The organism is Massilia luteola (genome assembly GCF_034420155.1).
GTDB classification, from domain to species: Bacteria; Pseudomonadota; Gammaproteobacteria; order Burkholderiales; family Burkholderiaceae_D; genus Telluria; species Telluria luteola.
The window spans coordinates 171965-270856 of record NZ_JAXOFN010000004.1; the positions used below are offsets into that span (position 1 = coordinate 171965).

Annotated in this window: 84 protein-coding genes, 1 tRNA gene, 1 pseudogene and 1 riboswitch (1 of these 87 running past the window's edge); of the genes and pseudogenes, 19 read left to right on the top strand and 67 right to left on the bottom strand. The window is 66.4% G+C overall.

Features of this window, described 5'->3' with window-relative positions:
- From U9J41_RS07430 to U9J41_RS07545, 24 genes are all read right to left on the bottom strand, one after another.
- Window positions 1–514, bottom strand: partial view of a heparinase II/III family protein gene (locus U9J41_RS07430; protein ID WP_322401472.1) — the beginning only. Its footprint begins 1448 nt before the window's first position; 514 of the gene's 1962 nt are visible here — the first part of the coding sequence; the start codon lies at window positions 512–514; its stop codon lies off the left edge, out of view.
- Complete coding sequence (locus tag U9J41_RS07435; RefSeq protein WP_322401474.1) at window positions 511–1596, bottom strand: glycosyltransferase family 4 protein; 1086 nt, start codon at window positions 1594–1596, stop codon at window positions 511–513. The genes U9J41_RS07430 and U9J41_RS07435 overlap by 4 nt, the downstream gene beginning before the upstream one ends.
- A gap of 115 nt (window positions 1597–1711) precedes the next feature.
- Entirely contained in the window at window positions 1712–2998 is a 1287-nt protein-coding gene (locus U9J41_RS07440; RefSeq protein ID WP_322401475.1) for a phenylacetate--CoA ligase family protein, read from the bottom strand.
- Window positions 2999–3000: 2 nt separating this feature from the next.
- The gene (locus U9J41_RS07445) at window positions 3001–4227 is read right to left on the bottom strand and encodes a glycosyltransferase (RefSeq protein ID WP_322401477.1); all 1227 of its coding nucleotides are present in this window, start codon (window positions 4225–4227) and stop codon (window positions 3001–3003) included.
- Window positions 4228–4306: 79 nt separating this feature from the next.
- Window positions 4307–5152: a beta-1,6-N-acetylglucosaminyltransferase gene (locus U9J41_RS07450; RefSeq protein ID WP_322401479.1), complete on the bottom strand. Its 846-nt coding sequence runs from the start codon at window positions 5150–5152 to the stop codon at window positions 4307–4309.
- Window positions 5153–5277: 125 nt separating this feature from the next.
- Window positions 5278–7509 carry a heparinase II/III domain-containing protein gene (locus U9J41_RS07455; RefSeq protein ID WP_322401481.1) on the bottom strand — a complete coding sequence of 744 codons (2232 nt, stop codon included), beginning with the start codon at window positions 7507–7509 and terminating at the stop codon, window positions 5278–5280.
- Between the two features lie 416 nt (window positions 7510–7925).
- The gene (locus tag U9J41_RS07460; protein WP_322401483.1) at window positions 7926–8705 is read right to left on the bottom strand and encodes a glycosyltransferase family 2 protein; all 780 of its coding nucleotides are present in this window, start codon (window positions 8703–8705) and stop codon (window positions 7926–7928) included.
- 3 nt (window positions 8706–8708) lie between these two features.
- Window positions 8709–9920 (bottom strand): glycosyltransferase family 4 protein, encoded by a 1212-nt coding sequence (locus tag U9J41_RS07465; protein WP_322401485.1) that lies wholly within the window; start codon window positions 9918–9920, stop codon window positions 8709–8711.
- Complete coding sequence (locus U9J41_RS07470; RefSeq protein ID WP_322401487.1) at window positions 9917–11446, bottom strand: oligosaccharide flippase family protein; 1530 nt, start codon at window positions 11444–11446, stop codon at window positions 9917–9919. Before U9J41_RS07470 ends, U9J41_RS07465 begins: the two co-directional genes overlap by 4 nt.
- Complete coding sequence (locus tag U9J41_RS07475) at window positions 11443–12909, bottom strand: O-antigen ligase family protein (RefSeq protein WP_322401489.1); 1467 nt, start codon at window positions 12907–12909, stop codon at window positions 11443–11445. The genes U9J41_RS07470 and U9J41_RS07475 overlap by 4 nt, the downstream gene beginning before the upstream one ends.
- Window positions 12910–12933: 24 nt before the next feature.
- Entirely contained in the window at window positions 12934–13626 is a 693-nt protein-coding gene (gene epsI, locus U9J41_RS07480) for an exosortase-associated protein EpsI, B-type (RefSeq protein WP_322401491.1), read from the bottom strand.
- Complete coding sequence (gene xrtB / locus U9J41_RS07485; RefSeq protein ID WP_322401493.1) at window positions 13623–14552, bottom strand: exosortase B; 930 nt, start codon at window positions 14550–14552, stop codon at window positions 13623–13625. The genes epsI and xrtB overlap by 4 nt, the downstream gene beginning before the upstream one ends.
- Before the next feature lies 1 nt (window position 14553).
- Window positions 14554–15423 carry a chain length determinant protein tyrosine kinase EpsG gene (gene epsG / locus U9J41_RS07490; protein ID WP_322401495.1) on the bottom strand — a complete coding sequence of 290 codons (870 nt, stop codon included), beginning with the start codon at window positions 15421–15423 and terminating at the stop codon, window positions 14554–14556.
- Window positions 15424–15438: 15 nt separating this feature from the next.
- A complete protein-coding gene (gene epsF, locus U9J41_RS07495) occupies window positions 15439–16848 on the bottom strand; it encodes a chain length determinant protein EpsF (RefSeq protein WP_322401497.1) in 1410 nt (469 codons plus the stop codon).
- 51 nt (window positions 16849–16899) lie between these two features.
- A complete protein-coding gene (gene epsE / locus U9J41_RS07500) occupies window positions 16900–17697 on the bottom strand; it encodes a polysaccharide export protein EpsE (protein WP_322401499.1) in 798 nt (265 codons plus the stop codon).
- 33 nt (window positions 17698–17730) lie between these two features.
- Window positions 17731–18783 carry an EpsD family peptidyl-prolyl cis-trans isomerase gene (locus U9J41_RS07505; RefSeq protein ID WP_322401500.1) on the bottom strand — a complete coding sequence of 351 codons (1053 nt, stop codon included), beginning with the start codon at window positions 18781–18783 and terminating at the stop codon, window positions 17731–17733.
- 119 nt (window positions 18784–18902) lie between these two features.
- Window positions 18903–19883 carry a GDP-L-fucose synthase gene (fcl, locus tag U9J41_RS07510; RefSeq protein WP_322401502.1) on the bottom strand — a complete coding sequence of 327 codons (981 nt, stop codon included), beginning with the start codon at window positions 19881–19883 and terminating at the stop codon, window positions 18903–18905.
- Window positions 19884–19886: 3 nt separating this feature from the next.
- Window positions 19887–21002 (bottom strand): GDP-mannose 4,6-dehydratase, encoded by a 1116-nt coding sequence (gene gmd, locus U9J41_RS07515; protein ID WP_322401504.1) that lies wholly within the window; start codon window positions 21000–21002, stop codon window positions 19887–19889.
- Window positions 21003–21156: 154 nt separating this feature from the next.
- On the bottom strand, window positions 21157–22536 hold the full coding sequence (locus U9J41_RS07520) for an undecaprenyl-phosphate glucose phosphotransferase (protein ID WP_322401505.1): 1380 nt from the start codon (window positions 22534–22536) through the stop codon (window positions 21157–21159).
- A gap of 6 nt (window positions 22537–22542) precedes the next feature.
- Entirely contained in the window at window positions 22543–23739 is a 1197-nt protein-coding gene (gene epsL, locus U9J41_RS07525) for an XrtB/PEP-CTERM-associated polysaccharide biosynthesis outer membrane protein EpsL (RefSeq protein WP_322401507.1), read from the bottom strand.
- Between the two features lie 39 nt (window positions 23740–23778).
- A complete protein-coding gene (locus U9J41_RS07530) occupies window positions 23779–24504 on the bottom strand; it encodes a CAAX prenyl protease-related protein (protein ID WP_322401509.1) in 726 nt (241 codons plus the stop codon).
- A 56-nt stretch (window positions 24505–24560) separates the two neighbouring features.
- On the bottom strand, window positions 24561–26474 hold the full coding sequence (locus tag U9J41_RS07535) for an ATP-binding cassette domain-containing protein (protein WP_322401511.1): 1914 nt from the start codon (window positions 26472–26474) through the stop codon (window positions 24561–24563).
- A gap of 134 nt (window positions 26475–26608) precedes the next feature.
- Window positions 26609–26683 (bottom strand) — tRNA-Arg (locus U9J41_RS07540).
- A gap of 187 nt (window positions 26684–26870) precedes the next feature.
- Window positions 26871–28451: a methyl-accepting chemotaxis protein gene (locus U9J41_RS07545; RefSeq protein ID WP_322401513.1), complete on the bottom strand. Its 1581-nt coding sequence runs from the start codon at window positions 28449–28451 to the stop codon at window positions 26871–26873.
- Window positions 28452–28729: 278 nt separating this feature from the next.
- Between U9J41_RS07545 and U9J41_RS07550 the strand changes: the two genes are divergently transcribed.
- Window positions 28730–29107 (top strand): hypothetical protein, encoded by a 378-nt coding sequence (locus U9J41_RS07550; protein WP_322401515.1) that lies wholly within the window; start codon window positions 28730–28732, stop codon window positions 29105–29107.
- A gap of 27 nt (window positions 29108–29134) precedes the next feature.
- Window positions 29135–31339 (top strand): bifunctional SulP family inorganic anion transporter/carbonic anhydrase, encoded by a 2205-nt coding sequence (locus U9J41_RS07555; RefSeq protein ID WP_322401516.1) that lies wholly within the window; start codon window positions 29135–29137, stop codon window positions 31337–31339.
- Between the two features lie 28 nt (window positions 31340–31367).
- On the opposite strand, the gene U9J41_RS07560 is transcribed toward U9J41_RS07555, so the two are convergent.
- The 7 genes from U9J41_RS07560 to U9J41_RS07590 all read right to left on the bottom strand — a co-directional run bounded on the left by U9J41_RS07560 (window position 31368) and on the right by U9J41_RS07590 (window position 43876).
- Window positions 31368–33485 carry a hybrid sensor histidine kinase/response regulator gene (locus tag U9J41_RS07560; RefSeq protein WP_322401518.1) on the bottom strand — a complete coding sequence of 706 codons (2118 nt, stop codon included), beginning with the start codon at window positions 33483–33485 and terminating at the stop codon, window positions 31368–31370.
- Window positions 33486–33783: 298 nt separating this feature from the next.
- Window positions 33784–34479 carry a response regulator transcription factor gene (locus U9J41_RS07565; RefSeq protein WP_322401519.1) on the bottom strand — a complete coding sequence of 232 codons (696 nt, stop codon included), beginning with the start codon at window positions 34477–34479 and terminating at the stop codon, window positions 33784–33786.
- A gap of 62 nt (window positions 34480–34541) precedes the next feature.
- The gene (locus tag U9J41_RS07570; RefSeq protein WP_322401521.1) at window positions 34542–38795 is read right to left on the bottom strand and encodes a hybrid sensor histidine kinase/response regulator; all 4254 of its coding nucleotides are present in this window, start codon (window positions 38793–38795) and stop codon (window positions 34542–34544) included.
- The gene (locus U9J41_RS07575; RefSeq protein WP_322401523.1) at window positions 38792–39961 is read right to left on the bottom strand and encodes a patatin-like phospholipase family protein; all 1170 of its coding nucleotides are present in this window, start codon (window positions 39959–39961) and stop codon (window positions 38792–38794) included. Before U9J41_RS07575 ends, U9J41_RS07570 begins: the two co-directional genes overlap by 4 nt.
- A gap of 235 nt (window positions 39962–40196) precedes the next feature.
- Complete coding sequence (gene ggt / locus U9J41_RS07580; RefSeq protein ID WP_322401525.1) at window positions 40197–41990, bottom strand: gamma-glutamyltransferase; 1794 nt, start codon at window positions 41988–41990, stop codon at window positions 40197–40199.
- Between the two features lie 124 nt (window positions 41991–42114).
- On the bottom strand, window positions 42115–42879 hold the full coding sequence (locus U9J41_RS07585) for a 3-hydroxyacyl-CoA dehydrogenase (RefSeq protein WP_322401527.1): 765 nt from the start codon (window positions 42877–42879) through the stop codon (window positions 42115–42117).
- A 100-nt stretch (window positions 42880–42979) separates the two neighbouring features.
- Window positions 42980–43876: a hypothetical protein gene (locus U9J41_RS07590; RefSeq protein ID WP_322401529.1), complete on the bottom strand. Its 897-nt coding sequence runs from the start codon at window positions 43874–43876 to the stop codon at window positions 42980–42982.
- 243 nt (window positions 43877–44119) lie between these two features.
- On the opposite strand from U9J41_RS07590, the gene U9J41_RS07595 reads away from it, so the two are divergent.
- Window positions 44120–45421 (top strand): acetyl-CoA hydrolase/transferase family protein, encoded by a 1302-nt coding sequence (locus tag U9J41_RS07595; protein ID WP_425260125.1) that lies wholly within the window; start codon window positions 44120–44122, stop codon window positions 45419–45421.
- Window positions 45422–45470: 49 nt separating this feature from the next.
- Here the strand turns inward: U9J41_RS07595 and U9J41_RS07600 are convergent, their stop codons facing one another.
- Window positions 45471–45668 carry a hypothetical protein gene (locus tag U9J41_RS07600; protein WP_322401531.1) on the bottom strand — a complete coding sequence of 66 codons (198 nt, stop codon included), beginning with the start codon at window positions 45666–45668 and terminating at the stop codon, window positions 45471–45473.
- Window positions 45669–45893: 225 nt separating this feature from the next.
- Between U9J41_RS07600 and U9J41_RS07605 the strand changes: the two genes are divergently transcribed.
- The gene (locus U9J41_RS07605; protein ID WP_322401533.1) at window positions 45894–46418 is read left to right on the top strand and encodes a DsbA family protein; all 525 of its coding nucleotides are present in this window, start codon (window positions 45894–45896) and stop codon (window positions 46416–46418) included.
- Here the strand turns inward: U9J41_RS07605 and U9J41_RS07610 are convergent.
- The 7 genes from U9J41_RS07610 to U9J41_RS07640 form a co-directional block, all read right to left on the bottom strand.
- Window positions 46396–48576, bottom strand: a complete 2181-nt coding sequence (locus U9J41_RS07610) for a sodium-translocating pyrophosphatase (protein ID WP_322401534.1) — start codon at window positions 48574–48576, stop codon at window positions 46396–46398. The two genes, U9J41_RS07605 and U9J41_RS07610, sit on opposite strands and share 23 nt — an antisense overlap.
- A 182-nt stretch (window positions 48577–48758) precedes the next feature.
- Window positions 48759–49415, bottom strand: a complete 657-nt coding sequence (gene adk / locus U9J41_RS07615) for an adenylate kinase (RefSeq protein ID WP_322401536.1) — start codon at window positions 49413–49415, stop codon at window positions 48759–48761.
- 202 nt (window positions 49416–49617) lie between these two features.
- The gene (kdsB, locus tag U9J41_RS07620; protein WP_322401538.1) at window positions 49618–50370 is read right to left on the bottom strand and encodes a 3-deoxy-manno-octulosonate cytidylyltransferase; all 753 of its coding nucleotides are present in this window, start codon (window positions 50368–50370) and stop codon (window positions 49618–49620) included.
- Between the two features lie 4 nt (window positions 50371–50374).
- Window positions 50375–50548, bottom strand: coding sequence for a Trm112 family protein (locus U9J41_RS07625; RefSeq protein ID WP_322401540.1), 174 nt, complete (start codon window positions 50546–50548; stop codon window positions 50375–50377).
- Window positions 50529–51557 (bottom strand): tetraacyldisaccharide 4'-kinase, encoded by a 1029-nt coding sequence (gene lpxK, locus U9J41_RS07630; protein WP_322401542.1) that lies wholly within the window; start codon window positions 51555–51557, stop codon window positions 50529–50531. The genes U9J41_RS07625 and lpxK overlap by 20 nt, the downstream gene beginning before the upstream one ends.
- A 172-nt stretch (window positions 51558–51729) precedes the next feature.
- Complete coding sequence (locus U9J41_RS07635) at window positions 51730–52182, bottom strand: ExbD/TolR family protein (protein WP_322401630.1); 453 nt, start codon at window positions 52180–52182, stop codon at window positions 51730–51732.
- Window positions 52182–52787 carry a MotA/TolQ/ExbB proton channel family protein gene (locus U9J41_RS07640; protein WP_322401544.1) on the bottom strand — a complete coding sequence of 202 codons (606 nt, stop codon included), beginning with the start codon at window positions 52785–52787 and terminating at the stop codon, window positions 52182–52184. Before U9J41_RS07640 ends, U9J41_RS07635 begins: the two co-directional genes overlap by 1 nt.
- A 1229-nt stretch (window positions 52788–54016) precedes the next feature.
- Between U9J41_RS07640 and xseA the strand changes: the two genes are divergently transcribed.
- The 3 genes from xseA (at window position 54017) to U9J41_RS07655 (ending at window position 57142) form a co-directional block, all read left to right on the top strand.
- Entirely contained in the window at window positions 54017–55378 is a 1362-nt protein-coding gene (gene xseA, locus U9J41_RS07645) for an exodeoxyribonuclease VII large subunit (protein ID WP_322401546.1), read from the top strand.
- Window positions 55379–55624: 246 nt separating this feature from the next.
- The gene (locus U9J41_RS07650) at window positions 55625–56203 is read left to right on the top strand and encodes a superoxide dismutase (RefSeq protein ID WP_322401548.1); all 579 of its coding nucleotides are present in this window, start codon (window positions 55625–55627) and stop codon (window positions 56201–56203) included.
- 252 nt (window positions 56204–56455) lie between these two features.
- Window positions 56456–57142 carry a response regulator transcription factor gene (locus U9J41_RS07655; protein ID WP_322401549.1) on the top strand — a complete coding sequence of 229 codons (687 nt, stop codon included), beginning with the start codon at window positions 56456–56458 and terminating at the stop codon, window positions 57140–57142.
- A gap of 183 nt (window positions 57143–57325) precedes the next feature.
- Here U9J41_RS07655 and U9J41_RS07660 read toward each other — a convergent pair whose 3' ends face one another.
- From U9J41_RS07660 to U9J41_RS07675, 4 genes are all read right to left on the bottom strand, one after another.
- A complete protein-coding gene (locus U9J41_RS07660) occupies window positions 57326–58072 on the bottom strand; it encodes an SDR family oxidoreductase (RefSeq protein ID WP_322401551.1) in 747 nt (248 codons plus the stop codon).
- Window positions 58073–58090: 18 nt separating this feature from the next.
- Window positions 58091–58798 carry a hypothetical protein gene (locus U9J41_RS07665; RefSeq protein WP_322401553.1) on the bottom strand — a complete coding sequence of 236 codons (708 nt, stop codon included), beginning with the start codon at window positions 58796–58798 and terminating at the stop codon, window positions 58091–58093.
- The gene (locus U9J41_RS07670) at window positions 58798–59658 is read right to left on the bottom strand and encodes a MipA/OmpV family protein (RefSeq protein ID WP_322401555.1); all 861 of its coding nucleotides are present in this window, start codon (window positions 59656–59658) and stop codon (window positions 58798–58800) included. The genes U9J41_RS07665 and U9J41_RS07670 overlap by 1 nt, the downstream gene beginning before the upstream one ends.
- A gap of 68 nt (window positions 59659–59726) precedes the next feature.
- Window positions 59727–60863, bottom strand: coding sequence for a hypothetical protein (locus U9J41_RS07675; RefSeq protein ID WP_322401557.1), 1137 nt, complete (start codon window positions 60861–60863; stop codon window positions 59727–59729).
- A 428-nt stretch (window positions 60864–61291) separates the two neighbouring features.
- On the opposite strand from U9J41_RS07675, the gene U9J41_RS07680 reads away from it, so the two are divergent.
- Window positions 61292–62608 carry an ATP-binding protein gene (locus U9J41_RS07680; RefSeq protein WP_322401559.1) on the top strand — a complete coding sequence of 439 codons (1317 nt, stop codon included), beginning with the start codon at window positions 61292–61294 and terminating at the stop codon, window positions 62606–62608.
- 21 nt (window positions 62609–62629) lie between these two features.
- Here U9J41_RS07680 and U9J41_RS07685 read toward each other — a convergent pair whose 3' ends face one another.
- The 3 genes from U9J41_RS07685 to U9J41_RS07695 form a co-directional block, all read right to left on the bottom strand.
- Window positions 62630–62965, bottom strand: coding sequence for a hypothetical protein (locus U9J41_RS07685; RefSeq protein ID WP_322401561.1), 336 nt, complete (start codon window positions 62963–62965; stop codon window positions 62630–62632).
- Window positions 62966–62996: 31 nt separating this feature from the next.
- Window positions 62997–63659 carry a thiol:disulfide interchange protein DsbA/DsbL gene (locus U9J41_RS07690; RefSeq protein ID WP_322401563.1) on the bottom strand — a complete coding sequence of 221 codons (663 nt, stop codon included), beginning with the start codon at window positions 63657–63659 and terminating at the stop codon, window positions 62997–62999.
- 166 nt (window positions 63660–63825) lie between these two features.
- A complete protein-coding gene (locus U9J41_RS07695) occupies window positions 63826–65814 on the bottom strand; it encodes a TonB-dependent receptor (RefSeq protein ID WP_322401564.1) in 1989 nt (662 codons plus the stop codon).
- A 72-nt stretch (window positions 65815–65886) separates the two neighbouring features.
- Window positions 65887–66112, bottom strand: a riboswitch (cobalamin riboswitch).
- A gap of 92 nt (window positions 66113–66204) precedes the next feature.
- Here U9J41_RS07695 and U9J41_RS07700 point away from each other — a divergent pair.
- The 6 genes from U9J41_RS07700 (at window position 66205) to U9J41_RS07725 (ending at window position 71862) form a co-directional block, all read left to right on the top strand.
- A complete protein-coding gene (locus tag U9J41_RS07700; RefSeq protein ID WP_322401566.1) occupies window positions 66205–68454 on the top strand; it encodes a M1 family metallopeptidase in 2250 nt (749 codons plus the stop codon).
- Entirely contained in the window at window positions 68451–69362 is a 912-nt protein-coding gene (locus tag U9J41_RS07705; RefSeq protein ID WP_322401567.1) for a hypothetical protein, read from the top strand. The genes U9J41_RS07700 and U9J41_RS07705 overlap by 4 nt, the downstream gene beginning before the upstream one ends.
- A gap of 68 nt (window positions 69363–69430) precedes the next feature.
- The gene (locus tag U9J41_RS07710; RefSeq protein WP_322401569.1) at window positions 69431–70243 is read left to right on the top strand and encodes a DODA-type extradiol aromatic ring-opening family dioxygenase; all 813 of its coding nucleotides are present in this window, start codon (window positions 69431–69433) and stop codon (window positions 70241–70243) included.
- 141 nt (window positions 70244–70384) lie between these two features.
- Window positions 70385–70879, top strand: a complete 495-nt coding sequence (locus U9J41_RS07715) for an Hcp family type VI secretion system effector (RefSeq protein ID WP_322401571.1) — start codon at window positions 70385–70387, stop codon at window positions 70877–70879.
- A 7-nt stretch (window positions 70880–70886) separates the two neighbouring features.
- Window positions 70887–71285: a hypothetical protein gene (locus U9J41_RS07720; protein ID WP_322401573.1), complete on the top strand. Its 399-nt coding sequence runs from the start codon at window positions 70887–70889 to the stop codon at window positions 71283–71285.
- Complete coding sequence (locus U9J41_RS07725) at window positions 71266–71862, top strand: hypothetical protein (RefSeq protein WP_322401575.1); 597 nt, start codon at window positions 71266–71268, stop codon at window positions 71860–71862. The genes U9J41_RS07720 and U9J41_RS07725 overlap by 20 nt, the downstream gene beginning before the upstream one ends.
- A gap of 181 nt (window positions 71863–72043) precedes the next feature.
- On the opposite strand, the gene ylqF is transcribed toward U9J41_RS07725, so the two are convergent.
- The 5 genes from ylqF to U9J41_RS07750 all read right to left on the bottom strand — a co-directional run bounded on the left by ylqF (window position 72044) and on the right by U9J41_RS07750 (window position 77268).
- On the bottom strand, window positions 72044–72991 hold the full coding sequence (ylqF, locus tag U9J41_RS07730) for a ribosome biogenesis GTPase YlqF (RefSeq protein WP_322401577.1): 948 nt from the start codon (window positions 72989–72991) through the stop codon (window positions 72044–72046).
- A gap of 81 nt (window positions 72992–73072) precedes the next feature.
- Window positions 73073–74356 carry a choice-of-anchor X domain-containing protein gene (locus U9J41_RS07735; RefSeq protein WP_322401579.1) on the bottom strand — a complete coding sequence of 428 codons (1284 nt, stop codon included), beginning with the start codon at window positions 74354–74356 and terminating at the stop codon, window positions 73073–73075.
- Window positions 74346–75221, bottom strand: a complete 876-nt coding sequence (locus U9J41_RS07740) for a hypothetical protein (protein WP_322401580.1) — start codon at window positions 75219–75221, stop codon at window positions 74346–74348. The genes U9J41_RS07735 and U9J41_RS07740 overlap by 11 nt, the downstream gene beginning before the upstream one ends.
- 177 nt (window positions 75222–75398) lie before the next feature.
- The gene (locus U9J41_RS07745) at window positions 75399–76277 is read right to left on the bottom strand and encodes a hypothetical protein (protein WP_322401582.1); all 879 of its coding nucleotides are present in this window, start codon (window positions 76275–76277) and stop codon (window positions 75399–75401) included.
- Window positions 76278–76335: 58 nt separating this feature from the next.
- Window positions 76336–77268, bottom strand: a complete 933-nt coding sequence (locus U9J41_RS07750) for a histone deacetylase family protein (RefSeq protein WP_322401583.1) — start codon at window positions 77266–77268, stop codon at window positions 76336–76338.
- A gap of 162 nt (window positions 77269–77430) precedes the next feature.
- Here U9J41_RS07750 and U9J41_RS07755 point away from each other — a divergent pair, with 162 nt between their 5' ends.
- From U9J41_RS07755 to U9J41_RS07775, 5 genes are all read left to right on the top strand, one after another.
- A complete protein-coding gene (locus U9J41_RS07755) occupies window positions 77431–78351 on the top strand; it encodes an AAA family ATPase (protein ID WP_322401584.1) in 921 nt (306 codons plus the stop codon).
- The gene (locus U9J41_RS07760) at window positions 78351–79370 is read left to right on the top strand and encodes a DUF58 domain-containing protein (protein WP_322401586.1); all 1020 of its coding nucleotides are present in this window, start codon (window positions 78351–78353) and stop codon (window positions 79368–79370) included. Before U9J41_RS07755 ends, U9J41_RS07760 begins: the two co-directional genes overlap by 1 nt.
- Window positions 79367–81346: a transglutaminase TgpA family protein gene (locus U9J41_RS07765; protein WP_322401588.1), complete on the top strand. Its 1980-nt coding sequence runs from the start codon at window positions 79367–79369 to the stop codon at window positions 81344–81346. The genes U9J41_RS07760 and U9J41_RS07765 overlap by 4 nt, the downstream gene beginning before the upstream one ends.
- Window positions 81343–82494 (top strand): lytic murein transglycosylase B, encoded by a 1152-nt coding sequence (mltB, locus tag U9J41_RS07770; protein WP_322401590.1) that lies wholly within the window; start codon window positions 81343–81345, stop codon window positions 82492–82494. The genes U9J41_RS07765 and mltB overlap by 4 nt, the downstream gene beginning before the upstream one ends.
- Window positions 82495–82942: 448 nt before the next feature.
- Entirely contained in the window at window positions 82943–83287 is a 345-nt protein-coding gene (locus U9J41_RS07775; RefSeq protein WP_082548403.1) for a hypothetical protein, read from the top strand.
- Window positions 83288–83409: 122 nt separating this feature from the next.
- On the opposite strand, the gene cysM is transcribed toward U9J41_RS07775, so the two are convergent.
- From cysM to U9J41_RS07855, 16 genes and pseudogenes are all read right to left on the bottom strand, one after another.
- On the bottom strand, window positions 83410–84312 hold the full coding sequence (gene cysM, locus U9J41_RS07780; RefSeq protein WP_322401592.1) for a cysteine synthase CysM: 903 nt from the start codon (window positions 84310–84312) through the stop codon (window positions 83410–83412).
- A gap of 146 nt (window positions 84313–84458) precedes the next feature.
- The gene (locus tag U9J41_RS07785) at window positions 84459–84851 is read right to left on the bottom strand and encodes a ComEA family DNA-binding protein (RefSeq protein ID WP_322401594.1); all 393 of its coding nucleotides are present in this window, start codon (window positions 84849–84851) and stop codon (window positions 84459–84461) included.
- A gap of 225 nt (window positions 84852–85076) precedes the next feature.
- Window positions 85077–86081, bottom strand: coding sequence for a D-glycero-beta-D-manno-heptose-7-phosphate kinase (gene rfaE1, locus U9J41_RS07790; protein WP_322401596.1), 1005 nt, complete (start codon window positions 86079–86081; stop codon window positions 85077–85079).
- Window positions 86082–86088: 7 nt separating this feature from the next.
- Complete coding sequence (locus tag U9J41_RS07795) at window positions 86089–87459, bottom strand: UDP-glucose dehydrogenase family protein (protein ID WP_322401598.1); 1371 nt, start codon at window positions 87457–87459, stop codon at window positions 86089–86091.
- A 14-nt stretch (window positions 87460–87473) separates the two neighbouring features.
- Window positions 87474–88649, bottom strand: a complete 1176-nt coding sequence (gene lapB / locus U9J41_RS07800) for a lipopolysaccharide assembly protein LapB (protein ID WP_322401600.1) — start codon at window positions 88647–88649, stop codon at window positions 87474–87476.
- An 86-nt stretch (window positions 88650–88735) separates the two neighbouring features.
- Window positions 88736–89041, bottom strand: a complete 306-nt coding sequence (locus U9J41_RS07805) for a LapA family protein (RefSeq protein ID WP_322401602.1) — start codon at window positions 89039–89041, stop codon at window positions 88736–88738.
- Between the two features lie 258 nt (window positions 89042–89299).
- The gene (locus U9J41_RS07810; RefSeq protein ID WP_056450593.1) at window positions 89300–89605 is read right to left on the bottom strand and encodes an integration host factor subunit beta; all 306 of its coding nucleotides are present in this window, start codon (window positions 89603–89605) and stop codon (window positions 89300–89302) included.
- Between the two features lie 30 nt (window positions 89606–89635).
- Window positions 89636–91342: a 30S ribosomal protein S1 gene (gene rpsA, locus U9J41_RS07815; protein WP_082548402.1), complete on the bottom strand. Its 1707-nt coding sequence runs from the start codon at window positions 91340–91342 to the stop codon at window positions 89636–89638.
- Between the two features lie 144 nt (window positions 91343–91486).
- Entirely contained in the window at window positions 91487–92149 is a 663-nt protein-coding gene (gene cmk, locus U9J41_RS07820; protein ID WP_322401604.1) for a (d)CMP kinase, read from the bottom strand.
- Window positions 92150–92225: 76 nt separating this feature from the next.
- A complete protein-coding gene (gene aroA / locus U9J41_RS07825; RefSeq protein WP_322401606.1) occupies window positions 92226–93557 on the bottom strand; it encodes a 3-phosphoshikimate 1-carboxyvinyltransferase in 1332 nt (443 codons plus the stop codon).
- Window positions 93554–94462 (bottom strand): prephenate dehydrogenase, encoded by a 909-nt coding sequence (locus U9J41_RS07830; RefSeq protein ID WP_322401608.1) that lies wholly within the window; start codon window positions 94460–94462, stop codon window positions 93554–93556. Before U9J41_RS07830 ends, aroA begins: the two co-directional genes overlap by 4 nt.
- Window positions 94462–95565: a histidinol-phosphate transaminase gene (gene hisC / locus U9J41_RS07835; protein ID WP_322401610.1), complete on the bottom strand. Its 1104-nt coding sequence runs from the start codon at window positions 95563–95565 to the stop codon at window positions 94462–94464. The genes U9J41_RS07830 and hisC overlap by 1 nt, the downstream gene beginning before the upstream one ends.
- Window positions 95566–95609: 44 nt before the next feature.
- Window positions 95610–96680: a prephenate dehydratase gene (gene pheA, locus U9J41_RS07840; protein WP_322401612.1), complete on the bottom strand. Its 1071-nt coding sequence runs from the start codon at window positions 96678–96680 to the stop codon at window positions 95610–95612.
- Between the two features lie 70 nt (window positions 96681–96750).
- A complete protein-coding gene (gene serC, locus U9J41_RS07845; RefSeq protein WP_322401614.1) occupies window positions 96751–97854 on the bottom strand; it encodes a 3-phosphoserine/phosphohydroxythreonine transaminase in 1104 nt (367 codons plus the stop codon).
- 10 nt (window positions 97855–97864) lie between these two features.
- On the bottom strand, window positions 97865–98419 hold the full coding sequence (locus U9J41_RS07850; protein WP_322401616.1) for a DUF2059 domain-containing protein: 555 nt from the start codon (window positions 98417–98419) through the stop codon (window positions 97865–97867).
- Between the two features lie 197 nt (window positions 98420–98616).
- Window positions 98617–98892: pseudogene (locus tag U9J41_RS07855) on the bottom strand (IS4 family transposase); the annotation flags it as partial.

The window sequence follows — 98892 nt, forward strand, 5'->3', positions numbered from 1 at the left end:
CCAGCGGCGGACACTGGTCGAGCCAGCTGCGCAGCTGGGTGTGCAGCGCATGCAGCCAGGCGACGTCGGACGTACAGGTCCAGGCCTGCGCGAGGCGCACGAGGTGCAGGTGGCGGTTCAGTTCCCACACGTGCTTGATGTCGCCGACCTGTTCGCGGTCCGTGATCGCGATGTCGCCCGCGTAGATGCTCGGGCCGACGACGCCGCTGTCCGGATCGCGGTTCCACACGGGCGGCATGCCGACGTCGAAGCGCCGGTTGGCGAACAGGACGACGTGGCCGGCGCAGATGCTGTCGGCGTCGGCCAGCAGCGCGTCGCGTTCCGCCGGCGGCACGGCGAGCGGCCCGTGGAGGTTGAAGGTGCGGGCGCGCGGCAGCGGCGGCGCGGCGCGCGCGCGCAGGCGTTTCGCCACGCGCGTGACGGCCGCCTGGCGGATCCGGTAGCCGACCTCGGCCACGGACATGCAGCGCAAACGGTTGACCAGCCAGACCATCCCTGTCGCTTCGCTCATCATGATGCCCCCGCCAGTTCACGGTAGATCGCGGACAATTTCCCGCACACCACCTCGGTTGAGTATTGTTGTTCGATGGTTGCGCGCGCACGTTCCGCCAGCCGGTCGCGCAGGGCGCAATCGCCCAGGACCCGTGCAAGCGCCCTGGCGAGCGCCTGTTCGTCGCGCGGCGGCACCAGCAGGCCATTGTCGCCGTCGCTCAGTGTTTCCGGAATACCGCCCACGGCCGTCGCCACGACCGCCTTGCGCGCCGCCATTGCCTCGAGCATGGACATCGGCAGCCCTTCCGCGTGCGACGGCAGGCAGAATACGGTGGCCTTGCGCAGTTCGGCGTCGCGTTCGGCCGGACCGACCCAGCCGGGCAGCTCGATCCGGTCCGCGATGCCCAGTTCGGCCGCGCGCCGGCGCAGGCCGGACGCATCGCCCTCGCCGCCGAACACGAGGCGCAGCGGGCTCGGCCCGGTCGTCTCGCGCACGATGCGCGCGCCCGCCTCCAGCAATTCATAAACGCCCTTGGCCGCTTCCAGCCGGCCGAGGAACAGGACGCGGCCGGGCATCGACTGGTCCTGCGCCGGCAGGTCCGGCAGCGGCACCGAATTCGGCACGACGGCCACGCGCGCGCGCGGCGCAAAGGCGTGCACGAACTGGGCCCAGCCTCCGGACAAGGTGATCACGAGCGAGCTCGCTTCCAGCGTGTGGCGGATCCAGCGCCGCAGCAAGGTGCCCGATTCCTCCGTGGCAAAGGTGCGGAAGCCGCCGCCGTGCAGGTGAAAGATGGTCTTGCAGCCGGCCCGGCGCGCGATCAGCAGCACGAGCGACTTGCGCAGGAAGCTCGCGTGCGAGGCCGCGTGCACGTGGACGACGGCCGGATGCCGGCCCAGGCACATGACGAGCGTCTGCCAGAACCCGGACAACGCGCCGCGCGCCTTCACGAGCGGCGTGCCGTCGCGGTGGGTGGCCACATAGCGCACGGATTCGCGCTCGAACAGTCCATGCCGGCGCAACACGGAGACCACCGCCGCCACCCCGCCCCTGCCGTCGAGCGCCGTGCCGACCATCAGGACCCGTGGCGCCGGCGCTTTCACGCGCCCGCCCCCATGGTCGTCGTCCCCCGCTGCGCTGCTTGTGACAAGGTAGAGGCCCTTACTAAATGGACAATATTTCGATAATACATCATGATTTTTCCGCCGTGCGCACGCTTCAACTCTCGATCGCGATGAATTCGAACTTGCCGTTCGGTCCGCGCGGAATCGCCCCCACCCGCTCCACCCGCACGTTCACGCCGGGCACGCGCAGCAGGAATTTGTCGATCAACGCCCGTTCGTCCGCATCGCCGAAGCCGTCGGCCGTCACGACGCGCAGCACGAATTCGCCGGCGCCGCGGTACAGCACCTGTCCTTCGACGAGATGGCGGTCGTGCCCCTGGAAGATGCGGTCCAGGCGCGCGACGATGCGGCCGTCCGGCAAGGTGACGATCTTTTCCTGGCGCCCGATCACGGCCTTGATCGTCGGGAAGACGCGGCCGCAGGGGCACGCTTCGCCGTCCGGGATCACGGTGTCGCCCGTGCGGTAGCGCACGAGCGGCATCGCGGCATTGTTCAGTGACGTACCGACCAGTTCGCAGGCACCGTCCTCCGCCTCCAGCAGCGCGACCCCGCTGTAGTCGGTGAGCACGTGGTAGCGGCCTTCCTCGCACGTGCCGATGGCGGCCACGCGCTCGGCCTGGCCATACCAGTCGAACACGCGCACGCCGAACGCCTGCTCCACGGCCGTGCGCACGCCGGGTTCCAGCGTCTCGGACGACGTCATCACGCCGCGCAGCGCGCGTCCGCGATAGCTGCGGCCGGCCGCGTTCAGCCAGGCGGCCAGCGCCGCGATCGACGACGGGTAGGCGTGGATCACGACGGGATCGAAGCCCTCCAGCGCGTCGATGTAGCGGCCGATCGTATCGTTCGACAAATGGTACGACGACATCATGAGCATATTGCCCACCCAGTCGCGGCACCAGTAGCGGCCGTCGCGCGGGTGGTCAGGGCACACGATGTCGCCGCGGATCCACGCGCGGCGCTGACCGTGGCGCCAGCCGATCCATTGCAGCTGGCGGTAGACGAAGCCTTCCTCGCGCACGAGGTTGCCGAGCGACTGGACGATGGTCAGCGGCGAGCCGGACGTGCCGCTGGTCTTGATCGTCGTGCGGATCCAGGAACCGGGGCCGCGCGGCCGCACCAGGCGTTCCGGATGCTGGCGGACCTCGGCCTTGGTCAGCATGGGGCTGCCGGGCGCCAGCCGGGCCAGGGTCGTGCCGTCGCCGTCGAGCGGCACGCCGACCCGGCGCGCGCGCCGCGCGACGTAGGCGGCCAGCGCCGCGCGCGAGCGCTCGTTGGCGACGAGACCGGGATACACGAAGCGCCGGCCCCAGACGTTGCGGACGATGTCGCGCACGAGCGAACGCAGCGAGCACTTCAGCGAGTAGGTCCACATCGACATGCTTACGGCCGCTCCGTCAGGATTTTCCTATAAATTTTTGCAACATTGTTACCCAGAATATCATACGTGCGGTGGCTCGTTACGTACGGTGGGCCACGTAACGCGAACTCGGCAGCAAGGGCGCCGTCATTTAACAATTCCAGCACGGCATCGGCGAACGGCCCCGCTTCCATCGGCACGCACAGGCCGGCCCCGCTCTCCTCGATGACCTGTTTCTGGTCGGGGATATCGTTGGCGACGCTGGGGATGCCGAGCGCCAGGTATTCCACGAGCTTGGTCGGCGACGACACGTCGAACAGCGTGCCGCGCGGGATCGGCGACAGGCCCACCTCGGCCCGCACGGCATAGCCGAGCGCCGTGCGCTGGGGCAGCCAGCCCGTCAGCAGCACGTGGCCGTCCAGGCCGCGCTGCGCGATCTCGCGGCGCATCCACGCCATCTCGTCGTCGGACGGGGCGTCGCCGGCGATCACGAGCAGCACGTCCGGATTGCGGGCGCGCAGCCGTTCGGCCACGTCGAGCAGGAAGTCGGACCGGCGCGAGCGCGCGATGCGGCCCAGGTAGAGGACGACGCGGCGCCCGTCCAGGCGGAAATCGTCGACCGGCTCCACGTTGGCGCGGTCGAACAGGTGGGCGTCGACGCCCATCGGCACGGCCGTCATGCGGGCCCGGTCGAACCCTTTCGCGGCCAGCCAGTCGGCCATGGCGTCGCTCTGCACGAACATGTGGCGCGCGCCGGGCAGCACGACGCGGTAGATCGCCACCCGCGACGCCCAGGCGCGCAGCGCATGCCCCAGCCACCTGACGCCGCGGCCGTGGCGGGCGATGTCGTCGCGCCGGACCTCGAAGCCTTCGACGATGGGGAACGACATCCAATAGATGAACGGGACGCGCAGCAGCGCGGCCGCCACGCGGCCCAGCACGCCGCTGGCGATCTTGTCGCGCACCTGGATGCAGTCCGGCCGGCCGTGGCGCAGCGCACGCACGAGGCCCAGCAGGTCCCACACGGGCGCGCACACGCTGGCGAAACGGCTGCGCAGCGAGCCGACGACGTGCATGCCGCCGGCCGGCCACGGCGCCGTGTCGCCGCTGCCGCCCTGCCCCACCAGCTCGGTGGCCACGCCGTAGCGCGGCATCTCGGTGCCGAACAGGGTCCGTACGTCGGCCCGGACCGGCGGCAGCGGATCGCGCACGACGAACAGGATGGAACGGGACGAAGAGAGTCTGCGCATGGATTCCTTATCGTATGAACAACGAATGGAAGCCGATTCTAACTTGCCCGGCAGCGCGCACAGTTGCGTGAAACTTAAATCAGGCCGCGCGCAGCGCGCGCAGGCGGGCCATCAGGGCCGCGCTGGCCTGGCTGTCGATCTTGCGGCAGAAATGGGCGCGCGACGCGGCGATGCGCTCGAAGTCGCCCTCGTCCAGGATCTTGGGGTTGCGCGCGCCCTGCTCCGGCCACTGGACGTAGCGGAAGTTCTGGCCCAGCACGCGGCGCGCGAACGGCGAATTCATCACGAGGGTCTGGAAGAACATCTCGTCCGGACACGCGCAGTTGCGGAAGAAGCGCACGAGGCCAGGGTCGCGCGCGACGCGCGCGAGGATGTCCTGCACGCACGCCTGCGACAGCGCCCACCACGACGAGCCGCCGTACGGCCGCATCCCGCCGGGCAGGCGGCGCGCGGCGCCCGTCACGCGCAGGACGCGGTTGGCGACGCGGCAGGCGAGGCGCGCCAGCGGCGTGTCGTCGCCGCGATGGAAATACCGGTAGCGGTAATCGGCCGCCCACTGGCCAGGGTCGGTGCCGATGGCGACCGTGTCGAGCAGTTCATGGCCGGCGTGCTGCGCCAGCGCGTCCTTGAGGCGGGCGTTCGAGAGCAGCGGGAAATCCTGGGCGCTCAAAAAGACCACCTTGTCGAACACCGGCACCTCGGCCACGATCTGCTCCAGCGAATGGAGCACGGCCTGCACCTGGCTGAACGTGCCCCAGTGGACGTCGATGCGGTTGCTGACCTGGCGCGCGAACGGATGGACGCCGGCCGGATCGAGCGCGCATTTGCGGTCGAGGTTCACGTACACGCGAAAATCGTCGTCGCGCAGCTGCTCGACCAGCGCATTGAGCTGGCCCAGGTCCTTGTGGGCTTGGATCAGGAACACCTGTGTCGTCATCGTCAGCGCAAAAAAAGAAGGCCTCCGCAGGCGTGCGCCCGCGGAGGACCTTGGCGCCTGCGCGCCGAGTGTAGCACGGTGCGCAGGCGATCCCGACGACGATACGCGGGCGTTTAGTTCAGGTTCACCGTCTGCGTACCGACGGTGAGGGTGCGCGTCGTGCCCGACGTCGTCACCTTGGTGGCCGGACGCTTGCAGCCGACGTCCAGCAGCACGAGGAACTCGGCCGCCGACTTGCTGTCGTTCTTCAGGTAGAACGCGCCGTGGTCTTCGGTCACGCCGGCCTTGGGCGCCGGACCGGTCCACTTGGCGAACGGCGCGTTGCCGTTCAGGTCGCGCAGGCATACCGACTGGCCGTTGATCGCGATCTTGACGCTCGACGGGCTCTCGACCGTCATCGCCACCGGTGCGTGGACGTTCCACTCGTAGGTGTGCGCCACCACCGCCTGCAGCTTGTCGCGCACCACCATGGCGTTCTGGCTGTGCAGGTACCAGATCTGGCGCTTCGCCATCGTCAGCTGGCCGCCATACGCCGGGGTCGCGTCGCCTTCGGCGTAGTCGTAGGTCGACTGGGCCGAGAAGCCGGTGATGCGGCCGTTGTGCTGCAGCTGCTCGCGGTAGCCGGTGACCACCTGGCCCTGGCCGCCGTCGAACGTGATCGCGTTCTGCGACTTGGTCTGGTGATACCAGTCCGTCCACAGCGGCGAACCGTACCAGTCATACCAGCCGGCCTTGACCAGCAGCGGCTGGCCGGCCACCGACAACAGCAGGCCGTTCTGGTCGCCGTGGCTGTGGTTGAACGAGCCGTACGGGCTGGACTTGAAGAAGAACGAGGTGCGGCCCGTCGAACCGATATCGCTGTGCATCGCCACCCAGCCGGTGCTCGGGTAGTAGGCCGAATTCGACGGCGGGATCTTCAACGTGGTGCCGGCCACCGGCATCGGATACGGCGCCTGCACCACGGACAGCGAATCCTCGATGCCCGGCAGGTTGGCCACGTACCATGCGGCGCGCGGCGACACCATGCGGTTCGCGAACGCGCGGAACACGCGCGGGTCCGGCTTGGTCTCGGAACCGTCGCCGAAGGCATGCACCTTCGAGCCCGGCGGCGTGAATTCGGTCGCGAAGTCGAGGAAGCCCAGCGTCCACGGCTTGGCGTACATGTTCACGCCGGTCGCCTGGACGATCGGGTCCCACAGGGCCGTCATGTAGCCGGCCGCGTATTCGGCGTAGGCGGTGCCGTTGGCATAGCCGCCTTCCGAACCCGACCACGGCGACGGGGTGTTGACGTAGGCACGGAACGTGAAGTCGAACCACGTCTGCGCTTCCGGGATGTCGCCCAGGGCCAGCGTCGAGATCAGCGCCATGTAGATCATCAGCGTGTTGCCGTGCGAGTCGAACGGGTACTGGTCGAGGCGGCCGTTGTCGCCCGAGATATTGCTGAACATCTCGGTCACGCGGGTCTTGGCGACGGCGAGCCATTTGGCCTTGCGGGTCGCGTCCAGGTCGCCGGCCAGCAGGTCGGCGCCCTTGAGCAGTTCCAGCGCGATCTGGCGCGTGGCCTGGTCCTGGTTGGCGTAGCTGGTGGGGCCGCTCGGATTCAGCGACGCCAGCTGGTCGCCGCGCTTGAGCGCTTCGTTCAGGTAGACCGGATCCTTCTTGAGGCGCCACAGCAGCGCGGCCGCTTCCAGCTGGCGCGTCGATTCGTTGATGCGGTTGCGCACGTCGGTCTGCTGCGATGCCATCGTCGCCGTCAGCGGCGCCGAGATCGCGACCGGCCAGCGCGCGTCCGACAGGTCGGGCAGCGCCGTCATCTGCAGCTTGACTTCATTGATCAGGCGGCTGACGTACGGGTCCAGCTCGGTCTTCCTGGACGTGCTCCAGGTCGAGTAGGCGGTGAAGCTCGGGCCCAGCGAACGGGGACGCGCCTTGGCCAGGATGCGCGAACGCAGGGTGGCGTTGTCGGGCACTTCGAACGTGGTCGACCGGCTGGTGATCGCGAAGGAACGCGGGCTCGACCAGTCGCTCGAACCGGACGGGCGCACGCGCCAGGTGTAGTTGCCCAGGGCCAGGGCCTTGGTCGGCAGGTACCAGTTGCGGTCGACCGTCGCCTTCACCGGCGAGCCGCCGACCGGGGTGATCTCGATGTCATAGGCGGCCGGACCGGTCGGATGGCGCGCCCAGGCGAAGCCCGGCGGATTCTGCGCCTGCACGGCGCCGTTGGCGGGTGCGGGCTGAACGACGAGCGGATCGGTGGATTGGGCCCAGTCGGCATGCGCGCTGAACGACACCAGCAGCGACGACAGCGCAGCAACGGCAATGATGCCCTTCCGATGAAATTTCATGTAAATGCTCCGAGAAATATTAACTGGACGACGAGAGGTTCAACTGTCGGCAGGACGCCTGGGCCAGATTTGCTTTGAAACGCTCGGCTGAGACAAATGAGCGCTGTTCGATAGGAGAAATAGTACCGCAAATAAATTTTTTTGCGGAAAAAAATCCCTTACAAATCAGGGATTTTTCTCGCTATCGCACAAATCCAACGACCCAATGAACCCCTTAATAACAGTAATATTTTCAGGCAAACAAAAGCCGTTTTTTAACAGAAAAGACTATTTGAAAACTGTGCGGACAATTCGGCAAAGTTTATCGAATTGCCACCCTTCGAATAACTCTGGCAATCTTTATTGATTCATTAATTTTGAACAGACATGACGATAACATCGGCGGAAAGCGGACTGGCGCACGCCAGCCAAACGCTTCAGTGCGCGACGGCAGGCATGCCCCCATGCGCCGCCTCGGCGCGCAGGGCGCGCATGCGTTTCAGGTAGCGCAGGCAATAGATGCCGAACGCGAGCGGCGCCTGCCTCATGTGGCGGCGGCGCACCGCGAACTCTTCCTGGCGCGCCTTGATCTTGTTGGCGGACGAGACGCTGCCCGCGTGGTCGCGGAACACGGTCAGCGGACGGTCGACGGTGGCCGGACGCGCCACCCGGCCCAGCCGCAGCCACAGGTCGATGTCCATCGCGTACTTGAGCGTCTCGTCGAACATGCCCACGCGGCCGAACGCGCTCCTGCGGATGAAGACGGCCGGATGCGGCACGGACGCCCGCCCCGCGGCGAACGCGTGATAGCTGAACGGCACCAGCCGGTACGGCGGAACCAGCTGGCCGTCCTTCAGCACCTGCACGGTGCCGAACACCCAGTCCACGCGCTCGCTCGCAAAGCGGGCGGCGACGGTTTCCAGCACGTCGTCGCCGGCATAATAATCGTCGGAGTGCAGGTGCGCCACGTATTCGCCCGTCGCGGCGATGATGCCCTGGTTCATGGCACGGCTGATGCCGCCGCCCACGTCGCGCAGCACGCGCTTCCTGCCCGGGTACGCGGCGATCATGTCCAGCGTGCCGTCGGTGGAGCCGCCGTCGACGAAGATGTGCTCGACGTCCTGGCAGGTCTGGCGTTGCACGGACGCGAGGGTGTCGGCCAGCGTGGCGGCGCTGTTCCAGGTGCAGGTGACGATCGAAAAGGTCGGTTTGTTCATCATTCACTCGTGATAGAAGTCCAGGATCTGGGGAATGGCGTGGAACACGTCCATCGGGAAGGAATCCGGCAGCGGCACCGTCGCTGGCGCACGTCCCAGGATGTCGACCAGCCGCTCCACGAGGCGCGGCATGGTCTCGGCCAGTTGCAGCTGGCCGTCGTAATACTGATACGCGGCCAGCTCCGGCGTGCCGCCGCGCGCGAGCGCCACGCATGGCTTGCCCAGCGCCAGCGCCTCGAGCACGGTCGTGGAACAGGCTTCCTCGCACACCGAGGGCACGACCAGCGCATGGCAGCGCGCCGACATCCGGATCACCTCGTCGTAGGGCTGCCAACCGAGGAAGCGCACCCGCGGACCCGCAAAACGGGCCTCCAGCCGCGCGCGCAGCGGTCCGTCGCCGACGATGGTCACCCTGGCATGCGGCGGCAGCCAGCCCTGGACCTGGAGCAGGAATTCGCCGAAGCCCTTGCCCGCATCGATGCGCCCGACCAGCAGGATCTCCCCCGCCTTGACGTCGCCCGGGCCCGCCGCATGCTCGCGCAGCAGCGGATAGCGGATGAAATTGTGGATCACGCGCGCGCGCGACAGGTCGGCGTAGGGCACGGCGCGCAGGAAGGCGCGGCGCAGGAAATCGGACACGAATACCGTCTTGTGGCGCGCGAACGCGTCGGCCGCCTCCGAGCGGTAGCGGCCCACCGCGAGGCCGGACACGGTACGGCGCAGCGAATTCGGCGTCGGGTGGATGCAGGCCGCGCAGTCGCGCACGTCGCGCGTTTCGCAGACGTGCTCGTCCTTGAAGCGCAGGTGCGTCACGCATTCGCTGCCCTGGTCGTGCCGGGTCTGTACGAAGTTCACGCCGGACGGCACATACCGCCCCGCCATCGGCAGGTGGCCGTGGTAGTGCACGACGTCGTACCCGGCCGCCTCGCGCATCAGCGCGCGCGCCACGCGGCGCGCGAACACGGGCCGCTTGACGGGGTTGAAAAAGCCGAGCTGGGACTCTTTCCAGCCGGGGCGCGCGAACGCGAAGCCCGGCAGCAGGCGCCCGCGAAACCCGATGTCAAGAGCGCTGCCGGCATGGAAGCGGTCGCTGCGCCCCATGATGTCGACGTCATGCCCTTGTTCGAGCAGGGCGTTGGACAGCGTGACCACATGCTTGCCCAGGCCGCCGATCTGGGTGCCGGGCAAGTCCTCCGAAACCATCAGGATCTTCAAACCGTTTTCCTCATCGACAACAAGCCCTTCACGCGCGTCCACGCCAGGTCCTTGTCGTCCTTCTCGATCACGAACAGCGCGCCGTAGGCGAACAGCAGCGCCATTGTCAACAGCACCAGCAGCACCAGGTCGAGCGGGCCGCCGTCGAACCAGCGGTTGGCGACGTGCGCGGCGAGCGCCACCGCGCCGACGCCGACCACGCTGGGCGCATACGACCTGTGCACCAGGTCATGCAGCCGCGCCGGCACCGTGCGTCCGTGCACGGCCACGAGGAAGGCGCAGGTCAGCAGGACGGAGGCGATCAGGTGTCCCCAGGCCGCGCCCTCGATGCCCCAGCCGGCCACGCCCAGGTACACGACCAGCAGGCCGAACGCCGCGCGCGCCAGCGCGAACATCCCGGAAAAACGCGGGTGGCCCATGCCGTCGTTCACGAGCGACGGCAGGCTCGTCAGCGAATCGATGAATTGCGACAGCGCCATCACGGCCAGCACGACCTGCCCCGCCCGCGCGAACTGCGGGTTCATCCAGTAATACAGGATCTGGTAGGAGAACACGGCGACGAGCACCAGCACGGACGCGTTGATGAACACGACGTAGCGGCTGGCCTTGAGATACAGCTTTTTCAAGCGGTCGAGTTCGCCGCGCGCGGCCAGCGTGCTGGCGGCCGGAAAGAAGACGCCGGACAGGCGGTAGGTCAGGCTCAGGATCCGGTTCGCGAGCGTCGACGCGACGGTGAAGTACGCGAGGCCCGTCACGCCGACGAGCGCGCCGATGATCAGCTTGTCGGCATAGGCATACGACAGGCTCGCGAAACGGCTCAGGAACGAGTAGGCGGAAAAGCCCAGCAGGTCCCGGCGGATCGTTGCCCCCGGCCGGCGGTAGCGCAGTGCCGGCAGCAGGCCGCGGATGCAGCGCCACAGCACGGCGCAATTGATGGCGCTCGCGATCACGCGCAACAGGATCACTTCGAACAGGCCATAGCCCAGCATCAGCACGGCCACCGTGAGCAGCGGCACGCAGGTGCCGAACACCATCTCGATGCGGCTCGCGATGTCGTAGCGCATCAGCGATTGCGGCACGCTCTGCAGATAGCTCTGCAGCTGGCCGAGGAAGAAGCCGAGCGCGGCCAGCTTCAGGGTCGCGACGGCCTCGTGTTCGAGCGCGGCCGGCACCGAGAACACGCGGGTGACGAAGACATGCGCGCCGAAAAACAGGCCGAGCCCGCCGATGACGCCCAGCAGCGAATACACGGACAGGCCGAAGAACACGGTCTCGTCGATGCGTTCCTGGGCGCGGGGCTGGCTGCGGTCGGCATTGAATTCCGCGATGAACTTGACGGAACCCGCCGTGACGTTGATGTCGATGACGGCGAAATAGCCGACGATCGCCGTCACGAGCGAGTACACGCCATAGCTGGCGTCGCCCAGGCCCTTGACGACGAGCGGCACGGTCCCCAGCGCCACCAGCGCCGGGATCACGGCGCCGAGCAGGTTCGAGAAGGCATTGCGGACGAGGCTGAGATTCATACGCGCGCCGGCACCAGGTTGACGTGGCGGCGCTTGGCGGTCGGGACCGGCTGCACGGCCGGCTGTTGGCGGGCGACGGCCATCGCCACGTAGGGCAGCGCGAGGCAGATCGCCAGCATCTGCGTGGTGCGGATCTGCGGGAACGGCGTGCCGACGAGCAGGTCGGGCAACATGAAGGCGAGGCCCGCGGCGCCGGCCGTCGCCAGGCCCAGCAGTTCCGGCGGCAGCGTGCGCAGCGCACGCCGCGCGAAGCGGGTGAACACCCAGATCGTCCCGCCGAGCAGGATCAGCCCGGGCAGGCCGGCCTTGAGGGCGATGTGCAGCACGCCGCTGTGCAGGAACAGGCCGCCGTCCGGCCCCGTCTGCCACGAGATCTGCTGGTAGCCGGAATAGCGGCCCCATGTGCCGATGCCCGTGAGCGGATGCGACACGAAATCGGCCAGCGCGAGTTTCAGCTCGAGCACACGTTCGCTCTCGGCGCCGAAGCGGTGCGATTCCATGTCGTAGAACAGGCTGGACAGCCCTCCGCCGGCGCCCTTGGTGTGGCCCAGGCGCCGGATCGCCGCATACAGCAGGCCGGCGCCCATCACGGGCGCGCCGAGCGCCAGCATGTGGATGCGGCGCTGCAGCGGGAATCGCATCATGATGATGAGGAAGGCCAGCACGAAGCCGATCCACGCGCTGCGGCGGTAGGACAGCACGATGCAGGCGGCCGTCGCGCCCAGCGTGGCCCAGTCGACGGTCGTCCAGAACAGCGAGCGCTTGTTCTTGAATACCTGGAACAGGTTGACGGCGGCGATGGCGAAGGCGATCGTGCACAGCAGGCTGTCGTTGATGTCGAAGAACGTCAGCTTGATCTTGATGTCGTTCATGTTCGCGTAGACGTTGTTCGGGTCGCCGCCGAGGAAGGCCCAGCGCGCGAGGCCGAACAGGGCCCGCATCAGGCCCGCCAGCATGATGAAGCGCGACAGCTCGATCGCGTGCTCGCGGGTGCGGAACGACAGCAGCAGCAGCGAGACGAGCGGCGCCATCCAGACGATGTTGGAAAACCCGGACGGCGCCAGCACTTCCGCCAGCGTGACGTTGGAAAACATCCCCACGGCCACATGGCCCCCCAGCAGCAGGAACCAGGCGAGGAACCAGGGCCGCAGGTTGCATGGCGGCGCCGGATAGCGCTGGAAGCTGGCCGAGACGCGCGCGCAGCACCACGCGCCGACCATGCACCACAGCAGCAGCGGAAAGTACAGCACGCCCGAGCCGCGGCTGTACACGCCCGGCGAGCCGACCGTCGCGAGCGAACCGTAGCTCGTCGAATTCATGAAGAAGAACACCGCGATGTAGACGTAGGCGAGGAAGCGCGGCCACACCATCCCGACGCCCATGCCGACCACGGCCATCACCGCCAGCAGCGCGACGACGACGAACGGCAGCGAGGTGTACAAGTACAGGAGAATGTTCTGCATCGGGTTGGCTCTGGTAGTGGGACGTCAGCCCTTGTTGGTGGACGCGCCGAGCAGCTTCAGGCGGTCCCGCGGCGACATGGCGTCCAGCATCTGGTTCACGAAGCGGTCCTGCACGCGATAGGCATTGTGCTCGTCGGCTTCGATGGTCGACACCCGCACGAGCATGCCGTCGGGAATCTTGCCGGTCAGGCCGTACAGGAAGCGCTGGTATTTCTGGCCGAGGCCGGACATCACGGCCTTGTCGCCGATCGTCACCCAATACGTGATCGGTTCGTTGCGCGCGTTCTGGCGCGCGACGAGCCGCTTGACGGGCACGCCGCCGTAATGCGTAGCGAGCTCGGCCTTGTGATCCTGGACCATGTCGAAGCCCTGCGCCACGTAGCAGACCTCCGGCAGGTGCAGCTGCAGCTGCTTGCTCTGGTCGCCGCCGTAGGCGATCGACAGCATCACGCGCTGCCCGGCATCGTTGACATAGGTGCGCGCCAGCGTCTGGTCGTACAGCGTGGCGATGAGTTCCTTCTGCGTCTCGTCGGGCGTCAGCGGCACGACGGTGTTGTCGACGGTCCAGTTGCCGAAGCGCTTGGGAATCATCGTCTCCAGGTCGAAATGTTCCTGGACGGCCGCCACCTTCTGCTTCGGCGTGAGCGCGCCCGTCAGCGCGGACGTGCCCGCCATCGTCACGCCCAGGATCACGCTGGCGAGGAATGTGCGGTTCATGCCGCCTCCTTCTCGCGGAGGCCGGCCTCGCGCTGCTCGCGGCGCCGGATATACCACTGCAGCGCCGAATCGATCGACAGGATCAGCACGAGCGCCGTGACGAACAGGACCATGCCGGCGAACCCGTGCAGGAACCCCTGCCCGGCCGCATCGCCGAAGTAATACGTGATCAGGGTCAGCACGACGACGCGGATCACGTTGGCGGAAAACGAGATCGGGACGATGAACAGGGCCAGGCCGATGTTGCGGAACGCCGACGGGTGGCGCATCAGGTTCAGGTAGAACAGCCCGAGCGCCTCGAGGGTCAGCAAGGTCTGCAGGCCGGCGCAGGCGTCGGCCACGAGCAGCTGGTACTGGCCGATCTGCAGGATCACGCCGGAGCGGCTGATCGGGTAGCCGAACGCGAACAGCAGGTGTTCCGTGGCCCACGACACGGCCATCTTCATCGGCATGGTGATGGCCGCCACGAATTCGCTGGGCAGCGGCACCATGAAGATCATGAAAAAGAACGGGAACCACAGCACCAGCAGCGCGCGGGCGCCGCGCTTGACGAGCAGCACGGCCGCCATCACGACGATGATCGACACGATCTCCAGCATCAGGATGTGCTGGGAACGGCCGAGCAGGTGGGCCACGAGGCCGATGGCGAGGACCGGCCAGCCGGCCCAGCTCGAGCGGGGCGGCGTCGTCGCCGCCAGCACCTCGGGCCATTTGCGGTAGATGAGCCACAGCGCGAGGCCGAAGATGATCGGCCCATGGCCCTGCTCTTCGCCGATCCACGGGCCGGTGAACAGGTCGTAGAACGTCGGAATAAACAGGATCGCCAGGCCCAGGAAGACCGGCCACCATTCGGGCAGGACGGCGCGCAGCGCACGCATGTCCGGCGCATGCTGCCGGATCCGGCTGGCGCGTGCTCCGGTGTCCATGTCAGAACTCCATCACCACCGAGCCGAGGACTTCGCAGCCGGCGTCGACGAGTTGCTCGGCGGCGCGGCCGATGTGCGAAATCCGGGTGTAGTTCTTGCGCGCGACCAGCAGCGCGCCGCCGGCGCGGCTCGCCACGGCGACGGAATCGACGCCGGACTGGAACGGCGGCACGTCGTACAGCACGATGTCGTAGCGGCTTTCCAGCTGAGTATTCAGGTTGCGGAAGCCTTCGCGCGCCAGCAATTCCTGCGGGTTCGGTGGCAACGTCCCGGCCGGCATGACCGACAGGTCGACGAACGCCGGCACCCGCGCGATCACGTCGAGGTCGGCGCGGCCGGCCAGCAGGTCGGACAGGCCCTGGCGCGGCTTCAGCGCGAAGGCCTCCTGCTGGCGCGGGGCGCGCAGGTTCGCGTCCACCAGCAGCGTCTGCTCGCCCAGTTGCGAGAACACGATCGCCAAGTTCGACGCGAACAGCGCGGCGCCGTCTTCCGGGTCGACGCCGACGATGGCGAGCGCCCGGCGTCCGCGCGCGAACCAGCGCAGCATCAGCTGGCTGCGGATCGCGCGCAGCGATTCGACCTGCGGGCAGAACGGATCGTACGCGGCGAGCAGCTTGGGCGACAGGCCGGCCTGCCCCTTCCGCAGATACGGATACGAAAACTGGTGCGCCAGCACCTGCTGGATGTCGTCCTCGCTGACCAGGCCCAGCCGCACGGCCGCCTCGCCGAAGCGGATGCCGGTCTCCTTCTGCATGCGCAGCACGCGTTCCGCGTCTTCCGGCTTGAGCTTGCCGGAATCGAGCAGGAGCGCACCCATGCTCGATTCCGGCCCTTGTCCTGCGGGCAGCGTGTTGAGAATCGGAGAATTCATGTTCAAGTCCCAGGATCAGTTAAGACGGAGCAGGCGCCGCGGCGTCATCAGGGAACGGATGCCGCCCGTCCGTCCACGCGGCGACTTCCATTCGATCGTGCCGAGCACGGGAATGCCCAGCATTTCCTTGATGTCGCTGGCCGAACGCACCGGACGGTTCAGCAGTTCCAGCAGCAGCGCCAGGCCGACGCCGAGGATGGTGCCGAGCAGGAAGGCGATCAGCGTGTTCAGCAGCACACGCGGACCCGAAGGCTGCGTCGGCGCCACCGCCGGGTTCAGCAGCGAGATGTCGGATTGCTCGGACTGGGCTTCGATGCGCGTCTGCGAGAAGCGCTGCGATGCCGAATCGAACGCGCGCTGGGCGCTGTCGAGGTCTTTCAGCAGCACGCCCAGTTCGTCGCGTGCGCGGTTCATCTGCAGCACTTTCGCTTTCTGCTCGGCCACGGCTTCGCGCAGTTCCGTCTCGCGCTGGCGTAGCACCTGGGCATTCGCGCCCACGCTGCGCGACACGGTGCCGAGCGCCGCGTTCAACTCGGCGCGCACCTTGTTCAGTTCGGCCTTGGCCGCCTGGTATTGCGGGTGGTTGCGGCCGTAGCGCTGCGCCGTGTCGGCGAACTTGCCTTCGGCCTGGGCGACGTTGGACCGCATCGACTGGATCAGGGCGTTGTTGGCCACGTCGGGCGACGTCAGCGCGGAACCGGCCGCGGCCTGGCGTGAATTACCTTCGATCGCGGCCGTCTGCGCGGCGACGAGCTGGCCCGACAAATCGTTCAGGCGCGCCAGTTCGACGTCCACGCGGTTGTTGTCGAGGCTGACGATGCCCTTTTCCTGCTGGTACTTGGACAGGCGGGCCTGCGCCGCTTCCAGGTTGTCGCGCAACTGCTTGGTCTGCTCGTTGAAGTAGGCGGCCGTCTTCTTGGCCGGATCGGTCTTGAGCTGGACGGTGATCTTCTGGTACTCGTCGGCGAACGCATTGGCCACGGCGGCCGCGAACTGCGGGTCGGCGCCCTTGAAGCTGATCTCGACGACGGACGATTCGCGCGACGGCACGATCTCGAGCTTCTTCAGCAGCAGGTCGGCCAGCCAGTCGCGCACCGAGCCCTTGCCGTCGTTCGCATCCTTGAACTGTTCGATGACGGCCGGGCTGTTGGCAAGGTGCAGCGCATCGACGACACGCAGCGCCACGTTCTTGCTGCTGATGATGTCGATCTGCGTGGCCATATAGCCCGGCAGCAGCTGCCCCGGCATCGTCAGTCCGGTCAATGGATCCACGCCTTTGTAGTTCAACAGAACGGATGCCGTCGCCTTGTACGTCTTGGCCTGGATCAGGCTGAACCCGAGGGCCAGCGCGACCGTGACCAGCAGGGTCGTCAGGATGATCTTCTTCCGTGCAAGCAAGATCAGCAGGAATTGATGAACGTTCATGATGAACCTTTTAAAACGGAGTGGAACAAAAAACCGGACGCTGTCGCTACCTCAGAACCACGATTCCTTTACCGTGATGACGTCGTCCACTTGCACGAGATCATCCGCCTTCGCATCGATCGTGTGCTGCGCCCCGCTCGCATCGCGGCGCGTGATGCGCAGGCCGCGCTGCGTGCCGCGCTGCGTGAGGCCGCCGCCGGCCGACAGGGCCTGCTGGACGGTCATCGCCCGCTCCAGGCGGAACGGTCCCGGACGCTGCACCTCGCCCGTGATGTAGGCGCGCGGCGCACGCTCGACGAAGATGATGTCGCCACCGGCGACTTCATAATCGCGGTTCAGTTCGCCCTTGCGCACCATCTCGACGACGTCGATGGTTTCGCGCGTGGTGACGCCGTTGCGGGTGCGCACCAGGCTGACCATGTCGCCGCCTTCGGGGCCGATGCCGCCGGCCAGGGCCAGCAGGTCGAGCACCTTGCGCGGACCATCGACCGGGTAGCGGCCCGGACGGTTGACCTGGCCCAGCACCGACACCTGCTGGCTGGCCAGCGTGGTGATCAGCAGGTTGACCTGGGCCTTCTTGAGGTAGCCGCCTTTTTCCAGCAGGTTGCCGATCTTCTTTTCCGCCTGTTGCGTCGTCAGGCCGCCGACCTGCACTTCGCCCAGCAGCGGGAAGGTCATGGAGCCGCCTTCCGACACGCGCGTTTCGACCGCGAGGTCGGGACTGCCGTAGACCGAGGCCTTGACCACATCGCCCGGGCCCAGCAGGATTTCCGCCGCGCCAGCGATGCCGGCCATGCCCGCGCTGACCGTGAGGACCGCCGCAATCATCCAGTGTACGAGTCGTTTCATGTTCACTCCTTCTTGTTCGTCAAATGATTCGAATTACTTCAGTCCGGCGACGCCGCGATCGAGCGCTGCCTTGTCTGCGCCGGATGCGTTGTCGGCCGGTGCGGCCTCGACTGCCGCGGCGGCTGCCGGGGCACCCGTCGCGGCGGGATCGGCGTTCGCCACCGCGCTGGATGGGGCGGCGCCGGCGGGTAAGGTCGGTGCGGCCTTGGGATCGGGCATCATCGACTTGTTCAGGTACTCGATCTTGGCGCTGGAACGCAGGCGCTGCAGTTCGGCGGCGGCCAGTTCCTTGTTCTTGCGGTTCACGAGAAATTGCTCGATCTGGCTGGAAGCGACCTGCAGGTTCACCGGCGCGTCCTTGATTTCGGCGACGGAAATGAACATCGCGCGCGGACCTTCCTTGACGACGAAGAGCTGGCCCTTGGGCATGCCCAGCAGCTTGGACGAGAGCTGCGGCGGCACGTCGGCCGTCGAGCGCGTGACCTGGTTGCGGCCGTACTTGATCTTGTGCGCGTCCAGCCACACCGCGACCTCTTCCAGCGACTTGGCGCTGTCTGCGGCCTTGCGCAACTCGGGCGTCAGGTCGTTGGCGGGGATCACGAGTTCGTTCATGCTGAACTGCTTACGGTTGGAAAAGAATTCCGGATGCTTGTTGTAGTATTCCTCGACTTCCGCCGGCGCCGGCTTCGTCACGCTGCCGATGCGCTTCTGCAAGTAGGCCTGCGCGATGATCAGAGCGCGGGCGCGGTCGATCGCCTGCATGACCTTCGGATCGCGGTCGAGGTTTTCCTTGGCCGCCGCTTCCTGCAGCAACTGGCGGTCGATCAGTACCTGCAGCAACTGCTTGCTGGCGGCGTCCTGCTGGGCGGCCGAGACGCCGGCGCGCTGCAGTTCCTCGTTGAGCTGGAGCACCGTGACCTCTTCCCCGTTCACGCTCGCCAGCGCCTGGCCGGGTTTCTTTTCCTTCGCCTTGTCGCCGCACGCGCTCAAGGTTGCCGCAACCAGGATCAGCGCGGCGCACAGCACGCGCTTGGGAGTCGTAAGGGGGGATGTCTTCATGATGGCAGCCACGTGGTTGTTGTTCATTTGGTTTCCTCGGCAGGATCGTGTGGAACTCTTTTTATAGCCCGTTCATTCTGGGAGCCGCACGGCTCGGTATCTGTTCGTCAATTAACACTCAGCCGTAAGGCTCGGCGCACGACGACTCAGGCCGCGGCCGGTTTTTGCTGGCGCTCCGTCAGGTCGACGAAGGCCGCATACGCGCGCCGCAATCCGTCCGGCAACGGCGTGCGTGCCTGCCAACCGAGGGATTTCAGCTTGGACACGTCGAGCAGCTTGCGCGGCGTGCCGTCGGGCTTGCTGGTGTCGAACGCGATGCGGCCGCGGTAGCCGACGGTCGCGCCGACGAGGCGCGCCAGCTCCGCGATCGTGACGTCCTCGCCGGTGCCCACGTTGATGTGCGAATGCATCGGATCGGTGGACGCGGCATAGGTGTCGCGGTCGAGATTCATCACGTAGACGCTCGCTTCCGCCATGTCGTCGACGTACAGGAATTCGCGCATCGGCCTGCCGCTGCCCCAGATCAGGACCTCCGGTGCGCCGTCCAGCTTGGCCGCGTGGAAGCGCCGCATGAGGGCGGGGATCACGTGGCTGTTTTCCGGGTGATAGTTGTCGCCCGGACCGTACAGATTCGTCGGCATCACGCTGCGGTAGTCGGTGCCGTATTGCCGGTTATAGCTTTCGCACAGCTTGATGCCGGCGATCTTCGCCATCGCATACGGCTCGTTGGTCGGCTCCAGCATGCCGCTCATCAGGTACTCTTCCCTGATGGGCTGCTGGGCCAGGCGCGGATAGATGCACGAGGAGCCGAGGAACAGCAGCTTCTCGACCCCGCTCTGCCACGCTTCGTGCACGACGTTCGCCTGCACCATCATGTTGTCGTAGATGAATTCGGCCGGATAGGTGTTGTTCGCATGGATGCCGCCGACCCTGGCCGCGGCCAGGTAGACCTGGTCGATGCGCTCGCCGCGGAAGAACGCGCGGACCTGGGCCTGGTCGGTCAGCTCGAGTTCCGCGTGGCTGCGCGTGACGATGTTCGTGTGCCCTTGCGCGCGCAGCACGCGCACGATGGCGGAACCGACCAGCCCGTTATGGCCGGCCACATAGATGCGGGGTTCAGTATTCAACGTTCACTCCAGTGAAATTGCAACGTTGTAGCCATGCGATGCCAGCAGCTTGTGGCGGCGCGCCGTCTCCAGGTCGTGCGCCACCATTTCCCGCACCATCGCTTCGAAACTTGTCCGCGGTTCCCAGCCCAGCTGGCGGCGCGCCTTGCCCGGATCGCCCAGCAGCGTCTCGACTTCCGTCGGACGGAAGTATTGCGGGTCGACGGCGACGATCGGTTGGCCCACGGCGACGCCGGGCGCCTTGTCGCCATGGACCGCGGCGATCACGCCCCGTTCGTGGATGCCCTCGCCCTGCCACGCGATCTCGATGCCCAGTTCGCGCGCGGCCACGTCGACGAAGTGGCGTACGGAATACTGGCGCCCCGTCGCGATCACGTAGTCCTCGGGCGCGTCTTGTTGCAGCATGAGCCATTGCATCTCGACATAGTCGCGCGCATGACCCCAGTCGCGCAGCGCGTCGAGGTTACCGAGAAACAGTTGCTGCTCCAGGCCCTGCGACATATTCGCGAGGGCGCGCGTGATCTTGCGCGTGACAAACGTCTCGCCGCGGCGCGGGGATTCGTGGTTGAACAGGATGCCGTTGCAGGCGTACAGGCCATATGCTTCGCGGTAATTGACCGTGATCCAGTAGGCGTACAGCTTGGCGACGGCATACGGGCTGCGCGGATAGAACGGCGTCGTTTCGCGCTGCGGCGTTTCCTGCACGAGGCCGTACAGTTCGGACGTCGATGCCTGGTAGAACCGCGTCGTCTTTTCCAGGCCGAGGAAACGGATCGCTTCCAGCAGGCGCAGGGTGCCGATGGCGTCGACGTCGGCCGTGTATTCCGGCGATTCGAACGACACGGCCACGTGGCTCATCGCGCCGAGGTTGTAGACCTCGTCGGGCCTGACTTCGCACAGGATCCGATTCAGGTTCGACGTGTCGGACAGGTCGCCGTAATGCAGGTGGAAGCGGCTGTCCTCGACGTGCGGGTCCTGGTAGATGTGATCGATCCGCTCCGTGTTGAAGAGCGAGGCGCGGCGCTTGATGCCGTGTACTTCGTAGCCTTTCGCAAGCAAGAGTTCCGCAAGATAGGAACCGTCCTGTCCAGTCACACCCGTGATCAGCGCTTTTTTCATGTGCCTGCTTTCCTGGCGAAATGTTATGCAAAGTCAATAAATAATTGCAATCTCATCAATTATTCTACGCAGCCCATCCGGCGTCGCAAGCGCCGATCCGATTGAATCTGCCTCTTTAAGTCGAACCTAAGTGACCCCATTGACGGGCCGCCGCTTAAAACGCGTTCTCGCGCGTGAGCACCACTTTCACCGTCTTGAGCACGATCCACAGGTCCAGCCACAGCGACCAGTTGCGCAGGTAATCGAGGTCGTACTGGATGCGCGCTTCCATCTTGTCCAGCGTGGCAGTTTCACCACGCAGGCCATTGACCTGCGCCCAGCCGGTGATACCCGGCTTGACCTTATGGCGCAGCATGTATCCCTTGATCAGCTTGCGGTACTGCTCGTTGTGCGCGACGGCGTGCGGACGCGGCCCGACGATGCTCATCCGGCCCTGCAGCACGTTGACGAACTGCGGCAGTTCGTCGAGCGACGTGCGGCGCAGGAAATTGCCGATGGGCGTCACGCGGTCGTCGCCCTTGCGCGCCTGCACGACGGCGTTGCCGTTCTCCATCACGTTCATCGACCGGAATTTGTAGACGATGATCTCTTCGCCATACAGGCCGTAGCGGCGCTGGCGGAAGATGACCGGCCCCGGCGAACTCACGCGGACGGCCACGGCGATGGCCAGCAGCAGCGGCGCCAGCAACAGCAGGATGAGACAGGACAGCACGATGTCGGAGCCGCGCTTGATCGTGCTGTTCAGGCCCATGAACGGGGTCTCGCAGATCGCGATCACGGGCATGCCGCCCACGTTGTCGAAGCGCGCCTGCATCAGGTCGAAGATGTAGACGTCGGGCAGGAAATAGACGGAGGCCGTCGTATCCTGCAACTCTTCGATGAGCTTGCGGATGCGCGGCTGGGCCGAGATCGGCTGGCTGATGAAGATCATCTTGATGCCGTTGTTGCGCACGTACTGCGCCAGCTCGTCCGTCTTGCCCAGCATCGGGTGCGGCAGCTGGGCCGGACGGCGGTCGCCGTCGCGGTCGTCGAAGAAACCGCGCACCTGCATGAACAGATTCGGATGGCGGTCGCAGATGGCGGCGAACTTGAGGCCCACGTCGTTGACGCCGACCACGACCACGGACCGTACTTCCTTGCTCTTGCCGGGCCGGTTCGCCACGCGCACGGCGATGTGGCTGCCCAGCAGGACGAGCGGCGTGGCCACGGCCCAGGCCAGCAGCACGCGCTCGTCGTAATAATATTTGAGGCCGCTGGACGAGCCGAGGAACATCAGCACGGCGAGCGTCACGCACCAGCCGAACACGGTGTCGCGCGCATAGGCCCACATGCGGCCGCTGCGCCACGTGCGGTACGGATCGATGTGCTGGTACACGGCCGACGAAATGAAAAAGGCCAATACCATCAGCACCAGCAGGTAGCCCGAGAACGGTTCATGGAACAGCAGCGCCGACAGGTACAGCGTGCCCATGATGATCAGCGGATCGAGTACGCGCTGGAAAAACGAAATCAACGGTATGTCATTGACGGTCATAAGATTTCAGAACTGCGCACTGGCCGACAGCGTCACGCTGTTCGACTTGAAGCTGCCAGTACCGAGCACGGCCGACCCGGTGCGCGCCTGGTGCGCCAGCCCGGCCGTGACATGCACGGTCGGCCGCGGCGACCACGTCGCGGCGAGGCTGCCCGTGCGGATGGAATCGCGGATGTCGCCCAGCCTGGCGAACGTCTCGCGCGCGTTGTAATTGCGTCGTTCGTAGACGGCATCGGCATTCACCTTGATCTTGGCCGTCGCATCCCATTGGGCGCCGACGCTGGCGCCCTTGTTCAGGGTATAGCTCACCACCGTGCTTTCCAGCGGCGCGAAGTCGCGCCAGACGGCGGCGGTATAGGTCATCTTGCCGCGCGGCTGGTACGTGGCCTTGACCTTGCCGGCGATGCCGCTCGTCCTGCCCGTGCCGAAGGAAGGCTGGTTGCGCCGCGTGTAGCCGACGAGGGCATCGAAGCTCGTCGAGCCCGTGGCCAGCCACAGCACGCGCGCCTTCAGTTCGTCCTGCGTGAAATTGTCGTTGAGGAGGAAGGGACCGACGGGACGCGGATACGGATACGTGCCCTTGACCCGCCGCGCCACGAGGCCGACGGTGCTGCCGCTGCTCGGCAGGTAGTCGAGCTCGAGCTCGCTCGCGTCCTCGGTGCGGTTGTTGTAGCGCTGGGCAAACAGCTCGTAGTCGTATTTGTCGCGCTGGAAGCCGGTGCGGACGCGCCAGGACGAGTGGAAGCGCCACGCGCCTTCGGCGAACTGGCTGCGGCTGCGGCGCAGGTTGCGCTCGTTGCTCGCGAAATCCGTGTACGGCGCGAGCACCTGTTCGTAGGTCGTGCCGACCTTGCCTTCCAGGTGATTGCCGAGCTGCCAGAACCAGGTTGCTTGCACGTCCTTGCCATCGTAATCGAGCTGTTTGAAGTGGTTGAAGTCGTACTTGGACAGCTTGGCGACGATGGAAATCCGTTGCCGGCTATAGGTCTTATCGAAGATCAACCCGCCCTCCCGCTGCCACCACGAATCGGCGCGGGTGCCGTCGAACGCCGGCGCATCGTCCGGCACGCGCAGCAGGTTGTCGTCGTGGCCGTAGGACACGCCGGCGTACAGGTGGAGCGCATCGTTGGGCCCGGCATCGGCCGGCAGCGTGAACAGGGTGCAGAGCAACAGGGCAAGGGGACGTACGCGGGAATTCAACATGGTCGTTTATCTTCTTTGAAGTGTTAATTGCCGGACGACTTACCAGTAAGACCAGTTCCCGGTTCGAACCACCCACACGCCCAGCAGGCCATTGGTCACGGCATGCGCCAGGATCGGCGACCACAAGTTGCGGTGACGCATGTACAGCAGGCTGTAGGCCGCACCGGCAACGATCCCGGCAAGCCAGAGGTTATGTTCGAAGCCGAACAGCAGGACGGTAATGACGAAGCTTTTGATACTCAGTTGAGAGGGCTCAACCGACTCGAAATCAGGATCGTCCACCCATCGCATCAGGAACGAACGCCAGAACAATTCTTCCATGATGGGCACGACGAGCGCGGCGCCAGCGATGCGGATCGCCACGAGCAGCCAGTCGATGCGGCCGCCGACGCGCGGATCGAAGCCGAGGGGCGCACCGACGACCATCCAGCCGGCATCCAGGCTGATCCACAGCACGAGCACGACGACGCCCGTCGCCAGCGCGATCGACGCGGGCAACGGTGCCAAGCGGAAACGGGAAAGTTCTTGATAGCGGCGCCAGAACAGCGCCAGCAACAGGGCCACGAGGGCGATCTTGGCGGGATACAGCCAGCGCAGGGTGTCCGGGCGGACACCGAGGCGCTCGAGCACGTCGCCCGCGACGATGAAGACGAGGTAGGCGGCGAAAGGGAGGATGCGGAGCCAGGCCGCGCGGTTGAACATGGGAGCGTCGGCGGGGATGGCTGCCGTGGCGGGCACGGCGTAGCGGTCGTCATGCTCAGTCATGTTTCTCCGTCAGCGGGCACCTGGCCCGCGCTTGTCGCGATGCGCTAGCGCATGGGTTACTCTCCCCTCGCGCGCGCTTCGAGGCGCTCCCAGCGCTCGAGGGTCTCGAGCAACGATTCCTCGATCGCCGCGAACCGGGCATTGATCCGGCGCGCGTCGGCGGGATTGGTCTTGTAGAAGTCGGGCGCATTCAGCTGTGCCGTGATGGCCGACTGCTCGTCTTCAAGGCTGGCGATGAGCTGCGGCAGTTCTTCCAGCTCTCGCTGCTCCTTGTAACTCAACTTTACCTTCTTGCCGGATGCGTTCTGTGCGCTGGATGACATATCCTGCGCTTTAGCCGGTGCGGCCTTGCCGGCGCCCACCGGCGCAGCCACGGTGGACTTCACGCGTTCCCAATCGCTGTAGCCGCCAACAAATTCCCGCCACATTCCCTGCCCTTCGGAAACGATGACCTGCGTGACGACGTTGTCGAGGAAGGTGCGGTCGTGGCTGACGAGAAACACGGTGCCGGCGTAGTCCGTCAACAGTTCTTCCAGCAATTCGAGCGTCTCGATGTCGAGGTCGTTGGTGGGTTCGTCCAGCACGAGGCAGTTGGCGGGCTTGGCGAACAGGCGCGCCAGCAGCAGGCGGTTGCGCTCGCCGCCCGACAGCGATTTCACGGGCGAGCGCGCGCGCTCCGGCGCGAACAAAAAGTCGCCCAGATAGCTCATCACGTGCTTGCGCTGGCCGTTGATCTCGACCCAGTCGCTGCCCGGGGCGATCGTGTCGGCCAGCGACGCCTCTTCGTTCAGCTGCGCGCGCATCTGGTCGAAATACGCGACGTTCAGGCGGGTGCCCAGCTTGACGTTGCCGCTGTCCACAGTTTCTTCGCCAAGAATGATTTTCAGCAGCGTCGTCTTGCCGGCGCCGTTCGGGCCGATCAGGCCGACCTTGTCGCCGCGCATGATCGTGCCCGTGAAGTCCTTGACGATCACCTTGTCGCCATAGGCCTTCGAGATGTTTTCCAGTTCCGCGACGATCTTGCCGGAACGCTCGCCGGTCGCCACGTCGATGCGCACCTGGCCCTGCTGGTCGCGGCGCGCGCTGCGCTGCAGCCGCAGGTCTTCCAGGCGGCGCACGCGGCCTTCGTTGCGCGTGCGGCGCGCTTCCACGCCCTTGCGGATCCACACCTCTTCCTGCGCGAGCACCTTGTCGAACTTGGCGTTCTCGACTTCTTCGATCGCGAGCAGTTCGCGCTTGCGCTCCTGGTACTTGCTGAAATTGCCGGGGAACGACAGCAGGCGGCCGCGGTCCAGTTCGACGATGCGCGTGGCGACGTTGTCGAGGAAGCGGCGGTCGTGGGTGATGAACAGCACGGAGCCGCGGAATTCGCGCAGCAGGCCTTCCAGCCACTGGATCGACGTGAAGTCCAGGTGGTTGGTCGGTTCGTCCAGCAACAGCACGTCGGGACCGGACACGAGCGCGACGGCCAGCGCCACGCGCTTTTGCATGCCGCCCGACAACGTGCCCATCTTCGCATCGCCGGCCAGGCCGAGGCGGTCCAGCGTCGTCTCGACCCGGTTGCCGAGGCTCCACGCATCCGCCGCATCGAGCTTGACCTGCAGATCGTGCATGCGTTCCATGATTGCATCGTCATTGCCTTGGCCAAACTGTCCGGTCAGCGACTCGTACTCGGCCAGCATCGCCTGCTGGTCGCCCATGCCGGCCGCGACGGCGTCGAACACGGACGTGTCCGGATCGAACACGGGTTCCTGCTCGACATACGCGATCTTGACGTTCTGCTGCATGACGAGCAGGCCGTCGTCCAGCTTCGAGCGACCGGAAATGATTTTCAGCAGCGACGACTTGCCGGTGCCGTTGCGGCCGATGAGCCCGACGCGCTCGCCGGTTTCCAGCGAGAAATCGGCATGGTCGAGCAGCGCGACGTGGCCGAAAGCCAGTTGCGCGGAAGAGAGGGAAATGACAGCCATGGTGTAAGGCCGCGTCGCCGATCGGTGCGCGGACATCAATAAAAGTGTGAGAAAGCAGGCATTGTACCGAAGGGCGGCCCGGCCCGATAAACCGCCGCGCTGCGGTGGTGATGCGGACGGGGAATCGGTGGGAATGGTGTCGCCAGCAGGAATCGAACCTGCATCTAAGTCTTAGGAGGACCTTGTACTATCCATTGTACTATGGCGACACGCTGTACGGCAGTCAGCCATTCTACCCGACCCGTGCCGCTCCCACAATATTCGTCCCGCCGGTACCGGGCAATCGCGTGAAGAATCAAGGCCGGCAGGCCAGGCGGCTTTGCCGGGCAGCGGGCATCCCAGCCGGCTTTGGGGCGTCTGGCGGCGACACCGGGCTGTACCGCCGGAATCGCCGATTCATGCGGGCAATCCCACCGGGCGCGGCGCGCGAGCGCTCAGGCGGAAGCTCGTCACCAAGGCCGCCAGGCGCCTGGCTTCGTCCTGCATCGAACCGGCGGCGGCTGCCGCCTGTTCGACCAGCGCCGCATTCTGCTGCGTGGTCGCGTCGATCGACGACACCGCGTCGTTGATGTGCCTGATGCCGGTGCTTTGCTCTTCCGACGCGCCCGCGATGAGAGCGATGATGCGGGTGACTTCGTCGACGCTGGCGACCACGTCGTCCATTGTCGACCCGGCGCGGGAAACCAGGACGCCGCCCCTGTCGATGCCGTCTACCGAATCGTTGATCAAGGCCTTGATCTCCTTTGCCGCCGCGGCGCTGTGCCGGGCAAGGCTGCGCACCTCCGACGCCACCACGGCAAAGCCGCGTCCTTGTTCGCCGGCCCGCGCGGCCTCGACCGCCGCGTTCAATGCGAGGATGTTGGTCTGGAAAGCGATGCCATCGATGACGGCGATGATGTCCACGATCCGGCCCGCCGATGTCTTGATCGTCTCCATCGTCCGCACTACCTGCAAGACCACATCGCCACCCTGCTGGGCCACCGCGGATGCGCGCTGCGCAAGCTCGTTCGCCTTGCCGGCGTTGTGCGCGTTCAGTGCCACGGAGCGGGTGAGTTCCTCCATGGCCGCCGCGGTTTCCTGCAGGGCGCTGGCTTGTGCTTCGGTTCGCGCGGACAGGTCCAGGTTGCCGCTCGCGATCTCCGACGACGCCGACGCGATCGCGGCAGCGCTGGTGCGGATGTTGCCGATGGTGGCGGCCAACTGCCTTTGCATGGTCTTCATTCCCGACAGGATGCTGTCCTGCATGCTAGCGGTTTCGATATGTTCCGACAGATCGCCGACCGCGATCCGGGAAGCGATTTCGCCGGCATAGCGCGGATCACCGCCGATCGTGCGCTCCAGGCTGCGATTGATCGCGACGACGATGGCCGACAGCAGGACGCAGACGGCAAGCAGGACCGCGCCGGATCGCAGCAGGGATGTACGGAAAGCGGCATCGATATCGTCGGTATAGACGCCGGTAACGATATTCCAGTCCCACGGTTTATAGGAGGCCGTGCGCGACAACTTCGGCGCCGGCTCGGTACCGCCGGGCCGCACCCACCAGTATTCGATGAAGCCGGCGCCGGATGCGCTTTTCCCGGTTGCGACGATATCGCGGTAAAGATAATTCCCTTTCTTGTCCTGGAAATCCCACATCAGCTTGCCCTCCGCCTCGGGTTTGCTTGGATTCATGACCACGGCGCCTCGGCCGTCCACGATGGAGATATAGCCATCCACACCATACCGCTGGTGGCGCAGCAGTTCCATGGCGTCTTTCCGGGCCTGCGTTTCGCTCATCTGGTTCGCCCTGGCCCTTTCGGCGTACATCGTGATGCCCGACATCGCGGTGTCGACGATATTGACCAAGTCTTTCTTTCGTTCCGCAATGCGCAGCTCGCGCATCTGCAGCGCCCCATAGACAAAGTCCGCGCAGATGCACGCCAGGCTGCACAGCAGGGGAATCCACAGTTTTTGCCTGAAGCTCAGAGTTTTCATGGTATTCAGCACGAGGCCTCGATGTAACCGCAAGGGATATTCATATTCTGCGCTGCTCGATGGCAACTAAATAAATCATACCTTAATAAACTCGCCGAAAAATCGGGAATCGTGTTAAGAAAAATTTACGGCCACGGCAATAATTAGTTGATTGCCTGAAATTCATTGATGAGATTACCCTGAGGGGGGGGGAATCATGCCGCCTTGCCGGCGCGTTCGAACGCGTTCCCGTTCCATTCTTTTTATTCGGACCGCGCCAACCCACCCGGCGCCCGGCGATGCTGCGGCATCCGCTTCCCGGTCGACCGGTGCACCGCCGGCCGGTTTGTCAGATTCCTAATTCGGCATCATATAAAGCAATAAAAATACCCCTGGAAAAACCGCTTTTATCCAAATATATTTCCGGCCGAAAGAATTGTAACGTCCCGGCTTTCATGCTGGACGCATTTGCAAAATGCATGTTATATTTTTTCGCCGTCGCTTTAACAATCGGCCTCCTGACAATGCATCGAATCGGTGCATTGCACCGTTTTGATTCATCCCGATCAAACGTTCATGAATCCGGATTCATCGGCGATACGCCGATGCAAAGCCGTTATATCGCCATGCGCCAATCTGTTTCGCCAGGTCGCGAACAGCCCGCGCATTCTGACTGACAACCATCGTTCTTCCGTGAGATTCCCATGCATACGAATACCCTCAAGTACGATTTGCCGGCCGGCATAGTAGTATTCCTTGTCGCCTTGCCCCTGTGTCTCGGTATCGCCCTCGCCTCGGGCGCGCCTTTGTTTTCCGGGATTATTTCCGGCATTATCGGCGGCATCGTCGTCGGTGCCGCCAGCGGTTCCCACACGAGCGTCAGCGGCCCCGCCGCCGGACTGGCGGCCGTCGTACTGGCCTCGATCGCGAAACTCGGCGCATTCGAAGTCCTGCTCGCATCGATATTGATTGCCGGTGTGGTGCAATTGATATTGGGCGTCGCCCGCGCCGGTTTCATCGCCAATTACATTCCCTCGAATGTCATCAAGGGATTATTGGCGGCGATCGGCATCCTGCTGATTCTCAAACAGATTCCCCATGCGATCGGCTATGACAGCAACCATGCCGACGAAACATCCTTTATCCAGGCCAATGGCGAAAATACGTTTTCGGCCATTCTGCACGCGGCCGCCGCCATTACGCCGGGCGCGCTGATCATCGCGCTCGTATCGATGCTGATCCTGGTGTATTGGGATAAGACGCCGCTGAAAAACGTCAAATTGCTCCCGGCGCCGCTGTTCGTCGTCGCACTGAGCGTATTGCTGCATCTGACGTTCAACCGGTTCTTTCCGGCGCTGAGCATCGCACCGGCCCACCTCGTCGATATTCCGCCCCTCGATATGGCCAACCTGGGGAATTACCTGCGATTCCCCGACCTCGCCCATTTCACGAACCACGACGTCTGGATCGTCGGCGTCACGATCGCCATCGTCGCGTCGCTGGAAACGCTGCTGAACGTGGAAGCGGTCGACAAGGTCGATCCGCACAAGCGTGAAACGCCGCCGAACCGGGAACTCGTCGCTCAGGGCATCGGCAATATCTGCGCCGGCCTGCTGGGCGGCCTGCCCGTCACGTCGGTCATCGTGCGCAGCTCCGTCAACGTCCAGAACGACAACCGGACCAAGGCATCGAGCATTTTCCACGGCGTGCTGCTGCTCGCCAGCGTGCTCGTGCTGGCGCCCGCGCTGAACCTGATTCCGCTGGCGGCGCTGGCCGCCATCCTCATCGTGACGGGCTACAAGCTGGCCAAGGTCTCCCTGTTCCGCGACATGTACCGCAAGGGCTGGTCGCAATTCCTGCCGTTCGCCGTCACCGTCGCCGCCATTGTGTTCACGGACCTGCTGACCGGCGTGCTGATCGGCCTCGCGGCAAGCCTGTTCTACCTGATGCGCAGCAATTTCCGTAATCCGTTTTCGCTCGAGCAGTATCGCCTGCACATAGGCGACGTCGTCAAGATGGAATTGCCGAACCAGGTGTCGTTCCTGAACAAGGCGACGATCAAGAGCGCGCTGTGGGATATCCCGGAGAATGCGCACGTCGTGATCGACGCCGCCAACACGGACTATATCGACAACGATGTGCTGGAGATCATCGACGATTACCGCGTCGTGGCGGCGGAACGCAACGTGCGGCTGAACGTCATCGGCCTGCGCGACGAATACCGCCTGCACGATCCGATCCAGTTCGTGCCCGCACTCGACAAGGCCACGCAGAAGAAGCTGCGCCCGGACGACGTCCTGCAATTGCTACGCGCCGGCAACGAACGCTTCCGCGCGGGCCGCACGACGAACAAATACTATCTGCACCAGGTCGAGGCGACGGCGGCCGGACAGCATCCGATGGCGGTCGTCGTCAACTGCATCGATTCGCGCACGTCGCCGGAAATCATTTTCGATGCGGGCCTGGGCGACCTGCTGACGGTGCGCATCGCGGGTAACGTGATCAGCCGCGAGATCATCGGCAGCCTGGAAATCGCGCACAAGCTGGGGGCGAAACTGATCGTCGTGAAGGGCCACTCGAGCTGCGGCGCGATCGGCCTCGCGCTGCAGAACGAGGGGTCGCACAGCGTCGGCGCGATCACCGGCAAGATCCGCAAGGCGATCGAGGATTGCCAGTGCGGCGCCCACCATCCGCCCGCGGGGCAGGCGTTGCTGGAACAGGTCACCCGCCGCAACATCGAGAATTCGCTGGACGAGATCGTCGCCGGCAGCGCCTTCCTGCGCGAGCGCGTCGCGCGCGGCGAGATGGGGCTCGTGGGTGCGTATCACGACATCGCCACGCGGACCGTGCATTTCGGCGAGCTCGTGACGCTGGACGACGCCGGCGGGCGGAACGACCTCGCCGCCTGACGTGGGCGCCGCGCCGGAGCCGGAGCCGTCAGGCGGCTTCGGCGCCGGTCTCGGCGCCGGTTTCGGTGCCGAGTCCCTGCGACAACATGCTCCCGACCTTGTCCACCAGCGCGTTCATGGCGAACGGCTTGGTCAGGATTTCCATCTGCGCGGGCAGTTTTTCGTTCTTCATGACCGTGCTTTCCGCATAGCCCGTCACCATCAGCACGGGCAGTTGCGGCCATTGCACGCGCACGTGGTCGGCGAGCTGGCGCCCGTTCATGCCGTTGGGCAGGCCGACGTCCGTCACGAGCATGTCCGGCCGCGCGTCCTTCAGCAGGCGCAGCGCCTGCGGGGCGTCGCAGGCGACAAGCACCGTGTAGCCCTGCAGTTCCAGCACCTCGCTCATCACGGCGCGGATGTCCGCCTCGTCGTCGACGACCATCACGACGCCCTTGCGGCTGCCGGCTTCCAGCGGCGGTCCGACGTCCGCGCTTTCCGCCGGCGGCGTTTCCACGAGGTGGCGCGGCAGCAGCAGGCGTACCTCGGTGCCCTGCCCCGGCCGCGATTCGATCCGCACATTGCCGCCCGACTGGTGCGCGAAGCCGTACACCATCGACAGGCCCAGGCCCGTGCCCTGCCCCATCGGCTTGGTCGTGAAGAACGGATCGAACGCGCGCGCCACCACGTCCGGGGGCATGCCGGCACCGTTGTCGCGCACGCTCACCTGCACGTACTCGCCGGGCCGCAGGTCGCCATGGCGGCGCGCCTGGGCCGCGCTCAGGGTCACGTTTTCCGTCTCGATGACGAGCAGCCCGCCTTCCGGCATGGCGTCGCGCGCATTGTTCGCGAGATTGAGCAAAGCCGATTCGAGCTGGTTCGGATCGCACAGCGTCGTCCACAGCGCGGCCGCGAGCCGCGTGCGCACGGCGATGGACGGGCCGGCGGCGCGCTCGATCAGGTCCGTCATCGACATCACGAGCGCGTTGACGCTGGTCGGCTTGGGATCGAGCGCCTGGCGGCGCGAGAACGCCAGCAGGCGGTGCGTGAGCGCGGCCGCGCGCTGGGTCACGCCGAGGGCCGCGTCGATGCGCGTCGTCAGGTCGCCCGTCTGGCCCATGCGCAGGCGCAGCTTCATCAGTTCCAGGTGGCCCGTCACTCCCGCCAGCATGTTGTTGAAATCGTGCGCGAGACCGCCCGTCAGCTGGCCCACCGCTTCCATCTTCTGCGACTGGCGCAGCGCTTCCTCGGCCTGGCGCAGCGCGTCGGCCTGGTGTTTTTCGGCCGTGACGTCGCGCGCGACGCCGTACAGCAGCTCGCCCTCCGGGGAGATCGTCCACGCCACCCAGCGGTACGAACCGTCCTTGTGCAGCAGCCGCACTTCGTAGCCGACGAGCGGCATGCCGCCGGCCAGCACGTGCATCTTTTCCAGCACGTCGTCGCGGTCTTCCGGGTACACCATGTCCATGAACGGACGCGACGTCGCCTCGTCGAAGCTCCAGCCGAAGCTCGCGCTGAACGCCGGGTTCACGGTGAGGAAGCGCCCCGTCGCCAGCGACGCCGCGCACATCACGTCGGGCGAGATGCGCCACAGCCGTTCGCGATCGCTCGCGTGCGACGCGACCTGGTGCGTCAGCGCCTCGTTCAGGCGGCGCAGCGTCTCATCCTTCTGGCGCAGCGCCGCGAGCGCGCGCACCTTGTCCGTCGTCTCGACGACCGTGCACAGGATGCCGCCGACGGTGCCGTCGTCGTCGCGCACGGGGCTGTACGAAAAGGTGAACCAGGCCTGTTCCGGATAGCCGTGGCGCGCCATCGGCACCGGCGTGTCCTCGTGCCAGGTGGCCTCGCCGGCATAGGCCTTCATGGCGATCGGGCCGACCGTATCCCACGCTTCGCACCAGACCGTGCGGAACGGCAGGCCGAGCGCGGCCTTGTCGCCGAGCAACGGCGCGTAGGCGTCGTTATGGAAACTGATCAGGTCGGCGCCCCAGCACAGGAACGTGGGGAACCGGGAATTCAGCGCCAGGCCCAGTGCCGTGCGCAGTGCGGCCGGCCAGTCCTCGATGGGCCCGAGCGGCGTGGCGCGCCAGTCGTGGGCGGCGATACGCGCGGCCGTCTGGCCACCGCCGGTGAGGAAAGTCGGGCTGGGGGAAACCGTGGTCTTCATAATCCTCGCTCATGCAATCCCTGGTCGATAGCAGCTCCCGGCAGTTCTGCGCTGCCGTGCAAAGTCGACCATTTTAATGACAAGCTCATGACGGACGGCGCGCGCTTGGCGCGGCCCGTACGGGGCATAAAAGACGCCCGACAAGTTGCCGTACTGCCTGGGGAGTGGTGCATGCCGGCCACGGCAAAAGACCAGTATGCCGGAATCCGCAGCCGTGTGGAGGGTAGATTTACAACATTTTTATGACATTTTTCGGCTTTTCCAGCAGGAATTTAACGTTGCCGGCAGGGCGAACGGATCACATCGCGAGGTGCCGGATCGCATCCGTCTGGCGCAACACGGCCCGGTGCGCGGCTTCCAGTTCGCGGGCGAGGCCGGCGTCGTCCGGGGCGGCGCGCAGGGCGTCGAAGCCCGCCGCGGCGCCATGCAGGCCGAGCGTGCGGCACCCTTCGCACAGGCGCGCGAGGTGGGCGCGCGCGGCGTCGACCTGGCTGGCGGCCAGCATCGCGGCCAGGTCCGTGCCGGCGCTGACCAGCTGGCGCTGCAGGCCGCCGAGGTACAGCAGCAGGCGCGTGGCGTCGATGCCGAGGCGGCGCAGCGTGGCCGCGGGCTGCTCGTCCGCCGCCCGCATCAACGGGGTCAGGTGCAGGGCGACGCGCCCGCTGTCGAACGGCTTGACGATGTAGCCCGCCGCGCCCAGGGAGAGCGCCTGCTCCATCGTCGCGCCGTCGGCAGCGGCCGAGACGAGGACGAACGGCAGGCCGGCAAAGCGCGCATCGGCCTTCACGCGGGCCAGCAATTCCATGCCGGACAGGCGCGGCATGCGCAGGTCGCAGAAGACGATCGTGGGGTCCAGGCCGCCGTCCAGCTGTGTCCAGGCGTCTTCCCCATCCTCCGCTTCCAGCACATCGAATACCCCGCTGGCCGCGCTGTCGATCATGTGCATCAGCATCATGCGCGACACGACGTCATCGTCGACTAACAAAACCTTCATCCCTGCCCCATGTGTCGCAATTGTTAAATGGAAATTATACAGACATCCGGGGTGCGCACGATTCAGGCTGGTTCGGCTTCGAAGCGGGCGAGCAGGTCCAGCAGGCGCGGCAGGCCGGCGCGCACGGCATCCAGCTGGCCCGCGTCGGCCAGCCCTTCGAGTTCGGCGCACAGCGCGCGCAGCGACGCCTCGCCGAGGTAGCCCGCACTGCCCTTGAGGCCATGCAGCACGCGTCCGACCGTATCGTGGTCGCCCTGCGCCAGCGCGATGTCCAGTTCGGCGCGGCGGCGCGGCAGGTCGGCGAGGAAGGCGCCGCGCAGCCGCTCCTTCAGGTCGCCCGTGCGGCGGCCCGCGTTGTGCGCCGCCACGGCCGGGAGCAGCGGGTCGCTCGGGACGTCGAACATGGCGTCCAGCTCCGCTGTCGACGGCGCGCGCGCGGCCGGCTCCGGCATCCGCGGGAGCACGATGCCGCGCTGCAGCTGGCGCTCGATGGCGCGCGTCAGGTGGAAGTGCAGCTGGGCGTCGTCGATCGGCTTGGTGATGAAGGCATCCATGCCGCAGGCCAGGTAGCGCGTGCGGTCTTCCTCGCTGACGTTGGCCGTGAGCGCGACGATCATCAGGTGCTGGTCGAGCACGGGCGCCTCCAGCGGGCCGCCGGCGCGGATCAGGCGCGTGGCCGACGCGCCATCCATCTCGGGCATGCGGCCGTCCATCAGGATCAGGTCGAAGCGCGTGCGCGCGCAGGCCGCAACGGCCAGCGCGCCGTTCTCGACGACGTCGACCTGGTGCCCCAGTTCTTCCAGCATCATACGCACGATGATCTGGTTGGTCGGGTAGTCTTCGGCGCACAGCACGCGCAGGCGGTGCGTGTGCGGCGCGCGCGGCCGGTCGTCGACGACCGGGGGCTGCACGCCGTCCGCCAGCGGCAGCACGAAGCTGAACGTGGAACCGACGCCCGGCGTGCTGGCCACGCCGATCGTGCCGCCCATCAGCTCGACGAGCTGGCGGCAGATCGCCAGGCCCAGGCCCGTGCCGCCGTAGCGCCGCGTCGTCGTCGCGTCGGCCTGCTCGAATTTCTGGAACAGGCGCGGCAAGGCGTCCGGCGCGATGCCGATGCCGGTGTCTTCCACCGAGAAGCGGATCATGTTGCGGCCGGCCCGGTCGTACTGGTCCTCGGGACGGCGTTCGACGCGCACGGTGACGGACCCGCTCTCCGTGAACTTGAAGGCGTTGCCGACGAGGTTCACGAGGACCTGGCGCAGCCGCGTGGGGTCGCCCACGACGAAGCGCGGCAGGTCCGGATCGAGGCTCACGCCGAAGCCCACGCTGTGCGCGCCGGCCTGTTCCTCGAACAGGGTGACCACGTGCCCGATGTTCTCGTCGAGGACGAAGTCGATGTTCTCGATGGTCAGCTTGCCCGCCTCGATCTTGGAAAAATCGAGCAGGTCGTTGATGATCGCGAGCAGCGATTGCGCATTCGCCTGACCGCGCAGGATCTGCTCGCGCGTCGACTCCTTGAGGATCGTGTCGCGCAGCGCGAAGCCGAGCATGCCGATCACGCCGGCCAGCGGCGTGCGCATCTCGTGGCTCATATTGGCCAGGAATTCGGACTTCTGGCGCGTCGCGTCTTCGGCGCGCTGCTTGGCCTGGTACAGCCGCTCCTCGTTTTCCTGCAGCGCGTCGTTGGCGAGCGCCAGCTCGTTGGTGCGGCGCCGCACCTGGCGTTCCTGCTCGCGCAATTCCTCGGTCTGGCGTTCGAGCAGGCGGTTCTGCTGTTCGATCCTTTCGGTACGCGCGCTGACCTGCTGTTCCAGCATGGCCTTCTGGCGCCGCAGGACGTCCACGCGGATGCGGTAGGCGCCGTAGCAGCAGCCGACCACGACCAGTGCGCACAACGTGCGGAACCACCACGTCTTCCAGTACGGCGGCAGCACCGTGACTTCCAGCGTCGCGGCGGCGTCGCTCCAAATGCCGTCCTTGTTGGCCGCGCGCACCTGGAACGTGTAGCGGCCCGGGTCGAGGTTCGTGTAGGTGGCGAAGCGCTTGCTGGCGTCGACGCCGATCCAGTCCTGGTCGAAGCCCACCAGGCGGTAGGCGAAGCGGTTGCGGCCCGGCGCGGCGAAGTGCAGCGCCGAGAACTCCAGCGAGAACACCGAATCCTGCGGCGTGAGCGTGATGCCGGACAGGCGTTCGATGGGCCCCGGCAGCATGCCCGGCCGGACGTCCTGCCACGGCTGGCCGAAGATCTGCAGGCCCGTGATGACGGCGCGCGGCGCGATCAGGTTGTCGTGCAGCGCGCGCGGATTGAACGCCGTGATGCCGTTGTTGCCGCCGAAATAAAGGGTGCCGTCGGCCACGCGCAGCGCCGACGCGTCGAAATAGGCGCCCTCGATCGTGCCGTCCGTCGCATTGTAGTTGCGCCAGGCGCCGCTGGCCGGATCGAGCCGGTGCAGGCCGCTCGAGCTGGACACCCAGATGAAGCCGTCGAGGTCTTCCTGCATCGCGGCCACGACGTCGTCCGCCATGCCGTCGCGCACCGTGTAGCGCTGGAAGCGCGGGGTGCCGTCGGGACCGATCACCATGCGGTTCAGGCCGACGGCCGTGCCGACCCAGAGGTCGCCGCGCCGGTCTTCCAGCAGGTAATGCACCTCGTCGTGCGACAGGCTCGTCGGATCGTCCGGGTCGTGGCGGAAGTGGCGGAACTTGCCGGTCGCGCGGTCGAGCAGGTCGAGGCCGTCGAACGTGCCGACCCAGAAGCGGCCGTGGCGGTCTTCCAGCATCGGGCGCACGATGTTGTCGGCCAGGCTCGCGCCCACGGCCGGATCGTGCTGGTACGTCGTCAGCTTGCCGTCGGGCGTGATGCGGTGCAGGCCGCCGCGGCTCGCGGCCCACACGGTGCCGTCGCGCGTGACGTGGACGTTGCGCACGTAGTTGGCGTCGACGTCGTCCGCGGACAGCGTGCGCCGCGTCAGCTTTCCCGTCGCCGGGTCGAAGCGCGCCAGGCCGTTGCGCGTGCCGAGCCACACGACGCCGTCGCGGCCGAGCGCCACCGACGTGGCCATCGCATCGCCGGAGATGCCCGCTTCGACGGGCGCCAGGCGCCACGCCTGGTCCGCGCCCGTCGCCGGGTCGAACAGGTGCAGGCCGCCGTTCGTCGCCAGCCACAGCTTGCCTCCGCCGTCGCCGACGATGCCGCGCACCTTGTTGTCTTCCAGCGCGAGCGGCGTGTCGTCGCCGCGCACGATGCGCGCGAAGCCGCCACTGCCCATGTCGGCGCGCGACACGCCGCCGTACCACGTGCCGACCCAGAACGTGCCCACGCGGTCGCCGTACAGCGCCGTGACCTGGTTGTCGCCCAGGCTGTAGCTGTCGGTGATGCGGTGCGGATGGCGTTCGAACTTGTCCTGCGCGGGCAGCCAGCGGTACAGGCCGCGGTCATGCGCGCCGACCCAGACCTGGCGCTCGGCGTCCTCGTACAACACGCTGATCTCGCCGGGCGGCATGCCGTCCCCGGCGCCGAAGGTGCGGACCTCGCCCTTCTGGCCGACCGGCAGGTGTTCCAGGCCGCCCATGCTGCCGACCCACAGGCCCTGGCCGGCGTCGACCATCAGCGCCTGCACGAAGTCGTACTTGCCGCCGCGCGGCGACGGATGGTGGCGGAAGTGCATGCGCTCCGGATCGAGGCTGTCCAGGCCGGCCGAGGTGCCGATCCACAGGTGGCCGTCGCGCCCACGCGCGAGGGCCGTCAGCTTGTCCGAGGCGAGGCTGTCCGGCACGCCGGGCACGTGGTGCCACGTGTCGAAGCGGCCGCTGGCGATGTCGAAGTGCTGCAGGCCGTCGGCCGTCGCCAGCCACAGGCCGTCCTTGCCGTCGTCCAGGATGGCGCGGATGTGGCGGTTGCCGTTGCCGCGCTTGGCCGGTTCGTCCGGCAGGAAATGGGAGAACGCGCCGGTGGCGGGTTCATAGCGATCGAGGCCGCCGTCCGTGCCGATCCACAGCCGGCCCTTGCGGTCGACGTAGAGCACGCGCACCCAGTTGTTGGCGAGCGTCTTGGGATCGCCGACGACGTTGCGGAAATTCGTGAAGCGGTAGCCGTCGTAGCGCGACAGGCCGGATTGCGTGCCGAACCACATGAAGCCGTCCGGGTCCTGGACGATGGACAGCACGGATTCCTGCGCCAGGCCGTCGTCCACCGACAGGTGTTCGAAGCGCAGCGTCGGCGTCGGCGCGGCCTGGGCGCACCCGAGCCACAGCAACATCGACGCAAGCGCCAGCAGCGCGTTGAGCGCCTTGAGCGCGGAATACCATCGTCTCATGCTTCGAAAAACTCCAGTACGTCGTGGCGCCGGACATAGGTGTCGCGCTGGCCCAGTGCCATCAGTTCACGCGTGTAGCCGCTCTCGAACAGCAGGTAGGACGCGAGCGCGGCGCCGCGCGCCTCGATGGCGCCGATCCCGCCGAGCAGCGTCCGCACGGGCACCGGCAGGTTGCCCGCGTGGCGCGCCGCGATGTCGTCCAGGCGCTCCGACGGCACGATCGCGAGCAGCTCGATGCGGCGCAGCGGCGTCTTCGCAAGCAGCTCGTCCGGCACCATGGCGAGGGTGGCGTTGACGCGCTGCAGGCGCTCGATGTCCATCGCGAGGCTGTCGAGGAAGATCGACGACAGCGCGTGACCGGCGATCTGCGCCAGGCTCGGATAGCGCACCCGTGCCGGCAAATGGTTCACGGTTTCGTTCATGCGCCCCGCCCCCACGACGAGCACGCGGTCCGCGCCCAGGTGGATCGCGGGCGCGATCGGCGCCAGCTGGCGCATCGAACCGTCGCCGCAGAATTCCTGGCGGCCGTCCAGGTACAAGGGCACGGCCGGGAAGATGAACGGCAGCGCGCTCGACGCGAGCAGGTGTTCGACCCCGATCTGCCCCGCGAGCGCGATGCGCTGGTGGCGCTTCCACGGCGCGATCTCGCGCTCGCTCTGGTAGAACGTCACGTGCTGGCCGCCGCTGTACGACGACGCGGTGACGGCCAGCGCATCCAGGCAGCCGCTGGCCAGCGCCGCGTCCAGGCGCGGCAGGTCGAGCATGCGGTGCAGCAGGCCGACGAGCGGCGTGTTGTCGAGCAGCGAAGTGGGTGGCGCCGCATGCCACTGGCGCAGCATCCAGCCGAACGACAGCAGCGACAGCCAGCGCGCGCCGGAGCGCAGCACGCCGAGCGAGTCGGCGCGATACACCTGCGTGACGTCGATACCTTCCCACACGTCCGCCAGCTGGTCGACGCTGTCGCTGAAGTCGTCGGCGCGGCAGGCCAGCGCGGCGGCGTTGAGGGCGCCGGCGGACGTGCCGCAGATGATATCGAACGGGTTGCGCGCGGCGGGCCAGCCCGCCTCCCCCAGGATGCGGGAGATTGCCTGCAAGACCCCAGCCTGGTAAGCCGCGCGCGCGCCGCCTCCGCTGAGGATCAACCCCGTTTTACGTTCAATGTCCACACGGCAAGATTAGCAAACTCTGCTTAACTTGCGGTGAATAAATAGCTTCTCGACAAATAGTTCGCTAATACTTCGTTGTATTCAGGTCTCGACAACTGGTCGACGCCGTATCATGGCCTTGAGAAACCGTAGCGGCCGGAAGCAGCGCCGGCCGAGAAGCGCAGCCGTACTTACGGCACGGTGAGCATCGCAGGCCGGCTCAGCGACGCGCAGCAGGTTTATCGAGGCCCCACCATTACTCGCCTTTTGCGATGCCTTCCCGACGGGGATCGGCGCCGCCGAACAGGAGCGGCACGCCGTGGATGTTCATCCGCGCGATCCCCTGCAGGCCGGACGTCTGCTCGAATACGCGCACCGTGTGGCCGCGCGCCTTGAGCGCCGCGATCTCGGCTGCCGGGAAGCGGCCGGTCTCCAGCTCGGTCGGGCCGTTGCGGCTGCCGAAATTGGGCAGGGAGATCGCCTGCTGCATGTCGAGGCCCCAGTCGAGCGTGCCGACGAGGACCTTGGCCACGTAGTTGATGATCAGCGGACCGCCCGGCGAGCCGACGGCTTCGACGAACCGGCCCGTCTTCTTGTCGAACACGATCGTCGGGCTCATCGCGCTGCGCGGGCGCTTGCCCGGCTCGACGCGGTTGGCGATGGGGCCGTTGGCGTCGCGCGAATCGAACGAGAAGTCGGTGAGCTGGTTGTTCAGGATGAAGCCGTCGACCATCTGGCGCGACCCGAACGCGTCCTCGACGCTCGTCGTCATCGACAGGCCGGCGCCGTACGGATCGACGGCGACGATGTGCGACGTCGAATGCGCCTCGATCGAATTGTCCATGCCCCAGTTCCACGCCGACTCGACGCCGGGCGGATGGCCGGCTTGCGCCTTGCCCATCGAACGTTGGCCGATCAGGCTGGCGCGCTGGGCGAGATAGCCCTTGTCCAGAAGCGCCGGGATGCCGCGGCCGGGCAGCGGGACGAAGTCGGTGTCGGCGGCGTAGCGGTCGCGGTCCGCGTATGCGAGCCGGCCCACTTCCGTGAACAGGTGCACGGCCTCCGTGCCGGGGATGCCGTCGGTGGGGGCCAGCGCTTTCATGTCGCGCGTCTCGAGCATGCCGAGCATCTGGGCCACGGCGATGCCGCCCGACGATGGCGGCGGCATGCCGCACACGGTGTAGGCGCGGTAGTCGTTGCAGACGGGCTCGCGCAATTTCGGCTGGTAGGCGGCGATGTCGGCGGCGCTCAGGAGGCCGGGATTGGTCGGGTGGCTCTTGACCTTCGCTTCGATGTCGCGCGCGATCCGGCCCGTATAAAACACCTCGGCGCCGCCGTCCGCGAGTTCGTGCAGGGTACGCGCCAGCGCGGGGTTCTTCAGCACGTGGCCGACGGGCCACGGCTTGCCGTCCGGCGCGTAGAAATAGGCGCGCGCCGTCGGGTCCTTGCGGATGTAAGCATCCTCGGCGAGCAGGCTGTGCAGCCGCGGGCTGACCGCGAATCCTTGCTCGGACAGGCGGATCGCCGGCTGGAACAAGGCCTTCCACGGCAGCTTGCCATGCTGGCGATGCGCCAGCGCGAGCATGCGCAGCACGCCCGGCGCGCCCGTCGAGCGGCCGCCCACGATGCCTTCCCGGCGCGACATCGGCGTGCCGTCCGGATGCTGGAACAGGTGCTCGTCCGCCTTCGACGGCGCGGTCTCGCGGCCGTCGTAGGCCTGGACCTTCTTGCCGTCGTAATACATCAGGAACGCGCCGCCGCCGATGCCGGACGATTGCGGCTCGACGAGCGTGAGCACCAACTGCGTCGCGATGCCCGCGTCGATCGCCGTGCCGCCCTGCTTCAACATCTCGTAACCCGCCTCGACGGCCAGCGGATTCGCGGCCGCCACCATGTAGTTGCGCGCGATCCAGCCGGCCTTTTCCGTGTAACCGCTGGCGGCTTCCGGGGCCTGCTGCAGGGTCGGCGCGTCCTGCGCGAACGCGACGATCGGGTGAAAGGCAGCGGCAAACGCGGTGCCGAGGACCAGGGCGAGCAACTTCGATTTCATGCGATCTCCAAGAATGACAACGCGCGGCGGCCGGCCGCGCGCCGATCGACAACGCGCGGCGGCCGGCCGCGCGCTCGATACCATGGAGCATCGTAACCGAAATTGCTTAACCGCTCACGCCGTCTTACTTCGGCTGCATGCGGATCGCGCCGTCCAGGCGGATCGTCTCGCCGTTCAGCATGACGTTTTCGATGATGGTCCTGGCCAGGTGCGCGTACTCGCGCGGCATGCCGAGGCGCGGGGGGAACGGCACCATCTTGCCCAGCGAATCGCGCACTTCCTGCGGCATGCCCATCAGCATCGGCGTCTCGAAGATGCCGGGCGCGATCGTCATCACGCGGATGCCGCTGCGCGACAGGTCGCGTGCCATCGGCAGGGTCATGCCGGCCACGCCGGCCTTCGACGCGCCGTAGGCGGCCTGGCCGATCTGGCCGTCGAACGCGGCGACCGACGCCGTGTTGATGATGACGCCGCGCTCGCCGTGTTCGAGGCCCTCTTCCTTGCCCATGGCATCGGCGGCGAGGCGGCACATGTTGAAGGTGCCGACGAGGTTGATGTTGACGGCGCGCTGGAACGCGTCCAGCGGATGCGGGCCGTCCTTGCCGACCGTCTTGATGGCCGGCGCGACGCCGGCGCAGTTGACGAGGCCGCGCAGGCTGCCCAACGCGAGCGCCGCCGCGACGACGGCCTGGCCGTCCGCCTCCGACGTCACGTCGCATTTCACGAACCGTGCCGCGGCGCCCAGCTCGGCGGCAAGCGCCGCGCCCGCTTCCTGCTGCACGTCGGCCAGCACGACCTTGCCGCCCGCCTCCACGATGGTGCGCGCGGTGGCCGCGCCCAGGCCTGAAGCGCCGCCCGTCACGATGAACACATTATTCTGGATTTGCATCTGTCTCCCCTTCACTGGTCAGCTGGATATAGTCTTGCCGTTTACGTAAACGTCAACCAGCGGATTTTAGCGGGGTTTTGGTGGAAACACCATGCGTGCATCAAAAACACTGCACGGTCGTGCCGGTCCGGGTGCACGTGCGGCCGCCGCTGCCGACGCCCGCATTGCCGCTGCCGTTGAACGTATTGCCGGCCGCATCCGTGCAGACGATGCCCTGGCAGGCCCGGATCACGTTCGAACTGGGTACCGTCGGCTGCGGCGCGGGCAGCGGCGGCGGGATCGGCACGGCGGCCGTCGCCGGGGGAACCGCGCCGGAACGCAATGGGCGCGGCGCCATCGGGCCTTCGCCCTGCCAGGCCTCGTGGCGGCGCGCGGCGCGCCGGCGCTGTTCTTCGCGTTGTTCTTCCCGCTGTCCTTTATTTCGCTCGTTGCGCTGTTTATTTTGCTCGTTGCGCTGGTTATTTTGCTCGTTGCGCTGCTTGTCGGTTAGTTGCTTATCTGACGGCCGGGCCTGCTGCGGCGCGGGGTCGCGGGCCAGCGTGTCCGTTTCGTCGCGCACCTCGGCCGGCTCCTTGCGGGCCGGATCGGCGCGCTGTGGGCCCCGCGGCGCCAGCACCGGACCATAGCTCAGCCTGGGTGCCGGCGTGCGTCCGGCCGCGGCCCTGTCGTTGGCCCTGTCGTTGGCCCTGTCGTTGGCCCTGTCGTTGGCCCTGTCGTTGACCCCGTCGTTGGCCCTGTCGTTGGCCACGTCGTTCGCCCCGTCGTTGGCCGCGGGAGCGGCCCCGCCGGCGGCCGGATGCCCTTGCGCCGCGCTGGCTTCGTCGGCCACGGCGGCCTCGCGGTTCGCCTGGTCCGTGCGTTCCGACTGGCGCCGCGTGGCCGCGTCCTGCGCGCGCGCCTGCTGCGCCCGGGCCGCCGCGGCCGGCGCCATGCACGGCCTGGCGAGCACGGCGCATGCGGCCAGCGCGGCCGCGGCTAACTGTCGTCGTTGTGCCATGATGTTCGCTCCTCGTCCTTGCATTATCGGCCGCGCGGCCCCGTCCCGGCGCGCAGCTGTGCATCCAACGCGCGTCAGGTGCGCGTCAGTATCTTCGGCCACGCTGTTAAGCTGCCAAAGCGCATGTTTTTCAAACAAAAACGACTGGAAGCGTCAACGACCTGCCGCGCATTGCACCCTCGTCGGGCCGCGCCGGCTGCGACGTTCGCGCCGGTTCTTCGAGGCTTCCCACAGGAGACGACCATGCAGACGATGCAGGAGATGTACCGCGCCCGGCGCGGCAGTGCCTTCGATGCCCTCAACCACGTACGCGACGGCGACATGATCGTCGTGCCGACGGGTGTCGGCGAACCGCCCACCCTGCTGCACGCCTTGTCGGACGAATGCCGCGGCTTCACGGGCGTCCAGGTGGCGCAGATCCTCGCCATGCGCAAGTACGGCTATTTCGCCCAGGAACACCGGGCGCACGTGCGCCATGCCGCGCTGTTCTTCGGTGGCGCGTCGCGCGCCGGCGGCCAGGGCGGCTGGTGCGATTTCATCCCGAATTATTTTTCCGAGATTCCGGTGCTGATCGAACGGGGCCTGATGCCGGCCGACGTCGTGTTCGCGATGGCCTCGCCGATGAGCGCCTCCGGCCACTTCGCCCTCAGCCTCGGCACCGACTACACGATGGCGGCCGTGGCGAAGGCGCGCGCCGTCGTGCTGGAGGTGAATCCGCATGTCCCCTACACGCACGGCCAATGCCACGTGCACATTTCCCAGGTCACGGCGCTGGTCGAGAGCGAGGACCCGATCATGGAAGTGGGCCTGCCGCACATCGGCCCCGTGCAGGAAGCGATCGGCCGCCTCGTCGCCGAGCACATCGAGGACGGATCGACGCTGCAGATCGGCTACGGCGGCATTCCGGACGCCGTCGTCATGCAGCTGACGGGCAAGCGCGACCTCGGCATCCACACGGAAATGATCGGTGACGGCATCCTGACGCTCGTCGAGGCCGGCGCCGTCACCAACCGCAGGAAGACGCTCTTGCCGGGCAAGATGGTGGCGACGTTCGCACTCGGCTCGCGCCGGCTGTACGAGTTCATGCACCACAATCCGATGCTGGAAATGCATCCGTCGAATTTCACGAACGACCCGTACGTCGCCGGGCAGAACGACAAGCTCGTGTCGATCAACGCCAGCCTGCAGATCGACCTGCTCGGCCAGTGCGGCAGCGAAAGCATCGGGCACCTGCCCTATTCCGGCACAGGCGGCCAGGTGGATTTCGTGCGCGCCGCGAACCGCTCGCGCGGCGGCAAATCCTTCATCGTGCTGCCGTCGACGGCGAAGGACGGCACCGTCTCGCGCATCGTGCCGACCCTGGCGCCCGGCACCCACGCCACCACGAGCAAGAACGACGTCAACTACGTCGTCACGGAATGGGGTGTGGCCCAGTTGCGCGGCAAGTCGGCCAGGCAGCGCGCGCAGGCGCTGATCGCCATCGCGCATCCCGATTTCCGGCCCTGGCTGCGCGAGGAGGCGGACCGGATGTGCGTGTTCTCATGAAAAACGGGACCCGCGGGTCCCGTTGGCGTGCCGGGCGTCAGCGATCCGGTCAGGCGCGCACGTCCTCGATGGCGCCCCGTACGTGATCGGCGCCGAGTGCGCCGGCCATGCCGTAGACCAGCAGGGCGCGCTGCAGCTCGGCACGGCTCGCGCCGTCGGTGTCCTGCATGCCGTCCAGGCGTGGAACGTTGGTGGGATCGAGGCCGGGCGCGTCGGATACGCCCTTTCTTCCAAGATTGCTCGTCATGGTTTTCTCCATTTGGTTAGTAAGCTGGCGCGGCTTGTTCAGGAAACAAGACCGCTGATGGCGCTACTGTACCGCAACGGAGGCGATCACGTCGCCATCTGTTTTGTTTTTACACCTATCTTCTTGCCGGGTGAAAATTTACTACATGAGCGCGCGCGTCATGCCATCATGGCGCCCATGATGCGGCACGCCGTGTTGGCGCGCCGCCGCACCGGGGAGACAGCGATGCAACGAGTTGACGAGATCGGAAACGCCGAGCACGTGCGCGGACCGGAGGATGCCACGCTCACGGTGATCGAATATGCCGACTTCCAGTGCCCGTACAGCGCACGCGCCCACATCGCGCTACGCGACCTGGACGGTCGGTTCGGCGGTATCCGCCTGGTCTACCGGCACCTGCCGCTGGCACACCTGCACCCGCTGGCCGAACTGGCGGCGGAAGCGGCCGAAGCCGCGGGCAGCCAGGGCCGGTTCTGGGACATGCACGACGTGCTGTTCGAACGGCAGCACCAGGTCCGCGCCAAGCAGGATCTCGCCGTGCTGGCCGAAAGCCTGGACCTCGACATCGAACGCTTCCGCGCCGAGATCCTGGAACGCCGCCAGCGCGCGCGGGTGCAGGCGGACGCCGAACGCGCCCGCCACGACGGCGCCACCGGCACCCCGACCCTCTACATCAACGGCGTGCGCTACCGCGGCGATTCGGACCGGGCGTCGCTGGAGCGCGCGCTCACCGGGGCGCTGGAGCGCTGACCGCCTGGCGCGCGGGGGCCACCCACCCGACGCGAAGACCAGCACGCTGAACCGGCACCGCAACCGCATGCGCCGTCGCGACCGGCTTCGGATACAGCGACTGCGGCGCCGACACGGACAGCCAGCCGCCCGCCGGCAGCAGCGGCACGAGCAGCAGCGCCACGATGTTGATGATCTTGATGAGCGGATTCACGGCCGGCCCCGCCGTGTCCTTGTACGGATCGCCCACCGTGTCGCCCGTGACGGCGGCCTTGTGCGCATCGGAGCCCTTGCCGCCGTAGTGGTTGTCCTCGATATATTTCTTGGCGTTGTCCCAGGCGCCGCCGCCCGTCGTCATCGAGATCGCGACGAAGAGTCCGGTCACGATCGTACCCATCAGCATGCCGCCCAGCGCCGCAGGTCCCAGCAGCATGCCGACGAGGATCGGGACGATCACCGGCAGCAGCGACGGCAGCACCATCTCGCGGATGGCGGACGCGGTGAGCATGTCGACGGCCTTGTCGTATTCCGGCTTGCCGGTGCCCGCCATGATGCCGACGATGTCGCGGAACTGGCGCCGCACCTCGATCACGACGGCGCCCGCCGCCCGCCCCACCGCTTCCATCGCCAGCGCCCCGAACAGATAGGGGACGAGGCCGCCGATGAACAGGCCCACGATGACCATCGGGTTCGACAGGTCGAACGCGAGGTGCGTGCCCTGCGCTTCCAGCGCATGCGTGTAATCGGCGAACAGCACCAGCGCGGCCAGTCCCGCCGAGCCGATGGCGTAGCCCTTCGTGACGGCCTTGGTCGTGTTGCCGACGGCGTCCAGCGGGTCGGTGACGGCGCGCACCTGGTCGGGCATGCCGCTCATCTCGGCGATACCGCCGGCGTTGTCCGTGATCGGGCCGTAGGCGTCCAGCGCGACGATGATGCCGGCCATCGACAGCATCGCGGTGGCGGCGATGGCGATGCCGTACAGGCCGCCCAGCTGGTAGGCGACGAGGATCGCCGCGCACACCACGAGCACCGGGTACGTCGTCGACTTCATCGACACGCCCAGCCCCGCGATGATGTTGGTGCCGTGGCCCGTCGTCGACGCTTCGGCGATGTGGCGCACGGGCGCGAACTCGGTGCCCGTGTAGTACTCGGTGATGTAGACCATCAGGCCGGTGAGCGCGATGCCGACCGTGGCGCAGCCCAGCATGCGCCAGCGCATGGCCTCGTCCGGCCACACGAGCCAGGTGACGACGGCGAACCCGACCAGCGACAGCGCCGCCGACCACCACAGGCCGGTGTACAGGGCGTACATGATCTTGTGCCCCGGATGGTTCTTCACGAGCGAGCAGCCGATGATGGACGCGATGATCGACACGCCGCCCAGCAGCAGCGGATAGCTCATGCCGGCGCCGCCCATGCCGGGGATCATCAGCGCCCCCAGCAGCATCGTGGCGACCAGCGTGACGACATAGGTCTCGAACAGGTCGGCCGCCATGCCGGCGCAATCGCCGACGTTGTCGCCCACGTTGTCGGCGATGACGGCGGGATTGCGCGGATCGTCCTCCGGAATGCCGGCCTCGACCTTGCCGACGAGATCGGCGCCCACGTCGGCGCCTTTGGTGAAGATGCCGCCGCCCAGGCGCGCGAAGATCGAGATCAGCGACGCGCCGAACGCCAGCCCGACGAGCGGCTGGATGACGTCATGGGGCGACAGGGCGGCGTCGGCGCGCAGGATGAGGATCCAGTAGAACAGCGCCACGCCCAGCAGGCCGAGGCCGACCACCAGCATGCCCGTGATGGCGCCGCCGCGAAAGGCGACGTTCAGCGCCGCGTCGAGCCCCGTCGCGGCCGCCTGCGCCGTGCGCACGTTGGCGCGCACGGAGACGTTCATGCCGATGAAGCCGCAGGCCCCGGACAACAGCGCGCCGGCCAGGAAGCCGCCCGCGGTGGCCCCGCCGAGCAGGAAGAAGATGGCAATCAGCAGCACGATGCCGACGATGCCGATGGTCCGGTACTGGCGCGCCAGGTAGGCCGAGGCCCCCTGCTGGATGGCCAGCGAGATTTCCTGCATGCGCGCGTTGCCGGGATCCTGGAGAAGGACCCATCGGCGCGACCACAAGCCGTAGAATACCGCGATGACGCCGCATGCGACGGCGAAGATGAGCTGCGCGGATGCCATGTCGTCCCCCTCGTTCTTCGATCAAACAACCACAGTCGAAGGCCGTCGTGCGATGTCCGCTGGAGCGGCCTGCCTTGCTGCATTCGCCGCACCAGGTGCGACAAAACTTTGATCTAAAAACCTGGACGGATGGCACTAGTCATCCGGAGCCAAAAAGAGCGGCTTGCGCCGCCCTGGAATGCTCAGCCTGCGAGTGCCGCGAATGCGGCGTCCCGTACCTGTTCGACCGGACCGACACCCGAGATCTTGCGATACCTGGGTGCACCCGGCAGGCCCGATTCCGCCCACTTGTTGTAGTAGCCGAGGAGGACTTCGGTCTGGTTATGGTACACGGCCAGGCGCTTCTTGACCGTTTCTTCCGTATCGTCGTCGCGCTGGACCAGCGGTTCGCCCGTGACGTCGTCGCGGCCGTCGACTTTCGGTGGATTGAACTTGATGTGGTACACACGGCCCGAGGCCGGATGGCTGCGGCGGCCGCTCATGCGTTCGACGATCAGCTCGTCGGGCACGTCGATTTCCAGCACGTAGTCGATCTTGACACCGCTGTCCTTCATGGCGTCGGCCTGCGCGATGGTGCGCGGGAAGCCGTCGAACAGGTAGCCGTTGGCGCAATCCGCGTCCTTCAGGCGCTCCTTCACCAGGCCGATGATGATGTCGTCCGACACCAGCTGGCCCGCATCCATCACCTTTTTCGCAGCCAGGCCCAGCTCGGTGCCTGCCTTGATGGCCGCACGCAGCATGTCGCCGGTGGAAATCTGGGGGATGTTGTACTTTTCTTTGATGAAGTTTGCCTGGGTGCCTTTACCGGCGCCGGGGGCTCCTAACAGAATGAGACGCATGAAGGATTCCTAAAGGTATCTAATAATTTTTTTAGTGCAGTTATCCTTACGCACAGATTGCGCACAGATAACCGCATTGATGCATGTCTGACTAGCTGGTACGAAACTTACCACAAAAGCAGCATTCGACGCCACCGGCGGCCGGCGATCTCTCAGCCGTTTGACCTGGCGCAAGCAGCCTGAAGAGTAGTTTCCAACAGGATCAAGATGTATAGAAAAGCCGCACCCGCTCGAGGTCGGCCGGCGTGTCGACGCCGGCGTGCGGCGCCTCGTCCGTCACGTGCACGGCAATGGGCACGCCATGCCACAGCACGCGCAGCTGTTCCAGTGCCTCGATCGATTCCAGCGGCGACGCCTCCAGTTGCGGATAGCGCTGCAGGAAGGCATTGCTGTAGGCGTACAGGCCGATGTGGCGCAGCGGGACGTAACCGGCCGGCAGCCGGTCGCGGGTGGCGGCGAAGCCGTCGCGGTGCCACGGGATCGTCGCGCGCGAGAAATACAGCGCACGCCCGGCCTTGTCCAGCACGACCTTCACGACGTTCGGATTGAAGGCGTCGGGCGCGTCCGACAGCGGATGGGCGCACGTGGCCATCGGCACGTCCGCAGAAATACGCGCGGCGCAGGCGGCCAGCAGCGCGGGGGCGATCAGCGGCTCGTCGCCCTGCAGGTTGACGACGACGGCATCCGGCGCCAGGTCCAGCGCGCGCGCCACTTCGGCGATGCGGTCGGTGCCGGACGGGTGATCGGCGCGCGTCATGCAGGCCTCGATGCCGTGCGCGGCACACGCGGCCGCGATGCCGGCGTGGTCGGTGGCGACGATGATGCGGGATGCGCCCGATTGCTGCGCCCGTTCGGCCACGCGCACGACCATCGGCTTGCCGCCCAGGTCCGCGAGCGGCTTGTTCGGCAGCCGGGTCGAGGCCATGCGTGCCGGGATGATGACGACGAAACTCATGCGATCACAGGATCGGCTCGACCTTGCGCGCCTCTTCGGCCCACATGATCGGGATGCCGTCGCGGATCGGATACGCGAGGCGGTCCGGGCGGCAGATCAGTTCCTGCGCTTTCTTGTCATATTCGAGCGGTCCCTTGCACAGCGGGCAGACCAGGATATCAAGCAGTCGGGCGTCCACGACATTTCTCCACGATTTGGGCAGCCAGCGCGGCATCGATCTGCGCGCCGACCGGCACGACCCACAGGCGCGGGTCGTTGTTGATTGTTTCAAGTTGCCGACATTTTACTGCATCCTTCTCCGTCACCAGGATGACGTCGGCGTCGACGGCGCGGAACGGGTCGTCCAGGAAGTCGTGGTGATCGGGCAGCGGCAGCTCGGCGACCTCCAGCCCGGCGGCGCGCAGCATGGCGAAGAAGCGCCCCGGATTGCCGATCCCGGCCGCCGCCAGCACGCGCTTGCCGCGCAGCCGAGACAGCGGCACGCGCGCGTTCGCGTCCATCAGGCGCTCGGCGTGGTCGCCCGCCAGGCGCATCTGCCACGGCTGCCCGTGCACCGCGGCGGCCAGCGCCGGCGTGATGTCGGGCGCGTTGACGACGGTGAAATCGCGCCGCCGCGATGGCGCCTCGCGCAGCGGGCCGGCCGGCAGGGTCCAGCCATTGCCGGTGCCGCGGCCGTCGAACAGGACGATCTCCACGTCGCGCGCGAGCGCGTAGTGCTGCAGGCCGTCGTCGGTGATCAACACGTCGACGTCGGGATGCAGCGCCAGCAGGTGGCGCCCGGCCTGCGCGCGCCTGCGGCCGACGACGACGGGACAGCCGGCCCGGCCCGCGATCAGCAGCGGTTCGTCGCCGACGTCCTGTGCGCGCGACGTCGGCAACACTTCGCGCGGCGCCTCTTCCGCGCCGCCATGACCGCGCGAGATCACACCGGGGCGCATCCCGGCCGCGCGCAACTGCTGCGCCAGCCAGATCGTCAGCGGGGTCTTGCCGGTGCCGCCGATGAAGATATTGCCGACCACCACCACGGGCACGGGCAGCCGTTCCGACTTCAGGATGCCGGCGCGGTACAACGCGACGCGCAGCGCGACCAGCACGCGCAGCAGCAACGCAAGCGGCAACAGGGCGATGGCCAGCGGGCCGCGGCGCAGCCAGGCGCGGGTCAAGGTGGATTCGAGGGAGGATGCCATGTAAAGCTTTGGTTCGGAAAGCGCGTTAGCTCAAAAAGCGCGCTAGCGCAAAAACGTCGTTCCCGCGAAGGCGGGGACCCAATTTGCACGCGCATCGTCAGCGCTCGCAGAACTTGGATTCCCGCCGGCGCGGGGAGTCGTTTCCGGCAGTGCCGGAAAGGACGATCTCGATTTACTTCTGCCCGCCCGTCTGCGCCGCGAACGTCAGCTTGTCGTAGCCCGCCATGCGCGCCGCTTCCAGCACGTTGATCACCATCTGGTGCATCGCGAACTGGTCGGCGTTGACGATGATCACGGGGTCCTTCACGGGCGTCGCCAGCGGCTGGCCGTCCGGACCGATGCCGGCCGCGCGCTTGAGGTCGTCCGCCAGGCTCGCGACGCCGTGGAACGCGACGGGGACATTATTCACCGTGTAATTACCCTTGGCATCGACCGTGACGTTGATCTCGAACGGCTTCTCGACGGCCTTCTCGGCATCGGCCGTGGGCAGCGTGATCTGCAGTTCCGTGAACTTGCTGTAGGTCGTCGTGACCATGAGGAAGATCAGCACGACCAGCAGCACGTCGATGAACGGGATCAGGTTGATTTCCGGATCCTCGCGTTTGCGGCCGCGGCGGAAATCGATCATTTGCGCGCACCGTGGACGACGTCGACGAATTTCACGGCCTGCAGCTCCATGTCGATGATGAAGCTGTCGACCAGCGCGCGGAAATGGCGGTAGAACACGAGGGCCGGCATCGCGATCGCCAGGCCGAAGCCCGTGTTGTACAGCGCCACGGAGATACCGTGCGCCAGCTGGGCGGGATTCGTGCCGCTGGCGTTCTGGGCGCCGAAGATCTCGATCATGCCGACGACCGTGCCGAACAGGCCCATCAACGGTGCCAGCGAAGCGATCGTACCCAGCGTCGTCAGGAAACGCTCGAGCACGTGGGCGACGCCCCTGCCCGCTTCCTCGATCGATTCCTTCATCACGTCGCGCGGCGCGTCGACGTTGCGCAGCGCGGCGGCCAGCACGGCGCCGAGCGGGGAATTCGTCTGCAGCTTGTCGATGATGTCCGGAGTGACCTTGCCGTTGCGATAGACCTGGATCACTTCATCGAGCAGCTGGCGCGGCAGGATCTTTTCGCGGCGCAGGTAGATCACGCGCTCGATGATCAGGGCCAGGGCAATGATCGAGGCGATCAGCAACAGCCAGATGGGCCAGCCGGCAGCTTGGAGAATGGCGAGCAAATGGGACTCCTGGATGAGTAAAAATCAATAGACAAGGTAGTTGCGCAATGTAACGTGTTGCCCGGTTTGCGGCAAGTAGAGTTCTGCACACTTTCTGTGGATAAAAGTGTGTGCAAGGCGCGCTCGTGACGCCAAGTACCTTGATTCTTAAAGGATATTTTTCCGTGCGTAAAAACGCGGCACGGTCGGGATGAGTTCCCCTCAGGCAATTTCTTTGGTTCGCACAGGGATCAGCACATGTAGTTGCCCACAATTTCTGTGGATAAATTTGTGAGGAAACAGTCTTACAGACGGTAAGTCTTTGATTTTACACATGGAAATTTCCAAGTCCAAAAAATAGGCACGGTTGAGTGCAACTACAGCCACGTACCGCCCCGACCCTTCTGCACATTTTTTGTGGACAAAATTGTGCGCAAGCGCACAAACCGTAGGCTAAACAATTGATTTGCAAGGGAAAGTCGTGCCCGCCTGTTTTTTGAACAACCGGCTTGCCGACGGTACCGCCCCAGGGAACGGGATTCTTCACACAAACTGTGGAAAACGATGTGAGCAAGATTATTGATCGCTCCTCAAGTCTTTGATTCTAATCACGATTCATCTCCAAGCCCATTTTTTAGGCAAACGGTACTTGTACACAGGCGAACGACCGGAACGGGCGCGTATCCCGACCGCACGGCGTCTTGGGTTATAGTCGCCTCCTCGGAAATGAGGCATGCCGCGACCGGCGTCCGCCTTCTTCACAAATTTTGTGGAAAAGATTGTGAGCAAGCGTCTTGAGCGGGCACGAAGTATCTGAATTTAAACGGGATTTTTGTCGTGCGGCATTTTTAGGCAAGACGTTTTACCTGCGCCGGGCAAGCGGTGCGGGTCAAGTACGCGGACCGCACGCCCATCTGTTCACATAAACTGTGGAAAACAATGTGAGCAACGGCCGGGATCGCGGCCTAAGTGTTTGATTGCTTTAGAAAAACATATGCACGCTGAATTCGGAGGCACCTACGGCTTGTCCACTTTCGCACACATTCTGTGGATAAGATTGTGGCCAAGTACTCGGAGATGCACTCAACCCATTGATCCATAACGCAATTTGATTGCTGCATCGAAATCAGGCAGCAAGCTTTTACTATAAAAATCAGGCGTTTACAAAAACTATCTGTCGTTTTACGGCAGATGTGCCCTACACTGCGCGCAACCATGTTTTTGTGGACAGTCCAACCCAGTTTACGCCTATGTTTCCCACCGAAGACGCCGATCCGGCCTATGCCGCCCCGCCCGTACTGACCGTCACCGCCCTCAACCAGCAGGTCGCGCGCCTGCTGGAACGCACCTTTCCCCTCGTCTGGATCGGCGGCGAGATCTCGAATTTCACGCGCGCGGCGAGCGGCCACTGGTATTTCACGCTCAAGGACGACGCGGCCCAGGTGCGGGCCGTCATGTTCCGCGGCCGCGCCCAGTACGCCGGCTTCACGCCGCGCGAAGGCGACAAGGTCGAGGTCCGCGCCCTCGTCACGCTGTACGGCGCGCGCGGCGATTACCAGATCAACGTGGAGGCGATCCGCCGGGCCGGCGTGGGCGCGCTGTACGAAGCGTTCATGCGCCTCAAGGAAAAGCTGGGCGCGGAAGGCCTGTTCGACGAAGCCCGCAAGCGGCCGCTGCCGCTGTTCGCGCGCACGGTGGGCATCGTCACCAGTCCGCAGGCGGCGGCCCTGCGCGACGTGTTGACGGCGCTCAGGCGGCGCGTGCCGCACGTGCGCATCGTGCTGTATCCGGCGCCCGTGCAGGGTCAGTTGGCCGCGCAAAAGATCGCGGAAGCCATTGCCAACGCGTCGCACCGGCGCGAAGTGGACATCCTGATCGTGTGCCGCGGCGGCGGCTCGATCGAAGACTTGTGGAGCTTCAACGAGGAAGCCGTCGCGCGCGCGATCGCGGCGTGCAGCATGCCCGTGATCTCGGGCGTGGGCCACGAGACCGACTTCACCATCGCCGACTTCGCCGCCGACCTGCGCGCCGCCACGCCGACGGCCGCCGCCGAGCTGGCCGCGACCGCCCGCGCCGACTGGCTCGCGTCGCTGCAGGCGGACGCCGGCGACCTGCGCCGCGCGATGGACCGCGTGCTGTCCGACGCCAGCCAGGGCCTCGACAACCTGTCGCGCCGCCTGCTGAGCCCATCGAGCCAGATCGCCCATCAGCGCCTGAAACTTCTTGCCATGGCCAGCAGTCTGACGCATGCCGTGCGCGCTCCGGTGAACCGGCACGGCGTGCTGCTGGCGCAGATGCAGCAGCGCTGGGCCCGCCATCGTCCGGACTGGAGCGGCCTGCGCACGCGGCTGGAATCGGACCGGCGCCACCTGACGGCGAGCATCGGCAACCAGTTGCGCGCGCGGCGCGAAGCGCTCAACGGCCTGGCCGCGCAGCTCGAACTACTGAACCCGCAGCGCACGCTGGAACGCGGCTATGCGATCGTCAGCAATGCGAAAGGCAAGGTCTTGCATGCACCGGGGCAGATCAAGCCGCGCGACGTGCTGCGCATCCGCCTGGCGGAAGGCAGCGCCGAGGTCAGCGTGGCGGGCGTGCAGGATTTATTGGAGTGAGGGAACCTCGAAAAACCGTCGCGAGCGGCCGCAATGGTGCTTGATAAGCGCAGCCGTACGCGCGTACAGCGAGCATCGCAAAGCGCCAGTGCAACGCGCAGCAGGTTTCCCGACGTTTCCGACAATATGGTGGTTTCGCAAAGCCATATCTGCAACGATCTGCTAACCGGTTTAGAATAAGCGCCCGAATTGCTGTACCGCAGAGACTTCGAGAAAGTCTCCCGTCAACTCACCAAGGAACAAGACATGGAACATACCCTGCCCCCACTGCCGTACGCCAAGGATGCCCTGCAGCCGCACATCTCGGCCGAGACGCTGGAATACCACTACGGCAAGCACCATCAGGCCTACGTCACGAACCTGAACAACCTGATCAAGGGCACCGAGTTCGAAAACCTGTCGCTGGAAGAGATCATCAAGAAGTCGCAGGGCGGCGTTTTCAATAACTCGGCCCAGGTGTGGAACCACACCTTCTTCTGGAACTGCATGAGCCCGAACGGCGGCGGCGCGCCGACCGGCCCGGTCGCCGATGCGATCAACGCCAAGTGGGGTTCGTTCGACAAGTTCAAGGAAGAGTTCCAGAAATCGGCCGTCGGCAACTTCGGTTCGGGCTGGACCTGGCTGGTGAAGAAGCCGGACGGCACCGTCGACATCGCCAACACGTCGAACGCCGGCACCCCGCTGACGACCGACAACAAGGCCCTGCTGACCTGCGACGTGTGGGAACACGCCTATTACATCGACTACCGCAATGCCCGTCCGAAGTTCGTCGAGGCATGGTGGAACACCGTCAACTGGGACTTCGTGAACAAGAACTTCGCCTGAGGCGATTGCCTGTCCGTTCCGGCCTGACCAGGCCCGGAACGACGGGAAACACACGGCCCGCCTCGCGCGGGCCGTGTCGTCTGGTCAGCCGTATCGATGCCCGCGCCGCCGGTCAGCGTGTCGCTGCCGCGGCCGGCACCACGGCATTCGCGGCCCGTTTGTCGCGAAACTGTACGAATTTGTCACCCCTACCCGCCAAACATCCTCCGTTGTTGCCCGCTCTTATACAATGCGAGGTCGAAGGAGAACCTCATGTATCGCGTACTGTTGGTGGAAGACGATCCGCGTCTCGCGGAACTGGTGACGGAATACCTGTCCGGCTATGAATTCTCGGTCGACCTCGTCACGCGGGGCGATGCCGCGCTCGATCACTTCAAGACGGCCGCGCCGGACATCGTCGTGCTCGACCTCATGTTGCCCGGCATGGATGGCATGGTCGTGTGCCGCCAGATCCGCGACGTGTCCGACGTGCCGATCCTGATCCTCACGGCGCGCGAGGACACGTACGACGAGGTGTCCGGCCTGGAGCAAGGCGCCGACGACTTCGTCAACAAGCCCGTGCAGCCGCGCGTGCTGCTGGCGCGCCTGCGCGCCCTGCTGCGCCGCACGCAGACGAAGACGACCGCCGACGCCCGCATGCTCGAGTTCGGCGCACTGCGCATCATGACGAGCGACCGCAGCGTCACGTGGCGCGGCCAGCCGTGCGTGCTCAGCAATACCGAATACAAGCTGCTGCTCGTGCTGGCCGAGGCCGCCGGGCGCGTGCTGTCGCGCGACGAGCTGCTCAAGAAGATGCGCGGCATCGAGTTCGACGGGCTCGACCGCAGCATCGACAACTGCATCTCCAAGCTGCGCCGCAAGTTCGACGACAACCTGTCGGAAAAGATCAAGACGGTGTGGGGCGAGGGTTACTTGTTCTCGCCCTCGGCGTGGAGCTGAGCGCCGAACTTGGGTTCCCGCCTGCGCGGGAACGACGGTTTTTGCTTGGTTTCCGCCTCTGCGGGAACGACGGTTTTTGCTTGGTTTCCGCCTCTGCGGGAACGACGGTTTTTACTTGCTTTCCGCCTCTGCGGGAACGACGGTTTTTACTTGCTTTCCGCCTCTGCGGGAACGACGGTTTTTTCAGCGTCCGCCGGACACGTCGATGAACGTGCCCGTCGCATACGACGCCTCATCCGACAGCAGCCACATGACGGCCGCCGCCACTTCCTCCGCCGTCCCGCCGCGCGCCATCGGCACTGACGATTGCAGGCGCTGGATGCGGCCCGGCTCGCCGCCGCTCGCGTGCATGTCCGTGTCGATCAGGCCCGGCCGTACGCCATTCACGCGGATGCCTTCCTGCGCCACTTCCTTCGCCAGGCCGATCGTCAGCGCGTCCACCGCGGCCTTCGACGCCGCATAGTCCACGTATTCGTTGGCCGACCCAAGCACGGCCGCGCGCGACGACACGTTCACGATGGCGCCGCCATTGCCGCCATGCCGGGTCGACATGCGCCGCACCGCTTCGCGCGCGCACAGGAAGCTGCCCGTGACGTTGGTCGCGAGGATGCGGCCGATGCGCGCGGCATCCATGTGCTCGACGCGGCTCTGGCGGGCGAGGATGCCGGCGTTGTTGACGAGGGCGTCGAGCCGGCCGCAGCGCGCATCGATGGCCGCGAACAGGCGCTCGACGGCGCCCTCGTCCGCCACGTCGGCCGCGACCGCGAACGCCTGTCCGCCGGCCGCTTCGATGGCGCGCACGACGCTGTCCGCCGCGCCGGCGTTGTCGCGGTAATTCACGCAGACCGTGTAGCCGCGCCGTGCCGCCAGCAGCGCGCAGGCGGCGCCGATGCCGCGGCTGGCGCCCGTGACGAGTATCGTCTTGTTCATCGTTGTCCTTGCATGGGCTTATTCGAAGATCGGCACGATCGCCAGCGGCGCATTGTACGTGATGACCTGGGCCCGTTCCGCGCCCGCGCCGAAGCGCCAGGTCACGATGGGAAATCCTTCGTCGGGATCGCCCGTGAAGGCCGCGCCGGCCGTCACCGGCAGCGCCTGTTCGACGCCGTCCGCATGGCGCAGGCGGGCGCCGGCCGATTCCTTTTTCGGGAACACGAAGCGCACGCCGGCGCACTGGCGCGCGCGCTGCGAGGCATCCACGTAACGCACGAAACCGAGCGCCTGGGCGCAGGCCGTGCGCAGGATCGCGGCGTCGTACTCGCCGTCGGCGCGCGGCGCGATCGTCACCTGCGGGCGCAGCACGAACGGCATGCCTTTGCGGTTCAGTACGAGCGCCGCGTTTTCGTCGTAGGCCGCCTTCTGCAAGGGGAATACGGTGCGGCCGAGGGCGTCCAGCGGCAGGTTCAGCTGCGTGACCCTGCCCGTCAGCGTCAGCTGGGCGCCTTCGCCGAGGCCCGCATGGTCCCTGGACTGCACTTGCAGCTGGCTCTGCAGCAGATTCTTCGGCCCGCCGTATTTCTCGAACTGGACCATGGCCCGGTACGCATCGCGGTAGCTCACCCATTCGCCCGCCTGCGCCTGGGCGTGCGCGACGGTCGGGATGACCGCGGCAAGCCAGGCGAAGGCAGCGACGAGTTGGCGGGATGCGCGCATCATCAGAACCGGTAGGCGATGGCGGTCGAAACCGTCAGGTTGGTGGACCGCTCGACGAGCGGGCTGTGCGCGGCGCTGCCCAGCAGGCGCCTGGCCTGCAGGTTGGAGGTCAGCATCCACGAGGGCGACCAGGCCCAGTTCCAGCGCACGCCCACGTGCGCATCCTGCAGGCCGCCGCCCGCCTCGTAGTAGGAAAAACGGCTGCGCGACACTTCCGCCGCGGTGACGCCGAAATACGTCTGGTTGTAGTTGCGGTTGACGACCGTGACGCCGGCGGACAGCGACACGTGATGCCGCGCGCCGAGTTCGACGGCCAGGCGCTGCACGCCCAGGTCCAGGCGGGCGCCGTCGTGGTCGTTGCCGGCGCCGTACAGCAGGCTGCTCATCAGGCGCCATTGCGGCGTCACGTAATAGTTCGCGAAGGCGCCGCCCTGCAGGCGGGCGCCGATCTTGTCCATGCCGTCCAGGTCCGTGTTGCGCATGTTGCGCTTGTCGATCGGCTCCGGGACCGGGCCGATCAGCATCGTGTCGGTGCTGCCGATGCCGCCGATCGCCTGGCCGGTTCCCGTCCGGTCGCGCCCCGGTTGCACGGCCAGCAACGGGCCGTACTCGAACGTCGGATCGTCCGACAGGTGCATCCCGGCGCTCATGCCGGAAATAAACAGGCCGTTGCTCCATTGGACCTGGAGCACCGGCAACGCCGATACCTTGCGGCTTCCCGTCCCGTCCCAGCGCGGCGCCGACTGCACGCCCAGGCCCGCGTACATGTCGCGGCTGCCGTCGGGCATGGGGTTGGTCGCCGGCGTCTGGGCCCACGTCGTGCCGCAGGCCGCGCCCAGCGCGAGGAAGAGAAGCTTGTTCATGTTCACGGGTGAAAGATTCGGGAAGACAATATTCTACGGCTTTGTCTCCCGTCCTCCCATATCCTTTCCTACCGCGTTGCCACTTCGAGCGCAAATTCCACTGGCAGGTCGCTGCGCGGGACGACGACGAGGTGCGCCGGTGTCGTCACATGCATGGCGCAGGCGATGTCCGGCCCCGGCACGGACCTGAGCTCGTGCACGAGGATCCTGTCGGCCGTGCGCACGACGCCGTCGATGGCCGTCGTGTAGCAACCGCTGGCGCCGGTCCCCATGAACACCCCGACGACCATGTCGGCCGCGAAGTCGACGGCGGGCTGCGCGCGGCCGGGTGCGTGTTCGTTCCACAGGCGGGTCCAGGCGGCCGCATCCTTGACGACGACGGTGCGCGCCGCGTGGATGTTCGACAACGCCGTCACATCCGCCGTCCGGAACGGCACGTCCGCGGCGGTCGCCGTGATGAAGGCGACGTCCGCATCCGTACGGTCGACGGCCACCACCTGCATCGGGTGGCTCACGACCGGCAGGCAGACCGCTTGCGCCGGGGTAGCGCGCCCGGCCACTTCCACGTCCAGCTTGCTGGCGCCGGCCGCCACGCGGGCGATGGCGATGCCGTGGCAACTGTCGCCGTACTCGCCCCCGAACACGCCGACGAGCATCTTGCGCGTGAAATCGACCTTCGGCACGGCAGGCGCCGGCGTGCGGCCGGCGGCATGCTGGCGCCACAGCTTGTCCCAGGTGGCCTGGTCCTTGACGACGACGGTCTGGGGCGCCGTCACGCCCGACAGGTTGTCCCGCGCCACCGTGTCGTAGGCGATGGCCGTGCCGGCCGGCGGCATGAAGCTCAGCGGCTCGACCGTGTGGGCGCTGCCCAGGCCCAGGTCGGGCCGGTCGGCGTTCTTGACCAGCGTCTCGAACAGCGCGCGGGCGCTCTCGTCCTGGCAATCCGTCCTGGGGCCGGCGATCGTGTCGCCGGACGAGCACAACCGCGTCTCCGGCGTGCTGCCGAACAGGACCTGCCCATATGACGCATCGGCGCACTGGCCGGCGCGGTCCCAAAACACTTGCTTGCCGTCGATGACAAATAAACGGTTGCGTGTCTCGTTACAGCCGGCGGTGCGCGCCATCTCGATGAACGGCGCCGTGGCGAGGGCGGCGGGGTTCGGCTCGCCCACGGCGATGCCCGGCGTGGCTTGCAGGTCGTGCATGGTACTTCCACCACCGCAGGCGGCCAGTACCGCACCGACGACGACCGCGCCCAGCGGCCATATCACGCGTCCAGGAATGCTCATTCTCCCCTCTCTCAGGAGTACGATGGCGCCGTGTGCCCGGCACGCATCGGAATAAAAAAGGCCCACCGTCTCTCGCGCATCAGGTGGGCCAAACGGAAAACCCGATAAGGACACGCCGAACCGCCCGCCGCGCGCTGCGGGGCCGGCCCGCGCTGCCCGCACGGTGTTCGAGTGCCCTGACGATGCGAATCGTACGCAGGTGCGGCAAGAACTTCATCCGCCGACTGTCGGGCATTTGTCCACAATTTGTAAATAATGGTTTTATAGGCCATTGCTCCTATACAATTTCGATATGTGCAAGACAAAACCTGACCCAGTGTTTGCCGTGACCGGAGGATGATGGCGTGAATCGCCTGTTCTTCCGTTTCTTCGTGCTCGTGATGCTGTCGATTACGGGCGCGACGTTCGTGATCTATTTCGTCTTCGCCCGCCTGTTCGGCGACCCGCTCGACGACATCGCGCGGCGCCAGGCGTCGGCCCAGATCTTTCTGCTCGAACAATATGTCGACCGCGCCCCGGCCGACGAGTGGCTCGGCCGCCTGAACAAGGTGCGCGAAGTGTCCGAAGCCCATTTCGACCTGATCCCGCTGGACCAGGCGCGCGCCGCCCTGCCCGCGCGCCAGCATGCGGCGCTGGAGCGGGGCGACGTCGTGCTGGACCCGCAGCACAAGGCATTCTTCCGGCGCGTCGACCTGCACGGCGAGCGCTACATCGGCAGCAACGAGGAAGCGATCCACGCGTACAACCTGCCGATCGACCTCGGCCAGGCCCTCGCGATGGAAGTGGTGCGCTACGTCGTGGTGGCGCTCGCGCTGCTGGTGCCCATCGCGCTGTGGTCGCGCGCGCACTGGCAGGCGTTGCAGACGCTGTCGCGCGTGGCGGACGAGTTCGGCGCCGGGCAATTATCGGCGCGGGCCGACCTGAAGCCGGCGGACGCCGTCTATCCACTGGCCGAGCGCATCAATGCGATGGCCGAGCGCATCCAGGGCCTGCTCGAAGCGCAGAAGAACCTGCTGCATTCCGTCTCGCACGAGTTGCGCACGCCGATCGCGCGGCTGGAGTTCGCCCTGGAATTGTTGAACGAGCGCGCGGCCGATCCGGCCTTAAGCAAGCGCATCACGGCGATGGAGGGCGACCTGGCGGAGTTGAACGACCTCGTCAACGAGCTGCTGTCGATGAGCAAGCTGGACAATGCACAGGGCACGCAGCGCACCTTGTTCGACCTGGAGCCGCTGCTGCGCGAATGCGCGGATGGCCTGCATCCGCGTCCGCAGCGCCTGCACGTGGACCTGGGCGAGCGCCTGGGCAGCATGGACGCCGACCGCCGCCTGCTCGCCCGTGCCATCGGCAACCTGCTGAGGAATGCGCAGAAATACGCGGCGCACGAGGTGGCGCTGCGCGTGCGGCGCGACGATTGCCGCATCGAGATCGCCATCGAGGACGACGGCCCCGGCATCCCCGAAGAGGAACGGGAACGCATCTTCGAACCGTTCTACCGGCTCGACCGCAGCCGTGACCGCGCCACGGGCGGGTTCGGCCTCGGCCTGTCGATCGCGCGCAAGGCGATCGCACTGCACGGCGGCCACCTGAAGGTCGAGCAGTCGCCGCTGGGCGGCGCGCGCTTCGTGATCAGCCTGCCGGACGGCGTGCTGGCCGCGTAGCGCCGTGGCTGCGGCGCCGCCTCAGCGGCGGCGACCCACCGTTGCCGGGGCTTCCGGCGTCACGTGGCGCATCCCGTACCACAGGTGCTGCCACCAGTGCTCGCGCGAATGCACGGCCAGCAGGCATTGCCGGTCGATCTCCCCTTTGAAGATGGGATCGGCGCACTGTTTCGTCATCAACGCGTTGCGCTGGTTTTCCGCATTGACCAGCGCAATGGCGAGCCAGAAGACCAGGCCCGCGAGCACGACCACGATGCACCAGGCGACGTGGTTCCAGTTGCTCGAGTCGAACAAGTGCTCCTCGTCCGGCTTGGACTTGTCGTACATCTTCAGGATCTTGCCTTCGACATCACTCATTGCGCTGTTTCTCTACCTTGCGTTGTTTCGCTTATTTCGACTTCGCCGCTTTCGCCACCAGGGCGTCCATCACCTGCAGGGTGGCCTGGAACAGCACCGGTTCGCTGCTGCTCTTGACCGAATTGTAGACGATCGCGGGCGAGGTCTGGTACTTGCCGTCGATGATGATGGTCGGCACGCCATCGACCTTGTAATCGGTCGTGATCTGCGGCAGCTGGCGCAGCCTGGTCGTCACGCCGAACGAATTCCACACGTCCATGAATTTGGCGCGGTCGATGCCGTTCTTCGCCACCCAGTCGATGATCGCGGCGTCCGTGTTCAGGCGCAGGTGATCCACGTGCCAGGCCTTGAACACCTTGGGCTGGAATTCCTCGGCCTTGCCCATCGCTTCCAGCGTCAGGTACAGGTGCGCTTCCGGATCCTTGGCGCCGGAGAACGGCAGGTGCACGCGCTTGAAGTGGATGTTGTCGCCCTGCTTTTTGACCCACTGCTCGAGCTGCGGTTCCAGCGCGTTGCAGTGCGGGCAGTGATACATGAAGAACTCGATCACCTCGACCTTCTTGCCCACGGCCTGCACCGGCTGCGGCTGAGCGAGCGTCACGTATTCGACACCGTTTTTGGGGTCGGTCGGCGACGCGAAAGCGGTGCTGGCGGCGAGCACGGTAGCGAGCAGGGCAAAACGCAGGGAACGCATAATTTTCCTTCTATGTTGGTTGAGCAAACGATCGCGAGATTACCACTTTTTCGCCCACCAACCTTAGCCCTGGCTTATTTATTGCATTTCGTTACCGTCGTAACCAACACCGGGGTCAGAGCCCGATTTTTGGCAATTTCCCAAAATCGGGCTCTGACCCCGGTTCTCAGAAGTCGTAGCGCGCCGACAGTTTCAGCTGGCGTCCATCGCTCGGATAGATGCCGGACTTGCACCCGAACGCATTGCTGAAGTAATGGCGGTCCGCCAGGTTCAGCCCCGCCGCGGCGATTTCCCACGCGCCCAGCTTGATGGCGTAGCGCCCGTCGAACGTGGCGTACGACGGGATGCGCGCCGCGCAGCCGTTCGTGAAGTCGCTGCCGTAGCGCTGGCTGTCCACCCACTGCGCGCCCACGTCCGCCGACTGGCCGTTGTCCGATGCCCAGGCGAGGCGCGCGGTCAGCACGTTCTTCGGCACGAGCACCAGTTCGCGGCCGGTGTTCGGGCCTGCCGTGAAGTGCGCGATCACGTGCTGCACGTGCGCGCTCGCGCGCCAGCCGGCGGCCAGCTGTGCCTCGGCATCGATCTCGAAGCCCTTGCGCTCCGTCGGGTCGAGGTTCGTGTTGACGCCCCAGCCGCCGTTCGCGGTCGGATCGTAGAAGATCTCGTCGTGCAGGCGATGACGGAACACGCGCGCCGTCAACGTGCGGCTGTCGTCGCCCGGCGCGTGGCGCAGGGTCGTGCCGAATTCCAGGTCGTGCGACGTCTGCGCCTTCAGGATGTCGGTGCTGGAGCGGTAGCTGTTCTCGTCGACGTTCGCGACGCGGTAGCTCTGCCCCGCCTTCGCGTACACCTCGACCAGCGGATGGACGCGGTAGCTGGCCTGCGCTTCCCACGCGTTCTGCGCCTGCGAGCGGTCTTCCGCGGGGGCGCCGGCGAGCGCGTCCACATAATCCTTGTCGAAGTTCTCATGGCGCGCGCCGAGGGCGATGCGGCCGTCGTGGGCCGGGTCGAAACGCAGCTCGTCGCGCAGGTACACGGCCTTCGCGCCCTGGCTCGCGTCGGCGGTCGAAAACGACGACGCCGTCTTGCGCTTCCAGCGCGTGAAGTCCAGGCCGCCCACCAGTTCGTTGAGCATGCCGCCCGCACTGGCGAGCCAGCGCGCGCGCGGGGAGAACTGGTCCTGGCGGCCGTCGTACGCGTTGACCGACGTGAAGCTCGTCGACAGATAGTTCGAACGCACGTTGCGCTCGCGGTGCGACAGGTCCGCGGCCAGGTCGACGGCGCCCACGCGATACTCGGCGAAGACGTTCGCGCGGTCGGTGTCGAGCGAACCGAAGTCCTTCGGCGTCGAGGCCAGCGTCGGGTCGGCGTCGAACTGGGCCAGGGTCAGCGAACCGGGGAAGCGCGACTCCTGGCGCGCGCTCTCCACGTGGATGCCGGCGCGGCCGCCGGTGAAGCGCGTCTGCACGTTGAGCGATGCCGTCGTCTGGTCGAAATCGCTGTTCTTGCGATAGTTGTCGCTGCCCTGGCGCGCCACCGCGATGTCGGCGCTGACGGCGCCGGCCGTCTGCGACAGCGATGCGCGCACGTCGTGTTCGTGGAACGAGCCGCCTTCCGCGAACACGGAACCGTGCGTGCCGGCGGCGAGCGCGCGGCGCGTGGTGATCTGGATGACGCCGCCAGTCGCGCCTTCGCCATACAGCACGCTGGCGCCGCCGCGCGTGATCTCGATGCGTTCGACCGTGTCGATCGGGATCGTCGACAGCACGGCATTCGTCAGCTCGTTCTCGTTCAGGCGCACGCCGTCGACCATGATCACCATGTTCTGCGCGCCGTTGGTCCCGAAGCCGCGCAGGTCGAGCGCGAAGTCGGGCGACGAGTCCAGGCTCTGGCGGCCGAACACGCCGCCGACCTTGCGGATCGCGCTGTTCACGTCGTTGACGCCGGCGCGGCGGATGTCGTCCTGCGTGATGACGGTGGCGCCGATCGGGCGCAGGCTTGCCACGCTGGGGAAGCGGGAACCGGTGACGACGACGGTCGACGGGACGTCGTCCTGGGCGCACGCGGCGCCGGCGAACAGGGACAGGGATACGGCGCAGGCCAGCGCGATCGGCGTCAAAGCCGGCGCGCCGCGGGTGGAGGCGGCAAAATGCATTGGATGTTCTATTTTCGGGTTGGCACCGGCAAGCGTCCCCGCACGCCGGCGTACACAAAAAGCGCGGCGCGAGCCGGCTTCACCTGTCTGGCCGGTCTCCGGGCTCCAAGACGGACCGCCCCACCTTCCTATGCAAGCACAGTGGTCATCGGGGCGGCCTGTCGCCGTGCGGCGACGCTTGTTTACCGTTGCGGGGGCAGCACACGCTGGCGTGCCGCCGGAGGCGGCGCCGCTTCGTGTTTCCCGTTTAACTGCACGCGCAGACGCGCATGCGGGCACCAGAACCCCGGGATTATAACCCTGCCAACGCCGCGCCGCACGAAACCCGCGCGGACCCGCCGCGAACTCGCATATAGTGAGCGCACCGACGAGCCACGCCTGGAGTCCCGCATGCATCCGCGTTTTACCTCGCTGCCCCGCGCCGCACTGGCCGCCGCCCTGCTGCTGGCGGCGGCGGTGCTCGCCGCGCCGGCAGCCGCGCCTTCGATCGCGCCGGCAGCCCCGCCTTCGATTGCGCCGACGGCAGCGCCTTCGATCGTGCCAGTGCCCGCACCGGCGCCCGGCGGCATCGCCCTCGCCGCGCCCGATGCCGCCGCCGTGCGCGTCCCCAGCGGCCCGGACGCCTGGGGCGGACCGCGCACGGGGCAGGAGCCGACCTTGTCCGACCGCGTCGTCCATTACGACATCGCGGCCACGCTCGATGCGGACAAGCACACGGTGACCGGGCACGAACGGCTCACATGGCGCAACCGCAGCGCGGTCGCCGTAACGAGCGTCTACCTGCACCTGTACATGAACGCGTTCGACGGCGCCGGCAGCACGTTCTTCACGGAGCGGCGCGAACGCGACGGCTCGTACCGCGCCGCCACCGACATCAAGGGCGCGTGGGGCCACATCGAACTGCGCCGCGTCGCGCAAGGCGGCGCGCACGTGCCGTGGACCTTCGTCCATCCCGACGACGGACCCGCCACCGACCACACGGTGGTGCGCTTCGACCTGCCGCGGGCCGTGGCACCGGGCGGATCGGCCACGTTCGACATCGATTTTTTCACGCAGCTGCCGCGCGTCGTCGCGCGCACGGGCTACTTCGGCACGTTCCACCTCGTCGCCCAGTGGTTCCCGAAGATCGGCGTGCTGGAACTGCCGGGCGAGCGCGGGGCAAGCGCGCCGCGCTGGAACGTGCACGAGTTCCACATGAATTCCGAGTTCTACGCCGACTTCGGCAGCTATGACGTCAGCCTGACCGTCCCGCGCGGCTACACCGTGGGCGCGACCGGCGAGCCGCAAGGCGCCCCCGTCGACAAGGACGGCATGCGCACATGGCGCTTCGCCCAGGGCGACGTCCACGATTTCGCCTGGACCGCCGACCGGCAGACGGCAAAGCCGCTCGTCGACACGTGGACCGGCCCGGGCAGCCCGCAAGTGACGGTGACGGTGCTGTATCCGCCTGAATTCGGCGCCAGCGCGGCCCCCGCGCTGAAAGCGGCAAAGGCGGCGCTGACGTATTTCTCGGACACGCTGGGGCCGTACCCGTACAAGACCCTGACCATCGTGATCCCGCCCTACAACGCGGAAGAAGCGGGCGGCATGGAATACCCGACCTTCTTCACGACCGAGGCTTATCGGACGGTCGAGCCGCGCACCACGAACCAGTCCGCCCTCGCCTTCGTCACGATCCACGAATTCGGCCACGGCTATTTCTACGGCCTGCTCGCGTCGAACGAATTCGAAGAGCCGATGCTGGACGAGGGCCTGAACGAATACTGGGACAACCGCATGATGCGCGACCAGGGCCGGCTGGCATACATCGCGACGCCGCTCCTGCGCCGGCTCGGCTTCGCGCCCGGCTACCCGACCTTCGACGCCGAGCGCGCCGCCACGCCGCGCGACGACCCGGCCGATCCGCCCGGCGACAACGCGTGGCACCGCCTGCAAGACATCGGCCCCGTCTACACCCGTACGGCGACGCTGATGCGCGACCTCGAAGCGCGCATCGGCCGCGCCCCGATGGAACACGCGTTCAAGGAGTACTACCGGCGCTGGAAGTTCCGCCACCCGAGCATCGCCGACCTGCGCGAGACGCTGGCCGAGGTGACGGGCCGGCGCGCCGACATCGAGGACGTGTTCGCGCGCCAGGTCTACGCCGTCACGCGCGTCGACGATCGCATCGGCGACTTCACGAGCGTGGCGTTGCCGCCCCTCGCCGGCATGCGCCAGCGCGGCGGTGCGTGGATCGAGGACAAGCAGGCCACGGTCGACCGATGGAACGAGGAGACGCGCACGCGCTGGCACAAGCTGCATCCGCACGCGCCGGACGGCACCGGACCGTATCCGTATCGCACCGAGGTGACGGTCCGCCGCCTCGGCGCACCGGTCCCGCAGACGCTCGTCGTGAAATTCGCCGACGGCAGCCGCGAGACCGTGCAATGGAACGCCGACGAACGCTGGCACAAGTTCGTGTGGACGAAGACCGCACGGGCCGTCTCGGCCGAACTCGATCCGCAACGCCTGCACTACCTCGACGTGAGCAAGCTCGATGACAGCCGCACCCTCGAACCGGATACGCGCGCATCGCGCCGCTGGGGTCTCGACTTCGCGGCCGTCGCCGACTATCTCCTGGCCCTGATCGCGACGCTATGACGACCGAATCGACCCTCGCCCCGCCCCGGTCCGCGCACGCCGGCGCGTCCCGCCCGGCCGGCGCCGGCACGGTACTGCGCGCGACGCGCGATACGCTGCAATGGCGGTTGCTGCTGTGGTGGGCCGTCCTCCTGCTGCTGCCGACCATCGTCGCCACGCTGCCGGTGTGGCAGCTGCTGTCCGCCAGCCTCGATCACTCGGTGTACGCGGCGCGGCTGGCCGACCGCCTCGACATGATCGCGTTCGCCGACATCGTGGGCGCGGCGCGCGAACGCCATGCGCCGGCGCTGGGCCTGGGCGGCGGCGTCGCGCTGGCGCTGACGTTGCTGCTGTCGCCGCTGCTGGCCGGCATGGCGGTCGAGGCGAGCCGCGCGCCGCAACGCCTCGGGTCCGGCGCCCTGCTGGCCGCCGGCGCGCAGGAATATCCGCGGTTGGCGCGCATGCTCGCGTGGTCCGTCGTGCCGCTCGGCGTCGCCGGATTGCTGGGCGCCGGCGCCTGGCGGCTCGCCGGCCAGACGGCCGCGACGGCCCTGCTGGAAAGCGACGCCGAACGCGCCGCGCACCTGGCCCTGCTGGCCACGACCGTGGTCCTGCTGCTGGCCCACGCGACGGTCGACGTCGGCCGCGCCGTGCTCGGCGCCGACCGCCGCCGCACGTCCGCCGTCGCGGCATGGTGGCACGGCTGCGCCCTGCTGCTGCGACGGCCGCTGGCGCTGCTCGGGACTTACCTCGCCGTCACGGCCGTCGGCATCACGGTCGCCACGCTGCTCGCGCTCGCGCGCACGCGCGTGCCGGCGCTGGGAACGGCCGGGACGATCGGCGCCGTCGTGCTGGCCCAGCTGGCGGTCGTCGTGCTCGGGTGGATGCGCAGCGCGCGCCTGTGCGCGTTGCTCGCCCTGGTGCGCTGACCCGCGTCCACGCGCCCGGCGCGGATCGGCTACCATGACCATTTGACACGCCGCGTGAAGGAGCCCCCATGACCCGCCTGCCCACCTATTTCGTCTCGCACGGAGGCGGCCCGTGGCCGTGGATGAAGGACCAGTACGGCGCCGCCTATGCCGAGCTGGAAGCGTCGCTGGTCGACGTCAGGCGCCAGATCGGCGTGCGTCCGACCGCGGTGCTGGTCGTGACGAGCCACTGGGAGACGGACGACTTCACCGTGTCGTCGGGCGCCGCGCCGGGCATGATCTACGATTACGGCGGCTTCCCGCCGCACACGTACCAGATCCGCTATCCGGCGCCGGGCGAACCCGGGCTGGCGGCAAGGGTCGCGCAATTGCTGAACGACGCCGGCCAGCCCGCCCGCCTGGATGCGGAACGCGGCTTCGACCACGGCACGTTCTCGATGCTGGCGCCGATCTATCCCGACGCGGACGTGCCGGTCGTGCAGCTGTCGATCCGCCGCGATTACGACCCGGCCGTCCACCTGGCCGCCGGCCGGGCGCTGGCGCCGCTGCGCGACGAGGGCGTGCTGATCCTTGGCAGCGGGCTGTCGTTCCACAACCTGCGCCAGTTCGGCGCGGGCGGCGCGCTGGCGTCGAATGCCTTCGATATGTGGCTGCAGCACGTGCTGCTGGAACTCGCGCCGGCCGAGCGCGAGCAGGCGCTGTTGCACTGGAGCGAGGCGCCGTATGCGCGCATGGCGCATCCGCGCGAGGATCACCTCGTGCCGCTGTGGGTGGCGCTCGGCGCGGCCGAGAATGAAGCGGCCGCGTGCGTGTATCACGAGGAGAGTTTTTTCGGGGCGTTGACGGTGTCAAGTTTCAGGTTCGGCGACGCGGCCTCGTGAAGAACCCAACACATCGAACCATCCATGCTTGCGCATCACTTGCCGCTCGAGTCGCCACAGTTTGACCATGGCTAAACTCTGCAGATCAGCTCGACATAACAATGCTCTCTTGAATTCAACATCTATCTTGGAGAGCACAAAATGGCAATCGACGTGTACCTGCAAATCGACGGCATCAAGGGCGAATCCCAGGACGACAAGCATACAGACTGGATCGAGGTGACGGGCGTCCACTGGGGTATCCACCAGCCCCGGAGCGCCACGGCATCGACCGGAGGAGGCCATACTGCGGAGCGTGTCGAGATGTCCGAGATTTCGTTCTCCAAGCTGGCTGATCTGTCCAGCCCGATCCTTGCACAGACCTGTGCGATGGGTAAAACCATGCTCAAGGCCAAGCTCGAGTTTTTCCGCGCCGACGGCAATGGCGAGCGGGTGAAGTATTTCGAAGTCGAACTGGAGAATGTCCTCATCGGCATGGTCAAGCCGCATATGAGCGGAGACCAGTCTGTCCTGACCGAGAACGTCAACTTGAAGTATTCGAAGATCAAGTGGAAATACACCCAGCAGAAGATCGGTGGTGGCACTGGGGGCAATACGGCCGGGGGCTGGGACTTGGCGATCAACAAGGCCGCGTGATGTTGCCATGGCAATCGACATCGATAGATTCGTGACGTATCTGGGCAAGCACGCGTTCAGAGACCTTCACGGCAAAGGAAAATGCGGGGAATACGTCAGAAAAGCACTGCAAGCCGGAGGCGCACATTTCAACGAATTCAGTCCGCCGCATTACGGCAAAGAATATGGCCTGACATTGGAACGGCTCGGCTTTCACGAAATCACAGTGGACGATCCTGACCACTTTCCGTTCATTAGCGGCGATGTGATGGTGATGCAGCCCCATAAAGGCGGCAAGCAAGCAGGCCACGTCGCCGGGTATGACGGGCGGTACTGGATATCAGATTTTGTTCAGCGTGATTTTTGGGCCGGACCCGACTACCGTAACCAAAAGCCGAGGCCATCCTATGCCGTCTACCGCTATTAGTAGAATCATCGCAGCGGCGTTGTGCGCAATCAGCACGACGGCCGCCGCAGCGGTCAGCGACAAGCCGCCGCGCTTTCTGACTGTTCCAGTACTGGGTCTGCGCTTGCCGCTCGATCGGATCAATCTGGAACCGTTCCCCGAGGACCTGCGCGTGACGTGCGGCCAGCTCGAAGATGCGTTCGCCACGAGCCGCGTGTGGATATTTGGGCGCGCACAGGACGCCGCGAGTACGTATTACGTCCTGACAGGTTATTCCAAACGACTGAACAGAGATCCGGACCAAAAACTGTACGAATATTGGGAAAACGGAGCGGTATATACCGTGACGGGCACCAGGTGCGGTGGCGACGACGCGGGCGAGACCTTCGTTGTACACGACCCGGATGCCGACAACGACGGCAACGTGCCGATTCCCATGCTTAAAGCGCTGGCGGTCGATTTTGCAGCCAGGACCGTGAAAGCATTCGGCGGGCCAGATCGGCTGCGCGCTGAGATCAAGAACCAGCGCATCGATTTCAACCGGCTCCCGCCGGAACTGCAGGAGGCGTTCAAGCCGTACTTCGGACCATCAAAGTAGATAGAATCGCGCACGGGGCGGCCGGCAAACTGCCCCGTGATGCCCCTTGAACGACCGTTGCGACCTTTTTCCGGAACGCCGTGTATCACACGTCAGGCGCGGAAAGCATCGTAAGCATCGGATGTAAAGCTGAACCGCACAAGGGAACGGCGCCCGGCGCCGGCATCGAACCGGCACGCAATCACGTACCGCGCTTCCCCCGTGCCGCGTCTTCCGCCTTGCGCGCCGCCTTCTCGGCCGCGATGCGCGCCTTTTCTTCCATCTCGATGCGGTGGCGTTCGAGCGCCTCGGCCCGCGTTTGCGGCGTCTCGAGGCTGATGCGGCCCAGCGCGCCCTGGCGGTAATCCTGCAGCAGCACGTGCGCCGCCTTTTCGTAGTCGTAGTCACCGCCGCGCACGCGGAACGCGCGGCGTTGGGCGACGCCTTCGATGACGCCGAAGCCGTCCATGCCCTCCGTCTTGACGCCGTAACGCGCGCTCAACAGCTGCGGATAGCGCTGCAGCAGCAGGCTGCCCAGGAATTCCGCGACCTCTTCCTCGATGACGGCATTCGTGCCGATCGCGTGGCTGGCCGCCAGCATCAGGCCGTCGCTCTCCATCTCGATCTTGGGCCACAGCATGCCCGGGGTGTCGACGAGCACCGTGAACTTGTCCAGGTAAAGCTTTTGCTGGGACTTCGTGACGGCCGGTTCGTCGCCGACCTTGGCCACGCGCTTCTTGAGCAGCGCGTTCATCAGCGTGGACTTGCCCACGTTCGGGATGCCCATGATCATGATGCGCAGCGGCTTCGTCGGCACGCCCCGGTGCGGCGCCAGCATCTTGCACAGGTCCGGAATCCGCGCCACGTCGGACGGCTTCTTGGTCGTCATCGGGTAAGCGGTGACGCCGTCCTGGGCGTCGTACCAGGCGGCCCAGGCGGCCGTGGCGGCCGGATCCGCCAGGTCGGTCTTGTTCAGTACCTTGAGGCAGGGGCGCTGGCGAAACTTGCGCAACTCCTCGACCATCGGGTTGCTGCTCGCCTCCGGCAGGCGGGCGTCCAGGACCTCGATGACCACATCGGTATTTTCCATCTGTTCCGCGGCCTGCTTGCGGGCGGCGGCCATGTGGCCCGGGAACCATTGAATCGACATGTAGAACTCTCAATATCTGCGTGCAACCCTCTATTTTACGCTAGTCCACGCGTACTGACGGGTGCGGCGCACACGGACCCGCTATCGTGTTGCCGGTATGCACTCGCTCGGCGGCATGGGCGCGGTCGGGTCGAACGTGGCCAGGCGGGCGCGCGCTTCCTTGAGATCCTTGCCGAATTCGGTCAGGTAGCGCGACCGTTCCTCGCTCTGCCATTCGGCATCCGAAAAGCTGTTCGGCGCGTGGGACGTGCCGGTCAAGACCTTGCCCTGCAGACGCGGCACCAGCGCGCGGTCGGGGTCGGTGTTTTCCTTGAGCAGGTAGCCGTCGACGTCGCGCAGCGTGACGGGCAGCGGCGGCGACTGGTCGCGCAGCAGCTTGCCGAACATCGTCAGCCGGACGTCGTTCGGGCCGGGGCCGAGCACATCGTTGAAGGTCAAGAGCGCGACCGGCTGGCCGCGGGCGTCGTCGACGCGCCCGTTGATGATGTAGCGGCCCGGCATGCGCACCTCGAGGGGCAGGTGGAACACGAGCGAACCCTCCTCGACGGCTTCGCGCGGCGCGCCAGCCCACACGGCCGGCAGTTCGGGCGTGTAGATGACGTCGAATTGCACGACGCCGCTCTTGCCGCCCACGTTGTAGCGCACGTCGGTGCGGATGGTGCCGTTGAACGACGCGAGCCCCGTCTGCGCGGGCGCCAGCACGCCGGCGAAGGCGCCGTCGTTCGGCACCGGGTCGGCGCCCGTGCCGTCGTCGACGAAGGGAATGCTGACCTGCGGCGTCTGGCGCGTGCCGGCATAGGTGATGCCCTGCGCGAGGGCGCGCGTGATCACGAGCGGCAGCGTCTTGCCGTCGGCGTCGACCGCGCGCAGCGAGAACGCCACCGATTCGCCCGACGCCATATAGACCCGCGACTGCGATGTCTGCAACTGCACGCGGCCTTCGCTTCCACCGCCGTCCAGGCGCATCGGGTTCATCGACGCCACGAGGTCGTTGGGGCGGTTCTGGTCGGGATTGTCCGTCATCGGACGCGAGCCGACCGGATACTGGGTGGAAGCGCGATAACTGCAATAAGTGTGGTCGGCCAGCTGGACGTTGTCGACCAGTTGGCGGCGCCGGCTCGCGCGGTCGTCCGGCAGCGTCAGCCCCTCGGCCTGGACCCGGCCGAAGAATTGCGGCCCACGCGGTGCGGGTGCCTGGCCGGCCGCGGCCACGGGCGCGGCGCCGTCGCGGTCCATCGCGCTCCACACGAGGACGACCACGACGGCGACGGCCGCCGCCCCCAGCACCAGCCGCCGCAGGCCCGGCCGCGGCGGGGCGGACGGGCGGCGCGGCGGCTTGTCGTTACGGTGACGGCTAGAGGGCACTGTTCACCATCGCACTGCGCACGACGGACACGATGCCTTGCCAATTACCGTTGGTGTAATGGTTGTAGGCTTCGCTGTCGTCGCGGAACGACACGGAATGGTAACTCCACTTCGCGCGGCCGCCCTCGTTCGCGCTTGTTCCGAGCGTCAGGTCGTTGCAGAACCAGTCGCTGGGGTTGCAGTACGATCCGCCGGAACTGCCGGACACGCCGCCGGAGCTGTGGTACGCGACGGCCTCGTCGTCCTGGCCGGGCAGGATGCCGGAGTAGGCCGTGCCCTTGGCGCCGGCGTACATGTAGAACCAGATGCCGCGGGTGTCGTTATGGTTGTACATGGCGCGCGCCGTCGTCGTCTTGAGGTCTTGCGTCAGCGGGTCGGAGACGGCCCATGATCCGTAATCGGCCAGTTCGGAGCCGCCGCCCGCGCCGGACGCGGCGCGTACCCACTTGATGTTCCAGCCGGTCTGCGACGTGCCGTCGCTGTTGCCGCATACGCCCGACGAGTTCGGCGCCGCGTTCTTCTTCATGCGTGCCGAGCCGCCGTAGTTCGCGAGCGTGTAGCCCATCATCAGGTCGCCCGCGCTGTGGGTCGCGATATAGCACCAGTTGCTGCCGGTGCAGAAGCAGTCGAGGGCGTCGCGGATGTGGTAGCCCTGCGATGCGATGCTGTTGTAGCCGTCCCAGTTGACCGCCTTCTTGTTGATGCCCGCCGCCGTGGAAGACGGGCCCCAGTACGTGAAGCTGTTGTAGTCGCCGATCGTGCCGCCGCCCGTGCGGCCGTTGATCCACAGCGTGTAGTTCGTCGCCGATGCCAGACTCGTGATTCCGAGCAGGCACAGCGCCGTCAGCCAGCGCATCAGTGTCATCGCCTCTCCTCCATTCTCGTCGTCGTTGGATGTGTCGCCGTGCGCCGGTGCGGTGCCGAACTGATGAGGTCGCCGTGGCTTACGGCCGAATCGACTGTAGAGAGGGTTCATGGGCGTGTCAATTGCCGTGCGAGCCAGATTGGTGGCCTGTGATTCCACATAGGGCCGGCAGCGCGGCTACCTGGCGTTGGCCGCCACGGCGGCGCGCATGACGGCGACGATGCCGCCCCAGTGCCCGCCCGTGTAATGGTTGTAGTTCTCGCCGTCGTCGCGGAAGGCGACCCAGTGGTTGGCCCACTTGGCGCGGCCGCCGCCGTTCGGTCCCGGTCCCAGGGTCAGCTCGTGGCAGAACCAGTCGTGCGGGTTGCAATACGCGCCGCCGGACGACCCCGAGACCGCGCCCGCGCTGTGGTAGGCCTGCACGCCGTCGTCCTGGCCCGGCAGGACGACCGACGTCACGCCGCCGTCGGCGCCGGCATACATCCAGAACCAGATGCCGCGGGTGGCGTTGTGGTTGTACATGGCGCGCGCCGTACCGACCCGCAGGTCCTGCACGAGCGGTTCCGACATGACCCACGCGCCGATGTCCGCCAGTTCCGAGCCGCCGCCCGAGCCGGCCGCGGACGCGATCCACTTGATGTTCCAGCCCGTCTGCGATGCCCCGCCGGCATTGCCGCATACGCCAGACGCATTCGGCCGGGCGTCCTTCTTCTCGCGCGCCGAGCCGCCGTAGTTCGCGAGCGTGTAGCCGATGAGCAGGTCGCCGGCGCTGTGGGTGGCGATGTAGCACCAGTTGGCGCCCGTGCAGAAGCAGTCGAGGGCGTCGCGGATGCGGCCGCTCTGGGACGCGATGCTGCTGCGGCCGTCCCAGTTGACGGCCTTTTTATTGACGCCGGCGTCCACGCTGGCCGGGCCCCAGTAGGCGAAGTCGGCGTAGTTGCCGACCGCGCCGCCGCCTGTGCGGCCATTGATCCACAAGGTGTAGTTGGTCGCCGAAGCGAGGCCGGCGAATGCCAGCAGGCACAGTGCCATCACACAACGCAGCGTTCTCATCATCCCTCCACTCATCCATTTTGTGGGATTAGATACTGCCGCGCCGCGCGAGTTCGCGGAATCAGTCGAGTTCCGCGAGGGCCTTGATGTGGGCCACGACACTGCGTCCCAGCGCCGACAATGCGTAGCCGCCTTCGAGGCAGCTGACGATGCGGCCGCCCGCATAGTGGCGCGCGACGTCGGCGACCTGGTGCGTGATCCACGCGTAGTCCGCCTCGACCAGCGCCATGCCCCCCATATCGTCTTCCTTGTGGGCGTCGAAGCCGGCCGAGATGAAGATCATCTGCGGGCGGAACGCGTGCAGCGCGGGCAGCCATTGTTCGGTGACGAGCTTGCGCACGACGTCACCACCAGTGTAGGCCGCGACCGGCACATTGATACTCGTAGCGGTGATAGGTTCCGGGTCCGTGTACGGATAGAACGGATGCCGGAAGAAGCTGGCCATCAGCACGCGCGGATCGGCGTGGAACGACTCCGCCGTCCCGTTGCCGTGGTGGACGTCGAAGTCGATGATGGCGACGCGCTCGAGGCCGTGCACGTCGAGCGCGCGGCGCGCGGCGATGGCGACGTTGTTGAACAGGCAGAAGCCCATCGGTTCGCCCGGGCGCGCGTGGTGGCCGGGCGGGCGGATGGCGCAGAACGCGTTGTCGACGGTGCCGGCGATGACGGCGTCCGTCGCGGCCACGGCGGCCCCGGCGGCGCGCAGGGCGGCGCGGTAGCTGTCCTTGCACAACAGCGTGTCGCCGTCGAGCGGATAATGCTCGCCGGGCACCGTCGGCAGGTTGTCGCGCACGAGGTCGAGGGCGCCTTGCGTGTGGTTGCGCAGGATGTCGGCCTCGTCGGCCAGCGGCGCGCTCACGTGCTCGACGAGGCCGTCCAGGCGCGCGAGGATCATCTGGTCCTCGATGGCGCGCAGGCGCCCGGGCGTTTCCGGATGCCAGCTGCCCATCTCGTGCAGGGAACAGTCCGGGTGGCTGTAGATGGCTGTACTCATGGTTCGTGTGTGCGCGTGCTGCTCATCCGTACCGCAAGCCCTCCCGTTCTCGCATAGAATCGACGGGACAGGCCAATGACGCAGGCATATCTTGTTGCTAACAGCGCTAATCTACCACGCCCGCGCACCCCGCCGCCCCTGAACGACGACCGGAAACCATCCATGTTCAACAAATTGCACGCGAGCGCGCGCCAGGTCAGCCAGATCGTGGTCGGCAAGGACCAGCAGGTCCGCCTCGCCCTGACCTGCCTACTGGCCGGCGGCCACCTGCTCATCGACGACGTGCCCGGCGTCGGCAAGACCACCCTCGCCCACGCGCTCGCGCTGTCGCTGGGCCTCAGGTTCAACCGGGTCCAGTTCACGAGCGACCTGCTGCCGGCCGACGTGGCGGGCATCTCCGTCTACGAGCGCGAAAAGAACGGCTTCGTGTTCCACCCGGGCCCGATCTTCACCCAGGTGCTGCTCGCGGACGAGATCAACCGCGCCACGCCGAAGACCCAATCGGGCCTGCTGGAAGCGATGGAAGAGCGCCAGGTCACGGCGGACGGCGTCACGCGCGCGCTGCCGGCGCCGTTCTTCGTCATCGCGACGCAGAATCCGGCGCACCAGGTCGGCACCTTCCCCCTGCCGGAATCCCAGCTCGACCGCTTTTTGATGTGCCTGTCGCTCGGTTATCCGGACGCCGCCGCCGAGCGCGCCCTGCTGATGGGCGAAGACCGGCGCGCGATGCTCAAGACGATCGTACCCGTGATGCGGCCGGAGGAACTGATGGATGCCCAGCGCTCGCTGCGCGCGATCCACGCGTCGGGCGCCCTCATCGACTACCTGCAGGCCCTCGCGCAGGCCTCGCGCTCGGGCAAGCTGTTCGCGGAGGGCCTGTCCCCGCGCGCCACGCTGGCCCTGCTGCAGGCGGCGCGCGCGTGGGCCGCGCTGGAAGGCCGCGACCACGTGATTCCGGAAGACGTGCAGGCCCTGCTCGTGCCCGTCTGCGCGCACCGCCTGCGGCCGTTGCGTTCGGCGCAGGGCGTCGCGATGGCCAGCCGCGATCTCGTGCTGCAGCTGCAAAAGTCGGTCCCGGTCTGATGGGCGGGGCAGCCGATCCGGCGACGGCACGGCCCGATGGTTGGCTGAACCGCAGGCGCGCCCTGTGGCGTTCGCGGGCGACGGCGCGCGACGCGGGCAGCGTGCTGCTGAGCCAGCGGCGCGTCTACATCCTGCCCACGCGCGCCGGCCTCGGCTTCTGCGCGCTGCTGCTCGTGCTGCTGATCGGCTCCATCAACTACAACCTCGGCCTCGGCTTCGGCCTGACGTTCGTCGCCGGCGCCTGCGCCCTCGTCGACATGGTGCAGACGACGCGCAACCTGGCCGGCCTCGTGCTCAGCCCCGGCCGCGCGCCCGACGTGTTCGCCGGCGAGGACGCGCCGTTCGAACTGCGCGTCGAGAATCCCACGCGGCTGGCCCGCTACGCCGTCTGGATCGATTTCGAGGACGTGCCCGAACCGCGCCAGGCCGTCGACGTGGGGACGCGCGGCAGCGCCACGCTGGTGCTGCGCACGCCGACGCGCGCCCGCGGGTGGATGCGCCCGCCGCGCGTGCGCCTGTCGACGCGTTTCCCGCTCGGCCTGTTCCGCGCCTGGAGCTGGTGGCAGCCGGACAGCCGTGCCCTCGTCTATCCGTTCCCCGAGCAGGACGCGCCGCCGCTGCCGATGCAAGGCCGCCCGAGCCCGGACGGCATCGGCAGCGCGGGCAACGACGATTTCGGCGGCGTGCGCAGCTACCAGCCGGGCGATCCGCTGCGCCATCTCGCGTGGCGCCAGATCGCCCGGCTCGACCCGGAGCTGGGCGGCCAGCTCGTCACCAAGCATTTCGAGGGCGGCACGGTCGACGAGCTCGTGCTCGACTTCGACGCGCTGCCGGCCCGGCTCGACGAGGAACTGCGCCTCGCACACATGGCCCGCTGGGTGCTGGAAGCGGAACAGCGCGCCCTGCCCTACGCCTTCCACCTCGGCCGCATCCGCTACGACGCGGCCCTCGGCACGGCGCACCAGGCGGCATGCCTGCGCGCGCTGGCGCTGTACGGCGTGCCGGGAGAGCCGGCGTGAGGGTGCCCCTGTCGCGCGACAAGCAGGACACCCTGCTGCTGATCGCCAGCAGCCTGCTCGTGCTGATGCCGCACGCGGCCCACCTGCCGCCCTGGGTGAGCCTGCTGTGCGGCGCCACCCTGGCCTGGCGCGCCGGGGTCACGCTGCTGGGCCGGCGCATGCCGTCGAATCTCGTCCTCGTGCCGATCGCGGCGGCCGCGATGTTCGGCGTGCTGCACAGTTATCACACCTTGCTGGGGCGCGATGCGGGGGTCGCCATGCTCGTGCTCCTCGTCGCCTTCAAGATGCTCGAGATGCATGCGCGGCGCGACCTGTTCGTGGTCGTCTTCCTGTGCTACTTCCTCGTCCTCACCAATTTCTTCTATTCGCAGACGATCCCGACCGCGCTGCTGATGCTGGCGTCGATCGTCGCGCTGCTCGCGACGCAGCTGTCGTTCCAGCTGACCGGCGCCGTGCCGCCGCTGCGCACGCGCCTGTGGATGGGCGCGAGGCTGCTCGGGCTGGCGCTGCCGCTGGCGGGCGCCGCGTTCTTCCTGTTTCCGCGCATCGAAGGCCCGCTGTGGGGCATGCCGGACGACTCGCACGCGGCCCGCAGCGGCCTGTCGGACACGATGGCGCCGGGCCAGATGTCGAACCTGGCCCAGTCGGAGGACGTCGCGTTCCGCGTGAAGTTCGACGGCCCCGTGCCGCCGCAACCGCAGCTGTACTGGCGCGGCCCGGTGCTGGGCGATTACGACGGCCGCACCTGGACCCGCGTGCGGCCGTCGCGGTTCGTACGCCCGCAGCCGCTGTCGCTGTCCGTCGGCGGCAAGCCGGTGGGTTACGAGGTCACGCTGGAACCGTCGAACACGCGCTGGCTGTTCGCGCTCGAGATGCCGCGCGCGCTGCCGGACGTGCCGGGCCACGGCGTGGCGCTGTCCGGCGAACTGGAATTCCAGTCGCTCGACCCGATCGCCGAACGCGTGCGCTACGACCTCGTCTCGTTCGTGCAGTACCGGCTGCAGCCGGAGGCGTCGCCCGTCGACGGGCAATGGCTGACGCTGCCTTACGGGACCAATCCGCGGGCGCGCGCCGAGGGCCAGGCGCTGGCAAGCGAGCCCGATCCGGCGCGCCGCGTGGCGGCCGTGCTGCGCGAGTTCGCGCAAGGCGGCTTCGTCTACACCTTGCAGCCGCCGCTGCTGCCGGGACGGGATGCCGTCGACGACTTCCTGTACGGCACGCGCGCCGGCTTTTGCGAGCACTACGCGGGCGCCTTCGTGTTCCTGATGCGCGCGGCCGGCGTGCCGGCGCGCGTCGTCACGGGCTACCAGGGCGGCGACCTGAATCCACTCGACGGCTACCTCACCGTGCGCCAGTCCGACGCACATGCCTGGGCCGAGGTCTGGCTGCCGCACCGGGGCTGGGTGCGCGTCGACCCGACGGCCGCCGTGGCGCCCGAGCGCGTGCAGCACAGCCTGGCACGCGCGCTGCCCGCCCCGGCGCCGTTCGGCCTCGAAGGCCTGGGCCGGCTGCTGCAGCCTGATCCCGATTCGCTGCTCGGGCGCCTGCGCTACGCGATCGGCGCCGTCAACAACGGCTGGAACCAGTGGGTGCTGAACTATACGCCGCGGCGCCAGCAGCATCTCGTCGAGCGCGTGCAGGAAGGATTGTCCCATTGGCAAAGCCTGGCGCTGATCGGCATGCTCTGCGCGATGTTGTTTCTGGTTAGAAAATTCTCGCAACGACGGAAAGCCGACCCTGTCGATGCGCTATACTCGGTGCTGTGCCAGCGCCTTGGCCAGCTCGGCCTGCCGCGTGCGCCGGACGAAGGGCCGACCGCATACGCCCGGCGCATCGCCGATGCCGGTTTGCCCCCTGGGCCCGGCACGGCCGCGACGGAATTCCTGCGCCACTACAGCGCTTACCGCTACGGATCACAGGCCCCCGGCACCGGCCTCGTCCCCATCCTGAGAGATTTGCTGTCCCGAGTTCGATGAAATCCTTCGTTTCTCTGCTGCTTGCCCTGGCCGTCGGCGCCGGTGCGACGGCGGATGCGGTCGCCGCATCCTCGCTCCATCATTCCCATGCCGCCAAGGCCAAGTCCGCCAAGGTCGCGAAAAAGTCCGGCAAGAATGCCAAGACGGCGAAAGCCGCCGCACCCGTCCGCCCCACCATCGATTACGACGGCGAACCCGTCAACTTCGGCGAGTGGCAGGCCGTGCGCGACTTCGAGGACGATATGGTCGCCCGCAACGGCTTCGAGCGCGCCCAGATCGACGACGTGGTCAAGCAGGCACGCTTCATCGATTCGGCCGTCCAGCTCGTGAAACCGGCGCCGCCGGGCAAGCCCAAGAACTGGCGCGCCTACAGCGACCGCTTCATCGAGCCGATCCGCATCAATGCCGGCGTGCGCTTCTGGAACGAGAACGCGGACACCCTCGCGCGCGCGCAAGCGACGTACGGCGTGCCGGCCGAGATCCTCGTCGGCATCCTCGGCGTGGAAACGATTTATGGCCGCGACACGGGACGTTTCCGCGTCGTGGACGTGCTGGCCACCCTCGCCTTCGCCTATCCGGAATCGCCGAACCGGCTCGACCGCATGGCGTTCTTCCGCAGCGAGCTGGAAAAGACGCTGCTGCTGGCGCGCAAGGAAAACATCGATCCGTTCTCGCTGCTGGGCTCGTTTGCGGGCGCCGTCGGCATGCCGCAATTCATGCCGGGCAATATCCTCAAATATGGCGTGGACTTCGACGGCGACGGCATCGTCGACCTGCGCGGCTCCGCGGCGGATGCGATCGGCAGCGTGGCCAACTTCCTCGTCCACCACGGTTGGGATCGCGACAACACGGGGCCGGCCGTCTTCCCGGCCGACGTGGCGCCCAGCCTCGCCTGGCAGCCGCTGCTGGGCGGCCTGGACGCCCGCTACCAGCCGACCGAGCTCGACGGCGCCGGCGTCGCGACCCACACGGCCCTGCCGGACGGCCGTCTGTACGGCCTCGTCGACCTGCAGAACGGCGCGGACCCGACGGAGTATTGGGTCGCAAACGCTAATTTTTTTGCTATTACTAAATACAATCGCAGTTATTTTTATGCCATGTCGGTCGTGGAACTGGGCCGTGCGGTCCGGTTGGCACGCGGCATTTAGGTGCTTCGAACCAACAACTTTGTATCAATTTGTAACAGACTTGTCATAAATACTGCTGAGTTAATGCAGTCGTGACAACGTTATACTCCCGGGGAGTACCCACGTTTCCGCTAGACAGTTCTCCTAGGAAACTGTGGGTCTTTCCCGATACCCCCTCTCAAGTTGTCATTCCACCATTCAATTCCTAAACGTGCGGCGGCGCATCGATAATTGCTTTACACTTAATTTTAAATAAAAAACAATTATCTCCCCCGGTGAGTTTGTGAGAGAATTGCATTGCGGCTATTGTTGCGATGTGACAACGGACTCAACGAAAGCCACTGATCTTTATTGCTCTTGAGTACTAAATTTGAAATTAGTTGTATAATTTAGTAGAAACTTTCACATCCTCAAGGACCTGGAAGTTTGCCGTGAGCTCTGACAAACCCCTCATAGGAATAGTGACATCATGACGAACCAAGTCGGTATCGATATGAACAGCGATTCGGAAAACGACGAACTGCTGCAATACAACCCCAATCGCCTGCTCGACACCCTGATCGAGAACCTGCGCCTGAAAAACGACGCCGCCCTGTCGCGCGCGCTGGAAGTCGCGCCGCCGGTGATCTCGAAGATCCGCCACCACCGCCTGCCGGTCGGCGCTTCGCTGCTGATCCGCATGCACGAAGTGTCCGACCTGTCGATCCGCGACCTGCGTTACCTGATGGGTGACCGCCGCGCCAAGTTCCGCATCAGCGACAAGCAGTTCAAGCCGAAAGACAAGGACGCCAGCGGCAGCGGCCTCGATCAATAATGAAAGATGCCGGACCGGACGGCGGCCCTTGATGCCGCCGCAGCGGAGCAGGAATGACTGCCCCACATCGTAGTGGGATGGGGAGACCCAGCGCCGAGAACCCGCGCCGGGCACAATGACGATCAGGCGGGAAACACACCCGTCGACAAATAACGATCACCGCGGTCGCAGACGATGAACACGATCGTCGCATTCTCGACCGTCTGCGCGATGCGCAAGGCGATTTCGCAGGCGCCGGCCGCGGAAATGCCGCAGAAAATACCCTCTTCGGCCGCCAGCCGGCGCGCCATCTGTTCCGCCGCGGCCTGCGTCACGCTCTCGACCTGGTCGATGCGCGACTTGTCGAAGATCTTCGGCATGTACGCTTCCGGCCATTTACGGATGCCGGGGATCGACGATCCCTCTTCCGGCTGGGCGCCGATGATGCGCACCGCCTCGTTCTGTTCCTTCAGGTAGCGCGACACGCCCATGATCGTGCCGGTGGTGCCCATCGCACTGACGAAGTGGGTGATGCGGCCGTCGGTATCGCGCCAGATTTCGGGACCGGTCGTCTCGTAGTGGGCGCGCGGATTGTCCTGGTTGCCGAACTGGTCGAGGATGATGCCCTGCCCGTCCTTCTGCATCTGTTCGGCCAGGTCGCGCGCGTATTCCATGCCGCCCGTCTTCGGCGTCAGGATGATCCGGGCGCCGTACGCGGCCATGCTCTGGCGGCGCTCCACCGACAGGTTGTCCGGCATGACCAGCACCATCTTATAGCCGCGGATCGCCGCCGCCATCGACAGCGCGATGCCCGTGTTGCCGCTGGTCGCCTCGATCAGCGTGTCGCCGGGCTTGATCTGGCCGCGTGCCTCGGCCCCGCGCAGCATCGACATCGCCGCCCGGTCCTTGACGGAACCGGCCGGGTTGTTGCCTTCGAGCTTGCCGAGGATAACGTTGTTACGGGCCGCCGCTTCCGGCCCGGGGATGCGCATCAACTGCACCAGCGGGGTATTACCGATCGTGTCTTCGATGGTCTTGTATGCCATTGCCTACTCTTTGCGAACGCGAAAGCGTCATTCTAATCCGAGTTCGCGTGGCGCGTACGGGCCGGGACCGGCGCCGACCGCAAAATACTTTTGTACAAAACAAAAAACCCCGCGCGCGGCGGGGTGCTCATGCGGCGTGCGGGCCGTCAGGTCGCCGACTTGCCGGCCTTCATGTCGGTCTTCATGTCGGCCGGCTTGGCGCTGCCCTTGGCCGGTTTGGCGGCCTTCCCGGCCGGCGCGGCGGACGCGGCCGCCATCGGCGCGCCTTCCTTCGACTGGCCGTTGACTTGCAGGCCGGCCTTCGACAGCTGGGCCGCGCGCTTGTCGGCGACGCCCTTCACGCGCTTCTGGAAATCGCTCCAGTCCTTGAAGTCGCCGCCCTTGGTGCGCGCGTCGATGATTGCCTTCGACATGGCCGGACCGACGCCCTTGACCGAATCCAGCGCGGCGGCATCGCCCTTGTTGACGTCCACCTGGGCGAACGCAAAGCCCATCGACGCCACCAGCGTGGCGACTGCAAGCATCAGCTTCTTGATCATCTCGTTTCTCCGTTATCGTTGGCTTGGATGGCAGCCGGGGTGGCTACCTGTCGCCTTAACGCGTGGGCGTATTGATAGGTTGACGAGATGGCTTGCTTCACCACAAACACGAATGACACGGTGGCACACGCAAGGTGGGCTCCCGGGCCCGCCATCAGCTTGGGGCGACGCTCACGTTTGGTGGGCACGGGGTACCCACCAAACGGCAAACCTGTCAAGCCATCGTTATTGGGCGTGCCCGTCGGCCTTGCGGCGCTGCGCGAACAACTCGTCGCGGGTGACGGTCGCCGTACCCAGCTTGCCGACCACGATGCCACCCGCCCGGTTCGCCGTCGCCAGCGCTTCCGGCAGCGACACGCCCGCGCCCAGCATGGCGGCCATCGTCGCGATGACGGTGTCGCCGGCGCCCGAGACGTCGAACACTTCGCGCGCGTCCGCGTGGACGTGCAGGACCTCGGCGGCCGTGTACAGGCTCATACCCTCTTCCGACCGGGTCAGCAGCAGCGCTTCCAGGCCCAGGTCGGTGCGGAGCATCTGCGCCTTTTCCGTCAGCTGCTCTTCCGTCTTCCAGCTGCCGACGATGCGCTTGAGTTCCGACTTGTTCGGCGTGAGCATCGTGGCGCCCGCGTAGGGCGTGAAATCGTCGCCCTTCGGGTCGACCATGACGGTCTTGCCGGCCGCGCGCGCGGCGCGGATCATCTCGGCCACGTTGACGAGGCTTCCCTTGTTGTAGTCGGACAGGACGATCACGTCGTAGTCCGGCAGCAGCGCCTTGAACTGCGTGAGCTTGTCGCGCAGGGTCGTTTCCGTGGGCGCGTCCTCGAAGTCGATGCGGACCATCTGCTGCTGGCGCCCGATGACGCGCAGCTTGATGATCGTGGAGATCGCCTCGTCGCGCTTCAGGTAGCTGTGGATGCTCGATTCGCGCAGGATGCGTTCGACGTGGTCGCCCGCCTCGTCGGCGCCGACGACACCCAGCAGCCCGCAATGGGTGCCGAGGGCCGCCGCGTTGCGCGCCACGTTGGCGGCGCCGCCCAGGCGCTCCTCGCGACGCTCGATGCGCACGACCGGTACCGGCGCTTCCGGCGAGATGCGCGAGACGTCGCCGAACCAGTAGCGGTCGAGCATGACGTCGCCCACGACGAGCAGGCGCACGCGCTCCAGCTGCGGCGCTTCGGCCTGGCGGTAGCTGTCCGTGGGCAGCAGGCGGCTGGCGGTGGTGCTGGTCATGCGCGCCTCACTTGCCCGTCAGGACCGAACGGCCGATGCCGTGGTATTCGATGCCCAGGCCCGTCATCAGCGGCGGCTCGAACAGGTTGCGGCCGTCGATGATCACGGGGTGCTTCAGGCGCGCCTTGATCTGCTCGAAGTCCGGGCTGCGGAACGCCTTCCACTCGGTGACGATGACCAGCGCCTCGGCCCCGGCCAGCGCGTCCATCGGGGCCTGGGTGAAGTCGATGCGGGCGAGTTTCTCTGCGCCGAGATCCATGGCCAACACGCGCTTCGCTTCCTCCATCGCGACCGGGTCGTAGACGGCGACGGTGGCGCCGCGCTCGATCAGCTCCTGCAGCAGCACGCGCGACGGCGCCTCGCGCATGTCGTCCGTGTTCGGCTTGAACGCGAGGCCCCATACGGCGAAGCGCATGCCCGTCAGGTCCGCGCCGAAGCGCTGCACGACCTTGCGGCCCAGCACCTGCTTCTGGCGGTCGTTGACGGCTTCCACGGCGCGCAGGATCAGCAGTTCCTGGTCGTACTGGCGCGCCGTGCGCTCCAGCGCCTGCACGTCTTTCGGGAAGCACGAGCCGCCGTAGCCGGCGCCGGCGTACAGGAAGCTGTGGCCGATGCGCGGGTCGGAACCGATGCCGTGGCGGACGGCTTCGATGTCGGCGCCCACCTGGTCGGCGAGGTTCGCCAGTTCGTTCATGAACGAGATGCGGGTGGCGAGCATCGCGTTGGCGGCGTATTTCGTGAACTCGGCCGAGCGCACGTCCATCCAGTAGACGCGCTCGTGGTTGCGGTTGAACGGCGCGTACAGCAGCTTCATGAGGTCGCGCGCGCGCAGGCCCGCAGGGGTGTCGTCAGTGCCGATGACGATGCGGTCCGGACGCATGAAGTCGTCGACGGCGGCGCCTTCCTTGAGGAATTCCGGGTTCGACACGACGGCGAATTCCATGTTCTCCTCGCCGCGCGTGCGCAGCTCTTCGCGCAAGGCGGCGGCGACGCGGTCGGCCGTGCCGACGGGCACCGTGGACTTGTCGACGATGACCTTGTAGCCATCCATGTGGCGGCCGATGTTGCGGGCGGCGGCCAGCACGTACTGCAGGTCGGCGGAGCCGTCTTCGTCCGGCGGCGTGCCGACGGCGATGAACTGCAACTGGCCGTGCGCGACGCTGGCGGCGACGTCCGTCGAGAACTGCAGGCGGCCGCTGGCGCGGTTGCGCGCGACGACTTCCTCCAGGCCCGGTTCGTGGATGGGAATGCCGCCGTTGTTCAGCAGGTCGATCTTGCGCTGGTCGACGTCGAGACAAAAGACGTCGTTGCCGAGTTCCGCCAGGCAGGCGCCGGTGACGAGGCCGACGTAGCCGGTGCCGATAATCGTAATCTTCATGGTTTGCTTTTCGCTTAGTTCATCACATTCAGTTCTTCGGTGCGGCGCGGCGGATAAGTCCCCCACTTGCTGCACCCCGGGCATTGCCAGTAGTACTGGCGCGCCTTGAAACCACAGTGGCTGCACTGGTAGCGCGCCAGCTTCTGCGTGTACCCGTGCACCAGGTTCTTCACCATCGACAGCTCTTCCCAGACGTTCGCGGGCGCATCCATCAGGCGCGCCTCCAGCAGCTTGTCGAGACCGAGCAGGGTCGGATTGCGGCGCAGTTCTTCCACCACCAGTTGTTTGGCAGCGTCCACGCCGTTGAGTTCAATGACGGCCTTGAAGACCACCTCGATCAGGTCGATCGACGACGCTTCCTGCAAATAGGAGCGCAGCAGGTTGACGCCTTCCTGCGGGCGTCCGACCTTGCGGTAGCCGTCCATCAGGCGCCCGGCGACGAGCGCCACGTGCGGCACGCTTTGCTGCTCGACGCGGCGCCACATCTTGAGCGCGCCTTCGATGTCGCCTTCCGCCTTGAGCGCATCGCCGCACAGCATCGTCGCGCGCACGCTCTTGCGGTCGGTCTGCAGGGCCTTGTCCAGCAGCGCCTTCGCTTCGTCCGACTGCATGTGCACCAGGGCGTCCTGCGCCAGCTCGCAATAGAACTGCGCGATTTCCTTGTGATACGCACCGGCGCCGGATTCCATCAGGCCCTCGGCGGCGGCGATCGCGCGGCGCCACTCCTTCTCGCGCTGGAAGATTTCCAGCAGCGCGCGCCGCGCCTGCACGCCGTACTGCGTGTCGACGAGCAGGTTGAACGTTTCCTCGGCGCGGTCCAGCAGGCCGGCCTTCAGGTAGTCCATCCCGAGTTCGTACTGCGCGTGGACCTGCTGCTCGAGCGGCAGGTCGGGACGCGACAACAGGTTCTGGTGGACGCGGATGGCGCGTTCCGTCTCGCCGCGGCGGCGGAACAGGTTGCCGAGCGCGAAGTGCATGTCGGCCGTTTCCGGGTCCAGCTTGACGATCTCGATGAAGGCGTCGATCGCCTTGTCCGGCTGTTCGTTGAGAAGGAAGTTCAGGCCCTTGAAGTAGCCGCGCGGCAGGCTGCGCGATTCGGAGACGAGCTGCTTGATGTCGACGCGGGCGGCGATCCAGCCGAGGGCAAAAAAGACGGGGATGCCGAGCAGCCACCAGATTTCAAATTCCATACGTTGTTCTTATTGGTTGTCCTGTTACGTTCAGTCGAGCCACGTTGGCCGGGCCACGCTGGCCGGACCACGCCGGCCGGGCCACCTCAGCCGCGCGGCGCGACGCTGTCCGGCTGCGGTGCGCCGGCGGCGGTGCCGGCCGCGCTTTGCAGGGCCTGGATCGTGTGCTTGTGCTGCGAGCTTTCGCGGCGGTGGCGGAACACGGTCGGCGTCACGGCCAGGATGCCGAGGAACGCCCCGGCGATAAAAAACGCCAGCAGCATCAGCACCAGCGGCCCCCTCACCTCGTAGTTCAGGAAGAAGTGCAGGTCGACCTGATGCGTGTTCTTCAGGGCGAAGCTGAAAAACAGGACGAACAACAGGCAACCGACGATGGTGGAGACGAGTTTCATCAGCAGGTCCCGAGTGGAAAGACGGCAAAGGCGCAGTGTCGCATATTTGAAACGATATTCCTAGGACGCCCGGGGTTGGCCGTTGCGTGGGCGCGGCGTGATTATACGTGGGTTGCACGACGGGCATCGGCGGTGCAATGCGCGGTTACATTTGTCGGCCCCGAGCCGCGGGCCCGCAAATCGTCATGCCATTCATGCGCACATAAAAAAACGGCGCCCCTCACGGAACGCCGTCTTTGCGAGCTTATCGCAGATGAATCAGTCTTCGATGATCGGCTGCCCGACCATCGCGTCGACCCGCTCGCGCAACTGCTTGCCCGGTTTGAAGTGGGGCACCCGTTTTTCGGGCACCATCACCTTGTCGCCGGACTTCGGGTTGCGGCCGATGCGGGGCGGCCGGCTGTTCAGTGCAAAGCTGCCGAAACCGCGGATCTCGATGCGCTGGCCGCTCGCGAGAGCGCCCGTCATCGCATCGAGGATGGTCTTGACGGCAAACTCGGCGTCTTTTGCCACCAGCTGGGAATAGCGTTCAGCAAGGCGGTTGATCAGCTCGGACTTGGTCATCTGCTTGGCTTCCGAAAGGAATTAACCTTCTCAGTTTTTGTTGTCGAACTTGGCCTTCAGCAGAGCGCCCAGCGACGTGGTGCCGGTTGCTGCGCTGTTGTCCGAAGCCAGCTTCTGCATGGCTTCCTGGGTCTCGGCGTTGTCCTTGGCCTTGATCGACAGCTGGATGCTGCGTGCCTTGCGGTCGATGTTGATGACCAGGGCTTCGACCTTGTCGCCCACTTTCAGGTGGGTGCCGGCATCTTCCACGCGGTCGCGGGCGATTTCCGAAGCGCGCAGGTAGCCTTCGACTTCGTCGTTCAGCGCGATCACGGCGCCTTTCGGCTCAACCGACTTCACGGTGCCGGTGACCAGGGTGCCCTTGTCGTTCAGCGAAGCGAAGTTGTTGAACGGGTCGCCTTCCAGCTGCTTGACGCCCAGCGAGACACGCTCGCGCTCGACGTCGATCGCCAGCACGACGGCTTCCAGCTCGTCGCCCTTCTTGAAGCGGCGGACGGCTTCTTCGCCGGCTTCGGTCCACGACAGGTCGGACAGGTGCACCAGGCCGTCGATGTTGCCCGGCAGGCCGATGAACACGCCGAAGTCGGTGATCGACTTAATCAGGCCCTTGACCTTGTCGCCCTTCTTGTGGGTCATGCCGAAGTCGTCCCACGGATTCGCCTTGCACTGCTTCATGCCCAGCGAGATACGGCGACGCTCTTCGTCGATTTCCAGGACCATGACTTCGACTTCGTCGCCCAGCTGGACAACCTTGTTCGGGGCCACGTTCTTGTTGGTCCAGTCCATTTCCGAGACGTGCACCAGGCCTTCGATGCCCTGCTCGACTTCCACGAACGCACCGTAGTCGGTCAGGTTCGTGACCTTGCCGAACAGGCGGGTGCCTTGCGGGTAGCGACGCGACAGGCCGGTCCACGGATCGTCGCCCAGTTGCTTGACGCCCAGCGAGACACGGTTCTTTTCCTGATCGTACTTGAGGACCTTGGCGGTGATCTCTTGACCAACCGACAGGACTTCCGACGGGTGACGCACACGACGCCATGCCAGGTCGGTGATGTGCAGCAGGCCGTCGATGCCGCCCAGGTCGACGAACGCACCGTAGTCGGTGATGTTCTTGACGACGCCGGTGACGACCGTGCCTTCCTTCAGCGTTTCCATCAGCTTCGCACGCTCTTCGCCCATCGATGCTTCGATGACGGCGCGACGCGACAGCACGACGTTGTTACGCTTGCGGTCCAGCTTGATGACCTTGAATTCCAGGGTCTTGCCTTCGAACGGGGTCGTGTCCTTGACCGGACGGGTGTCGACCAGCGAACCCGGCAGGAATGCGCGGATGCCGTTGGTCAGGACGGTCAGGCCGCCCTTGACTTTACCGTTCACGGTACCGGTGACGATCTCGCCCGATTCCATTGCTTTTTCCAGAGCCAGCCACGATGCCAGGCGCTTGGCCTTGTCGCGCGACAGGATGGTATCGCCGAAACCATTTTCCAGCGATTCGATGGCCACGGAAACGAAGTCACCCACGTTGACTTCCAGTTCGCCCTGGTCATTCTTGAATTCTTCGATGGGGATGAAAGCTTCCGATTTCAGGCCGGCGTTGACGATCACGAAGTTGTGATCCAGACGCACGACTTCGGCGGAGATGACTTCGCCCGAACGCATGTCTTGACGGGCCAGCGACTCTTCGAAGAGTGCTGCGAAGCTTTCCATACCGGTATCTTGATTTGCTGCAGTAGCCATAAGTTTTGAGATGTTAGCCAGCAGATCGGCCATATGCGATCTGAACTGGGTCAAGTTGAACCACACCCGAGGCAACGGCCCCGGGCACCCGACACGCCGCTCAAGCGGCGCTTGCTGCTTGTTTGCTGCTCATTTGCTGCTTAGTCAGGGATGCGCATACCAGGCGAGTACCTGCTCGACGGCTTGATCAGCCGTCATTTGCGAGGTATCGAGGATGTGCGCCCCCTCCGCCGGCATCAGCGGCGCCACGGCGCGCTGGGTGTCGCGCGCATCACGGGCCTGCAAATCCGCCAGCAGATCGTCCATATTAGCAGAAAATCCTTTGTCAATCAATTGCTTATACCGGCGTTGTGCACGTGCCTCAACACTTGCTGTCAAGAACACTTTCAGCTTTGCGCCGGGAAAGATCACGGTGCCCATATCGCGCCCGTCGGCCACGAGGCCGGGCGTTTCGCGGAAGCTCAGTTGCAAACCGTACAATGCCTGGCGCACGCCCGGCAGCGCGGCGATCTTCGACGCGGTATTGCCCACGTCCTCGGCCCGGATGGCGTTGCTCACTTCTTCCGTGCCCAGATAGATATGGCCGCCGTTGAAGCGGACGTTCAGGTGCTCGGCCACCTTGGCGAGCGCGTGCTCGTCGCGCATGTCGGTGTCGCGGCGCAGCGCGGACAGTGCGGTGAGGCGGTACAGCGCGCCGGAATCCAGCAGGTGGAAGCCCAGGCGGTCCGCGACCTTGTGGGCCACCGTGCCCTTGCCCGAGGCGGTCGGGCCGTCAATCGTAATGACGGGAATATTCGTATTCGACATGTAATTCTTCGAGTGGTTACCAACACGTAGGGTGGGCGCCCCGTGCCCACCCTACGCCAGGCGATGGACAAAACCGTCAGGATATCTCGTGTTGAGCAATCCCGGAAAACGTTTCGAAATAATCCGGGAACGTCTTGGCCACGCACTTCGGATCATTGATACGCATCGCGTTGCCGCGCCGCGCCGCGCCATCCAGCGACGCCAGCGAGAAGCACATCGCCATCCGGTGATCGTCGTAGGTGTCGATCGTCGCCGGCGACAGCGTCTCGGGCGGCGTCACCCGCAGGTAGTCCGCGCCCTCTTCCACCGTCGCGCCGACCTTGCGCAGTTCCGTCGCCATCGCGGCCAGGCGGTCGGTTTCCTTCACGCGCCAGCTGGCGATGTTGCGCAGCGTGCTCGTGCCGTCCGCGTACAGGGCGGCGACGGCGATCGTCATCGCGGCGTCCGGGATGTGGTTGAAGTCGGCGTCGATGGCTTTCAATACGCCGTTCGACTTCGCCTCGATCCAGTTGTCGCCCCTGGTGATCGTCGCGCCCATCGCCGCCAGTGCATCGGCGAAGCGCACGTCGCCCTGGATCGAATCGCGGCCCACGCCTTCCACGCGCACCGGCCCGCCGGCGATGGCGCCCGCGGCCAGGAAGTACGACGCCGACGACGCATCGCCCTCGACGTGGATGCTGCCCGGGCTTTGATAGGTCTGGCCCGGCTGCACGGTGAACGACGCCCAGCCGTCCTGATCGACCGTCACGCCGAAGCGGCGCATCAGGTTCAGGGTGATCTCGATGTACGGCTTCGAAATCAGCTCGCCCACGACCTCGATCGTGACCGGGTGCGCGGTCGCCATCAGCGGCGCGGCCATCAGGAGGGCCGTCAGGAACTGGCTCGACACGTTGCCGCGCACGGCGATGCGGTCCGGCTGGACGCGGCCCGCGCGGATGTGCAGCGGCGGATAGCCCGGATTGCCCGTGTACTCGATGCTGGCGCCGACGGCGTTCAGCGCGTCGACCAGGTCGCCGATCGGGCGCTCGTGCATGCGCTCCACGCCGTGCAGGGTGTAGTCGCCGCCGATCACGGCCAGCGCCGCCGTCAACGGACGGATCGCGGTGCCGGCGTTCCCCATGTACAGGTCGGCCTGGCCGACGGGCAGCTTGCCGGCGGCGCCGTGCACGACGTGCGTGCGGTCGTCGACCTGCTCCCACCGGATGCCGAGCTTGCGCAAGGCGTCCAGCATGACGGACGTGTCGTCCGACGCGAGCAGGTCGTGGATGGTCGTCGAGCCTTCGGACAGCGCGGCCAGCAGCAGGGTGCGGTTCGAGATGCTCTTCGAGCCCGGCAGGCGCACGGTGCCCTGCACGCGCATCACGGGTTCGAGGTCGATATGCTGCGGATAGATTTTAGCTTGTGTCATTTTCCAGATTCCTGATCGGGCGCCGGCGGCTTTTCCGCGGCTTCGATCGCTTCGATCCACGCGCGGCGGGCGCACTGGGCGTTGGCGTACGTCGCCTCCAGCGCGGCACCGTCACTGGCTGCGAGCCGCGCGCGGAGGTGTGTCAATTGAGCGAGATAGGCATCCAGTTCGCCGAGCAGCGCATCGCGGTTCGCGAGGCTGATGTCGCGCCACATTTCCGGCGAGCTGCCGGCGATGCGCGTGAAATCGCGGAAGCCGCTGGCCGCGTACTGGAACAGCAGGTCGGCGTGCGGCTTGCCCGCGATGTCGTCGACGAGCGCATAGGCCAGCAGGTGCGGCAGATGGCTGACGGCGGCGAACACCTTGTCGTGTTCCTGCGGCGAGAGCATGTGGATGACGGCGCCGCACGTGCGCCACGCGGCGGCCACCTTATCGATCGCTTCCGGCGCGTTTTCCGGCAGCGGCGCCAGCACCGTCTTCTTGCCGCGGTACAGGTCGGGGATCGCGGCGTCCGGGCCGTTCGATTCCCGGCCCGCGATCGGGTGGCCCGGCACGAACTGCTCGATGCGATCGCCGAGCGCGGCGCGCGCGGCCGCCACGACGTCGGACTTGGTGCTGCCGGCGTCCGTGACGATCGTCTGCGGCTCCAGCCAAGGCAGTAACGAGGCCAGGATCGGCCCCGTCTGCGCGACGGGCGCCGCGATGAGCACCAGGTCGGCGCCGCGCAGCGCGTCCTGCGGCGACGCCGCCGCTTCGTCGATGATGCCGAGTTCGCGCGCACGCGCGAGCGCCTGCGCGGAGCGTCCGAGACCGACGACGTGGCCCGCCGCGCCGGCCGCCTTCAGGCCCAGCGCGAACGAGCCGCCGATCAGGCCGACGCCGACGATGACGACTTTCGTGAACATCAACCGAGGGCCTTCTTCAGCGCCTCGATGAAGCGCGCGTTTTCTTCGGGCAGGCCGATCGAGATGCGCAGCCATTGCGGCAGGCCGTACGCGCCGACCGGACGCACGATCACGCCCTGCTTCAGCAACGCCACGTTCACGCGCGCGCCGGCGCCGTCGTCGTCGCCCACTTTCACCAGCACGAAATTGCCGTGCGACGGGACGTACTCGAGCTTGAGCTCATCGAAGGCCGCCGTCAGCTGCCGGTAGCCGGCGCGGTTGTTCTCGAAACCCTTCTGCAGGAACGCCTTGTCGTTCAGCGCGGCGATGGCGGCGGCCTGCGCCAGCGAATTCACGTTGAACGGCTGGCGGATGCGGTTCATCAGGTCCGTCACGGCCGGCTGGGCGATGGCGAAACCGACGCGCAGGCCGGCGAGGCCGTACGCCTTCGAGAACGTGCGCGAGACGACCAGGTTCGGGTATGTGCGGACCCACCGCGTCGATTCGAACTGGTCCTTCGGCTCCAGGTATTCGTTGTACGCCTCGTCCAGCACGACGACGACGGAGGCCGGCACCTTGGCCAGGAACGCCTCGATCCCGGCCGCCGGAATGAAGGTGCCGGTCGGGTTGTTCGGGTTGGCGATGTAGACGAGACGGGTGTCCGCATCGATGGCGGCCGCCATCGCGTCGAGGTCGTGGCCGTGGTCCTTGGCCGGCACCACGATGCCGCGCGCGCCGACGCCTTGCGTGGCCAGCGCGTAGACGGCAAACGAGTACTGCGCGTAGACGACGGCCTGGCCCTTCTGCACGAATGCGTGGGCCGCGATCTCGAGGATGTCGTTGGAGCCGTTGCCGAGCGTGATCCAGTCGGCCGGCACGTCGTAGCGTTTGGCCAGCGCGGCTTTCAGTTCGAAGCCGTTGGCGTCCGGGTAGCGGCCGAGTTCCGCGGCGGCGGCGGCCATCGCGGCCTTGGCCGATTCGGGCACGCCGAACGGGTTCTCGTTGGACGCCAGCTTGACGATGCTGGCTTCATCGAGGCCGAACTCGCGGGCGACTTCGGAAATGGGTTTGCCGGCCTGGTAGGGGGCGATGGCGCGGACATAGTCTGGACCGAATTGCGACATGGGACTCTCTTGGCTGAACTGTGAATGATTCTGTGATGCCCGGCTCAGAGGCCGACCGGATAGGAACCCAGCACCTTGAAGAAGGCGGCGTTGTCCTTGAGCTCTTCGAGCGCGCGGCCGACCGCCGCATCGGCGATGTGGCCTTCGACGTCGACGTAGAAGTAGTACTCCCACGTGCCGATGCGCGCCGGACGCGATTCGAAGCGCGTCATCGACACGCCGTGCTTGGCCAGCGGCGCGAGCAGGCTGTAGACGGCGCCCGCCTTGTTCGGCACGGCCAGCACGATCGACGTGCGGTCGCGGCCGGACGGGCCCGTGGCCTGGCTGCCGATGATCAGGAAGCGCGTGCGGTTGTGCGGGTCGTCCTGGATGTGCGCCTGCACGACGCCCAGCTTGTACTGTTCGCCGGCCATCTCGCTGGCGATCGCGGCGATGCCCGGGTCCTGGCTCGCCAGCACGGCCGCTTCCGCATTCGACGCGACGGCGCGGCGTTCGACGTCCGGGTGGTGCAGGTTGAGCCACACCTGGCACTGGGCCAGCGCCTGCGAATGGGCGCAGACGACCTTGACGCCGTCCATGCTGCCCGTCTTCGTCATGAGGCTGTGGTGCACGGGGATCGACACTTCGCCGCTGATGATGGTCGTGGTCGCGAGCATCAGGTCGAGCGTGCGGTTGATGGCGCCCTCGGACGAGTTCTCGACCGGGACGACGCCGTAGTCGGCCGTGCCGGCCTCGGTGGCGCGGAACACTTCGTCGATCGACACGCACGGCAGGCCTTGCACGGCGCTGCCGAACTGCTGGAACACGGCCTGTTCGCTGAACGTGCCGGTGGGGCCGAGGAAGGCGACCGTCACGCGTTTTTCGAGCGCGCGGCAGGACGACATGATCTCGCGGAAGATGGTCTGCACGTCCTGGTTCTTCAGCGGGCCGGGATTGCGCTCGGCGACGCCGCGCAGCACCTGCGCCTCGCGCTCGGGGCGGAATACGGGGGCGTTCGTCTCGGCCTTCACGTGGCCGACTTCCTGCGCGACCTTGCCGCGGCGGGAGAGGAGTTCGAGGATTTGCGCGTCGATCGCATCGATCTGTTCGCGCAGGGGTTTCAGTTTGTCTGTCATTGTCTGCTCTTGATGTGCCGTTCGCGCTTTTGCTCCGTTGGGTGGGCACGGGGGCCCACCCAACGCCGGATTACCGCCCCGCGAACTCGTTCAAATAATCGATCAGGGCTTGCACGCCCTCGATCGGCATCGCGTTGTAGATCGATGCCCGCATACCGCCGACGGACTTGTGGCCCTTCAGTTGCAGCAGGCCGCGCGCTTTGGCGCCGGCCAGGAATTGTTCGTTCAACGACTCATCGCGCAGGTAGAACGGTACGTTCATGCGCGAGCGATATTCGGGCGCCACACGATTCTGGTAGAAGTCGTCGGCGTCCAGCGCCGCGTACAGCAGGCGCGCTTTTTCGATGTTGCGGCGTTCCATCTCGGCCACGCCGCCCAGTTTTTTCAGGTGCGCGAACACGAGGCCGGCGATATAGATCGCGTACGTCGGCGGCGTGTTCAGCATCGAGTCCGCCTCGGCCACCGCGCGCCAGTTGAACACCCCGGGGCAGATCGGCAGCGCGTGATCGAGCAGGTCGTCGCGCACGATGGTGATCGTCAGGCCGGCCGGCCCGATATTCTTCTGCGCGCCGGCGAAGATCACGCCGTATTTCGACACGTCGATCTGGCGCGACAGGATGTGCGAGGACATGTCCACGACGAGCGGGGTGTCGCCCTGCACCGTCGGCACGTAACCGATCTCGACGCCGTCGATGGTCTCGTTGGTGCACAGGTGCAGGTAGGTGGCGTCCGCGCTCAGCGTCCACGTCTCCTGCGGCGGCACGGTGGTGAAGCGGCTCGCCTCGCCCGACGCCGCGACGTTCACGTTGGCGTAGCGCTTCGCTTCCTTGATCGACTTGCCCGACCACGACCCCGTGTGGACGAAGTCGATCGTCGCCGGGCCGGACGCGGCACCGTGCGGCTTGCGGCCCAGCAGGTTGAGCGGCGTGATGGCATTCTGCCCCAGCCCCCCGCCCTGCATGAACAGGACCTTGTAGTTGGCCGGCACCGCCAGCAGTTCGCGCAGGTCGGCTTCGGCCTGTTTCGCGATCGAGATGAATTCGGGGCCGCGGTGGCTCATCTCCATCACGGACATGCCGCTGCCGTGCCAGTCCAGCATCTCGTCGGCTGCCTGGCGCAGCACTTCCTTCGGCAGGACGGCCGGGCCGGCGGAGAAGTTGTACACCTGGGTCATCGCCTGCTCCTTATTTGCCAACGATGCTTTGCGTGCTCTGCGCTACCAGCTTCTGGATGCGCGGCATCATCACACGGTTACTGATCTCCATGCTGCGGGCCATCACCTTCGGCATGTTGGCCAGCATCTTCTTGCCGAGCGGCGATGCGTAGAACGCGGACAGCTGATGGATCTCGTCGAGCGTATAGATTTCTGCGTACAGCGGCACCATTTCGGCCAGCACGTCGTCGATCATGGATGGATCGCTGAGGGTTGCGTGCATCTCCGCGACCAGCGCGGGCAGCGCCTTGTCAAGTTTGTCGTGCGCTCCAGCTTTTGCTTCGACGCTCAGGTTCGGTGCCGAATCGATCGCCGCCGTCAGCGACGATTTCAGCTGCGCCGGCATCTGCTGATCCACCTGGCGCATCGACGCCAGCATCACGTCGCGGATCTTCATCGACGCCATCATCTCCCTGGTGGCGGCGACGACGGCCGGGTCGGCGGACGACACCGGCGTCGCGGCGAACGCGGCAGGGGAACAAGTGACGACGAGGGCGGAGGCGATGGCGGCGAGAGATTTCTTCACGAATATCCTTGAATGAGTGCGGGTGCAGAGGCTTGCTTTCCCGGCATGACAATGCGGGTTCCTCGATTTTCGCACGAAACTTGCAAAAAATCCTCAACCGCTAACCATTTCCCGGCCGACACCACATTGCGGGAAGACGCGCGTTCCGGTGATGATCGAAGAAAATAGCCAAAAATCGGGCTCTGACCCTAATGCCGTTAAGTTAAGGTTCTTCGAAGGCGGCGCTCGGGATAACGCTGGGGCTTGGCTTTAGTGACCCGGTCGAACTTTCGGCCGGGTCGGTAGACATTCAGTTCGAGTAGCATCCTTTCACGCATACGTTTCAAGACGCCAGGTATGTTTCCTTGGGCCTGCAAGGCCGCGACATGCTGCATCTCGAATTGAAATGCTGACAAGGCGAACACAAAGCTGATATCACTAGGGGCGCACTTGGCTTGTTCAGCGGTGCGCGCCATTTCCAGGCGTACCAGGTT

Excerpts from the sequence above, each read along its gene's own strand:
- adk (WP_322401536.1), bottom strand. The coding sequence starts at position 49,415 with ATGCGTCTCATTCTGTTAGGAGCCCCCGGCGCCGGTAAAGGCACCCAG.
- epsF (WP_322401497.1), bottom strand. The coding sequence starts at position 16,848 with ATGAACGTTCATCAATTCCTGCTGATCTTGCTTGCACGGAAGAAGATC.
- U9J41_RS07760 (WP_322401586.1), top strand. The coding sequence starts at position 78,351 with ATGGGCGGGGCAGCCGATCCGGCGACGGCACGGCCCGATGGTTGGCTG.
- hisC (WP_322401610.1), bottom strand. The coding sequence starts at position 95,565 with ATGTCGCAATTCGGTCCAGACTATGTCCGCGCCATCGCCCCCTACCAG.
- cysM (WP_322401592.1), bottom strand. The coding sequence starts at position 84,312 with ATGGCATACAAGACCATCGAAGACACGATCGGTAATACCCCGCTGGTG.
- pheA (WP_322401612.1), bottom strand. The coding sequence starts at position 96,680 with ATGACAGACAAACTGAAACCCCTGCGCGAACAGATCGATGCGATCGAC.
- U9J41_RS07470 (WP_322401487.1), bottom strand. The coding sequence starts at position 11,446 with ATGAATCTCAGCCTCGTCCGCAATGCCTTCTCGAACCTGCTCGGCGCC.
- U9J41_RS07810 (WP_056450593.1), bottom strand. The coding sequence starts at position 89,605 with ATGACCAAGTCCGAGCTGATCAACCGCCTTGCTGAACGCTATTCCCAG.
- U9J41_RS07445 (WP_322401477.1), bottom strand. The coding sequence starts at position 4,227 with ATGCGCAGACTCTCTTCGTCCCGTTCCATCCTGTTCGTCGTGCGCGAT.
- U9J41_RS07610 (WP_322401534.1), bottom strand. The coding sequence starts at position 48,576 with ATGGCATCCGCGCAGCTCATCTTCGCCGTCGCATGCGGCGTCATCGCG.
- U9J41_RS07755 (WP_322401584.1), top strand. The coding sequence starts at position 77,431 with ATGTTCAACAAATTGCACGCGAGCGCGCGCCAGGTCAGCCAGATCGTG.
- ylqF (WP_322401577.1), bottom strand. The coding sequence starts at position 72,991 with ATGTCGATTCAATGGTTCCCGGGCCACATGGCCGCCGCCCGCAAGCAG.
- U9J41_RS07710 (WP_322401569.1), top strand. The coding sequence starts at position 69,431 with ATGACCCGCCTGCCCACCTATTTCGTCTCGCACGGAGGCGGCCCGTGG.
- xseA (WP_322401546.1), top strand. The coding sequence starts at position 54,017 with ATGTTTCCCACCGAAGACGCCGATCCGGCCTATGCCGCCCCGCCCGTA.
- U9J41_RS07550 (WP_322401515.1), top strand. The coding sequence starts at position 28,730 with ATGCTGCGGCATCCGCTTCCCGGTCGACCGGTGCACCGCCGGCCGGTT.
- U9J41_RS07475 (WP_322401489.1), bottom strand. The coding sequence starts at position 12,909 with ATGCAGAACATTCTCCTGTACTTGTACACCTCGCTGCCGTTCGTCGTC.
- U9J41_RS07560 (WP_322401518.1), bottom strand. The coding sequence starts at position 33,485 with ATGAAGACCACGGTTTCCCCCAGCCCGACTTTCCTCACCGGCGGTGGC.
- U9J41_RS07785 (WP_322401594.1), bottom strand. The coding sequence starts at position 84,851 with ATGATCAAGAAGCTGATGCTTGCAGTCGCCACGCTGGTGGCGTCGATG.
- U9J41_RS07750 (WP_322401583.1), bottom strand. The coding sequence starts at position 77,268 with ATGAGTACAGCCATCTACAGCCACCCGGACTGTTCCCTGCACGAGATG.
- rfaE1 (WP_322401596.1), bottom strand. The coding sequence starts at position 86,081 with ATGACCAGCACCACCGCCAGCCGCCTGCTGCCCACGGACAGCTACCGC.
- xrtB (WP_322401493.1), bottom strand. The coding sequence starts at position 14,552 with ATGGACACCGGAGCACGCGCCAGCCGGATCCGGCAGCATGCGCCGGAC.
- U9J41_RS07555 (WP_322401516.1), top strand. The coding sequence starts at position 29,135 with ATGCATACGAATACCCTCAAGTACGATTTGCCGGCCGGCATAGTAGTA.
- U9J41_RS07795 (WP_322401598.1), bottom strand. The coding sequence starts at position 87,459 with ATGAAGATTACGATTATCGGCACCGGCTACGTCGGCCTCGTCACCGGC.
- cmk (WP_322401604.1), bottom strand. The coding sequence starts at position 92,149 with ATGTCGAATACGAATATTCCCGTCATTACGATTGACGGCCCGACCGCC.
- U9J41_RS07775 (WP_082548403.1), top strand. The coding sequence starts at position 82,943 with ATGACGAACCAAGTCGGTATCGATATGAACAGCGATTCGGAAAACGAC.
- lpxK (WP_322401542.1), bottom strand. The coding sequence starts at position 51,557 with ATGGCATCCTCCCTCGAATCCACCTTGACCCGCGCCTGGCTGCGCCGC.
- U9J41_RS07565 (WP_322401519.1), bottom strand. The coding sequence starts at position 34,479 with ATGAAGGTTTTGTTAGTCGACGATGACGTCGTGTCGCGCATGATGCTG.
- U9J41_RS07590 (WP_322401529.1), bottom strand. The coding sequence starts at position 43,876 with ATGGCACAACGACGACAGTTAGCCGCGGCCGCGCTGGCCGCATGCGCC.
- U9J41_RS07685 (WP_322401561.1), bottom strand. The coding sequence starts at position 62,965 with ATGAGTGATGTCGAAGGCAAGATCCTGAAGATGTACGACAAGTCCAAG.
- U9J41_RS07650 (WP_322401548.1), top strand. The coding sequence starts at position 55,625 with ATGGAACATACCCTGCCCCCACTGCCGTACGCCAAGGATGCCCTGCAG.
- U9J41_RS07520 (WP_322401505.1), bottom strand. The coding sequence starts at position 22,536 with ATGACCGTCAATGACATACCGTTGATTTCGTTTTTCCAGCGCGTACTC.
- U9J41_RS07805 (WP_322401602.1), bottom strand. The coding sequence starts at position 89,041 with ATGAAACTCGTCTCCACCATCGTCGGTTGCCTGTTGTTCGTCCTGTTT.
- epsL (WP_322401507.1), bottom strand. The coding sequence starts at position 23,739 with ATGTTGAATTCCCGCGTACGTCCCCTTGCCCTGTTGCTCTGCACCCTG.
- U9J41_RS07725 (WP_322401575.1), top strand. The coding sequence starts at position 71,266 with ATGCCGTCTACCGCTATTAGTAGAATCATCGCAGCGGCGTTGTGCGCA.
- U9J41_RS07665 (WP_322401553.1), bottom strand. The coding sequence starts at position 58,798 with ATGATGCGCGCATCCCGCCAACTCGTCGCTGCCTTCGCCTGGCTTGCC.
- U9J41_RS07440 (WP_322401475.1), bottom strand. The coding sequence starts at position 2,998 with ATGTCGATGTGGACCTACTCGCTGAAGTGCTCGCTGCGTTCGCTCGTG.
- U9J41_RS07535 (WP_322401511.1), bottom strand. The coding sequence starts at position 26,474 with ATGGCTGTCATTTCCCTCTCTTCCGCGCAACTGGCTTTCGGCCACGTC.
- U9J41_RS07655 (WP_322401549.1), top strand. The coding sequence starts at position 56,456 with ATGTATCGCGTACTGTTGGTGGAAGACGATCCGCGTCTCGCGGAACTG.
- U9J41_RS07545 (WP_322401513.1), bottom strand. The coding sequence starts at position 28,451 with ATGAAAACTCTGAGCTTCAGGCAAAAACTGTGGATTCCCCTGCTGTGC.
- U9J41_RS07695 (WP_322401564.1), bottom strand. The coding sequence starts at position 65,814 with ATGCATTTTGCCGCCTCCACCCGCGGCGCGCCGGCTTTGACGCCGATC.
- U9J41_RS07740 (WP_322401580.1), bottom strand. The coding sequence starts at position 75,221 with ATGACACTGATGCGCTGGCTGACGGCGCTGTGCCTGCTCGGAATCACG.
- lapB (WP_322401600.1), bottom strand. The coding sequence starts at position 88,649 with ATGGAATTTGAAATCTGGTGGCTGCTCGGCATCCCCGTCTTTTTTGCC.
- U9J41_RS07455 (WP_322401481.1), bottom strand. The coding sequence starts at position 7,509 with ATGAAATTTCATCGGAAGGGCATCATTGCCGTTGCTGCGCTGTCGTCG.
- U9J41_RS07700 (WP_322401566.1), top strand. The coding sequence starts at position 66,205 with ATGCATCCGCGTTTTACCTCGCTGCCCCGCGCCGCACTGGCCGCCGCC.
- U9J41_RS07705 (WP_322401567.1), top strand. The coding sequence starts at position 68,451 with ATGACGACCGAATCGACCCTCGCCCCGCCCCGGTCCGCGCACGCCGGC.
- U9J41_RS07830 (WP_322401608.1), bottom strand. The coding sequence starts at position 94,462 with ATGTTCACGAAAGTCGTCATCGTCGGCGTCGGCCTGATCGGCGGCTCG.
- U9J41_RS07605 (WP_322401533.1), top strand. The coding sequence starts at position 45,894 with ATGCAACGAGTTGACGAGATCGGAAACGCCGAGCACGTGCGCGGACCG.
- epsI (WP_322401491.1), bottom strand. The coding sequence starts at position 13,626 with ATGAACCGCACATTCCTCGCCAGCGTGATCCTGGGCGTGACGATGGCG.
- U9J41_RS07505 (WP_322401500.1), bottom strand. The coding sequence starts at position 18,783 with ATGAACAACAACCACGTGGCTGCCATCATGAAGACATCCCCCCTTACG.
- serC (WP_322401614.1), bottom strand. The coding sequence starts at position 97,854 with ATGACCCAGGTGTACAACTTCTCCGCCGGCCCGGCCGTCCTGCCGAAG.
- epsE (WP_322401499.1), bottom strand. The coding sequence starts at position 17,697 with ATGAAACGACTCGTACACTGGATGATTGCGGCGGTCCTCACGGTCAGC.
- U9J41_RS07745 (WP_322401582.1), bottom strand. The coding sequence starts at position 76,277 with ATGATGAGAACGCTGCGTTGTGTGATGGCACTGTGCCTGCTGGCATTC.
- gmd (WP_322401504.1), bottom strand. The coding sequence starts at position 21,002 with ATGAAAAAAGCGCTGATCACGGGTGTGACTGGACAGGACGGTTCCTAT.
- U9J41_RS07460 (WP_322401483.1), bottom strand. The coding sequence starts at position 8,705 with ATGAACAAACCGACCTTTTCGATCGTCACCTGCACCTGGAACAGCGCC.
- U9J41_RS07595 (WP_425260125.1), top strand. The coding sequence starts at position 44,120 with ATGCAGACGATGCAGGAGATGTACCGCGCCCGGCGCGGCAGTGCCTTC.
- U9J41_RS07570 (WP_322401521.1), bottom strand. The coding sequence starts at position 38,795 with ATGAGACGATGGTATTCCGCGCTCAAGGCGCTCAACGCGCTGCTGGCG.
- U9J41_RS07670 (WP_322401555.1), bottom strand. The coding sequence starts at position 59,658 with ATGAACAAGCTTCTCTTCCTCGCGCTGGGCGCGGCCTGCGGCACGACG.
- aroA (WP_322401606.1), bottom strand. The coding sequence starts at position 93,557 with ATGACACAAGCTAAAATCTATCCGCAGCATATCGACCTCGAACCCGTG.
- rpsA (WP_082548402.1), bottom strand. The coding sequence starts at position 91,342 with ATGGCTACTGCAGCAAATCAAGATACCGGTATGGAAAGCTTCGCAGCA.
- U9J41_RS07720 (WP_322401573.1), top strand. The coding sequence starts at position 70,887 with ATGGCAATCGACATCGATAGATTCGTGACGTATCTGGGCAAGCACGCG.
- U9J41_RS07600 (WP_322401531.1), bottom strand. The coding sequence starts at position 45,668 with ATGACGAGCAATCTTGGAAGAAAGGGCGTATCCGACGCGCCCGGCCTC.
- U9J41_RS07530 (WP_322401509.1), bottom strand. The coding sequence starts at position 24,504 with ATGACTGAGCATGACGACCGCTACGCCGTGCCCGCCACGGCAGCCATC.
- U9J41_RS07690 (WP_322401563.1), bottom strand. The coding sequence starts at position 63,659 with ATGCGTTCCCTGCGTTTTGCCCTGCTCGCTACCGTGCTCGCCGCCAGC.
- kdsB (WP_322401538.1), bottom strand. The coding sequence starts at position 50,370 with ATGAGTTTCGTCGTCATCATCCCGGCACGCATGGCCTCGACCCGGCTG.
- U9J41_RS07660 (WP_322401551.1), bottom strand. The coding sequence starts at position 58,072 with ATGAACAAGACGATACTCGTCACGGGCGCCAGCCGCGGCATCGGCGCC.
- U9J41_RS07675 (WP_322401557.1), bottom strand. The coding sequence starts at position 60,863 with ATGCACGACCTGCAAGCCACGCCGGGCATCGCCGTGGGCGAGCCGAAC.
- U9J41_RS07715 (WP_322401571.1), top strand. The coding sequence starts at position 70,385 with ATGGCAATCGACGTGTACCTGCAAATCGACGGCATCAAGGGCGAATCC.
- epsG (WP_322401495.1), bottom strand. The coding sequence starts at position 15,423 with ATGAATTCTCCGATTCTCAACACGCTGCCCGCAGGACAAGGGCCGGAA.
- mltB (WP_322401590.1), top strand. The coding sequence starts at position 81,343 with ATGAAATCCTTCGTTTCTCTGCTGCTTGCCCTGGCCGTCGGCGCCGGT.
- ggt (WP_322401525.1), bottom strand. The coding sequence starts at position 41,990 with ATGAAATCGAAGTTGCTCGCCCTGGTCCTCGGCACCGCGTTTGCCGCT.
- U9J41_RS07585 (WP_322401527.1), bottom strand. The coding sequence starts at position 42,879 with ATGCAAATCCAGAATAATGTGTTCATCGTGACGGGCGGCGCTTCAGGC.